Source organism: Sphingobacterium sp. JB170, assembly GCF_900163865.1.
GTDB lineage: Bacteria > Bacteroidota > Bacteroidia > Sphingobacteriales > Sphingobacteriaceae > Sphingobacterium.
This window is the reverse complement of sequence record NZ_FUKU01000059.1, coordinates 1-115,343: the sequence shown is the minus strand read 5'-3', so window position 1 is coordinate 115,343 and position 115,343 is coordinate 1. Positions and strand designations below refer to the sequence as shown.

The window sequence follows — 115,343 nt, the reverse complement described above, 5'->3', positions numbered from 1 at the left end:
TGGTTTTTCGTAAACTTCGGTTCCATATATCGTATTGTTTGACGTGTAATGAAAATATGAAGCGTCACTCGGCACGGTAATCCCTTTCGGGACATAGCTATAATTTTTATCGGACGAGGAGGCAATAATTTCGACAGTGCCTACATTGGCTGCTTCTTTAGCTGCCTTGGACGCCCAAACGCCAGTATCTAAGTATGCGGCTTTACCACCCTCCGGCAAAATATTCATCGGAACCATAGCAAATTGCTGAGTTGCCCCACCTTGTAAAAACAATACCGAGTAATCTTCCGGAACACTAAGTAATTCGCGCACAAGCGTCTCTGCTTCCATCACCACCTGTTCGAAGTCTTTGGAACGGTGCGATATCTCAAGAATCGAAAGTCCGGTGTTATTAAAGTCAATCACCGCTTGAGAAGCCTCTTGAAATACTTCCTTCGGAAGAATGCTTGGTCCTGCTCCAAAATTATGTTTCATCGCTAATATATTAATAGTAAATAAATTATAACACAGTATATCAACCGAAATCGATTGATTAAAAAGCAAAAATACTACATTTTTTAAAATTTATCACACTTTTAAAACATTTATTATAAAATACTCAATCATATTCAATTTTTAATATAAAATTGATAGAACAAACTCGATTGCATTATAGGTAATTCTAATTCGCACCCGAATCGATTCACATCGATCTTAACCAGTATTAATTTCAGTATTTCCTTTATAATTAACACGGCCATTTCAGAAAATTCGATTCCTTTTTGAATTAAAAAAATCGTAACTTCGCATGCGATGTGTGTAAAATAATGAACACTCATAAAGTTATATCGAAACAAATAAAATATGGCTGAAGAAACAGAAAATGAAAACAACTTAGCTCCTGCTAACGACAGGATCATCCCTATTAACATCGAAGATCAAATGAAATCGGCTTACATAGATTATTCTATGTCTGTTATAGTTTCTCGTGCTCTACCCGATGCCAGGGATGGTATGAAGCCGGTTCACAGGCGTGTTCTTTACGGTATGCTAGACCTTGGAGTTACCAGTAGCAAACCTTATAAAAAGTCAGCCCGTATCGTTGGTGATGTACTAGGTAAATATCACCCGCACGGAGATTCTTCTGTATACGACGCCATGGTGCGGCTTGCACAAGAATGGAGTATGCGATACCCATTGGTAGACGGACAAGGAAACTATGGTTCTGTCGATGGAGATCCACCAGCAGCAATGCGATATACGGAGGCTCGATTGAAGAAGATTGCAGAAGAAATGCTCTCTGATATTACAAAAGACACAGTTGATTTCCAATTAAATTTTGATGACTCTCTTCAAGAGCCAACGGTTCTACCAACACGCGTTCCTAACCTACTCGTTAACGGGGCATCAGGTATAGCGGTTGGGATGGCTACCAATATGGCTCCCCATAATCTTTCAGAGGTTATCGACGGAACAGTTGCATATATCGATAATAGAGAGATAGAAATCTCCGAGTTGATGCAGCATATAAAAGGTCCAGACTTTCCAACCGGCGGTATCATCTACGGATACAACGGTGTTAAGGATGCGCTAGAAACAGGTCGTGGCCGTGTTGTGATGCGGGGTCGCGCTGAAATCGACACTCTGAAAAATGGACGGGAGTGTATTATAGTAACGGAGATTCCATACCAAGTTAACAAGGCGAATATGATTGAACGGACCGCCGAACTAGTTAACGAAAAGAAAATAGAAGGTATCTCTACGATCCGCGATGAGTCCGACCGCGATGGTTTCCGTATCGTGTACGAAGTAAAACGTGAAGCAAATGCTAACGTTGTCTTAAACAATCTTTACAAATACACCGCTTTACAGACATCATTCTCGGTTAACAATATCGCTTTAGTTAAAGGGCGTCCGATGTTGATGAACTTAAAGGATATGATTCACGAATTTGTGGAACATAGACATGAGGTTATCGTTCGTCGTACGAAATTCGAATTAGCAGAAGCTGAAAAACGTGCTCATATTTTAGAAGGCTATTTAATCGCGCTGGATCACATCGATGAGGTTATCAAACTTATCCGCGCTTCGCAAACGCCAGAAGATGCACGCACGGGTTTGATGGAGAAATTCGCTTTAAGCGACATCCAAGCCAGAGCAATCTTAGACATGACGTTGCGCCGTCTAACAGGACTTGAACGCGATAAGATCAAAGAGGAGTACGCCGAACTGATGAAAACAATTGACTATTTAAAATCTGTACTTGCAGATGAGTCTCTTCGTATGCAAATCATCAAAGACGAGTTAGCCGAAATTAAAGAGAAATACGGTGACGAGCGTCGATCTGAAATTGTACATTCGGCAGAAGACATGCGTATGGAAGACTTTATCGATGATGAAGAAATTGTCATTACCATTTCGCATAATAGTTATGTAAAAAGAACTCCTTTATCGGACTATCACCGTCAAGGACGAGGAGGAAAGGGATCAATTGGCACCACAACGCGGGAGGAAGACTTCACCGAACATATCATCACTGCTTCAGCCCACAACTACCTTTTATTGTTTACGGACAAAGGACGTTGTTTCTGGCTCCGTGCATTTGAAATCCCAGAAGGAAGTCGCACTTCGAGAGGTCGCGCTTTACAAAATATTATCAACGTCCCTAAAGAAGAAAAAATCAAGGCATTCATCAAAGTTATCAACTTGAAAGATCAAGAATACCTTGAAAACAACTTCATCATTATGTGTACAAAACGAGGCACTATTAAAAAGACCTCGTTACAGGCTTATTCACGCCCACGTGCGAATGGTATCAACGCCATAAATATTAATGACGGAGACGAGCTGCTAGAAGCTTGTTTAACAACCGGAAGTAGTGAAATTGTTATGGCACTACGCTCGGGCCGCGCGATCCGTTTCAACGAATCTAATGTTAGACCGATGGGTAGAACTGCAACTGGTGTTCGGGGAATCACATTAGCGAGCAGCACCGATGCAGTAGTTGGCATGATTGCTGTAGATGACTCCGAAACGACAGTTCTCGTTGTGTCCGAGCATGGATATGGTAAGCGCACTGATATTGATGATTATCGTGTAACCAATCGTGGCGGTAAAGGTGTTAAAACTATTAATGTCACCGAGAAAACGGGAGAACTTGTCACTGTTAAAGGTGTTACAGACGACGATGATTTAATGATAATTAACAAATCCGGCATCGTGATTCGTATCGGCGTAAACTCTCTCCGTATTATGGGACGTGCAACGCAAGGGGTTCGATTAATTACGCTTAAGGACACTGATGCGATCGCCTCTGTCACTAAAGTTGAAAAAGAAGATGAAGAAGAGGTCGAAATTGTCGAAGGCGATATAGATGAAAACGAAGTTTCTAATGATGCGACAGATAAAAACGAAGAAGAAAACTAATATTCAGATTAGCGTCTATTCGCTAGTAACCTGCGCATGGCTGTGTGTTTCACTGCACGGCCACGCGCAGTCTGATTATAAGGAGAGTAGTAATGCCTTTGCATTCTACACGCAAACTGGCGATATAAAGAATCTGGAAAACGCAAAAAAATTCATTGACGCAACGTACACCACGCGCAGAGATTCAGCAAACTCGAAAGTCAACGTATTGCGGTCAATGATATACAGTTCTTTGGCGTATGCCGATTCGGCCCGTACCATCAAATCGGACACAGATCCGATCGACGTTACCTACAATGCTTTAAAAAACATCAAAGATAGAAATCTGTCTGAGTATCGTGCCGAAATTAAGTATGTAAAACAGAACCTTGCAGCGGCGCACCTATTCAATGCAAATAAAGCACTTGAAAAACAGGATTACGCAAGCGCATACGACAGTTATATACGGGTCAAGGATTTAAATATTGCAAACTATAACGTAACGTATAATCTGGCGCTACTTGCCTCTCAAACAGAACAATATAATGCCGCAGTGGAATATTATAAGCAAGTGATAAAACAATCTGACCCGGCTCCCGAATATTATCTGGAACTCACGGGCATCTATCGAAAAATCGGTGATAAACAGGCTGAATTAAATACCTTACAAGCAGCACGTACGCTATTTCCAGAGAATAAGCAGGTACTTATGAATCTTATTCAGGTATTCGCTAAAAATAACGAATACAAAGCGATTGTTCCGATAATCGACGAGGCGATTAAATACGAGCCAGAAAATATTGAATTGAACTATTTAGCTGGATTCGCGAACGAAACAGTCGGGAATAAAGAGATTGCAAAAAGATACTATCAGCAAGTGACACAGCTAAATGGCAACAACTATGAGGCTAATCTCGCGTTAGGTCTCATGTACCTAAGTGACTTTTTACAAGATGAAAATAATTCAGATGCACAGTATCAGGCACAAAATTTGTTACTTAAAGCAAATGAAATTAGACCATACGATGTGAATGCTCTAAAATCACTTTCGTTATTTTACGAAAAGTCAGGCGATATGATGCAATTAGATCGCGTCAAGTTATTATTGAATCAACTATCAAATAATTAGATATGAACATAAAAAGAGCAATAGTATTTTCTTTGTTAGTGGCTGCAGGTACTACCACTACTTTTGCACAGAACAGTAATTTGAAAAAAGCAAAAACAAATTTGCAAAAATTTGAAGAACTGAAAGGCGCCGGCTCAACAGAATTAGGAAAAGGCAATTTGGAATCTGCTAAAGAAGCGATAGATTTAGCTACAGCCCATGAAAAAACAAAAGATAAGCCCGAGACGTGGACGATAGCCGCATTAATTAACGCAAATATTGCAGCGATGGAAAACACTCCGGAGGCGGCTACCGCTGCTAATGATGCGATAAAAAAGGCAGAAGAGTTAGATACTGAAGGTGAAAATGCAGAAAACATTAAAGTGGCAGGCCAAGTACTTGGCCAATTTAAGTTTAACCAAGGAGTTGCAGCCTGGGAGAAACAAGATTTCAAAACGGCTTATAAAGAATTTGATGATGCTTTAGTTTACCTTCCAGGAGACACTACCCTTACCTATTATTCAGGTCTAGCGGCAATCCAAAATCAGGATTATCCAAATGCGATCGAAAAGTATAAGTTGTTAATTCCAGAAAAGGAATTCTCGTCGCACAAATCAATTATGGTTGATCTGCCAAAATTATACTTATCGAATCAAGATACCACAAGCGCAATTGAATATGCAGCGCAAGCAGCACAAGCATATCCTGAAGATAACGATGCGGCGGTACAAAATATCGAGCTGAATCTAATTGCTGGAAATGAAACAAAAGTTATCGCCGACATTGAAAATCAAATTACAAAAGATGCTGAAAACAAAGCATTATACTATTATTTAGGTATAGCACATTCCGCTGCTAATAATACCGATGAAGCAATCGAAGCATACAAGAAAGCCGTTTCACTTGACCCGAACTATTCGGACGCGAACAGAAATGCCGCGGCAACGATTATAAATACGGTAAGAGAAAAGTTGCATGCATTAAATGACGACAAAACACTATCCAATACGGATTATAGTGCAAAAGTAACGGCGCTTAAAGAAGAAATTAAAGTTGCCCTTCCTTATTTGGAAAAAGTAGTTGAACTTAATCCAACAGATTCTGACGCGTTAAGAAGCTTAAAAGGTTACTACGATTTCCAACAAGATGAAGCGAAATCAGTAGAAATACAAGCGAAAATTGACGCGATGCAGTAAGTAAAAATGCGAAGTTACGTAAAGCGCCCCGTTCTAATAGAACGGGGCGCTTTACGTATAATGGACTTTAAATCTAGTTTTCAGAACTGAGCTGGTCGTTCAAAACTTGCTCCTCAAAAAAGTCGTCGATTGTTCGATCGACACGTTTCCAAGTCATGTATGAATTGACATATGCACCATTTGACAATATCGGCTCCGTTGATTTCAAATAAAGAATATCACCTTCAAAATCGATCTTTCTTCGCTGTATTTTATTTTTCCAATTGGGGTATAACGAGCTTTTAATAATATAACTTACAATAGCATTGTTATTATCTAGTTTATATTTACCCGAAAAAGCCATATATCCTTGCAAGGAAGACACCATCTCTTCATGTGTGGCCATCAACTTATCATTGCTTTTATACAGTAATCGCTCATCTTTAGCGACCTGAACCGACATATAGCCGTCCGCGGCATACATTAAGATGCCATAAGGCGTTTTCCCCATAGGAAATAGTGAGTCTTCTCCGCCAATCGGGACCTCAATATATGATAGCAGGGACCAAGTGCCCACTAACTCATTCTTTAATGATGTCATAAAGAGTACAACGTTATTTTTATAATGATAACGTTAATAATCGGAACTTAGTTTGTCACAAAACAAGTATGATCTAATTTTGACAGAAATATTTTTGTTACTTTTAATGCATAATAGCTTACTATGTATTTATCGCAAATCGACACGGTAGACAAAATCGATAAGAAAGAGTTTTTAGAAAAATACTTTAAACCGAAAAAACCAGTACTAATTAGGGGTTTAGCAAAAACCTGGAATGCATACGAAAAATGGAATCTCAATTATATTGCCCAACAAGCAGGCGACCAAATCGTAGATCTCTATGACAACAAGCCGGCGGACCCAAACAAAGCAACAAATGAACCAGTAGCAAAAATGAAGATGCGTGAGTACATCGACCTGATAAAACGCGAACCGTCGGATTTACGTATTTTCTTTTTTATAATTACAGATAAAATACCCGAGCTTTTAAAAAACTTTTCTTATCCCGATCTTGGTTTTAAATACTTTAAACGAATCCCCACTCTATTTTTTGGAGGCAGTGAAGCGCGTGTCTTGATGCACTATGATATTGATTTAGCTGATTTGCTTCATTTTCAATTTGAAGGTCGTAAGCGAGTCCTTCTATTCCCTAATGATCAAGGTGTCTACCTTTACAAAGTACCCTTGTCTGTCCACACCGTGTACAACTTGAATTATGAAACACCAGATATGGGACAATTTCCTGCATTAAAATTTGCTCGGGGATATGAAATTTTTATGGAGCCGGGAGATGCGCTTTTTATGCCGAGCGGATACTGGCATTTCAACCGTTATCTAGAGCCGGGATTCTCCATATCGCTACGCTCCTTCCCCAGCGCACCTGGCCGTTTAATTCGGATGCTTAAAGAAGTTTTCGTCATGCGGTATACCGATAAAATATTACGTAAAATATTTAAAAAGAAATGGGTGAACTACAAACAACGACGCGCTTTTGAAAAAAGTAACGAAACATTAAAAAATCATTAAGACAATGGAGAAATGTCCATGTGGTAGCCTCATGCAATATACAGCGTGTTGCAAACTGATTCACGATGACCTCGGCAAGGCACATACCGCAGAATCACTCATGCGCGCCCGATATACAGCTTTTACAAAGGGGCTCATAGATTTTCTATATAATACAACTCACCCTACCTCTAGGCGATTTATAAAAAAAGTGGACGTTCAAAGTTGGACGGATCAGCGTAAATGGATGCGTCTAGAAATTTTAAATACTACAAAAACGACGGTTGAATTCAAAGCACATTATTTGGAATCATTGGAACCCCGAATACAACACGAAAAATCCACATTTAAGGCTTCCCACGGTAAGTGGTACTATCTCGATGGTATTTTCCTGTCTTAATTTTTTAATTCGTTTTATAAAATAAAAATTATTACTACCTTTGCAATTCCGTAAGTACGGAAAAATAAAATAATTAACAAATTTATTTAAAATGCAACAGTACGAATCTGTCATCATTCTTACCCCGTTGCTTTCAGAGGAGGCTGCTCAAGAAGTAGTAGCTAAGTTCAAGAACATTCTTACTGAAAGCGGAGCCGAAATTGTCGCTGAAGACAATTGGGGTTTGAAAAAATTAGCGTATCCAATCCAGAAAAAAACTACTGGGTTTTATCACTTAACTGAATTCAAGGCTCCGGGTGAATTAATTAAAAAATTAGAACTTGAATACAAACGTGACGAGCGTGTTATGCGTTTCCTAACTATTGCATTGGAGAAACACGCAGTAGCATACAACGAGAAAAAACGTAGCGGAGCATTCAACAAAAAAGCAAAAACTGAGGAGGTAGCAAACTAATGGCAAACGATAATATCCAATACGTGACTGCCCCTAAAGTAGAGGACAACCGTAAAAAATACTGCCGTTTCAAGAAAAATGGTATTAAATATATCGATTATAAAGACGCAAACTTCTTATTGAAATTTGTAAATGATCAAGGTAAAATTTTACCTCGTCGTCTTACCGGTACATCATTGAAGTTCCAACGTAAGGTTGCGCAAGCGGTAAAACGTGCGCGTATTGTTGGTTTATTACCTTACGTAACAGATTCATTAAAATAAGGAGGATACGACATGGAAGTTATATTAAAACAAGATATTAAAAGCCTTGGCGAAAAAGACGATGTTGTGGTTGTAAAGCCAGGCTATGGTCGTAACTATTTAATACCTCAAGGATATGCTACTTTAGCAACAATTTCCGCTAAAAAAGTATTAGCAGAGAATATTAAACAAGCGCAATTCAAACAAGAGAAAATTAAGAAAGACGCAACAGAACTAGCTTCGAAATTAGAAAGTGCAAAACTTACTATCGGTGCTAAAGCGGGTGAGTCTGGAAAAATATTTGGTAAAGTAAATAGTATTCAAATTGCGGAAGCTTTGAAGGCACAAGGTTACGATGTAGATCGTCGCCGTATCACCTTCGAAGAAGAGCCTAAACAATTAGGTGAGTACGTTGCAAACCTTAACTTACATAAGGAAGTTAAGGTTCAGGTACCTTTTGAAGTAATTTCAGAATAAATTTTATACAAAAAAAATAAAAGATTAAGAGGTTAAATCACATGATTTAACCTCTTTCTTTTTTTTAGAAATCGAAATACAACGCTTCTAAGCTACCGGTCGACACTAAAGAGCGATTAAGCTCACACGCACAATACCACCCCATTTAAACGCTGGAAGACTAATTAGTCGACTTGTCCCCCGCCGGCGCATTCAGAACTCGTACCTACCGCGCGCGAATCTACTTATTGCTCATTCTTCTTGGATGTGTACGAGACATCCTAGCGGATTAACATACGATTCGTATCTGGCATCCCCGTTCCTTTTTTACTGGGTGTGGCGTAATCTAAACGGGTGTGTGACGTAATCTGATTTAAACATCTCTCTTAGTCAGCTCGAATTGAACGTCTATTCACTGCGATAAAAAATACACACACAATTAATGAAATTTTCATTAATTTGCGATGTATTTTAATTTATAGTTTATGAAACCGAAGACGATCATTTTTGCATTAATAAGCGCGCTTGTTCTAATTATCCTATTCAACAATAAGGAAGAAGCATCATTTTGGTTATTTGGAGAAATTCGAACCTCTAAACTTTTAATTCTTGGTATCTTTTTCTTATTAGGAGTAACTACTGGAGGTATATTATTTCGGAGAAAAAAGGGCCGGCCTAAAGATTATTCGATTAACAACTCATCGGATGTAGATGGACAAACGGACCCCTTGGACCCCACGGATCCCCAGCAACTATCAGAGGAAGATAAAAAATTTTTAGGAAGATAATCGTCGAATACTTTAATTACAATTTTTCTTAAAAATAATCACCTAATTATTAAGTAATTCCCTGACTTTCCCAAAATAAACTGATATACAATTTGCTATTTAAGTGAAAATAATTACCTTTGCATCATTCCAAACAACGATAAATTAATATCATTTACCGGAATAAAAAAAACGATTCTGTAGCTCAGCTGGTAGAGCAATACACTTTTAATGTATGGGTCCTGGGTTCGAATCCCAGCGGGATCACAAATCAAAATATAAGCGCATCTAATATGCGCTTATATTTGTTTATAATCAGTACTTTATACAAAGTTCAAGTTTAATGCAATTTCAAAAGAATCTAATGAAATCGGGGATCAATCCGGATCATACAAAATTCTTAGGTGATAGCACATTTTAATCCTTCTATTGTACGACTGATATTTCTACCCGCCGATTTTGTTCTCTCCCGCTCTCTGTATCGTTGGATGCAACCTGCTTGGAGGCACCAAATCCTCTGGCACTAAGATTTTCGGATGGCACTCCAGCGTTGACGATATAGAGCATGACAGCATTGGCTCTATCCTCAGATAGCGATTGGTTGTATTTGGCCGTACCCTCGATGGATGAATGACCATTAATGATAAAATTAGCCGACGTATCTTTCAGCATTTCTCGGACGATATTGTCCAACACAGTGTAGGACTCTGTTTTGAGTACACTAGAATTAAATTCAAATAGAACGTTCTTGAAATTAAAATCCGGTTTTTCGACCACCGGTTCAGAGTTTTTTTGAGGTTCTTCCTGAGCAATGACAGGTTTTTCCACTATCTCAGTGGGTTCTTCTCGTACGGGCGTATGTTCAATCTGGCTACTTGGATTAATTACGATTTTGTTGGACTTGCAAGCTGACAGGTGTAAGACCAACAGAGCACAACTTGTTGCTAAAAGGCTTTTTATTATACGCTTCATAGTAGTTTCCTTTATTAATATATCCCCCCAAAGGTACTATATATTCCCTTATCCACCCTAGCAAAACGGATACAAACATAAATAATGTGCATAGAAACGCGAGTGTCATCACTTTAGAAGATGTATAGCGCGTATCTGTATAGAAAAAGGGAAGCATCAACTTCCCTCTTTCGATATATGATGCATCACGAAAACGAAACCAGTTCGTTTAGCTTTGTATTTATTATTTACGAATGCTGATCGCTACACGTCTATCTTTTACGCGGTCTGATTCGGGTGCATCAGGTGAAAATTCAGCAAAATCAGACCCATACCCTTCGGTTTCGATAACGCGATCACCGACACCTTTTGGCTCCAATGCTATTTGTACCGCTGCAGCGCGGTCGTTAGAAAGCTTTTTATTTATTTCCTCGGTACCAGTTTTGTCGGTATATCCACCAATTTTAACTTTCGCATCTGGGAACGCCTCTAATATAGCGGCTAAATTATCGATTTGAACCTGGCTTTCAGGAAGAATAGTTGAGGTTCCCGTCTGAAAATTCAAATTATCAAAATCAAACCATTTATTTTTCAATTCATCTTCCGACAGCGATTCATAATCTGAATTTAGGAAGATCACCAATTGATCTTCAATGCCCCCTTTGTAAGCGTCAATTGTTTCGCCATTAGGAAGCGAAACCATAATGCTCTCTCTGGCATTCACCGCACCCATGGACGAATCCATCGACAGAGAAGGTTCCGTGTCCATAGTCATACCAATCGTATCGGCATCTGTTGAATCCGTAAGCGCAGAATCATTCCCGCTACAACCTCTACCAAACAGAAACCATAACAATATCAATAAAAGAATAATAATAATCCACCAAAAACCGCCACCTTTTTTTCGCCTTTCTTGGGCAGGCGGTAAAGCAGCAGGTGGAACATGCTGCGGATCTCTGACTGGTTCGGCTGGAATAACAGGTTCTACTGGCTCATTCCTTGGCTCTACAGGAACCACAGGATCAACCGGCGCTGACTCGGTTCCAAATAGTCCCAACGCTAATCCTGCAGGTAGCGCCGAAACGAAGTTTGACCGATTATTGTTTAAATCAGCAGCTATCGATGACGTATCCCAACGTTCTCCGTTACTGGTTAATGCCCCAACTACGGCCGGAGTGGCCGCAGAAAATAAACTAGCAATACTATTGGTATTAATTCCTAAAAAAGTCGATAATTTAGAAAGAATATTATCGAATTCATCTCCAAACAAAGAACCTAAAAAAGATTTCGTCGAATTAACATTCTCGGCCGGATTTTCAGTGGACGATCCAAAATTCAACATGTTCGAAAAGTCAAATCCAGAAAAACCAGATTTTATTTTCTCTAATAAACCACTTAATTCAGGATCTGACTTACGCTGAAATCCTAAGAACAGGGATGGAATAACCGCAGAAACTCCTTGTTTCGCCTGATCGACAGTTAAGTTCTCCTGCGCAGCAAGATCACTATAACGCTGCTCACTAAAATAAGATTGAGCAATTTGAATTAAATTATTTTCCATAATATGCGTTTATAAGTACATGTAAGAAAACAACTTGTGTAACAATTTGTTTGCTTCAGGGCAAATAGGCAGTTAAAATTTTCGAAATCCCCCCCGTATCTCCTTGTTTATGGCTATTAAAATGCGCTGCTTTCAAAGACCAACAACGGATGGTTTTTGCCAAAAAAAATAAACTCGAGCAAAATACGAATTCGACTATCTATCGCCAATTGTAGCAGGTCGTTCGGACTATGTAAGTCATAATTTCGTATTTTTGCTATACTATGATAATAGAAGAATTAAAAAAAGAATTACTCGGAAAGACCTATCCGGAAACAGTACAAATTAGCGCTGATCAAGTAGTCGCGGATGCAGCAACGTTTCTAAAAATTCAATTTATTGAGGTGGACCTCTGGACCAAAGAAAAGGAAAAATGTCCAGCTTACCTTCGGCTTTTGAAATTTCATGAGGCAACTAGAAAAACCACAGAAGAATAAAAGTTTACTCTTTACGACTCAATACACCCTTTATAAGCTGATAAATGCGATTAACTAATAATGAATACAATTTTGAAAACTTCGATTTCAACGCTATTAGTGAAGTATACTTATTAAAGCATTTCCAAGGGGCACAAGTTCCCGGCACCGCGGAGGTAAGCGGCGTAAAAGCAATCGATCTAGCAATCAATCAAGGGCGGTTCCTGCTCAAAGATTACTCATTTCCAACGGCGGTGGAGCTGCATGTGCGCCAAAATTGTGACGAGCTTCGAATTTCATGCACATGTGGAGAAAACGCCATTACACTTTGTACACATGAATATGCCACGTTGCGCGCATTACAGAAAAACGTTCAGTACAAAGCTTTTTTCGATCACCACATACGAATAAGTTTTCTTAGGTCTCAAAGTATTCAATATGGATTAGAGAATGAAAAAGATATTGAGCAGTATTTCCGGTTGCAATATATAAATGACAACATCGTCGCAACCCCACACAACCCCTATTTAATCGTCCCAGATCCCACCCTCGGCAATCAAATTACGAATGAATCAAAACATCCGGTCGATGCTAAATTATCAACCTCTCCCGACCGCACTCAACGGATACTTGTCATTAGTCGCCACAGATTCTATGATCAACTGCGTTTTGAGGTAATTGATGTAGGCATCACCGATAGTGGAAAACTAAAATCACCGTTACATTATATCGATATCAGGGCGTTACTCTGGAAAGCACAAAGTGCACAGGAAACCAAGTTTTATGCAGCCATAAATTATTTTGCACAGAACTACTCAGATACCGAATCAACCGCCGATTTACAGGCGCTGCACATCCTACAAGCAAACCCATTAAACCTCCCAGTATATTTCCACGATCGCGAAATAGCAGAAAAAAAAACTCCCCGATCACTCGTCGCAATTAAGTTATATGCGATGCGGGGACAAATTGAAATATCCGTGGTGAAAAAATTACCATTCTATGAAATTCAAGCCTATTTCATACACCAGGAGGTGACCAAGAATATTCACGCCGTCGACATTATTTATCGCTATTTTATACGAACAGATGATGCGTATTTTTTGATCGATAAATTACCGATATTACACACCATCGAATACTTTAAAAGCAAGCCTGAAAAACTTTTAATTCACCATTCCAAATACGGTGATTTTCTAAAATCAACGTTGCTCCCATTAGAAGAGTCGCTTGCCGTAAAATATACATACATCCGAAAAGCTACTGAAAAAGAAAAAAAGACTATCGCGAGTGACGTACAGCAAATAATTTACTTAAATCAACACGGACATTATGTCAATATCACGCCAATTATGCGTTATGGAGATATGGAAATACCCCTATTTTCGAAACGAAATATCACGGCTATTGATGCGGCCGAGAACCCGTATCAAATAAAAAGAGATAAAATGCAGGAGGATTTATTTTTAAGTCGAGTGACTCGCATGCATCCTACATTTACTGATCAATTGTCCGAACCGACGTATTTCTACCTTCATTATCAACAGTTTTTAAGAGAGGATTGGTTTTTAGACAGCATCGAATATTGGAAAAGCCAGGGTATAACCATACTCGGTTTTCAGGAACTTGAATTCACCAATAGAAACACCAACAAGCCAACAATAAATATTGAGATACTGAGTGGGACGAAATGGTTTGAAACTAAATTTAATTTACAATTTGGCGAGCAGCAAGTGTCTGTAATACAGCTCTATAAATCTATTCGTAATAAAAGTAAATATATCGAGCTTGATGACGGCAGTATCGGTATTATTCCCCAGGATTGGCTACACAAAATAACACGCTATTTCAGCCTAGGAATACTGAAGTCTGGACAATTATTGATCTCGAAGTTCGCTTTCAGTGAATTACGTAAATTAGCACAGGAAGACCGAGTATCCAAGGATATTTTAGCTGAATTAAGTCGTTATAGTGACGGCATTAATAATCTAAAAGACATCCCGTTAGCCCTCCCGCCAACGGCCCTTAAGGCGACCTTGCGTGATTATCAACTACAAGGCGTAAGCTGGTTGATACACCTTGATAGATTCAATTTTGGAGGTTGCCTCGCTGATGATATGGGACTCGGAAAAACCGTGCAAATTATAGCATTTTTGTTATATCAAAAAGAAAACCGTGGACCACATACGAACTTAATCGTATGTCCAACCTCGCTCGTTTTCAATTGGCAAAACGAGATCCTTAAATTTGCACCAACACTGAGCGTCCTGGTATTGCATGGTACTGACCGGCATTCCTATAACACTTCGATGGAGAAATACGACATTGTTATTACCACCTACGGGTTGATGGTATCGGATATCAACGTATTGAAGAAATTTTACTTTAACGCCGTAGTATTGGATGAATCCCAAGCAATTAAAAATCCAAATTCTGAAAGAAACAAAAAAGTGCTGATGCTGCAATCTCGAACGCGCTACATTTTAACGGGTACGCCAATCGAGAACAGTACTTTTGACCTTTTCGGCCAGTTGTCGTTTGCATGCCCTGGCATTCTGGGAAGCAAACAATTTTTTAAAGACACGTACGCCACACCGATCGATAGATTTCAAGACAAAAAAAGGCTCCATACGTTACATAAAAAAGTAGAACCATTTATATTACGCCGCACGAAAAAACAAGTCGCTAAAGATCTGCCCGAAAAGACGGAGGCAATTATTTTGTGCGAGATGGGCCCAGTACAAAGAGCGATTTACGAAACTCATCAAAGTGCACTTCGAGACTACTTGGAGAATAACATGGACGAAGAGCTCGCGCAGTCCAGCATGCACATGCTAGCTGGGCTGACAAGACTGCGTCAAATTTGTAATGCACCGTATCTATTAAAAGATGGTTACGATAAGTCAGTCTCTTCGAAAATCGATGCCGTGCTCGAGCAACTCGATGCAATAGCTTACGGGCACAAAATTATAATATTCTCCCAATTTGTTGGTATGCTCGAACTCCTAAAAGAAGCACTTGAAAAGCGCGATATACCGTTTGAAATCCTTACGGGCGCAACAAAAAATAGAGCAGAAGTGGTTAATAGCTTTAACGAAAACCCGCAAATTAGGGTATTTCTGGTTAGTTTAAAAGCTGGCGGAACGGGTTTAAATTTAACCGCTGCGGATTATGTATTTCTAATGGATCCTTGGTGGAACCCCGCAATCGAAAATCAAGCTATCGATCGGATACATCGTATAGGTCAGCATAAAAATGTGGTCGCCGTCCGGTTCATTTGCCCTGATACCATAGAAGAGAAGATCATAGTTATGCAGAACAAAAAAAGACAGTTAGCGACTGATTTAATCAAATCGGAGAGTTCGTTCTTGCAAAAAATTGGTAGAAAGACATGGATCGATATTCTAAATTAATCTGCTTGTTTTTCAAGGACTATGCCATTTCCAAACTCCAATTGATCGGGGTCTTTAAATTTAAATCCATAATCTTGCTCGAGGACCTCGCCATACCCCTCAATTGCCAATTTACCATCTAATTTAAAGGCAATTTCTCGGCTTGATACTCTACCTTCAGACTCAAATTCATAAGTTGCTAAAAGGACACTATCTTCCACTACCCCCTTAAAGCTACCAGAATTAAAATCCTTTTCCTTTAATGCATAATTTAATTGCCCCATCACGCTATCCCCTTGTAAGTTCAGATGCATTGAAACGGTGTCACCATTTTTTTCATAGGAATAGGAACCAATAATATCGAACGAATTAAAGGGTGCCATTTGTTGCACACCGGCACTTGTATCAGCTTTTGATCCCCCTCCATTGTTGTCGTTCCCACAAGCGGAAAAAACAGCTCCTAAGAGCAAAAGAATATTTAATTTTTTCATATTTATTTTTTCAATATAGTCATTAAACTACCGAATCAATTAGTTGCCAATTTTACGGAGAGCTCATGAAGTATATCCTTTGCTTCATTCAAATCATTATTCCAAGTTGGTTTGGGGTCAACAGTACCTAATTTCTGAATTGCTGTCTGTAAACTGGCTAAACCGTTCAGGTCGCCTTGCAGCCGAAGTTTGGTTTTGACAATTTGAATTTTCTCATAGTCCTGAATCCCCTCAACCATACGTTCGAACCGAATCGAACTCCGTGCTCCCGGATATACGACAAAGGTGTCCCCAGCTGGAAATGCACGAAACCTAGAGTCGACTGCTGCATCTTCTACCCAAGAATTATAAGCCCATCGCAACATCCCATTAAAGTTGTTCGCTTCGGTATACCATCCCAGATAGGTCGACTCAGCAGGCGGAGAAAATGTGAATTGATTCGGAAATACGTCAGTACAACAAATGTAGAAAGTAGTATTCAGTCCCCTCGCTTTGCGATCTTTCAAATCTTCGGGGGAAAAAGGATGTGCCGCTGATATGCTAATATCCTCACTATCGGGATAACGTTGATATGTCTTATGGTTATCTGCATATGACACGCCCAGTTTTGGACTAATCTCTTTCAACAGAGAAAAAGCCGCAGCCATCTCTTCGCTCGACCGCTCATCGATTGCAATATTGGTGATATTTATCCAGTCTTTTGCTTCTAAATGCGCAACAAAATCTTTAAGAAACGGTGTCCACACCTCTTTAAAAATTGGCGTTCCAGGCTTTGCTGCAACCGTCACTAATGAATCAGAAGCCTCATCATGGTAGTGAATTTCGTTATTCCACGGAATAATAGAGTAACAATTGATCATCTTATTTACACCGAGATCCAGCATTAACTCTACCCACTGGTCAAAAATTGCATAGTTATATTTCCAACTACCATCTGATTTTTTCGTCCAGGTGATCATATCGTCATAGGGATCGTATGTTTGAACGTTCCAAGGATCTTTATTAAGCGTGGTGGTTATAACTTTCTGACCAGCGTCGGCAAGCATTTTCATAACAGGTTTAAGTGCCTCAAAATGCGCATCGGACCAAAGCTCTACGCCATGTACACGCGCAACAGCGGCTGGATGTTGCCACTGATCCAAATGGAAACCCCACTTGCTTACCGCCGGTAAAGTTTGATCAACAACTTCTAAAGTAAAATCCAACTCATCCAGTACTTTTCCTTGCGAGGTAATTGCAATTTTCGAGGAATATTTTCCTGGTTTCGCGTCCCGGGGAATATGAACCGTTACCCATACTGGACGTACTTTGTTCGCCTCCATGTCAAGTGCTTGAACGCTATCGAGCATATCGGCAGAAAGAGAGGCCGGGAAATCACCATTTTTACGCGGACCACAACCATCGCCATATTCATCAGTCATCACGTAACGTACAAATCGCGCTGACGCTATATCACCCGCTAGTTTATCTCCATCAGTTTGTGCGAATTCAGAGACCTTCACTTGAACATCGCTAACCAGTTCACTGGTCCATAAAAGAATTTGGGTCCCTACTCGCTCGCCTTTCCAACCACGTACTCCGTGTTTTTTGCTTTCCCGTATATCGGGCACTAATGACTTGGCGAAACGCTTATCAACCGTTGCATACGAGGCGTGCAAACCTTTGTTCACGCCGGACCAATCAGCTAGCGTATCAGCTGTCGGGTCAGCTAACTCACTTTGAGTACTCTTGGAATGGGGCGTTTGGTGTACACAGCCCGACGTTGCAAGTAATAACAATCCCGAGAGAAGCATACCACTGAAATTAGATGAAGATATTTTCATAAGTATTGAGTCAATTTTTAGTCTTCTTACAGCAAGCTAACTAAATTTAATAGGCATTGCAAATTACACGGAAACGCAATCGTTTGCAAAAATATGAATTTGTAGAAGTGGGAGATGCAGGTAGAAGCTTCCACAACAACGTCTGCATTTTCATCTGAGTCAAAGTTCCTGCGACTTAACGTTAACCGAGAGCTACGTCCTGGGCAAACACATTAAAAATTCCAGTGCAACATCTGACGCTGATGTACGTTGTTTAGTCATTGTTCCGGCTTTTGATCGCCACTTTGTTCTTCAGGGAGAAATTCTGGATTCCATTTATGTCTCGTTTCCTGCAGGCACCCTCCTGAAAATCAATCTCAAGTACCTAATGTAATTTCTTTTCAATGGTCCAATGTCCGCGTATATTGCGCTGATAGAGCCCGGCATCCACGGTTTTACGCCTTATGTAATAGCGCACCTCTTTCCCGCTATTCCAGGAGCTTTGAAACAGCGTTCACTTTCCGCTTTAATCAAAACAGGCAGGTCCTTCCACCTCAGCGGCTCATCGATAATTATTTGCAGAATATTTATTTTAATGCGTTTGCCCTGTGCGAAGCATTTTAAAATTGCATCTGATAGAATAAAATTTAAGACTTTATAAACACTTTTGCTAATATTTGGGATTGGGGCAGATTAAAAATTATCAGGAGTTAAATCAATTGGTAAAAAATGAAATATACATAACCAATAGCAACTCGTTGAGCTTTATCGTTGTGAAAATACATCTGAGTTTTTTGGGAAAGCCGGCAGGATCTTACCCTTTTTGAGTAGAATGGGTCTATCCAATTGCCAAACTCTGTGTTTTTGATGATACAAATGCATTAGTTTAAATACACTACTCCCCAATTATAGATATCATCAATAATCGATTCCAGTTTTTCACCCTTTTCGGTCAAACTATACTCGACAGTTGCTGGAACAGTTGCAAAAACCTCTCTTACTATGACTCCATTTTCGACTAAATTTTTCAACTCCTTCACCAACATCCTAGTATTGATATGAGGGATTGAACGTTCCAATTCGCTAAAACGCTTTTTCCCGGAGAATAGCATATAGATAATGGACATAGACCATTTCCCTCCAATTACTTTTAAAATTTCTTGAAAGACACACTGGTCTTCAAAATTTTTAATTTTTTTCACTTCCATAAGTTACTTTTTTTCAACTACACTTTACTATATGACACTACTGGCCAAAATTGTAACTACTTGCAAAAGTAAAGTATGAATTTTATGTTTGCAACACATATTCTTAAATATATCAGTATGAATAATTCATTAAAAGGACAAATCGCTCTGGTTACAGGTGGAACTAAAGGTATAGGAAAGGCTATTGCAACTAAATTAAGTAGCGAAGGTGCCACATTAATTATAACCGCGCGATCAGAGCCCTTGGAGAATTCCTTAGGCCATCATTTCATTGAAGCCGACCATTCAAAGAATGAAAGTGCGGATATAATCGCACAAGAAATTATCGAAAAATATGGCAAACTAGACATTATCGTAAATAATGCAGGAGCAAATTTAACCCCCAGTGGTGGCTATAGTGTACTTTCGGATGAAGACTGGAACAACGAGATACAATTGAATTTAATGTCAGCAGTTCGCATGAATAAAGCATTAATTCCATTAATGATAAAACAAAAAAAAGGTGCCATAATTAATATCTCGATGAATCCCGCCATCCAACCGATGTGGGAAATAACGATGGCGTATTCTGCAGCGAAAGCGGCATTAAATGCATACAGTAAGGCTTTAGCATCTGAGTTAGGGAGTAAGGGCATACGTGTCAATACCGTTTCACCAGGCTTAGTTAAGACACCACAAATGCAGCAATATATTGATACAATGTCAGAATCTTCAGGCATCACAGTTGCAGAAGCTACCCAATCGTTAATGAATAAACTTGGGAATGTTCCATTAGGACGCCCAGGCGAACCAGAGGAAGTCGCTGATTTGGTTCGGTTTCTTGTGTCAAAGGAGGCAAGTTATCTTTCAGGTGCAATTTATCAAATTGACGGAGGTTCTCTGGCCGTAGTTTAATCTATGAAAAAAATTGATCTGCCTGAGGATTGATGATAACTTTTTTGTGCTCCAGCTGTTCATGTAATGCCATACGCTATGGTTTGCGTATGGCTTTTTTATCTTTAGCCTGCTGCTCTTTGATTTCTGCATTCTGTTCTTCGCCGACTTGCTCGATCAGGGTATCTGGAGCTAATGAATCAAACAACTATAATTGTCCTACTTTGGGCATATAGGGTTCTCACCGTACGTATGCATACATTGAGACCAACTCGCGCATCGGAAATGCAATTGATTATGGTCATTGTGCTAACGAGTTGTAGCGCATCGCATTTTCAAATTCGTTCAACGATTTAGATCATCAAATCGGGACTAAATGTTGGTTTACCAACAAAAATATTGAACCGCATAAACGTACTTTTACGTCGGGAATAGGTCGTATGCCTCCCTTCTTGTTGTAAACCATCTATATAATTGCCACCAAACTCGAACAAATCGATCTGTTCGTTATCCTTACGAAGAATTTGAGTAATTTCGGTAGCGGTAACATATTCTATCCTTGGGCCCAACTCGTTGATTTTCTTTCGATACTCATTAACTTCAGCTGTCAGATAGGTATCGAGAAATACCTTTTTTAATCGTACCTTTGTGCTCGAATCAGAACGGACCGATGATACTTCGGAACGTGTCGCAAAGATCGAAGTATCGATATACGACGACTTGTTGTGTGTTATTCGAATCTTAACACTCCAAGATCCGTCCTGCTTCTAATGGTGTTTCAGGATTACTGATGATACGGTTGTCATTGTTAATTATTTGTAAATATTTTTGAATAAATATAAACAAAATACCACGCTCGACCTTGTACAGGTAAAGTGGATACTGCGGTTAAACACAATCAAAACACGTTGACAAACAATATGTTAACACATTAAATACAGTCAAAAAATTTATTAAATGGTAAACGTATCGAATCTAAGCCTTCGATTTGGAAAACGCATTCTATTCGAAGATGTAAATTTAAAGTTCACAACAGGAAATTGTTACGGTATTATTGGTGCCAATGGTGCTGGGAAATCTACATTTCTAAAAATAATTTCCGGCGAGGTAGATCAAACTTCTGGATCGGTTTCTTTCACACCTGGCGAACGGATGTCGGTATTGAATCAAAATCACTATGAGTTTGATGATTTTACCGTCCTGGAAACAGTAATGATGGGTAATCAAGATCTATACAAGATCATGAAGGAGAAAGATGCGATTTATATGAAAGAAGATTTTACCGACGCCGATGGCGAACGCGCGGGTGAATTGGAAAGTATTTTCGCAGAAATGGATGGTTGGAATGCGGAAAGCAACGCAGCTACCTTATTGAGCAACCTGGGCATAAAAGAGGGTCTACACATTAAGCTCGTAAAAGAGTTGGATGGTAACGAAAAGGTGCGTGTACTGTTAGCCCAAGCACTTTTCGGTAATCCTGATATTTTAATTCTTGATGAACCTACCAACGATCTCGACATCAACACGATCGCATGGCTTGAAGACTTTCTTGCTTCATACGAAGCCATCGTACTAGTTGTTTCCCATGACCGCCACTTCCTGGATCATGTATGTACGCATATTGTAGATATTGACTTTGGTAAAATGAGTGTCTACTCGGGTAACTACTCATTTTGGTATGAATCCTCCCAGTTAGCATTAAAACAACGTTCTGACCAGAACAAGAAAACCGAAGACAAGATTAAAGAATTGCAAGAGTTTATTCGAAGATTCTCCGCAAATGCATCAAAATCCAAGCAAGCAACTTCGCGTAAAAAAGCACTTGACAAGCTTAATCTTGATGATATCAGACCCTCGAACAGAAAATACCCCGCTATCATGTTCAACCAAATGGATCGCGAGCCGGGTGATCAAATATTGAATGTTGAGGGACTTAGTAAAACAGTGAATGATGAGGTCTACTTTAAGGGGGTCACATTCATGATCAATAAAGGAGATAAGATAGCTGTTTTATCTGAAAACTCGCTCGTTACCACAGCCTTCTATGATATACTTTCTGGACGCGACACGGACTTCAAAGGCGATTTCAAATGGGGTATAACGATTACTCCGACTGACATGCCAATTGAAAATGCCGAATATTTTGACGGGAGTAATGAAAACTTGATCGACTGGCTGCGTAATTACACCAGTAAGCCCGAAGCTGACGAACAATTTATCCGTGGATTTTTGGGTAAAATGCTCTTCTCAGGCGAAGAGGTGATGAAAAAAGTATCGGTTTTATCGGGTGGTGAAAAGATGCGTTGTATGTTCTCCAAAATGATGCTGCAAGGTGCAAACTTTTTACTTTTTGATGAACCTACAAACCATTTGGATCTCGAGTCTATTACCGCGTTAAACAATGGTATGTCAGAATTTAGAGGATCAATGTTGTTCACCTCACGTGACCACGAACTAACAGAAACTGTTGCCAACCGTGTCATTGAGCTAACCCCTAACGGCATCATCGATAAACTGATGACCTATGACGAGTATATCAATTCCGATGTAGTAAAAGCTCAACGGGAGGAATTATACGGTCGAAGCAAGTAATTCCAACCAATAACGGAAACAAAAAAGTCCTGTAAAAATACAGGACTTTTTTGTTTTTAAAAATTAGCTGAGCGCGTATGCTTCGAGCTCACATGACTCTATTTTTATATACCGTCTTTGTGATATTGGAACTCAAATCCATCACATATCCATTTACAATTGCATATTTCAAAGTCCCCCCTGTACTTAAAAAGAAATTAGTACTTCCGTACGGTACTATCTCGGTGGATGTCGTGAAATCAGGGGAAGTAACGACCACAAGGGGCAGGTTATGCAGCTCGTTATCTTCTTTATGATTTACCTTTACAGCAATATACCCCTCTTTAAGTAATTCCAAAGCGCGTTTTTGGGTTATCGCATCAACCGATTCAAATGCCTCCGGATAGGTTTTACCAGGAACAAAGGAAAGATTCGATGCATCAATATCGTCGTAGCCGTAAAAATCAGCGAGGTCTCCAATATCCTCAACATGCCCACGAACGTAAAAATCCTTTTCAACTGTTGTCTCGCTCCTTCGGATCGCTATATCAGTAACTAAGTTTGCCCGTTTAGAACCGATATCCAAGTTCCGGATTACCACGTCATGAAGTTGAGATGCACTAAATGGTATTTGGTCGTACTCTTGGTGATCGTACTGCTGATAGGATCCTTGGGCAATTTCAATCAACGCTTGTAGAATGATTGCAAAATTCATTTTACGAATTTCCTGCTTCTCGGGATCTCCTTTAAGTCCGCCCGATTCAATTAATACCGTGCTGGCTCCCCAAGACTGAAAGTTATCTCCAAATCCACGCGGGCTATATGTGTCATCATATTTCGCAACAGCGCTAGGAATATATTGCTGTAACAAATTATTCATTCCAACAATGAGCTGCATAGCACCCTTGCGCACGTCATTCACCTCTCTTTCGACATTGTAAGCCGGTGCTAAAACAGAAATTGCAACCGGATTATTTGTACCAGGAACATTGTAATAGATATTCTGATCATGTAAATTAAAACCGTAACTGGGTTTAATTTTTTGAGCCATAGCACGTAAAAGTCCTCCTTCTACAGATTCACTCTCCCTTGCATCTCTATTGAGATCAATATATTGAGCATTTTTACGTGTGTACCGTTGCGCGCCGTCAGGATTCAACATCGGTATAAAATGCATTTCCAGATTATCGTTTAATAGTGTACGAATGGAATCGTAACCATCTTCTCTGCCTTCAAGAAAATTAAAAAGGTCAAACAAAGCCATAGTAGCAGTAGGCTCATCCCCATGCATTTGCGACCATAGCATTACCTTTTTTTCGCCCCTACCATATTGTAATTTATAAATCGAGCGATCTTCGAACGACTTACCGATCTCGTCAACCTTAAGTACGCCATGCTCCTGATGCTTATTGACTAATATCGCAATATCATTGTGCTTAAAACGCCTGTGTATAAGTTCGTTTTCTTTATATCTCTCGTGTAAAGTGTTGTATTGTGCTGTATCTAGTGGCATCGTGTCTTTAAAATTGGATTTATCATTCGGCAACATCCCCGTACATGATTGAAAGAAGATAACCGCTCCAAGGCCAAGTGTATGTAAGTTCGTTTTCATCATATTAGTTTAACGCTGGTTCCAATAACTCTATTATACCTGCAGTCGCATCCATTCTTACTGTGACACCTACTGGAAGGATAAATTGATCCGAAATATGCCCGATTCGTGCACCGCTATACGAAGGGATATTTAAAGGACGAATATAATCGTCTAATATCTGGTCAAGATTAAATGAGCCATAGCCAGAAGTCGGGCTGCAGTCCGTACAGTTACCAAAAACAAAACCTTTGATTGCAGCGAGTATTCCCGCATTCTTCAACTGACAAAACATCCTATCTACACGACCATAATCTTCGTCGACCTCTTCGATAAATAAAATCGCATCTTTAAAATCTGGAAGAAAGGCCGAGCCACATAACCCCGAAACTAGCGTAAGATTCCCACCTAATAACACCCCTTCCACGCGACCCTCATGGATCGTTCGGATTCGATCATTGTATTGAATAAAGGTATCACCCTTCTTGGCTGGATTCACGAATTTTTGGAGTTTATTTTCAAAAAACTGTTCTTCAAATTTCTCAACCAATTGGCTGCTCCATGTACTGGTACCGACTGCCCCGTGAAAAGAAACAAGGCCGATTTTCGTATACAATGCAAGTATTAATCCCGTGATATCACTATATCCCAATATTACTTTAGGATTTTTAGCTATTAAGCTGTAATCAATACGATCCAGCAGCCGGCTAACGCCTGTTCCTCCTCTTATACAAACTACTCCCTGAACCTGAGGATCAGCAAACATCTGGTGAATGTCTGCTAGCCGCTCTTCATCGGTACCTGCTAAATTTCCGTAACGAGACCGGATATGCTCTCCTTCTTTGACGCGAAAACCGAGCTTCTCGAGTAGCTCTTTGGTCACTAAAATAGATCGTTCTGAATCTAGCGCACCGGCCGGGGCAATAATACCAATGCAGTCGCCCACATTCAATGTCGCCGGTTTTAATGTCCGTTTGAGCGCGAGTGGTACAGCCCGACTCTCATTTGACCAAAAGCCTAACGAAACAACGCCTAGCCCGAAGGACTTCAAAAAATGTCTTTTATTCATTCCCCTTACCGATTAAATAAGATACGGTGTCCGGTGCCGGTTTCGATAATTTCGCCGCCACTATAAGCAATATTTCCGGAAACCAAAGTATGTGTAATGCTTGATGAAAATTGGTGGCCCAAAAAGGGTGACCAACCACATTTAGAAAGTATATTCTCTTGGGTGACCGTGTATGGTTTATTTAAATCCACAAGCACAAGATCTGCCCAATATCCTTCACGGATAAATCCCCTGCTCTCAATCTCAAACAATGTAGCGGTGTTGTGCGCGGTTTTCATAACCAATTCTTCTATGGTTAACTTCCCCTGTTTCACCATATCTAGTAAAGCCTGCAACGCATGCTGAATTAACGGTCCGCCCGAAGGAGCCTTCGCATACGGCTGTTCTTTCTCTGCCAGCGTATGTGGTGCATGATCCGTTGCAATTACGTCGATCGTACCATTTAATACAGCTTCTAAAATTGCGTCCCGGTCGGCCGAACTTTTGACCGCAGGATTCCACTTAATGAAATTTCCTTTTTGTGGATAGTCTGCATCGGAAAACCACAAGTGGTGTATACACGCTTCTGCCGTAATACGTTTTTCAGAAAGAGGAAGCGTACTATCAAAAAGGCTGGTCTCTATCGCCGTCGAGATATGAAGGATATGTAATCGTGTATTATGCTTTTTCGCTAATTCGACCGCTTTTGAAGAAGAAAGATAGCAGGCCTCAGCGGAACGAATTAATGGATGCATCTGTGCAGTTAGACCTTCTTCACCATATTTTTCAATATAGGTATTAAGATTATGTTGTACGGTCGCTTCATCTTCACAATGAACGGCAATCAATGTCGGCGCTTCGGAGAAGATAGCTTCTAAAGTCTGTGCGTTATCCACCAGCATGTTTCCAGTTGAAGAGCCCATAAAGATCTTTATACCACAAACTTCGCGTGGATTTGTTTTGAGAACCTCCGCAAGATTATCGTTCGCTGCGCCCATATAAAAGGAGTAATTTGCTAAAGAGCACTCCGAAGCAGTTTCGTACTTATCTTCTAAAAGACGCTGCGTAAGTGTATTGGGAACAGTATTAGGCATTTCCATAAATGAGGTTGTCCCTCCAGCTACCGCAGCACGGCTTTCGTGCCAAATATCTGCCTTGTGTGTCAAGCCTGGCTCACGAAAGTGTACTTGGTCATCAATTAACCCCGGAAGTAGATGCAATCCGGTTGCATCGATGAACTGATCGGCGGGATGATTAATTTCATCGGCAATCATTTCTATTCGGCCCTGGTTCACGTATACATCTGCTATAAAAGTATTCCCTTCGTTGACAATTGTTGCAGACTTGATAAGTATTGATGACATTTATATTAGAAATTTAATAGTTAAAGTGCGTTGATTGATCCTATTTCTTTTAGTAGCTTGTTATTCAAACGAATTTACGAATAAACTACAAACATGCCACCAAAACATAAAAGAAAAAGCCCGCAATCGGGCGACTGCGAGCTTCTCTATTAACCAATTATAAACTTAAATTATGAGATCACAAATTTAATCTTTTGGCAAAGGAACCACAATAGATATATGCACCTTCATGCATATTGTTACTATCTATCGACCTCACCAAGCACAATATCAATCGACCCCAGTATCGCAATTAAGTCCGTGATCAACTGTCCTTTTCCTAACACAGGCAAAACAGAAAGATTATTAAAACTTGGGCCTCTGGCTTTTACACGCTTGGGGATATCCGTTTTTTCTTGCGTCACAAAGTGAAACCCCAGTTCACCTTTGGGGTTTTCTGCACGAATGTAATATTCTTGTGATTTTAAATTCACCTTCTTTGGAACACGCCCCCTTGGGTCAAAATCAGGCGTACGTTTAAAGTCAGACAACAATCGTCGTGTACATTGCTCAATAATTTTCACGGATTCTTTTACTTCATCTACCCGAACCTTATAGCGATCCCAACAGTCGCCCACAATTCCCATCTCCCCCTTGCCGATTGGTATTTCAAAATCCAACTCTGGGTATACCGAATATCCGTCTACACGGCGTAAGTCCCATTTAATACCCGACGCGCGTAACATTGGCCCGCTGCAGCCGTAATTTATTGCCACATCTGCCGGAAGTGCACCGATATTTGCCGTCCGTGAAATAAAAATTTGGTTGTTAGAAAGTAAATCATCAAGTTCAACAAGCTTAGGCTTAAAATACTTGACAAAATCATTGCAACGCTCCTCAAACCCGACAGGCAAATCATAAAACAAACCGCCCACCCATATATAATTATAGAGCATTCGAGAGCCAGATGCCCATTCCAACATATTCATTATATGCTCTCTATCACGAAAGCACCACATGAATGGCGTAAATGCACCGATATCGATTCCGTATGTCCCGATGGCAATCAAATGGGAAGCGATACGGTTAAGTTCACATACCAACACGCGTATATATTCTATGCGCTTTGGCAAGTCATTATCAATTCCGAGCATCCGCTCCACGCCCATCACAAAGGCGTGACTATTGTTCATCGATGACAAGTAATCAAGCCTATCGGTAAAAGGAATTGATTTGCCGTAATTCATCGACTCCGCATGCTTATCAAAACACCGATGAAGATATCCCATATGTGGAATAATTTCTTTCACCAGCTCACCGTCGGTGACCAGTTCCAGCCTTAGTACGCCATGGGTTGAGGGGTGCTGCGGACCGAGGTTTATCACCATTTCCTGAGCGTCTATCCCCGCTATTTTATCTTTATATCGTTCGAGGGCCTCTGTATATTTACGCATGAAAAATTATTTAATTGATATACCATGATAGCTTTCCGGATCCTTATAATCTTTTCTCAACGGATAGCCTTCCCAATCGTCTGGCAGCAAAATTCGTCGCAAGTCAGGATGACCGGTAAAAAAAATACCCATCAAATCATATGCTTCTCGCTCATGCCATTCTGCAGTCCGCCAAACCGAACTCACCGAAGGTACTTCCGGTAAATTATCATCTTTTCGTTCATTCGTTAATTCCACTTTCAGAACCAATTGCTTTTGATAAGGTATCGACGCTAAGTGGTATACTACTGTAAACTTGTTTTCTGGAAAATAATCGACAGCGGAAATATTAGATAGAAAATCGAAATAATATTCCTCCGTATCTCTCAAAAACATACAAATATCCACGATAAAATCGACTTTCAGCACAAAAATTGGTTGCAAAGAGGATTCTTCAACGCGCACAAACGCCTCGGGTCCAAAAGTATTAATAATGTGTTCTTTTAATTCTCCAATCATACTGTTAAGGTGCCAAACGATGAATTTCCCAATCCCCCCCACGGTTAACATATTCCACTCTGTCGTGTAAACGGCTGCTTCTTCCTTGCCAAAACTCCATACGAACAGGTTTCACAAGATAACCGCCCCAATACGCTGGCCGAGGGACCTCATCGTTCAACGCGTATTTGTTCTCCAAGGAATCAACACGCGTTTGTAAAAAATTTCTATCGTCAATTATCGAACTTTGGGGCGAAGCTAATGCCCCCAATTGACTAGCTTTTGGACGCGAAGCAAAATACTCGTCCGAGTCTTCAGCAGGTAGTTTTTCAGCGCGACCTTCAATACGTACCTGTCGCTGCAATTCTGGCCAAAAGAACAACAAGCTAACCCGATCACAATTTGCAATCGCTCGTCCCTTTCTGCTATCATAGTTTGTAAAAAAACTAAAACCATTCGATTTGATATCTTTTAATAGCACAACCCTCGAGGAAGGAAAATGACCTTCGCCAATTGTGGAAAGAACCATCGCATTAGGTTCCATCACCTGTGAACGTACGGATTGGTCAAACCAGCACTGAAATTGCTCGATGGGGTTCGCTGCGACGTCTTTCTCTTCAAGGTGGAATTTGCTATAATCTTCTCGGATAGCGGCAATATCTTTATGAATAATAGACATGATTCAAGTCAGTTGATACAAAGAGCAAACTTAATCAAAACGTACCGCATTCGCAGGACGGTAAAAGGAAAAAATTGTGATTCTCTACAAAAAACCTTATATTAAACCTTAAATACAACGTTTAGGCATTTTTAGCAGTCCAACAGATATGTTCAATACAACTACACCTCAAAAAGGGAGCATCCTACTTGCAGAACCATTTATGTTAGACTTTAACTTCGACAGATCGGTAATTTTACTCTGCGAGCATGATATTGAGGAAGGCACTATGGGACTTGTTCTGAATCACCGCTCCAACTTATTGCTATCGGACGTGATTTCTGAAATTGAGTCGGATGATTACCCTGTATATATTGGCGGCCCGGTAAATAATGAAGCACTGTTTTTTATTCATAAAATTCCTAATCAGATTGAGAATAGCTTACAGCTTGTTAACGACATCCACTTCGGTGGAGATTTTGATCAGGTCATATTTTTGATTAATAATAACCTAATTACCTCCGCCGATATTAAGTTCTTTTTGGGCTATGCAGGATGGAATATCAACCAGTTAGAAAATGAGATCAACGACAACAGTTGGGCAGTGCATAGCAAGTTTCCAACGGAGCTCTTACTTTTACAAGATGGAGAAGATTTGTGGAAACAAGCAATTATAAGTTTGGGACCCAAATATGCGCATGTAGCCAATTTCCCAAAATCTCCAAATATGAATTAGTTGGCAATGCAAAATGCCCTCAAAAATCACTGATCCAGGAATACCATTCCTTTAAAATCCATTTCATTGTAATTCACTAAGGCATCCTCGATAAGCATGAACTCGTGTCTGCCAATTTTAATATACGAGAATTCGACAAACTTCTTATCTACTGAATCTGGCACCCAGGAGGGGTCACTATTAGTCTCTGGGTTACAACTCCGTAACGCGTTGTACCCTCTGGTTCTAAGTTCCACCAATACTTCGCGACTAAGCCTAACAAAACTCATCATAACGTTTGAAATTATCGTATCTCTTCATAGTTACAACAACCAAACGAAGCGTTTTGTTTAATTAAACCCATCACTTATCGCTAGGTTATTCAAACAGTCGATAGAATCGGTAGATGTTGCCTACATTATAATGATAAGAAATCATCTTTGAACAATTCCTCTTTCATCCCAATAAAGGAATAATATCCCGGTAAAAACCAACCAAGCGCACGAAGAATCGATTGATAATGTGCTTCATTTTTAAATTGCCATGGCACAATATTAAAAACCAGATGTTGCCCCTTATCAGCTTCCTGACGGTTTATCAGGCACACTTTTGGGTCCGCAACACCCTGAGCTTGAAGGAAGCTCTTGATAACGTGACGCGCACGGGTAGGTAAAATTGATTCAGACGGGCTGCCCACAAGCACTTGCTCTTTTACGTCAAGTACCTCGTTTTCTGAACCTGATTTAACAAACCCATGGTTAACTGGATAGGCAAAAGTTTTATGCACCGAATAATGCAATAAATCACCATAAGTCAGTACCCATTCAACGTCATTACCTTTGGGTTCCAACGCAACCCCAAATCCATTTTCAAGAAGAAAATCGTCAATCATCTTCTCAATAACATAGCATTGAAAACTAACGCTAGGTTCCGGAATGAAAATCTGAAAATAAGGGAACTTATCTGGACCTTGTATTACTTGGGGGGCCGCAGATACAAAACTCGCTGTTGCCACATGTGATAAAAACCGGATCACCCATTCGTCATCTCTATTCTCTTTCGACGTATCTAACAAAGATTTTATGATCGCGGTATGTCCAAGATCCCCCTCGTACTCTTCGGAAAAGGCCTCCGTTTTTCGTTCAGAAGTATTTTCAGTCCGCACTTTAATTCCGTCAACAGATCCTATCGAAGCTGGTTTACTCGTTTGCTGCTGGACGATCGCTTCACGGTCTTCGTGATCCTCTTTTTGTTTCTTTTTGAACAAATCAAATATTCCCATCATTTTGTATTTTAAGTCGAAGATATCTAATTCAAAACAGAATACAAATTGTATATCTTGTTTCGGCGTTGAATTCAAGGGATCGCAATTCCGCAAATGAAAGAATTTCATGCTGCACAGTAGGTTAATGTATATACGACCAACCATATAGACTAAAATGAATATTCAAAAAAAAAGCTATCTTTGCAGGGCATTTTTTTCACCTTTCTATATCACATTTGTAGTGAATTGTCAGGACGGTTTGACGACTAAATTTTATGATCAAATTAGAGCAAGTAAATAAAATATTTTATAAAAAGCATAAGCAAATTCATGCTTTAAAAAATGTCACATTAGATATAAAAAAAGGCGACATATACGGTATTATCGGCTATTCTGGCTCGGGGAAAAGCACGTTAGTCCGTACGATTAATATGCTTGAGCGGCCAACTTCGGGAAGAGTAATTATAAACCATAAGTCGATCGAGAATCTCTCGGAAAATGAATTGATGCCGATTCGGCGAAAGATAGGAATGATCTTCCAACATTTTAATTTACTCTCTTCGGCTACAGTTTTCCAAAATATAGCATTTCCGCTTCAGCTTGCTGGATTAAGTGAAGAAACAATTAAAGAAAAAACCGACACGCTCCTGGATCTAATTGATTTGGAGGAAAAATCGGGGGACTATCCCGCGGCACTCTCCGGAGGACAAAAACAACGCGTCGCCATCGCCAGAGCGCTCGCATCAGATCCGGAGATTTTACTCTGTGATGAGTCAACGAGCGCGTTAGATCCGCAAACGACACGCTCAATTCTATCGCTATTAAAACGAATTAATACGCAACTCAACATTACCATCGTACTCATTACGCACCAAATGGAGGTAATCCGTGCCGTCAGTAATCGGGTAGCGGTGATATCCGATGGAATCGTCGTGGAAGAAGGTAATACAAGTGACGTATTCTCCGCGCCGAAATCCCCGGTCACCAAAGAACTATTAAACCCATCACTTATTGTAGATTAACAGAATTAAAATGACAGAGACGACAGTTTGGTTATTAGCCAAGGGCACATGGGAGACACTGGTGATGACTTTTACTTCGGGGCTTTTCAGCTTTGTGATTGGGCTTCCTCTAGGAATTGTATTATTCCTAACGCGGGAGCGGCAATTGCTTGAAAATAAATCGGCCAATCGGATTATTGCATTTTTTGTAAACGTATTTCGTTCGATCCCCTTTATCATATTAATTGTATGGATGATTCCATTTACACGCGCGTTAGTAGGCACATCAATTGGGATGAAAGCAGCCATCGTTCCGTTGAGTATCGGTGCAGCACCCTTCGTTGCCCGCCTCGTTGAGAATTGTTTGTTGGAGATTCCCTACGGCATAATAGAGGCCGCTCGATCAATGGGTGCTTCGACGATGCAAATAGTTCGTAAAGTTTTAATCCCTGAATCGCTTCCTGCATTGATAAATAGTGCTTCCCTTACTCTGATCACCTTGGTGGGATACTCTGCCATGGGTGGGGCCGTCGGTGCAGGCGGACTTGGCCACATCGGCTATCAATACGGCTACGTAGGCTACGACGCATTAATTATGAATATTGTACTGGTGCTCCTCGTGCTTATAGTCTTTGGGATCCAGTTTCTGGGCGATCGACTTTCAACAGCGGTAAACCACAGGTAAACGTTTCATTAAATTCACATATTATACCAATTAATATAAAAAACATGTACATAAAACTTAAATCAGCCTTTTTGAGCCTCCTTCTATTCCCATTACTTTGGTCGTGCGGCTCTCAGACCGATTCGTCCGTATTACGCGTTGGCGTACAGGCCGGACCGGAATTGAAACTTGCTGAAGAAGCTAAAAAAGTTGCAAAAGAAAAATTTAACCTGGAGGTTGAGTTGATCACTTTCAACGACTACGTGATGCCTAATGAAGCGCTTCAACAAAAAGACATCGACATAAATGTTTTCCAAACCAAACCGTACCTTGATGGACAATCCGAGAACCGCGGGTATGATTTTGCAATCGTAGGAAATACCTTCGTTTACCCAATGGCTGGTTACTCCAAGAAAATAAAAGCGATCAGCGAACTCAAAAACGAGAACACAGTAGTTATTCCAAACGATCCAACAAATTTAGGTCGTGCATTATTGCTCCTTCAACAATCAGGACTTATTAAATTAAAAGAAGATGTTGGACTGTTGGCCACTAAACAAGATATCATTGAAAACAAATTAGACCTTAACATACTGGAACTAGAAGCACCACAGCTTCCAAGAACGCTTGATGACGCCACCGTCTCGATGGCGATCATCAATAACAATTTTGCTGCCTCCCATAACCTGACGGCTAAGCAGGACGGTATCATCGTGGAAAACTCTAGCTCTCCGTATGTCAACATTATAGTTAGTCGCCAAGACAACAAAAACGATAAAAAGGTACTCGATTTTACCAAAGCATACCAGTCTGAACAAGTCGATGTTGTGGCTGAAAAAGTATTTAAAGGTGGTGCTATCCGGGGGTGGTAAGCTCGAAAAGGTAAAGCAAAACAAAAAGGCAATTCGAGAGTGCTGCCTTTTATTTTTTATTAAACCTGTTCTAGGATTCTAAACTTCAACGCGTGATAAGCCTGATCTTTTGCTTGGGCGTACGATATAATAATACTTACGATCAACATCCCTAATAGATCCGGGAAACCGAGACAGCAGATCATCATAGTATATCGTTAGTTGTCCGTTTATGGGTAATTCGTAATGTAGATTCACTTGAAAATGCCGCTTTAAAGCTGTTGTCAATAACCTCCAGTTGATTGGTTGCGCAATTTATTCATCCTTTCCCAGGAAAGTAACCAACTAACTGAATGAGACTATTTACTAACTGGCGCATCTCCCCCACGTCGGTATCGGCATGTGCGCCGGCTTTGCCTAATTGGTCATATTCATCTAAAAAAAGTATAGTACTCGCGAGCGGGTTTATCAAAAACCACGTCAAATTTTACCCTGTTTCATCGATATGTACACTGACGATATTGCTTAGCTTCAACAAATACAGCCGCTTTCCCAAAGCGTTCGTAATTGCTTTAGCAGCGGTGGTTTTGCCACAACTGGAACTTCCATTCAATGGCACCTTATTATTCACCGGCAACCCATAGCTACGCATCACTCAATATCTTGGCTCTCCATAATACGTTGATCAACCAACAACTTAATTTCGCGTGGACAGATATACTTCCAATAAAATAACTTGTTCACTTTGGTTTATTAGAAGATCCAAAATATTCAACAATTACTTTCGCAGGAAATCCATCAAAAATACTGGAGTGGTTAAAGTACGCTTTCTTTCGCAAATACAATTATAACTAATTAATATTCAGCCTATAAAAAAACGCTAAAGTTCAGCCGATTGCCGCCAAATATTAACACCGCCGTCAACAGCATATTTATCGATTTCTTGTAGCTCTTGTTCACTAAAGACAAGGTTATCAATCGCTCCGACACAATCCAGAACTTGTTGCGGATTGCTAGCACCGATCAAAGCAGACGTAACACGCTGTTTTTTTAACACCCACGCGATAGCCATCTGCGCCAAGGACTGACCACGCCCGGCCGCAATATCATTTAATGCCCGAATTCGACTTAAGTTTTCATTGCTCAAGAATGAGCTCGAGAGTGACTTCCCTTGAGTCGCCCTACTTCTGGCAGGAATATCTCGTAGATACTTATTTGTTAACATTCCCTGCGCTAGTGGCGAGAATACGATGGATCCCAGTCCCCTGTCCTCCAACGCCTCCAAGAGACTATCCTCTTCGACCCAGCGATTGAGCATCGAATAACTTGGTTGGTGTATAATGAACGGAGTCCCTAAACTTTTGAGAATATCATAAGCCTCTTTTGTCCGCTTGCTATTGTAGGAAGAAATTCCGACGTAAAGTGCTTTTCCTGAACGCACCAACTGATCTAAGGCCAACATAGTTTCTTCGATTGGTGTATTTGGATCAAAGCGGTGCGAATAAAATATGTCCAGATAATCAACGCCCAGTCGGCGGAGACTTTGATCACAACTAGAAATGATGTATTTACGACTGCCCCACTCTCCATACGGTCCTGGCCACATGAAGTACCCCGCTTTGGACGAAATCACCATTTCGTCGCGTAGTCCGCGAAACTCCTCGCGTAGTATCTGGCCGAATGCCTTCTCTGCACTACCTGCAGGGGGACCGTAATTATTTGCCAAATCAAAATGTGTAATCCCGGCATCAAAGGCTGTCGTACAAATATCAACCTTGGCCTGATGTGAGGTATCGTCACCGAAGTTATGCCACAGTCCTAAAGAAATAGCCGGTAGCATTAAGCCGCTATTCCCGCAGCGGTTATATTGCATTTTTTCGTAACGTGAAGGATCAGGTGTATAAGTCATAGAAGTATATTTCTTTTATAACCAAATATACATTTTTAAGAATAATCATATTCATTAAAGGTTAATTTTTGATAAGTTTGACATCCCAAACTACAGATTTAAATGAGAATATTTATTGCTATTATAACATTTATTTTGATATCGGCATCGAGTTCTGCACAAACCCATAAGCTCGAATTTACCACCAGTTATGGAACATTTAAGGTACTCCTTTATGATTTCACGCCCAATCACCGCGATTTAATTTTATCCTCATTAAAAGATAGCCTATATCGTGGAGCGCTGTTTAATCGAATTATTGAAGGATTCGTAATCCAAGGCGGTGATCATGATTTTGATATCGCAAAATATGAAGCAGAACACACGGAACTCGGGAAACCAAGATTAGCAGCTGAATTTAACACAAGAGCTTTTCACAAAATTGGGGCGCTGGGTGCGGGACGCGATAACAATAACGAGAAAGCGTCATTTTTAAAGCAGATTTACTTTGTCGTGGGAAATAGGGTTACCAATGAGCAGCTCGATTCCTTGGAGCAAATAAAAGGCGTTAAGTACACCTCCGAGCAGCGCAGAACGTATCTCAATATTGGTGGCCAACCACGACTAGATAAAGATTTTACCGTTTTTGGCGAAGTATACCAAGGGCTTGATATTTTACTTGAAATCAGTAAAGTAAAAACCGATGCCAAAGATTTTCCTACGCAAAAAATACCGTTCACTTTCAAAGTAATTAACGATGAGATCCCCTTTGCTAATTAATCTAATAGCAGTTATCTTGGTGCCCATCTTCACGCAAGCGCAAAAGAATACCAGCGACCTGGAAGCGACCTTAGATCAACTTTTCATTAATCCCAATATTCCCGGCGCGGCCATACTTGTGTCACAACAGGGCGAAACGATATTTTCGTATTATAATGGTTTAAAAAATATAGAAACTGGCGAGCATGTCGGACCGAATAGCCATTTTAGAATGGCCTCGGTCACAAAGCAAATTACGGCGCGGGCGATCCACTCATTGATTCAACAGGGAAAAATCCAAGCCACCAGTTCGATCACAGAAATCTTAGACAATTTGCCTGAAGAATTTTTTTCCGTACAAGTACGTCACCTCCTTCAGCACTCCTCAGGACTGCCCGATTATGAAGACTTTATTCCTAAAGATCAAAAAAAGCAGCTCTCCGATCACGACGTACTTGACCTGATTATTGAGAATCCCAAACTCCAATTTTGTCCCGGTGACCGTTTTAAATATAGCAACACTGGTTACTGCCTATTAGCGCTAATTGTAGAGAAAGTGAGTAGAAATACTTTCGCGCAATATGTCCGTGAGACGCTTTTCAAACCCATCGATATTCACGACGGCCTCATTTATACGCCGCACTCGAAGATCATTGACCGCGCAATTGGTTATCATTTGGAAGGTGCAGATTGTGCCTATGCCGATCAAAGTATTACTAGCGCGACACAAGGAGACGGTGGCGCTTATTTAGCTACGCAGGAAATGCAGAAATGGTGTAGGCTAATTACTTCTTCCCTTCATAGAGACAGTGACTATCGAAACCAATTTAATGCGGGAATGCAGGTGAAAAATAATATCCGTTATCAGCTGGGGCTTTTTAATTTCTCAGACACCGATCATCATCTTCATGTATTCCACTCTGGCGAATCCACCGGTTTTCAAAACATCGTATATATGGATGTTCACAATAAGTTTTCAATTATTGTATTCACAAATCGAGACGACTTCATAGTATCGAAAATATTCGATGCGTTGTTAGCTTTTTACGGTCGTGATCATGTAATGCGAGAGCAACTTGGGGAACCAACGTTTCTATGGCTAAATAAAGTGTATTCTGGAAACTAGTGGAAACAGCGAGAAGTTCTCTATTTATTCTTCGTCCACCCGATTTGCCTGAACACCGTGGGTCGAAAGTTGAGAAATAATTTCGTGCTGATCGAGTGCCTTCCCTTCAATCGTAAGCATACTATAACTGGAATCCAACTCGATATGCCACCGAGAAATCCCTTTGACTTTTTTTACGGCGACGTGTATTTCCCCCAACGACGAGGTTGACGACACGTTGGTTTCAAAAATTAGTTTTTCCATAGACATCATTTTTAATGTACCTGAGGTACAAAAAGGTTTAAAACTCTAACCCAGCGAGCGTGAGGGCTAACAAGCAATACGATACATAATATACTCACATTTTCTGATAACTCAATGAACATCAAGCCAAAAATAAAATATTAGCGGAAAAATTACCTTCATCAGACACAACAAAAAAACACAGTTCATTGCAAAAACACGCAACACTATGTGGATTTTTTTACCACAAATTCAACCACATCCAAATTCTAGGTAAAAATTAGTAATTTTTGCTCTTTCTATTTAAGAGCAGAAAGTTGGTAATCCGAAATTATAGCAAAATTTAATTACCTTTGCCAAACTTTAATTTGAATAAAAGAATCTATGCAAAATATTTACGCCTCGAAACCATACTATGCTTCAATTACGGGAATCGGCGGGTACGTACCTTTAAATAAGCGAACCAATTTCGACTTAGAAGAGTTATGTGACACATCCGACGAATGGATAGTGAAGCGTACAGGGATCAAGGAACGTCGAATATTAGACAAAGAATTCGCAACCTCGGATATGGCGGTGATGGCTGTTCAAAACCTTTGCACACAATTTGACAAAGACCTTTCGAGTGTCGACGCGTTGATCGTAGCAACCTCAACACCCGACGTAATGATGCCGGCAACAGCCAACATTGTCGCAAAAAAACTCGATCTCGATAACGTTTGGGCATTTGATATCAACGCTGCATGTTCTGGATTCCTCTATGCGCTAGATATGGGTGCCTCCTTGGTTGAAACCGGCCGTTATAAAAATGTTTTAGTGATTGGTGCGGATAATATAAGCGCATTTGTAGATATTCATGATCGTTCAACAAACATTCTTTTTGGGGATGGCGCGGGCGTTGTATGGTTAGAGCCGTCACTTGACAACGGTGTGATTGACGCCTATATGCAAAGCAATGGAAATGGTCGCGAATTTTTAAATATTGAAGGGGGCGGATCCTTACACCCAGATAGCAAGGGCCTGATCGATGTGGAAAAGCATTATATCCGCCAAGATGGCAAAGTTGTTTTTAAGCAGGCGATCCAGTCCATGGCCCACGCTTGTAATGAAGTTTTAAAGCGAAATAATCTCAGTATCGATCAAGTAGATTGGCTCGTCCCTCACCAAGCTAACAAACGAATCATTGACGGCGTGGGCAAAGAAATAAAAATTGAAATGGGAAGAACGTTGTCGAATATCGAATACTTTGGAAACACGATCGCCGCAACGATCCCACTATGTATATGGGAAAACATAAAACTGCTTCAAAAGGGCGACTTATTGATGTTAACAGCATTTGGTGCCGGCTTTTCATGGGGAGCAAGCTTACTACGCTGGGGAATTTAAAATATCTCCTCGCGCGGCGAATCAGCAATTTCCACTTAACCAATACCCCTAAAAAGGTTTCTTAAAACCGATCACCTCTTTGCGTTTACTCTGCAGGCACAAAGGTAGGCAAGCTGTTACGCCAGTTAGATAACACTTTTCTATATTGCTGAACTAAAATAGGATTTTCAGCTGCCACATTGCGAGTTTCCTTTCGATCGCCACTTAAATCGTATAGTTCGACCTGACTTTCATCTTTATTCATTAGGAATTTCCACTTTCCTTCACGAAGCGCTAATATCGGGCTCCGATTCTGCTGTTTTGGAAAGCTGAAGAATTCGTTACGGCCGTATTCCCAAATTAAGGGTTCTGTCCGCTCAGCTGCCCGATGCAACCATACGTCGGTGCGATCCTCACCATCCAAATCAATAAGCCCGCTGGTATTCACGCCTGCAAGTTCACAAAATGACGGTAAAAGATCGACCGCCGAAATTATTGACGTATCATCGAATCTACCCGCTTCGATGTGACCGGGCCAGCGAATGAGAAACGGCATATTCACGCCGCCTTCATAAAGCGAGAGTTTACTACCTCGTAACCCTGCAGATCTGTCTTGCCTAAAATTAGGTAACGGCCCGTTGTCGCTCGTAAATATCACGATTGTATTGCTATCAACGCCTAAATCTTTCAATCCCTGCATTAAGCGGCCAATTTCTTTATCATATATTTTTAAAACTTCGATAAAACTCTTCTCCGATTGTGGCTTGTTATTAGGGTCGCGACCATTCTCATTATCACCCGTTACCCATGGTGTGTGCACATCGTCGGTCCATAAGTTCACATAGCAAGGCTTACCCGCATTCTCTTTCAAAAATGCTAGCGTTCTATCGACAAAATATGCGGTACGATTCCAACGTTTTATACTATCCTTGTCGCTCCAAATCCAATCGGTCGCCGTAATGGCCGGATCAGGATCTGGGCTTTCATAAGTGCTTGACCATGCATCAAAACCATACTTATCAAAGTTCGGCGCCTCGACAACATCTCTTCCACCGCCCATATGCCATTTTCCAAAATGTCCGGTTGCATAGCCAGCGGATTGCAACAGTTTTCCGATCGATGGAATTTCAGGATCTAAAAAATCTACCTGTTCTTTCCTTTTGTTGTCTGCTTTCGTATTCAGGAAAGTTGTGAAATGTATTTTTGCAGGGAACTGCCCCGTTAAAATCCCGGCGCGTGAAGGTGAACAAATTGGAGAAGCAGCGTAATAATTTGACACCTGAAGACCATCCAGGCCAATCTTATCGATATTGGGCGTATGATAGGTATCTGAGAAGCGACTTATGTCGCCCAACCCTAGATCATCGGCTAATATTAATATGATATTGGGTCTTTTCTCTTGAGCAATCAGAGCGGACGTACAACTTAAAAACAAAATAACGTTACACAGAAAACGTGTTAAAGTTATATTGTGGGCAGCGTGCCAAACCGTTTTTATAATTTTCATCAATATGCATTTTAGAAGTACTCGAAAGGTCATTTACAATAGGGTGGTTTTTCCTAATTGCGCTTCATGTTAAACTAATATCCACGCAATCCGTTCAGACTAATCTCCGTTTAAAACGATGTTCTATTTCCCACTATTTAAAGATACTTTTTTTTTCAATGGGATTGAAAACCTAGGCCGTTAAATCGCAAATAAAGAAAACGGGGCGTTACTGGAAACAATACAAAGCATAGATAGAGCGACCAGACTTGAAAAAATAATGCTTAATTTTAAGAAAAAAGAGGTTATGAAGATTCTATCCCCCACTGCGACCTACGAGCTAGAAAGACAAACTATAGATCGACAAAAAATAACGGAAAGGGATTTGATGGAACGTGCTGCACGCGCGATCTTCCAAAAAACACAGCAATTGGTAGGTGAATGCCGAAGCAATTTTATACTTTTTTGCGGACCCGGAAATAATGGCGGTGATGGCCTAACTCTAGCCCTGCTATTATTTCAAGCAGGTCATACTGTGCAAATACGCCTTTCTGAACATGATCGATACACTCAGCAGAATAAATACAGTCAAAAGGCATTACGTGATCACGGCATTTCAATCCTACCAATAAAACTTGATGAAACACTATCACTCCCGCGTGAATCTATAATTATTGATTCCCTGTTCGGAAATGGGCTAAAACGGCCGTTATCCGACCAATGGAGTGGCTTTATTCACCAAATTAATAACCTTCCGAACCCCATACTTTCTATTGATATCCCTTCGGGATTATCCGCTCAAAATGGTAATGCACCGAAAGTAAACGCCGTGCACGCTACGTATACTTTTTGCATCTCATTCCCAAAATTAAACGTCCTTCTACCTGAAAATGCGGTATTATGTGGAAACATCAGCATTCTCGATATCGGCTTAGATAAGGCCGTATGGGAGACATTTGACAGCACATACCATTACACCTGTAGAACGAGCATCATGCAAATTCCACGGCCGCTGCACAAGTTCGCTCATAAAGGCACTTTCGGTCACGTGCTACTAGCAGGGGGAAGTTACGGGAGTATCGGAGCAATATCGCTTTCGTGCCATGCCGCACAACGAACGGGTTGTGGAATAGTCACGGCATATGTCCCTTGTTGTGGACACGATATTTTACAAATTAGTTGCCCGGAGGCGTTAGTTCAAACAGACAATACCATGAAATCTATTCATACGTTTAGTTTTAAACACAATAGCTACGAGGCAATAGCCATAGGAATGGGCCTTGGGACACAGCAAAGCCAAAGTGACGCATTTTTCAACTTCATAACTTCACTCGAAAATAGTGATCTAATCCCTCCGATTATATTCGACGCTGACGCTATAAACATTTTAGCCAAACGACCGGAGATACATCATTTACTTCCGCCACAAAGCATATTGACACCTCACCCCAAAGAGCTAAAGCGGCTGCTAGGAAGTTGGTCCGATGACCATCAAAAATTGGAAATGGCACGTAACTGGTGTGCGAAATATAAGCAGATCATGGTTATTAAAGGTGCACATTCAGCTATTGTACTGTCTGACGGGAATATACATTTTAACTCGAATGGAAATCCGGGAATGGCTACCGCTGGTAGCGGCGACGTTCTATCGGGGATCATCGCTTCGCTGTTAGCTCAGCGATACGCACCTCATGAGGCGGCGATTCTTGGTGTATATCTACATGGTCTTGCTGGCGACCTTGCGGCACTACAACGTCACCCTAGAAGTGTCATTGCATCCGACATCACAGATCATATTGCCGAAGCATGGAAGCAAATTTCTCCTTATCAACTAACTTCATTATAAAAAAATGTACGTGCGCAAATGAAGTCTATAAATCTAGCGACCTGCAACTTCCGCCTTTAAGACCCCGTAGGGGCCTCGTTTAACGGCTGCACGCACGCCGGCAACTTCCATCATACGTGTTTGTTCAGGCACGCGACATATTGCCCCCCTATGGAGAAAAAAAACACGCCTGGACTACTTAAAGCACAGGCGCGTTTCTAACTAATCGTATTAAAATTATAACCTGTTAATCCGGATATTTCTAAAAAACACTTCCGAACCATGTCCTAAAAATCCAATATGCCCCGATTTATTATTTAGGCCTGGATGATCCTTATGATCCGCCGTGCCATTATTCGAAGCTTTTGCTAAATCTCCATCAAGAATAACCACGCCATTCAGGGTTACTTTTATCTTGCTCCCCTGTACACGAATCTCTTGGGAATTCCACTCGCCGACTGGCTTCATCCCTTCGCGCTTAGCTGGAATAATTCCATAGGCAGACCCATGATATTGGTATTCTTTTAAATTTTTATAAACTTCTGCATCATTATCTAAAACCTGAATTTCAGTACCTGCATACGCAGCATCCCCCTCTAAAGGCGTACGAATACCTATTCCGTTATTTGCTCCTGGCGTTAATTTGAACTCAAAACGGTATACGAAATCTCCAAATTCATCTTTGGTATAAAGATTTTTTCCGAATTTAGCGTCAGGGTTGGCGCGAATATAGCCTTCAGGAGTTACTTCGTAGGCGGGCGTTTCTGTCCATTTATCCAGGTTCGTTCCGTCGAACAACATCTCAAATCCTTCCGATTTCTCTGCCTTATTTAAAGTAAAAACTTCTTTGCGGGCGATTTCCTTCACATAGATATCGCGGTACCATACACGGGATCCATGTGCTTGCAACTCAATTTGTTCAACCGGGAAAATAGATTGATTACGATCCCAATAATTCTCTAAAGTCACGTTATCCACGACGAGTTCACCATTCAACCAAACAGATACTTTCTCCCCGATCATACGTATTTTAAACGTATTCCATTCTCCAAGGGCATTATCAGCCACTTTAAGCGGGTTAGCAGGATTCTTTTGATTGTTGTACAATCCACCCGATCCCACTTGCGCACCAACCTCGGTACGAGAAATATCCCAAATCTGTACTTGTGGTGTTCCCCGAAGGTATACCCCGGCATCAGGTTCTTTTCCATTAGGATCTAGTTTCCAATCCACCAACATCTCAAAATCGCCGTATTGTTTTACTGTAGCGATATTATCGCCTTTTCCACTAAACACAAGGTCGCCATTTTCGGCGGACCAATTGATACGCATGTTTTTGTCCGCCTCCGCTTGTTTGCTGGACAATTCTTTCGGCGACATCGCTGCGCGCTTAATCGGATTTTCTACCAAACCTTTCCAACCGGTAAGGTCCTTACCATTGAAGATCGACACGTAGCCCTCTCCTGCCGGCATTTCGACCAAATGCCGCGTGATTGCTTCCTTAAGATAGGAGCTTTCGCTACCGGTTAAGTTAGTATTTGCTTGTTCGAGTATGCGGCGTACGTCGGTACCAATATATTCAATGTTATCCATCGCGATATTCATCGCTGTATTGGTTGCAGCACCTTTAAGATTCGCATCGTCTAAATAGTTCGCTGCGAAAACCAGTGCCTGGTATGTACCTGTTGTCTGTAAACTCCCCAATACCTGCTGCTGCTGTGCTGGCGTTGAAGCGAGCACGAATGCATCTTTCAAAAACAGCGTCTTTTGTGCTGCTGTATTTTCACTTGCGTTGATTTGCGCAATCAACCCTTTAAAAACGGTATCGAAATTAGCTGTACCTTTTTCGGTCCGTGATAGCTCGATTAATGTAGGAAGCGCCTCTGGCGTACTCCAGCTCGCTAATGCGCTTATCGCTTGAGGCTTCAACGTCTCGTTGTTGAGGTAATTTTTGACTGCTTTTAAAGATTCTTGCGTACCAACGCCGGCAAATACAGGAAAATAATTTGCGGCTGAAGGTGCCGCGGAACGTGAGATATTTGCAGCCAGCTTTTGAATGTGCGCATCTTTGCTCGAACTTGCTGACAGAATCTGTATTAGCGCCGATTGCAAAGCACGTGAATCTTGTTCGTTTGCTTTGGACAATAAATTAACAACCGCATCTAGATCGTTCTCACCGACAACATTTGGCAATGCATTTAACGCAGCTTCTTTTACAGCTGCATCTTCACTTTGAACTAACGCCAATGTCGCTTTGGAAGCGTTGCTATTCGTGCGTTTCGAAAGGACTTCTAATAGCATTAATTGCGTGGTTGAATCAGCCGTCGGTAAAGCCGCAACCACCGCGTCAATCGTCGAAGCATCTTTTGATGTTAACAGTAAAGTTACAATTGCCTGCTTTGTTGCATCATCTGCAGAAGATATTTCTTTAATAAGTGCGGCGGCATTCGATCCATTTGAAAGCGCTGACAACGTATTTAAACCAGCAATCTTCGATCGTGTATCCGAGAGTTTCTGCACCGTTTTATTAATTGCTGGAATATCACTCTCATCGGCCTCCTGTGCGAGGTACAGTAGGATGCTTTCCTGAATCGCTGGTTCAGCCTTGGAAAGAGACTTAATAAGCTTCTTGGTTTCCGAAGGCTCGTCACGATTTGCCAAGAGTTCAAGCGATGCAGCACGATATAACGCATTTGGGCTCGTGGCTCCCTTTAAAAGCTGCTTGCGTGCCTTATTCGGATTAATTTTAGTTAATAACTTCAATGCGCCAACTTGTAGCGTCGATACACCCGCCCGCTCGGCCTCTTTACTCACCGTGTTTGCTACCGATACGGCAAGGGATTCGTTACCTTCTGCTGCTAAATTACCAGCATAGTTTAATGTCAAACCACCGATATTCGTTTTATCAAATTGATAGTTGACATTTTTTAATTTTTCTAAAAATACGGGTGCAGATTTCGCTCCAGCAATTTTACTCAACGCTGTGAATGCTCCACGTTGTGTATTCTCCGATGAATATTTAGAAAGAGTGGCAATAATAGCTTCTTCATCTTCTTTTGAGCGCAAATCTCCCAAAGCTGAAACAATCGCTTTGGTCTGTTTTTCATTGCTTGCCTGGCTCAGCGCAGTAGATAACGCTTTTTTTGCTTCGGGCGTACGGATACCGTTCAGCGCCATTGCCGCCTTGTCGACAAGATAATCATCCTTTAATAAAGGAACAATCGCTTGAATAGCCTCGTTTTTAGATGCTTGCGTCATTAAGCGTAAAACGAATCCTTTATTGTCTTTGTCCGTCAAGCGTTCTAATGCGAGCGCTAAACCTTTTGAAAACAATTCGCGCTGCGCGTCTTTGCCCGATTGCATGACGTAGAAAGAGTATGTATTCGCAGCGTACTCAATGGCTGCGTTGTTTCCTCCTTGTGGTTGTAATCCAGAAAGTAGGTTTGCAATATCTTCAGATGTAAAATTCTCCAGCTCCTTCATTGCAGTGAGAAGTTTAGCGTGCTCTTGCGCAGGTTGCTGTGCTAACACATCTGCGATCTTTGTGGCTGACGTACGATTAGCTGGTTGCTGCGCGTAAGCGGATATTTGGAGAATCAGCAGCGCCGATAAGGTATTAAATACTTTTTTCATTTTTTGGTTAGATTGATTAAATAGTCCAAGGCCCACGCATTGGCTGATTAATTAAACGATTCGCTCCTTCATCATTTACAAACTCCTGTTTATCGGAATCAAAATGCAGCGTACGGTTTAATCGTAGCGCGGAGAGCCCAAGGTTAACCAAAGTTGCTGAATAATATCCATTTTGCTCATTTAAAGCAAACTTCTGACGCGTACGACACGCCTCCAAGAAGTCCGTTACTTGTGGCGCTGGATCAGGGTATTGCGCTAGTTTACGTTCCATATCTGGAATATCTGACACAAATCCCTTATATAGTTTACCTTTTGGTCCGTCAATATATGCTTGACCTTCTTCAGTTCCTGCCCCATCTAGAATAATCTGGCATCCATCAGCGTAAGTATAGGTAATTTTACGCCAAGTACCTACCGCATCGGCATGCTGCTGTGGCGCATCAACCTCTACTTTAACCGGACTTTCTTGGTCTTTACCCAGGAAATACTGTACCGGATCAAGGTAATGCTGTCCCATATCTCCTAGGCCGCCACCGTCGTAATCCCAATAACCACGAAAGGTCGTGTGCACACGATGTGCACTATAGGGCTTATGCGGAGCGGGGCCTAACCACATGTCGTAATCGAGTTCTTTAGGAACAGTCTCTACAGGTAAATTTTCTTTACCTACCCAGTAAAATTTCCAATCGAACCCCGTATGCTTACTAATTGTCACTTTCAACGGCCAACCTAACATTCCTGTTTCCACCAACTTCTTAATTTTCTTTACCGGCACATTCATACCGTAAAAGTTTGCATCAAACCGAAACCACGTATTTAAACGAAAGACGTTACCATGCTGAGCAACGGCCTCTTTAACCTTCTTACCTTCACCAATAGTACGCGTCATTGGCTTTTCACACCAAATATCTTTTCCAGAGCGTGCTGCTTCAACGGCCATGATACCATGCCAGTGTGGCGGAGTAGCAATATGTACGATATCGACCTCGCTATCTTGAATAAGTTCCCGGTAATCGTGATGTTCTTTAACGCCGCCACCAAGCGCTTTCTGCGCGAGAGCTAAGTGGCGAGTATCCACGTCACAAATAGCAACAGTTTTAGTTCCTGCATAACCAAAGTGTCCTCGGCCCATCGATCCAACACCGATGACTCCTTTAGTTAGATGGTCACTTGGCGCCAGGTATCCATTACCGCCCAGAACAAATCGTGGAACGATCGTAAAAGCCGCTGCGCCAATCAGTGACTTTTTAATAAAGTCACGTCTTGAAGTATCTTTTTCTTTCATTTTAAAATTTTGCGTTAGCTAGTTTAGTTGAGATTCGAAGTTAACATATTTTATATTCAATACCTAGATTGTCACACAATTGTTGATATTTTGGCGGAATATTGTCGCTGATAATCATATCTACCTTGGACAATTCGGCAATTTTACCCAAACTCCGTCGATCAAATTTCGAGGAATCCGCCAAGACAATTGTTTTATGTGCAGACTCCATCATCTTTCGATTTAGAAGTGCTTCTTGTGCATTAGTCGTCGTTATCCCAAACCCCGCGTCAATACCGTCTACACCGATAAAAAGCTTTGAGCAAAAGAAATCGCCCAGTAGGTCCTCAGCATACCGGCCCATGATCGACGAAGAAGATTTCCGGACAGGCCCGCCAAGCTGGATAATATCGATACTTTCGTGCTTAATGAGTTCCATGGTAACGTTAATTGCGGATGTTATCACGGTTAATCCTTGTTGCGGAACAATTTGCTGGGCAAAATATTGCATAGTCGTACCAGATGCAATAATGATTGAGTCATTTGGTTCGATAAGTTTTGCTGCATACTCCCCTATTCGTTTTTTAACATCTGCATTGATCTGTGATTTTTCATTTATCGTCCTATCTTTTTGATATGGATTGCTACCGGTTGCTCCTCCATGTGTCCTAAATAACATCCCTGCATCTTCTAGAAACTGTAAATCTTTTCGAATTGTAACCGATGAGACTTTCAATTTTTCACATAGATCAAGTACCGAAACGTGCCCATTAGCCTGGACTTGTTTTAAAATCAATTGGTGACGCTCTACATTATTCATATTTTTTCTAACTACTATCTCAACAAAAGTGGTCTAAAGATAAAAAATACCTTCGAAAACTTTCGTTTAATTACGTTTTTTATTAACTTCACCAAGCATTTTATAATCTAATGAAAGCATTCAAAGTTCAATAACAGACCTTGTAACTGCCGCTACAATTCGGGAGAACCCCCGGCAGCTCGCAGTAAATGCTTTAATCATTAATTTAAAATCGCAAAATCAGAAACAGGAAATCGCGAAACGCAGGCGCATTCCTCACACCTATCGTACAATGTGCTAGATGTGCTTCCTGCTTTATTCTTATGAAGTTCAACCGCCGAAGAGTGTTAGACAGTTTACACGAGACGCAATTATGGGATATTGTAATCATAGGTGGTGGCGCCACCGGTTTGGGGACTGCCGTCGATGCCGCAACCAGAGGGTATAAAACGCTCCTAGTGGAGAAATATGACTTTGCGAAAGGGACCTCAAGTAAAAGTACAAAATTAGTCCATGGTGGCGTTCGTTATTTAGCGAATGGAGATGTCAAACTCGTGTTCTCCGCGCTTAAAGAGCGTGGGCTTATCTTCCAAAACGCCCCGCACGTTTCCTTTGTCCAGTCGTTCATTATCCCTTGCTATTCGGTTTTTAGTAAATTAAAGTTTTTGATCGGACTAAAGCTTTATGATTGGATGGCTGGTAAATTACGGATAGGCAGTACTGCATTACTAAAAAATAAAACATTACTCCAAAAGCTCCCACATATCAAAACCAAAAATCTAAAAGGTGGCGTACAATATTTCGACGGGCAATTTGATGATGCACGACTCGCAATAAACCTAGCGCAGACGGCTGCCGATTCTGGCGCAGCAGTGATCAACTATGCCGAAGTAACTGCTATCTCGAAAGATAAAGATGCCCTAGTAAACGGCATTCAATTTACAGACACTACTACTAAGAAATCCTATACTATTTCCGCAAAAGCCGTCATCAATGCGACAGGAGTTTTCGTTGACGATATATTAAAGCTCGACACACCAACCCATAAGAACCTGGTTCGCCCCAGCCAAGGCACACATGTAGTAGTTGACGCACATTTTCTTGGAAATACCGATGCCTTGATGATCCCAGAAACAAGTGACGGCCGTGTATTGTTTGGCGTACCATGGCATGGAAAAGTATTACTAGGCACGACAGACACGCCGCTGGATGAACATCAAATCGAACCACGTCCACTGGAAGAGGAAATAGCGTTCATACTGAACACAGCAGATCAATATTTAGAGCATGCGCCTACACGCGCTGATGTGTTGAGTATTTTTGCAGGCTTACGCCCGCTTGCAGCTCCTACCGAGTCCGATCGCGGAAGCACGAAAGAAATCTCTCGGGACCACAAATTAATCGCCAGTCCATCCAATTTAATTACGATTACTGGAGGAAAATGGACGACCTACCGTAAGATGGGTGAAGACACAGTAAACCTCGCGGTTCGCACAGCAAAACTAAGTCCCACACCTTGTAAAACCACGCATCATCCTATCTATGGATTTACACATGATAAGTACCCGGGACACTGGCGAGTATACGGCTCAAGCTACACCAGGATTCAAGAGCTTATTACCGACGACCCAACATTGGCCACAAGAATTCATCCGGATTATGAATACTGCATTGCTGAGGTTGTATGGGCCTGCCGAAATGAGATGGTTGTAAAACTCGAAGATTTCCTTGCCCGCAGAATTCGGTTACTCCTGCTCGATGCGCAGGCATCGTTGGTAGCTGCGCCTACCGTGGCACAAGTAATGGCCCGCGAGCTTGATCATGATAATACCTGGGTAAGCAAAGAGCTCGATGAATATCGTATACTCGTAAAGAACTATACGTTTTAAAAATTTGACATAACCCTATAAACCATAAAACGCAATGAAGAAAGAATTTATATTGGCCCTCGATCAAGGAACGACAAGCTCTAGGGCAATTCTTTTTAACAAAAAGGGGCAAATCGAAAATGTTGCCCAAAAAGAATTCACGCAGATATTCCCGAAATCCGGATGGGTTGAGCATGATGCTACCGAAATTTGGTCATCACAGTTCGCTGTATTAACAGAAGTAATCGCTAAATCAAAAATCAAATTAGAGGCCATAAAAGCGATTGGTATTACCAATCAGCGAGAGACCACAATCGTCTGGAACAAGAAGACAGGTAACCCTATCTATAACGCCATCGTCTGGCAAGACCGACGCACAGCGGAATATTGTCAAGCACTCATCAAAAAGGGGCTAGCCCAAACGATTCAACAGAAAACGGGCCTACTAATCGATTCCTATTTTTCTGCCTCTAAAATCAACTGGATCCTCAAGCATGTCAAAGGTGCGCGCAAACTTGCTGAAAAAGGGGATCTCGCCTTTGGCACCGTAGATTCGTGGTTGGTTTACAACCTCACCAATGGTCAAAAACACATCACCGATGTAACCAATGCATCGCGTACATTGTTATACAACATACACACTTTAGAATGGGATCAGGAACTACTTGATATCTTCGAGATCCCGGAATCGATGCTTCCGCAAGTATGCGCAAGTTCCGAGGTATATGGTCAAACAAGTACCGAGCTAGGCGCCCGACCTATTCCCATAGCCGGAATAGCAGGTGATCAACAGGCAGCACTGTTTGGACAACTCTGCACGAAGAAAGGAATGGTCAAAAACACTTATGGAACAGGCTGCTTCCTATTAATGAACATCGGGACAGATCCCATCATATCAAAACACCAACTCGTAACGACGATTGCTTGGAAAATCGGCGATGATGTTAATTATGCACTTGAAGGTAGTATTTTCATTGCCGGTGCAGTCGTCCAATGGCTCCGCGATGAATTAGGGATCATAAAAAAATCGAGTGATGTCGAAAAACTCGCCATGAGTGTTGAAGACACAAACGGCGTATATGTGGTACCCGCATTTTCCGGCTTAGGCGCACCACACTGGAACGCGGAAGCCCGAGGAACTATCCTAGGCTTATCACGGGGATCAAATGATGCACATATTGCGCGCGCATCGCTTGAAAGCATCGCTTATCAAACCTACGATATCCTCAAGGCTATGGAGAAAGATTCAAAATCCAAAATAAAAGCACTACTTGTCGATGGCGGCGCCAGCCAAAATAGCTTTTTGATGCAATTTCAGGCGGATATTCTAAAAACAAGTGTCATTCGGCCTGCAATAACGGAAACAACCGCAATAGGTGCAGCTTTCTTAGCTGGGCTCGCAGTAGGTTTTTGGAAAGATATCGACGAGCTTCAGTCGTTATGGAAAGAAGATCGAACTTTCACCGTAAACCCAAAGGCAAAATATCAACGTCAATTAAAGGAGTGGAAAAGAGCAACTGATACGGTAAAATACTGGGCTGAATATAAATAACTACAATTATAAACAAATTATCATTTTATGACACCATTTATTGCGGAGTACCTGGGAACTGCTATGCTAATTCTACTTGGCGGAGGGGTAGTTGCGAATGTTTTATTGAAAGGTACTAACGGAAATAATTCCGGATGGATCGTTATTTCGACGGCATGGGCATTTGCCGTGTTTGTTGGCGTAACAATCGCCGGCCCTTACAGCGGTGCACACTTAAACTGTGCTGTTACCCTTGCAAATTTCGCTTTAGGAAAACTAGACCTATACACAACACTTTCCTTCATGAGTGCGCAAATATTGGGCGCAATGACCGGCGCATTTGTTGTGTGGCTTGTATATCGAGACCATTTTAACCAAACGGACGATCCAGGTGCTAAACAAGCCGTATTCTGTACGTCACCTGCAATTCGGAACCTCCCAACGAATTTGATCGGTGAAACAGTCGCAACATTTGTGCTCATTTTCGCGATTCTACACTTCACGGAACCTGCTTTAGGGGACGACACCCCTATCGGCTTAGGTTCAGTTGGTGCTATCCCTGTTACCTTTGTGGTGTGGGTGATCGGCCTTTCTCTGGGAGGAACAACCGGGTATGCTATTAATCCGGCCAGAGATTTAGGTCCACGAATCGTGCACGCCCTTTTACCTTTAAAAAACAAGGCCAGTTTCGATATTTCCTACGCTTGGGTTCCTATCGTAGGACCATTTCTAGGCTCTCTATTAGCCGTTGGATTGTACTTGATCGTACAATAATTCAGGCCCTAAAAAACAATACGTCTTTAAACAAGTTTTAAAGACGTACTGTTTTCTTATATGTATCAAATATGATGACAAAATCGATATTCAAATTTTTAAATACGGTCAATAAAGCGGTGTTACCAAAATTATCGCAAAAGGACCCGGCCTCGCTCACGAAATGGCAACAAGCTTTGCTTGCCTACCGCTACTTCGTACTCACACGATCGTTAGATTAAGATGTTTTTACTGGAGAAGTTGTTATACTACCATCAGATTTGATATGCATCTCGGTCTGTGGATACGGAATCGATATCCCCTTCTCGTCCAAAGCGATTTTAATTCTTTCTTGCAAAATGTTGTGCGTATCCCAATAATCAGCTTTGTTAACCCATCCTCGAATCGTCAAGTTCACGGAACTATCCGCTAGGTCGCTAACGAAGATCTCTGGAGCCGGAGTACCTAATATACGTGCCTCTTGCTTAATTACTGCTGCGATCGTATCTTTTGCGTCCTTTATATTGTCGTCGTAAGAAATACCGACCACAAATTGGAAACGGCGTGAGAGGATGCTCGAATAGTTTTTGATGACGGAATTTGCTAGCGGCCCATTTGGACTGAATACTTTGATACCATCGGCATTTATCAAAGTGGTATAAAGGATGTCTATTGACTCTACGCTCCCTTCTGCGCCATTATCACTACTGATATAGTCATTAACATTAAATGGACGAAACATTAGAATTAATACGCCTCCTGCAAAATTAGACAAGCTACCTTGCAGGGCCAGTCCAACCGCTAAACCAAAAGCAGAAAGTGCGGCAATAAAGGAAGTGGTCTGGATGCCTAACGTGTTCGCTACCGTTAAAATCAAAAGAACATATAACGTAAACTTTATTATCGAACTTGTAAAACTTCGTACCGAAGGATCGATATTTTTCCGTTCAAAGCGCCGGTCAACAAAACTGCGCGTAAAACGAATCAAATAGATTCCGATGAATAAAATAACGATCGCTACAATAAGCGTCGGCACCTTCAAAATTATGGTGTCAATAAAATGCTCAATACCCATTTGAATTTTTTCCATCTACTAAAATATAAAATTTTCACTATGCACTCAAAAATTTAGGAAGTTTTAGGGTATCTTTAACACATGTCTTGGATCTATTTGGACAACAACGCAACAACAAAAATCGACGAATTGGTGTTAGAAGCGATGCTTCCTTATTTGCGTGAAAGCTATGGAAACCCTTCCAGCGTACAACATTGGTTTGGACGTGAGGCATCCGGCGCTGTCGAAACTGCTCGTGAGCGAATCGCCAGCACTTTGCACGTAAAAACGAACGAATTATTTTTCACCTCGGGGGCTACCGAGACAATTAACATGGTACTTCAGGGCATTGCTCAACGCTATCGCCGCAAGGGTCAGCATATGATAACCTGTCAGACCGAGCATAAAGCCGTGCTCAACACCTGCGGAATTTTAGAAAAGCAAGGGATAGAAATTACCTACCTTGGGGTTGACCAAAATGGTGCCATCGATCTGAGCGAATTAGCGCAAAGTATCCGCGAGGATACGATCATGGTTTGCCTTATGGCCGCCAACAACGAAACAGGTGTCTTACATCCTATTAAAGAAATCGCTGCGTTATGCCAGCAAAAAGACGTATTATATTTTTGCGACGCAACGCAGATAATCGGGAAAAGTGACATCAATCTTGATGAACTTCCAATTGATATATTAACCCTTAGCGCGCATAAAATACATGGCCCCAAAGGTATCGGGGTGCTTTATATCCGACGAAAAAGCAAACCCATACAGATACCACCATTAATCAACGGAGGTAGCCAAGAACAAGGACGCCGCGGCGGGACATTAAATGTCCCGGCAATCGTTGGTCTCGGAAAAGCATTTGAGCTATTTGATGCGCGACCGCAGATCAAATGTTATCGTGATCTATTGGAAGATAAAATAAGCGAGCATATCCCGCAAATCATTATTCATGCTAAAAACGCCCCTCGATTAGATAATACGAGTTGCATTGCTTTCCCGTACCTAAAATCGTCGGAAATCATGACGTCCTTACCCGAGTTAGCACTTTCCTCGGGCTCGGCATGCGCAACAGGACTTTTAGAACCCTCGCACGTACTAAAAGCTATGGGAGTCCCGGATAATGATGCCTATGGCAGTATTCGTTTCAGTCTTAGTAAATACACGGAAAAGCAGGAAATTCACAAAACAGTTGAGTTAGTCACCGAAGCAGTTGAGAAAATTCGGCAGCAGTCTCCCATATGGGCGTTATATACCAAAGGTCTGTTGGATTAATTTTTACATTGCTCAAACCGTTTTAGATTGTAAGAATGATAAAGAATACCGTACTTTGTACAAGATAAAATTAGGGAAATATGGACGCGATTGTAAAAATTACAGATAAAGCGAAAGCACGCATCGATCAGATTATGAACGATGAAAAATATGACGGAAACTACTTTGTTCGCGTTGCGGTTGAAAGTGGCGGGTGTTCTGGTTTATCCTATAAACTAAATTTCGACAATCAAGAACAAAAGGGTGATCAGTTTTGTGAAGACAAAGGCATAAAAATATGTTTGGATATTAAGTCATATTTATACTTAGCGGGTACAGAACTTGATTACTCGGACGGTTTAAATGGAAAAGGCTTCGAATTTAATAATCCGAACGCTTCGCGTACGTGTGCATGCGGTGAAAGTTTTTCGGTATAGATGTAAAAGACAACATTTTATAGAAAAAACAGGGGCATTTAGCCCCTTTTTCAGTAAAGTTTTAAAAAACTCCCGTTATACTTAATAAATTCATTACTTTTGCTCCTTTAATTTATAAATATAACAATACCGCTCTAATTAAGAATTGCGGTGTTTGGGGGTATACAATTATATGGGACGTAATTTACTTAAAACTGAACAAGCGATAACGTTTGTAAAGGACACTTTTTCGCGAAAGCTAATCCAGGCGTTAAACCTTATCCCGGTTTCCTCACCTCTAGTGGTATTAGATGGCACAGGTATCAACGATGATTTAAATGGTATTGAAAGACCAGTGAGCTTTCCAATTAAATCACTCAACGAACAACGGGCAGTTGTGGTTCATTCCTTAGCTAAATGGAAACGCGTGCGGCTTCAGGAACTCGAGATTGAAGAAGGAGAAGGAATCATCACTGATATGCGTGCATTACGTCCTGATGAAGATTATAGCCCCATTCATTCCATTTACGTTGACCAGTGGGACTGGGAAAAAAGAATCAATGAGGACCAGCGTTCATACACCTACTTGAAAAATGCGGTTATGGACATCTACCAGGCGCTTTATGAAACAGAACGTGAGGTTGAGAGCCAATATCCTGATAAAAAAGCAGTCCTGCCCGAACAGATACATTTCATCTCTTCGGAAGAACTATTAAATGCTTACCCTTCTTCGACCCCCAAAGAGCGCGAAAACCTTATTGCTGAAAAATACGGCGCAGTATTTATCTATGGGATCGGCGGAGAGTTAAGTAATGGCTTTTCGCACGATGGCCGCGCAGCCGATTATGACGACTGGAGTACCGCGAATGAAAAGGGATTTAATGGTCTTAATGGTGACATTTTAGTATGGAACGCTCAACTTCACACGGCATTCGAGCTTTCTTCAATGGGAATTCGCGTAAACAAGACCTCACTCATGCACCAACTCGAAATAAGAAACAGTTTGGACCGTGCAAAACTTCCCTTTCATCATTTGTTACTGAACGATAAGTTACCACAGTCGATTGGCGGCGGTATAGGTCAATCGCGTGTTTGCATGTTTATGCTGAAGAAAACGCATATAGGAGAAGTTCAAGTGAGCATATGGGATGAGCAACAACGTAAACTACTTGCGAATCAAAACGTAAACCTGCTGTAATCAAATAGTACCTTTATTTTTTATACGACACTGGTGTCATATACTCTTAATTCTTTGACAAGTTTCTGATTTTGTGGTATCTTGGTTTACCCCTAAGACTGATAAAAACCTTTCAATCAATAAAGGGTTGTGACACTTCATTTTGACAATCGAAATTGGTCACCTTCTTGAAATACTCAGTATTAATGCCTTGATGGTCTACTTCCCCATCGTGTATCGTGCCCCTTACGCTAAGGTATCCTGACAACAAATAGGCGATACGGGGCTCTTCTAGCCCGATTTAGCAATAAAACTGGAATCAAGCGCGATAATGTAATGCCTATTGCCGTGTTGTTTGAGCAGTCTGCTATTGAATTCCAGAAAATCAAACTTCTTTTCAAATTGCATACGACTTCATTGTTCACTATACTTGCCGTAAGGTTTCAAATGGAGTAAATTGACCCTAACGATCATTCCCTATTTATTTAATTACGACCAGGCACTTACACAGGTTTTCAACGGCGTATTGAACTAAAAAAGATGAAAATATTAATTAAAGTTTGAAATTAGTTCCCCAACTAAAAAGTGGCATCGTTTAATTCCAAATATTGAAGATATTATTCGTTATAATTGTTAACGATGATGAAGAGAAAAAAAATTGAAGTGAAAGACAAGATGGAACATCCTCGACTTATTAAAGTGGCTGCTTTTGATCTCTCTAAGAACATTACTAAACCTCATAAACACAATGGTTATTTGGAGTTGGTATTTCTAACTTCTACTTCTGGGAAACATATTATTGACGGAAGGGAAGCTCTAATACAGGCTCCTTGCCTATTGATAATCCGAAAGGATAATGTTCATCATTGGGAATTGACTGATCCGGTGAAAGGATTCGTTCTTTTAGTAAAGAATCAATTTGTCAGCCAGAGTTTAGATTTTGAGATCAATAGATTAGTGGGCGGAATTAAAAAGTTTGACACGATCTATTTTAAAGAGGCCAGAACCATTGAAAATTTATTTAAGTTACTGGCCGCGGAAGAAAACGAGGTTTGTCAAGAGGGATTGTTTAAAGTGATATTAGCCAAGTCATTGGAGCAAACGGTGGACTCGAAACAGAGCATAACATCTCCACAAAATATCTACGACCGATTCTGCGAACTGCTTAATGAGGGGGCAAGTGTGGTAAATCATGTCGCTTACTATGCGGAGAAGCTGAATACTAGTCCTCAGAACTTGAACGCTGCCTGCAAAAAAAATGTGAACTTAACCGCTTCGGAGCTGTTGGCTGGATATATCATTAAAGAAGCTAAGAGATTACTTTTCTATACAAGCAATTCGATATCCGAAGTCGCATATGAATTAGGTTTCTCTGATAAATCAAATTTTTCTAAATATTTTAAGCGATATACCGGCGTTACGCCAAAAGAATTTAAGAAGCAAGAATCCTAGAATTCCTTTTCTCCAAATTCACTCTTTGGCAGTTTTAAGATTTGGTTTAATTTATGAATATTAAAATTCAGATTTACTAAAAACACATTCTTTTCATAAATATAATTTGTGGTCGTATGGAAATCACTGGCGTACGTTGTAATCCGTTGTTCATTCACTCCCCACTTACCAAGTTCTATAAACTGCCATTTTAATTGAGCTGTAATTGTCTCTTTTAAGAAAGACTTGCTTAGGTTGAAATGAGGGGTTACAAACCTAGAATCCATTCCTTGCACGGTCGGACTTTCTGAAAGATAGTTAACCTCTAACCCAGTGCTCCAGTTGTTTGGCAAATCTGCTTGGATGCCTGCATTGATGGAATACACCCAATCTTGATTCGTTCTCGGTTCTTCGTAATCCAACACTTGACCTGAAATATTATAATTATATAAGTTAACTCCACCGTTAAACCTCAACCATGACGATAATTTGCCGTCCCCACCTAATTCCATTCCATAACGGGTTGCATAACCCGCATTGGTGAAAATACGGCGAAGGATTGTGTCTGCATAAACAGAATTTACCCGTTGAATCGGGTTTTTAGTATGTTGATAATAGGCATTCAAAAAGACATTACCCGCTTTTAATCTTTTTACTAGCCCCGTTTCTACATTGGTGGTAAACTCAGGCAACAATTCCGGATCTCCTTTCTCCAGTGTCTCGGAGTGTTCACGTTCAGGGATAGGATTCAACTCAAAGTTGTTGTTGCGTTGTACCCTTCTAGCTGCTGCTAATTTCCATGACCAACCGGAGCCTAGATCATGCATTAAATTCAAGGAAGGGTATAGTTGATGAATGGAATATAGGTATTCTTCATTGGTATGTTGCATGAGCAGATCACGTTGATAGTATTCATAACGTAGGCCTAATGAAAATTGAGTCTTCTTAAATTGACGGTCGTATTGCGTAAAAAGGGCATGAACGTTATTGGTTGCATCCAATTTACCCGTAAACTCGGGAATCAATTCAAAGTTATTTTGTCCATTTTCTGACACACCATATTCAAAATTGCCCTTTTGCTTATCGTCCCTTAATTGATATCCAGTTAATAATTCTGCATGTTCCAGTGTCCAGCGATGTTGTAGAGAAAGTCTTAAACCTCGCAATGGATTAGTATATGTGTTTTGCGTCCATTGTACCGTGTCAATCTTGTTCTCGATATTACCATTTTTAGTGGATCCATAGATCTCGGCATATTCGTAAATAACACCTAGCTGGAGTGAATGAGCCGCGTTGATTTTATACTGATAGGAGAAATCCAGTAGATAAAATTCGCCCTGTTTATTTTGAAGGTTAGGGTTAAAGTAGTTTGTTCGGGAAATTTCACGACCCGTTGACGGTTGGATCGTTCTATTGGTATAGTAAATGTCGGCAACTCGATCTTGAAACTTTCTGGATACCAACACCCCTAAATTCACGGAATGTTTGTCAGATATTTCGTAGGCACTGTTTAATCTGATTCCGAAATTATATTTATCAAAACTTCTTTCACCACTGGAGGGGAAGAAGGTTTGTCGGTCTCCGATAATGGTATTTACATCTCCTTCTCTAAATCCCGCATTGTCATTCCTTAGGTAGTTCGCCGAACCATTCAATTCCAATTTGTCCCTTTTATATTGGAACGAGATGTCGCTGCCAAACCGCTTTTGGTTCTCTTGGTTATCATAATCATTCATACTCGGTAATCCGCCTTGAAGGTTAAGTGTCCATGCGAACCCGTTGGCTCCCGATCTTTTGGTTTTTAAGTTGATGATGCCCCCCTTGCCATCTGGATCAAATTGAGCAGTAGGACTAGTGATATATTCCACCTCTGTAACGTCATTTGCCGCTATTTGGTTCAAAATCGTCGCTGGGTCCAAAAATGAGGGTTTTCCATTGATTAACACGATTACGCCAGTATTGCCTCGCATATTAATATTTCCATCGGCATCTACGGATGCTGAAGGAAGGTTCTTAACAATATCCAGTGCCGTCCCGCCTACGGCATTTTTATATTGGCTCCCTTTATAAGTTTGTCTGTCGCTACTGTGTTTTTGTCCTGCTGCGCTGGCTGTAACCGTGACCTGTTCTAAACTATTGTCAGCACTGGAAATAAGGATAGCTCCAAGATCGATTTTCTTTTCACCCTTGATTTCTACTGCAACTCTCGTTTGTTTATAACCGATGAATTTTACGGTTAGGCTGTACTTTCCGTTGTTTAGATTGAAAAAATTAAAATTACCGGAATTATCGGTTATCATACCATCGACGACCTTATTATTGGCATCCAATAACCCAATACTGACATACGGGATTGGCGTAGCCGAAAGCGAGTCTTTAACGATACCGGAAAGTTTTGACTTTTGCGCATACGCTGCTTGGAGAACAAGTAAAAAGCAGAGCGAAATTAGAAATCTGTTCATAAAGTCGTATAGTTTTTTCAAAAATAGAAAAGAACGATATCTTTTAAGGTTGTATAGAAATTTATACCACAGTTTTTCCAAATTGACCTCGCTGCATTTCTCCCATTTATTTAATTGCTTGACCGAATTTCGCTGTTATTAAAGAAATGTACTTTCAGTTTTAATTTAAACATCGTAATGATGCAATCTATAATTTTAACTATAATCAACAAACTATTAATAGTTAGTTATTTTTTATGCGGATTTAGCGCGATCCTGTATTAGTTCTTTATTAAGTTTCTAATTTTCATGGAAGTTAGGGGGCTAGCCAACGGTTAAAAAAATATTTTGATCAATAAAGGAATTTGGTTCAACGGCTTGCTATTCGACATTGAGCACGCATCACGTTGTTCTTTGGGGATTAGTATCCAGTGGGGGCTTAAGCTAAATAAGTTGCGATGCCCGCCATATTGAAGTGGAAGTAGTTTGTTTCGCTCCTTGTTTGAGATTTGTTTATCCATAAGTCCGCGACAAGAATACGAGATAGTATCTTAAGTTTTTTGCGACGTGCCGTGAAAGTTTCCGTTTAAATCTACCGCAGCGATTTCAGTGGACGGTGATCACAGAGGGTTTCGTAGGCGTCTAGGTGGATGCCCGTATAGTTATACAGGTCCATCGCGACCATATCTACTATTTCCAGCCCGCATTTGATTCTACCGGCCTGTTCGGGTGTAAGATAGCTGATACCGGGTGTCTTCCTGACCGATTTAGCAACCAAACTGGGATCAAGCGTGATCCAAGCATTACTTTTCATTTCTATCACTCTAATATTTCTATCACTCTAATTTAGAACTCACCCCATTTTTAGCGGAGTGTTGGTCATAAAACTAAAAAAATAAAACAAAATCTACAGCCTTTGGTTTAACTAATCGAAAGGCTTTTTATATGCACCACACCATCAAATTTCTACCAATATTCGGGCTTGCCCTCGTCATGAGTTGTAATGCCGACGACCGGCAACGAAACGCGAATACGTTTTCGAAGCCGGATACGGAATCGGTACAAAACGAAAACGACGAGGGTACACTTCAATTTAGACGCACTAAAGTTGCCAAAGAAAAAGACACCCTCTCCTTCGATATTACGCATCCTTCCCACGTTGAAATCGAACTAAAAACATCCGATAACACCGGTAATTTACGCATAAATCAAATGATTATGCCGGATGGGGCCATGGACGGCCCGTACGGCAGAACCATCGAAGACAGCCTTTCACAAGCGGGTACTTACCGGCTGATTATAGGCGAAAGTCTGATGCAAGGTGATCCCTATGCTGGAGACTACCATCTGAAAATTAAAATAGATTAACCACATATATATAAACGGGATAGCATCCCCCCACATAATTCGTTTCAACCAGCCTGCTACCAAGCAATTTTGAAGTTAATTAGTAGAGCCATCATGTATAGTTGAGGCAAGCAAATACATGATATATTCATGTAAATACCTTAAATTTCACTAAATTTGGCATTTCAATCCTGAAATAGAATTAAAAATATGATTATAGAACCACGAGTAAGAGGTTTTATCTGTTTAACTTCACACCCAGAGGGTACTGCTGAAAATGTAAAACAACAGATAGAATACGTAAAGTCTAAAGGTAAAATTGCTAATGGACCGAAAAAGGTTTTGGTTATTGGTGCATCAACGGGTTTCGGTCTAGCATCACGTATCTCAGCCGCATTTGGTTCAGATGCAGCTACAATTGGTGTATTTTTTGAAAAACCGGCAGCACCGAGAAAACCGGGTACTGCAGGATGGTACAACACAGCAGCTTTCGAAAAGCAAGCCATTGACGCAGGCATTTATGCAAAAAGTATCAATGGAGACGCTTTCTCTGACGAAATCAAGAAACAAACGATCGATTTAATCAAACAGGATCTTGGTCAAGTTGACCTCGTGATATACTCGTTAGCTTCGCCAAGACGCACGCACCCAAAAACAGGTGTTGCGCATTCTTCGGTTTTAAAACCGATTAGTCAAGCTTTCACAAATAAAACAGTTGATTTTCACGCTGGAATCGTTTCAGACATCACCATTCAACCCGTAGAAAACCAAGAAGATATTGACAATACCATCGCCGTAATGGGGGGAGAAGATTGGAAATTCTGGATTGAGCAATTGAAAGCCGCCGACGTGCTAGCACCTGGCGTTAAAACTGTCGCATATTCTTATATAGGCCCTGAGCTAACCTACCCCATCTACCGTAACGGTACGATCGGAAAAGCGAAAGATAATTTAGAGAATACAGTACCCGAGTTAAACGAACTATTAAAAGATCTTCGCGGGGTTAGTTATGTTTCTGTCAACAAAGCATTGGTTACACAATCAAGCTCTGCGATTCCAGTCGTGCCGCTATATATCTCTCTACTCTATAAAGTGATGAAAGCAAAGGGAATTCACGAAGGTACCATCGAGCAGATGCAACGCTTATTTTCTGAACATTTGTACAGCGGAAATGCGGTGTCCTTAGATGAAAAAGGTCGTATTCGTGTGGACGATTTGGAAATGCGCGAGGACGTTCAGCAAGAAGTTGCTAAACTTTGGGAACAAGCTACCTCAGAAAATTTAGAAGAAATTTCGGACATTCGAGGCTATAGGAATGAATTTTTCCACTTATTTGGTTTCAACTTCGAGGATGTCGATTATGAATCTGAAACAAATGAAGTTGTTGAAATACCAAGTATTAAAGCATAAACTCTCTGTTTGCAATATAATACTATAAATAAAGGCGATATCTCTACATTATCGCCTTTATTTATAGTATTCTTATTTTGAAATTACTGCGCATTCACAAACCGGTGATTGCTATAGATTACGGATCACCTACCGGCGCTTCTTCAGAAACATATAATCGAGGCTAAACTTCCCTGGTCCAATGAATAAAATAGCAAGGTAAGCTGCAAAAAACGCTGTACCTAATTCATGTCTTCCGAGTAGTTCCCAATCGTGCGCAGAGAAAATAACGAGCGTAGTAACTAATAATGGTATGGTAGCTAATCGTGTAAATAACCCCAGCACCAGTAAAATGGAACAGAAAAATTCAGCAAAAATAGCGAGGCTGAGAGAGAATGCACCACCCAAGCCCATAAAATTCATAAAATCGTCTTTACGCACATTAAACTCAATAAGTTTCACATAACCGTGATTTGGGATCATCAATAACCCAAAACCAATTCGTAGCGTCAGTGCAGCTAAATTCGTCGCGAACGTACCTTTTTGCACACTGAGAAAAAATTTTTTCATAAATAAGTTTTCACTTCTAACGTAAAAAAGAATCAGTAAAAAAGCTTCTCACTGATTCTTTAGGGATAAAAAAAAGCATAGATCTTGAAAATTGCATTTAAGTCAAAATTTTATCTAGCATTTTTTACTTTCTATTTTAAATGGGCGCGAAGCATCCAAGCAGTTTTCTCATGCTTTTCGATTATAGCAACCAGAAAGTCTTCCGTTCCTGCATCCTTATGGTCTTCGCCCACGACATCGAGCTGTTCACGAACAAACGTAATGATGGATTCGTAATCACCTAGTAACTCCTTTATAAATCCTTGGGAATCACTTTTTGTATAGCGCATCTCATCCAACTGCGAAAGCTCAAGGAATTCTTTCATCGTTCCGACCGCATAATGCCCTATTGCTCTAATTCGTTCAGCGATCTCGTCAATCGTTTCCTCCAACTCACCATAAAGCTCTTCGAAAAACAAATGTTGCGCATGAAAATCTGGACCTTCGACATTCCAGTGAGCATTTCTCACTTTAATATAAAGCACATGTTCATCTGCCAATAATTTATTTAAGATGCTAGCCACCGCTAGCGTATCTTTTTCTTTAACACCAATATTTGTTCTCATATTATTTCTATTATCTACTAACTAATTATTTCCTTTCAAAAAGCACAAGTCTTACTATAAGCATCGCAATTCACCGGTTCTTTGCAGTGGCTCTTACTGTTGAGCCAACTCGCGCTGCTTTAGACAAGATACGATTTTTTATCGTTTGGGAATAAAGAGAACTCCATATTAATGTCAAAAATATGATCAAGTTTAGTACTTTTGTGACGGCAAACGAAAGTAGCATGATAAAGGACACACCGCCATTTTTTCATACATTCAAAACGGATATCTCGAATTATCCGTTACCATCGAATTTCACGTTTCCTTTTTTTTATCACCCGGACTTACTGAGCAGCTGCGCTTCGCGCGAAGTACAGGATTATCTAACTCGCCAAACTGATTTTAAACATAATTTTGGACTTACAGATTCACAAGAACCTGGACTTGGTAAAATGTTCGGTGTGCTCGTCGTTCAGACCCACGACAAGCGGCTTGGTTACCTCGCCGCCTGTTCAGGCAAACTCGCAGGTACAAATCAACACACATTTTTCGTGCCCCCTGTATTTGATATGCTCACCCACGACAGCTTCTTTTTGCAAGAGGAAACACAAATCAATGCCCTTAATCGTGAAATTGAACAATTAGAATCCGCAGACATACTTTCGAAAAACCGGAAACTCCTAGAAGAATTGCGTACGCAAGCTGAGCTAGCGCTCAGCAATTTTCGGCGGCATATGAAAACCGAAAAAGCGATTCGAAAAAATAAGCGCGAAACAAACAAACATATTTTACCGGAGAAAGAATATACCTTACTCATTGAAGATCTGATTAAACAGAGTTACCGGGATCAGTATGAACAAGACATCTTGAAGTCGGAATGGAAAACAAAGATCCAAACAGTGCAATCGAATATTGATGCCTCGGAAGCACAAATCGAAAAACTACGCATCACTCGTCGCGAGAAATCCTCAGCCCTTCAGCGTAAACTATTCAATCAGTATCGCTTTTTAAATATTCGCGCTGAACAGAAAAGTTTATTGGAAATTTTCGAACTCGAAAGAATGCGGGTCCCGCCCGCTGGCGCTGGAGAATGTGCTGGTCCAAAACTACTACAATATGCATTTGCTAATGGTCTAAAGCCAATCTCGATGATGGAGTTTTGGTGGGGAGCATCTCCGACTTCTGAGATACGGAAACACAAACAGTATTATCCGGCCTGTAAAAGTAAATGCGAGCCGATACTGTCGCACATGTTAACCGGACTGAATGTAGATCCTAATCCCTTATTAAAGAATCCGGCTTCGGATAAGGAGTTCGAGATTATCTACCAAGATAAATCGATTATCGTAATCAATAAGCCATCGGAATTTTTATCTGTCCCGGGCATACATATAAAGGACTCTGTTTATCAGCGCATTGTCGATCGAACGCCTGACATAACGGGGCCAGTCATTATTCACCGGCTCGATATGTCCACTTCAGGTATTCTCGTACTTGCAAAAAACAAACATGCCCATCAGTTTATACAGGATCAATTTATAAAACACACGGTCATTAAACGGTATACCGCTCTTCTAGAAGGTGAGCTTACTACACACGAAGGTGTAATTGATTTACCCCTTCGTGTCGATCTAGAGGATAGGCCTCGCCAGATGGTTTGTTACCAGCATGGCAAGCCCGCACAAACTCGTTATAAAGTAGTAAGGCACGAGCATGGAAACACGCGAATCCATTTTTTTCCGTTAAGTGGACGCACCCATCAATTACGGGTCCATGCAGCACATCATTTAGGTTTGAACCACCCTATCGTCGGTGATGATTTATATGGTACTAAAGCGGATCGATTGCATCTACATGCAGGGTATATCGCATTTATTCACCCAGATTCTAGTAATCAAGTTTCATTCACAGTACCCGATCCGTTTTAAACCAAAAGAAAAATCAAACGAAAGTCACAATCAAACAAATAAGTTTAAATCCTTTTTGAATAAATTAAAGTATAGCTACTTTTGTTAGACTTTTTAAAATACTGACCTTGTTGGTACAATAGTCAATTGTAAAAATACAATAAAATAGTATGTCTATTCAATATATAAATCGAGTAAGGAAATACGCTCTCACACTAATTGGAATACTCTTGTTATCCTTTTCTTCGATTGCACAAACCATCCACATAAAAGGTAAGGTCATGGACGTTACCAACAAAGCGCCCATTGGCTATGCTACGATCGCCGCTGTTGGAACAATTTACGCCACTTCTACTGATGACGCGGGGGATTTTCAATTGGATTTGAAACCTGGGTATTCGAAACTCCGCGTATCCTTCGTTGGCTTCGAATCGAAGGATATCACGATTTCTAATGAGGCGTACCAAGAAATGACGATCTATCTAATGCCAGAAGATAATACGCTTGAAACCGTTTCGATACAAAGTCCCAAACGCTCTAAATACTCGAACAAGAACAATCCCGCAGTCGAGCTTATTCGTAAAGTGATTGAGCACAAAGATGAAAACAGATTAGAGGGATACGATTACGCTCAATTTCAACAGTATGAAAAAGTATCACTTGGACTGAGTAATATTTCAGAAAAATTTAAAAATCGCAAGATTTTCAAAAACTACCAGTTCCTTTTCGAAAAGGAAGATTCGGATCAAGGAGCAGCAGAAACGGCCTACACACTACCTGCATACATTGAAGAACGATTGTCAAACATATTCTTTCGTAAAAAACCGAACAAGACAAAACAATTCATATTAGCAGAGAAACGTGCTCAATTTGACCCGAAGTTCGTAGACAATGACGGTCTAAGCGCCTATTTCAACAAACTCTATCAAGACATTGATATCTATGAAAGCAATATAGAACTGGTGACCAATCAATTTTTAAGTCCAATTGCAGGCTCATCACCGACATTCTATAGATTTTACATCACCGACACAGTCAAAACAGAAACACCATATTTAGTTGAACTTGCATTTTTTCCTAGAAACAAAGCAGATATGTTGTTTCAAGGGAAACTATACATCACGTTAGACGGTAAATATGCGGTAAAACGTGCTGAGCTAAGTGTTGATAATGACATAAACTTAAACTTTGTTCGCGATCTTGATGTGCAATTAGATTTCGATCAGGACCCGCAGGACAAATATTATTTAAAAACAAGCTCCTTGGGGCTCGATTTCTCACTAACAAATAAGGGTACCGGAATTCGCGGAAACCGAACGGTAACCTATGACGATTTCAAAACTGGGGTCGCCCAGCCTGACAGTCTTTACGAAGGTGGCAATGTCATTCGTGTTTACGAACAAGAAGGTCAAGAGGGTGAAGAGCATAAAACGGAGGAACTAACAGAAGAATATTTAGCCTCTCACCGGCCAATACCGCTAAAACCAAATGAAGTAAATATTTACAGGAATGTTGATACACTTCAACTTATTCCGTCGTTTCAACGTTTTATGGACATCAGTGCGCTGGTTCTATCCGGTTACAAACAGGCAGGACCGGTGGAGGTTGGGCCCGTAAATACCTTCTATAGCTTTAACTCAATCGAAGGATTTCGTCTACGCGTTGGTGGGCGAACAACTGACCGATTAAGTAAGAAATTTTACGCGGAAGGATACACAGCGTACGGTTTTAAAGATAAAAAATGGAAATATTTTCTTAGTGGTACGTATGCTTTAAACAACAAATCTGTATACACATTTCCACAACATTATTTACGTGCTTCGGTGATGCGGGATACTAAAATACCTGGACAAAATTTAGAGTTCGTACAAGAAGATAATTTCCTTTTATCATTCAAGCGGGGGGAAAACTTAAGATATCTATATAACGATATCTATCGATTGGAATACAAAAGGGAGTTCGAAAACCACTTTTCTTATGTTGTTGGTCTTTCAAAATGGAGGCAACAGACGGCCGGTATCTTGTCCTATAGAACGACCGACGATATGGGGGAGTCAACGATATTTGATGAACTGAATACAACGGAGTTGTCTGTTAGTCTACGTTATGCTCCACACGAAGAGTTTTACCAAGGCAAAAATTATAGGACACCTCTCTTTAACAAGTACCCTATATTTTATCTTAACTATATTGGTGGTTTAAAAAACGTCTTACAGGGAGAATATAACTATCACAACTTTACGTTAGGGGTCGACAAGCGGTTCTACTTCTCGCAACTCGGTTACGCAGATGTCAATTTGGAGGGTAATTACATAATGGGCGATAATATTCCTTTCCCATTTCTAAATATCCACCGGGCGAACCAAACGTATGCGTACCAGCTCCGCTCTTATAATTTAATGAACTTTTTGGAGTTCGTGAGTGACCAATCCGTCGCCGCTAATATTCAGTATTACATGAATGGGTTTATTTTAAATAAAATCCCATTAATTAAAAAACTGCAATGGCGCGAAGTATTCAGCCTCAAAGCGCTATACGGTGGCCTACGTGAAAGCAATGACCCGGCTTATAATAACGAGGTTTTTGAGTTCCAAAAAAATGAAAATGGCGAACCTATTACGTATGGATTTGGATCCAAACCGTACCTAGAGGCGAGTGTCGGTTTGACAAATATATTCAAGTTTATACGTGTTGATTATGTTCGACGACTTAATTATACGGATCTTCCCGAGGCACCGAAACACGGTATTCGCGTACGTGTCAAATTCGAATTTTAGTAACATACGCATCGATCATAATACGCAGTAAGAATCAATAAATGCTACTCCAATGAAGTGAAGTAGCATTTATTTTAAGTATTTATTTGTATTTTTAGGATGTTAACATTGCACATCCTATGTACCCTCAAAGAATCCGACAGACCTACCATTATCCAACAATGACGGACGCCGACTTATGTAAGCTCGTCAACGCGCATGTTAAAAAGGTTTTTAAAAAAGGTGATGTACTGCTCACAGAAGGGCAAATTAGTGATAGCTATTATATATTAGAAGAAGGAGTCGTCCGGTCATTTATATATGATTATCAAGGGAATGATATCAGCACAGATTTTTTTTGCAACGATGATCTCGTTATTGAAGTTGCGTCTTTTTTTCATCACATCCCCACACAGGAGCATGTCGTTTGTTTAACGGACTGTATCTTATGGGAAATAAAATTCGATGCGTTCCAAAACTTATTTGAAACAATTCCAGCGCTAACAGAGTGGGGACGTAATTGGATGGCCTTCCAACTGCTGCTAACGAAAAGACGGACACTTAACATTATTAGTCTTTCGGCAATCGATCGGTACAAGCTTCTACTCGAAGAAAAGCCACAAATATTACAGCGAGCCCCACTAAAACACGTAGCAAGCTATTTAGGGATCACTGACACTTCGTTAAGCCGCATAAGGAAAGAATTAGTCGGGAAGTAATCTTCTACCGGTATTGGGTGGCAGCGATCGCAGTACCCCCTATTTACTCACAGTGCAAACGAGAATTAAAAGATTGGAAGAATACACGTAGTCGTGTTAAATACTTATATTTTAATCCTGAAATTATCGGCTAAAAATTAGCGTTATTGGATTTGACCCGACAATCTCCGATTCATACAGTCCGCGAACTTAGTGCAAACATAATAATGAGGTTGTTTGTTAATCAATATAACTGTCTTACTTTCGAGATAGCTCAATCGATGATGCATCATCAACGCTATAAACATTCTGTTGTTATCATGAATAGTTAAAAAAAGACAAAAACGAATTGAAAACTGTAAAATAAATCTAATATGGAGTCCATTACAATTAAGAATAAGGTGAACAATCGAGTTGAAACAGTGTGGAATGCATACAATTCAGAGGAAGACATAAAAGAATGGAACCGTGCATCGGACAATTGGCACTGCACGAGCACGGTCAACGACCTGCGTATTGGCGGAAAACTCCGATACCGAATGGAGGCAAAAGACGGTAGTACCGGCTTTGATTTTGAAGGAACTTATACGGCCCTCGATCCTTTCGAACGAATTGCCTATACGATGGCTGATGGTCGCAAAGTCGAAATCAAATTTAAGTCCAAAAAAGACACGACGAAAGTAACCGTGACGTTTGATCCTGAATCTACAAATCTACCGGAGGCCCAGCGGGAAGGATGGCAAGCTATTTTGGATAATTTCAAGTCGTATGTTGAACGTGTATATGGAACCACTGCATCATAAATCGCTTTTTAACATTCCAAAAACTGGCGAAAAAAAGAAGCCACCATTGTCCAGCAAACAATTTGAACGATGAAGCAACACTCAACAAACTATTACCAGACTTTAATTACGGTGGCCGAGGATACCAGAGCAGTTAAAGGCATCGTACCACCACGTAGATCTGGAAGTTCAACAGTTGCTAGGATGCAATTTGATATGATCAATGACAATCCTTTCATCCATACAGCTGACGACATTATTTTCAATATTCATGCGTTGCGGACTGGCCTAATCCTACCCCAATTATCAGATGCAAGGCTGTTATTTTTTTCGAAGGGACAACCATGCCTGCGAACCTCTGCATTAGCTAAACGCTACGGATGGGGAATATACGCCGATCAAACGGGGAAAATCAAGCTTGTGGATATGGCATCGCTCGAATATAGCGCTATGCTGCATGATGTTAGGATAACTAAAATCGGTGCAATGCGTTCAAATAAAAGAAAATAATGGATATTATTATTTCTTATGCAGCTACCCTTACTGGTTTATCGCTCGCAGACACGAGCTCGTTCCGAATTGAAATTAGGGTTGGGTATTCCAAGCTCCGAAGTCGAGGCGAAATCAAACCGTTGAGTGCAAATCACACTTTAAGCGTTTCGGGGTAAGGTTAGAGATATTAAACACATGGCGTAAAAAACTGTCAAGATAGCACGTTGATCAACCGTTCTTCTTGTTATCTTTGCCCAAAACAGAAACAACAATGTCCACGAAAGAAGAAAAAATAAAAAATTTCGATCCCTCGCAGCCAGGTCTGGCCGATGCCACCATTTTTGGATTACCATTCACCGCTGACGAGAGTGAAATTATCGTTGTTCCAGTCCCCTGGGAAGTAACCGTAAGCTACGGTGCGGGAGCCTCGCTTGGGCCCAAAGCAATTTTCGATGCGTCATTTCAAGTAGATCTCCTTCACGAAGAGTTTCCAGATTTATGGAAGGCGGGAATATTTATGGACGAAATATCGGAAGACTGCCTGTTTGAAAGCAAACGGTTAAAGGCTTTAGCACAACCCATTATTGAATCGCTTGAACATGGCGAGGATGTCCAGTCTTTACCGGTACTTAACGCTAATCAAGATGCGATCAACCGCGCAAGCGCCTCCCTAAATAAACATATCGAAGAGCGGGTTCAGTCGTGGATGGCCCAAGGGAAAAAGGTTATTTTATTAGGAGGAGACCACTCTACCCCTTTGGGGTACTACAACGCCCTTGCCGCGAATTGCGCAAATTTCGGAATTCTACATTTTGACGCACATATGGATTTGCGTGATGCTTACGAGGGATTCACCTACTCGCATGCGTCCATTATGTTTAACACGATAAAACTTCCACAGGTAACTAAATTGATACAAGTTGGAGTTCGTGATTTCTGCGAACAAGAAGTTGCTTTGGCCAAAGAGTCCGAAAAAATACATGTCTTTACTGACGCATACCTAAAGTCAAAACAATTTGAAGGCGATAATTGGCAGTCTCAGGTTGACCATATCATCAATTTGTTACCAGAGCATGTTGCTATCAGCTTTGATATTGATGCATTATACCAATGGTATTGTCCCAATACTGGAACGCCCGTCCCCGGAGGCCTTTCATATGAGCAGGTTACTTATATGTTAAGTAAACTCGCAACTTCTAATAAAAAAATAATAGGAATTGATCTCGTTGAAGTTGCACCTGGTGATGACGAATGGGATGGAAATGTTGGTGCTCGTTTACTCTTTCATCTGTGTGGCATTTTTGCAAAAAATAATGGATTCGATACCGGAGAAAAAATCCAATTCTAGTTTACTCCGAATTAAGAAATAACAAAACGCTTTTACAAGGTTCGAGTAGAAGTGTTTTTGTTAAAGTATGGCCCCGCTCCTACAATTTACCAATTGAGGGACGCGCACTGGTAACCGACTAACACCACAATAAAACCCTACCGATCATATAGCGAAGCAATTCAATTATTAAATCTTGCCATAAGGCAAGCAATCTTATTATATACCATAGTAACTTTGAAATACTTTACGACAAATAGTTGGCATTTAAATGATCTATTCAAAAAAAAAATTAAGTGTCCAGAGCAAATGTTGTGGCACGATGTAATTCGATAAATACTAGCATGTAGCAATAATTTGTAGTTCTTGTTAACTGGAAAAGGTCATGAAAACCAAAAAGGATTGTATTTGTTTTGTCTTCTAGAAGGCACAATTTTCAAAACGTTTTGGAGAGAGCCCTATGAAGCAGTGACATATGCGGTCCGCTCGCCATACAGAGGTGCTTGTTGAGAGCGTTTTCTTTCTGCGGAATAGGAAACAGCGCAAGAAGTAATAGTATCAAAAAAAAAATGCTAAATGATTCTAACTAACTAATTAACATTACTATTTTAAACAATTAAAACGCAATATTATGGCTAAATTACATGTATACTTGAATTTTAACGGAAACTGTGAAGAAGCATTCAATTTCTATCACACCGTTTTTGGAGGTCCCGAACCCACGGCACATCGCTTTAAGGACCTACCGGAGGATCCCAATGTACCGGTGAACGATGCTGACGCAAACAAAATCATGCACACATCCTTAATGGTCAACGAAAGCGTAATGCTTATGGGAACCGATTGTGTCGATAGCTTTGGACAAAGGGCAACGTTTGGAAACTCCACGTATATAATGCTCGACACGGAAACAGCAGAAGAGGCCCGCAACTTATATTCTAAATTGAGCATAAATGCCCAAAATTTAGAAATGGATTTGGGCGAAATGTTTTTTGCCGAATTATTCTCCTCGTTTACCGATCAGTTTGGCGTCGCATGGATGATACATTTCGAAGGAAACAAGAAAATGGATTATTAATACACGGGTGTTTAATGATACAAATTTTGATAAACATGTATTTTAAAAAGCCCTTGTCAAATAAAGCATACTAAATTTTAGACAGCCTAAATCTCCATGAAAATTTTAAAATACATCTTATTTGTGATACTAGGCAGCATTGCATTGGTGCTCATCGTTGCATTTTTTCTTCCCAAAAAATTTCACGCAGAAAACAAAATAACGATTAACAGACCTAATACAGATAACAGATATATACGAATATGTATCCTCTCTTAAAAACCAAGGCACGTATGACCCTTGGTCGGAGAATGACACTACCATCGTCCGTAAATATGACGGTGAAGACAAAACGGTAGGATTCATCTATGAATGGGAAAGCGAAAAAGTAGGAAAAGGGAAGCAAGTAATCACGAAACTTGTTCCAGATAAGCGCGTGGAAATCGACATATATTTCGACGGAAGCGACGTGGCGAATAAATCATTTTTTGACGTTATCCCGATCAGCGACCGACAAAGCGAAGTCTCTTGGGGAATAAGTGGCGCTATCCCTTATCCATTCAATTTTGTGACGAACTTTTTTGATATGGATGCAGATTTTAAACATGGACTTGAGAATCTTAAATTAATAATGGAAAAAAATTAATGGAAAATTCACTTTATCCGGCAATTTGGTTCAACAACGATGCGCACGATGCGTTGGAGTTTTACGGAAACCTATTCGCCGACAGCAATCACAATCTTTCCACCCGCATGGTTGCATCAGCAAACCTAATGGGCACCCATTTTATCGGTATTAATGGAGGGCCAATTTTTAAACCCAATAACTCAATTTCGTTTATGGTTATTTGTGAAGACGAAATCGAAATCAATAAATATTGGGATGCGCTGGTGAAAAATGGAACGGAATTAATGCCCCTACAAAAATATCCGTGGAGCGCTTACTATGGTTGGCTAAATGATAAATATGGTGTGGGGTGGCAGTTCTATTTGGGGAAACGGGGTGATGTTAATAATCAATCTATTGTACCAACGTTAATGTTTTCTGGTGAAAACCAGGGGAAATGCGAAGCGGCACTCCACTTTTACGAATCGCTATTTGATTCCTTTAAAACCCAAGGAATTCTCCGATATGAAGACGGAAAACACGAGGACCAAATTCAGCACACGCAATTCGTCATCAATGGTTTTACGTTAATGGCAATGGATAGCGGTATACCTCAAGATTTTACGTTCGACGAGGGAGTATCCATGGTCATCGAATGCGCGAACCAATCGGAAATCGATTATTATTGGGAAGCGATAACCAGAAATGGAAGCGAAAGCCAGTGCGGGTGGTGCAAAGATCCATTTGGTATAAGCTGGCAAGTCGTGCCTGCGAACTTAAACGAAATTTTTGAAAATTCTCCAGATGCACAAAAAAACATAATGACTATGAAAAAAATCAACATCGATCAGCTTGTCGGACCAAACAATTAGCTTATAAATAAATGTACACTATGATACAACGAATCTCTTGAAGTAATATTTTTTGCGGTCATCGAGCGGCCTTTTTGTAATTCTGGACAACCAAATTAGATTCATCAATCATTATTTACCAAAATAAACAAAGAAAATGACTAGCAACACAACATACGTTGTATTACTAAGGGCGGTGAACGTTTCGGGAAAGAACGTCATAAGAATGAAGGATTTACGAGAAGCGATACTCCTCGCCGGATATACAAATGTTTGCACCTATATCCAAAGTGGAAATATAGTCCTCAATGCTGCATCCACACCAATTGAAGTCGAGAAGAAAATTCGACAAATTATAAAAGAAACATTTGGACTGGAGATCAAAGTATTTGCTAAAAGCAATAAAGACCTTAAATCGATCCTAAAAGACATACCTCCTCGCCCCCCAATAGAGGCGAATAGGTTATTTATCACGGTGCTTGACAAAACTCCTTCAAAGGAACTTGTTACATTACTTTCCGAACGCGAATTTTCTCCGGAGTGGTATTTTATAAAAAACAAAATCTTGTACTTCTACCTACCGAACGGCGTATCAAAAGCTAAGCTAAGTAATGCATTTTTTGAACGTACTTTGCAAGTTAATGCTACAGGTCGTAACCTCAATACAATCAATGCTCTGATTCAACTTAGCGACAACGGATAATGCAAATTCAAGTCCTCAATAATTGTGGGAATTCACCCAAAATGCTGCTTATAATTGAGCTTTATCGATATTATGTGGATTCAAATTTCGCAAAAATTCTAACTTTCTTTGCCGATGATATCCATTGGCACATTAGCCACGAGATAAACCTACATGGATTGAACGATGTAGAACGATATTTAGTTAGCAAAGAGATACAGCCTGCAGCTATTTTAACCTTAAAATACGTATTAACACATGGTAAACTTGCTGCCGTTAATGGAGAAATAAGCTATAAGGGCAAAACTGTTCGATTTAGTGATTTTTATGAGTTTTCTTCCGCATCGTCAAAGGCAAAAATCAAGAAAATAACTTCTACTTCACATTAACAGTCTCAATTCAACAACCGGCTCCGCCTTAGTCAAGGTCGACCGACATGTCGCGCTATACTACTCTCCTACCCTTCTGCAGCTGCGAGGCACCATATTCAAAACGATCATCACTTGGTCTCCGCACCTAGCTTGGGGCGAATGCAACGGCAGACCGTCCGCCCCTAACCCCACAGTGTAGGCGACCTAAGTATTACCTAATACTTCTTTAAACAAACATGCCGAAGTTCTGTTGCACTAACGTCGCCAATTCATCGGCCGATAAAGAAGGAGAACTCCCCTCTTTAATCGACCAAATACGCGTCTGCATATCGAAACTCAGATCGTATGCATCTTCGCATCCAGAATCGATAATTCTAAAATCATGAGTTTGCGGATTATAGGTAGCATCAAATTCAATTGACGTTCCGTTTACATTATGTGTAAATCTTCTATTAAAATTCATAACCTATCAATATTTATACTTCTAAATATAACGGTTATAGTTAATATAATTACGCTTTTCATAAAAATTCTAGTCGGGTATCGTATGTGCGAATTTAGCACGATCTGCACAAAAAAGCACCAGATTTTCGACTTGTAACGGATTCGGTTAACATTCGAAAAAGCCGCTTTTCTCCGCTGAGTCAAATTCTACCGATGCCAGTTTGCAGTAGTAGAGTGGGACTCAGACGCTACCCCAGTTAGCTTGCATAAAAATGTGCCATTTAGAATGATGGGTAACATCCGCCAAATGTTGCAATTTACACACCTAAGTTATGACCGTACAGATACTGCGAAAAAAAACAATGTTACAAAAAAAGCTTCCCGTTTTGAGAAGCTTTTTTGGGTAAGTAATGGGGCTCGAACCCACGACCCCTAGAACCACAATCTAGTGCTCTAACCAACTGAGCTATACCTACCGTGTTTTGATGTCACAAAAGTAGAACAAATCTAGATATCCTCCAAATATTTTTAAACAAAAAGAGGGCCTAAATGGCGAATAAGTTCATTTCTAACCAGATAATTTTAAAGTGAATGGTCCCTGGTCGTGCACCACTTTCCAAAACCGCATGGACCCGGCGAAATGTTGCAAAAAAAACACCGGTTACAAATATCGTAACCGGTGATTCATGCTATATTGTTTTCTAAAATAGAATAATTAAATCAGCTCAACACTTCGCTTCACGAATGACGTTAAGTCTGCTCCTTGTAACAAACCACGCGACAACAATGCAAGATCAAAAGCTTGTTTGGCTATCTTCGCTCCTTCTAGTTCGTCACTCTCAAGGATACGCTTGACCAAAGGGTGATTACCGTTTACTGTAACCTTATAATTATCTGGCAAGTCACCATAAAAGCCCATGCCTCCGCCAGTTTTAGCCATATCCTTCATGCGTCTCATAAATTCATCAATTGTGACTGATACAGGCAATTCGTCCGATTGTAATGCGTCGACCTCAACTTTCATATCTTGACGGGAAATCGCTTTCTCAAAAATTGACAACGCCTTTTGCGAATCTTCTTCAGAAAGATTCAATTCTAGGTTCTCTTCTTTTTGTATCAATTTATCAATCACGTCCGCGTCGACGCGCTTAGCTTGTACTTTTTCACCACCTTTTTGCTCAACATACGCCGCAAAATGTGTGTCTAAAGGCCCGTCCAATACAAGGACATCATATCCTTTTGTTTTTATCGATGCGATAAATCCGTCTTGTTGCGACGGGTCTGACGTGTATAAATAGACGATATTTCCATCTTTATCCACCTGCAGATCTTTCACTTTTTCGTAATACTCTTTAAAAGTATAACTTTCCCCAAGAGTGTTCTTTACTAAACAAAAGTCATTTGCTTTTTCGGCAAACTTATCGTCGCTGAGCATTCCGTACTTAATAAACAATGATATATCATCCCATTTAGCTTCGAAATTCTTCCGGTCTGCTTTAAAGATTTCGTTCAACTTATCGGCAACCTTCTTCGTGATATAGTTGTTAATTTTCTTTACGTTACTATCCGCTTGTAGGAAAGAACGAGAAACGTTTAATGGGATATCAGGAGAATCAATCACACCCTGCAGTAGCATCAAATATTCGGGAACAATATCTTTGACCTCATCGGTAATAAAAACCTGACGTGAATATAATTGTATTTTATTACGTTGAATTTCGAAATCATTTTTGACCTTCGGAAAATATAGAATCCCTGTCAGGTTGAATGGGTAATCAACGTTTAAATGAATCCAAAATAACGGCTCTTCCATAGAGTATGGATAAAGCTCTTTATAGAACGCTAGATAATCCTCGTCAGTCAACTCGCTAGGCGATTTCGTCCAAGCAGGAGCTACATTATTAATGAAGTTATCGACTTCAATTGACTTGTATTTAGGTTTCCCTTCTTCATCTTCGCCGTCGGGCAAAGATTCTGATTTGGTGCCAAAACGAACCGGTACAGGAAGGAATCGCGCATATTTATTGAGAATCTCAGCTAATCGTTCTTTTTTTAAAAATTCAATCGACTCTTCGTTGACATGAAGAATAACATCTGTACCTCGATCGGTGCGTGACCCACTTTCTATTTCGTATGATGTACTTCCATCACATGTCCAATGTGTGGGCTCCGCTCCTTCTTGGTATGATAAGGACTGGATTTCTACGGTGTCAGCCACCATAAATGCCGAGTAGAACCCTAACCCAAAGCGACCGATAATTTCGTTTGCGTCATTTGCCTCCTTGAATTTTTCCATAAATTCGGTAGCGCCTGAAAAAGCAATCTGATTAATATATTTTTTAATCTCCTCGGCGGTCATTCCCAAACCACGGTCACTTATCGTAATCGTTTTTGCGTCTTCGTCAAATCGTACGTCAACCGTTAGATCACCAAGCTCTCCACTAAATTGTCCGAGTGATGATAATCGTTTTATTTTTTGCGAAGCATCAACAGCATTTGAAACCAGCTCTCTTAAAAAAATTTCATTATCCGAATAAAGAAATTTCTTTATTACCGGGAAAATATTCTCGGTATGAATTGAAATACTACCTTTTTCTTGCATATATTTTTATTATTTACAGTTTTAATTTCCACAAAGAAACAACAAGGAACATTCCAATACAGCATTTTACGACAGTATGACAGTATTGAGCAAATATTAATTTACGAACGTGTACATGTTGTCATTTTTACGCCCTAATTGCAGTCCGCAAGCCAATTCGAAATATAATTTAACGACGTACGATGCAAAAAATTCGACACAAATTTGGAATTACTAATAAAGTATATTAAATTAGTAGGGTATTCAGAATTGCTAAGCAATACCAACCGAGTTCGTAACCACGGTGGTAAAACAATACGGGATGTTGTCAAAAATTGTCGCAGCTACGACTATAATTTGACGCCCAAAAATTTCTGGACACAATTTTTTAAATGTTTAATCCCAAAAATTAAATTGTATGTCACCAACTGTTCAACTCTCTCATCATTTATTGGAAAAATTCCCTACCTATTCTATTTCCGAACTCATCACCCTCAACAATGATATTGTGGAAAATCGGGGCTGGGGACCAGATAGGTCGACGTTTCGAAATGCAATCCTAAAAGCCCTAGTCGATAAAGGTGTAGACATCTCACCTATTATTAGTAAAGAAGATGGCTTCACGGTAATTCAGGTCGTCAAGGTAAAATTAGAAAAGAACACACTATTACCAGCGTGTTGATCATTTACACCTCTATTTTTTCACGCTAACAGTTCTCAATTAGATGATCCTAATGATAAAAGGGCGAAGGTTCCCAACCAATGGCTTCCCATATAATCGTCGCCTGATATATTATCAATCGAAAACTTGATATGCTTATTAGCAAGCGGAATGAGTATTGATTTTAGCTCGGGCAGCTTACCCGAGATTTCGTATAAACAATGCGCACGGCTAAAATTTAAGCCATCCAAATGTACTAGTTTTCCGTCGCTACGATCGCTAACCAGAGCAGGTTGCATACTAGAGAAATCGCCGTTGAACAAACTGGGTAGAAAGGCGCGAAGCCACTTTTCGTATCGTTGTGGTTCCATTATTTTACTCATCAAATGTGCCTCTTCTAGACAGGGTGATAGGAAATCGGATCCACTGGGCTCATAGCTTAGGCTGCAGCTCTTATCATTTTCAAAAAAACGCGCGCTATTTACGTTTATTGAATTTAACAAATCAATGTCCTCTGAGCTTTTTGCATATTCAACCATTAAACTAAGACTAAATGCTGTATTATCGTGCTGACCCGTACGAATCGGATATACAAGCTTGTCCAAGTACACCTGCGTACGCTTCGAAAGCAAATTAACTAACGGTTCAAGTATTTCTGCCCATTGTTTTGCATCTTCATCTGGCCACTCCAGTAGTTCCTGTTGTAACTTAAATAACCATGCCCATCCGTAAAGGCGCTCAAAACTTAAATTATTTTTATCATTAAAAAAATCGAGTTCAATAGCCAAGTTCTCTTTGGTAATATGAGCACGAAGAAAATCCCGCACGTTCCCCTGCCTATCGAGCGCTGGAAATTGCTTAAGAAGCCTTACAATAGACCAATAACCATGCACCGAGGAATGCCAATCAAAACATCCATAAAAAATAGGGCGTAAAGATTTTGGTGTTTTCAAATCTGTAGCCCCACCAATGACCTGCCCCAATTTGTTGGGGTATTCTAAAGTTAAACAATGAATTGGGAGTTCAATTATCCGGCGAGCGCGGTCAATATCAATGTGTAGCTTTTTAGCCTCCGCATTTAGGGTAATGTCCTTTTCACTACCACTGTGGCAGGAAAAACAAATTACAACTGCAACAAATACGATCGAAATTTTAGCGTTTATTATTTTTTTCATAAAATTAAATTCTTAGACAATTAGCACATCAAGTAACCACTTGAAAACGAACAGCATAAATGGCTTTACCAATTAGCGGTCGACATAGTTCCCTTACAAGCGTCTTACTTTGAGCTCGAAGCATCGTTCTTTCGACTAAACTAAAGAATCGTTATTTTACTACACTTTCTCAAGCGGTGCATAATATTTATTTAAAATTAATAATTTTACACAATACTTTTTATCTTTTCTAAGCACCGCTCCCTATCATGTGTAGAACAATTTATGGAAGGGAAGAGCTTGACTTTCTTCCCACTTAAAGAATGGGAACATTATTTGCGTAATTAAACGACAATTAAATGTAAATATAAGAAATTATGAACATCTCAGATTTAATAACCGGTGGCATTGGGGCCCAAGCCACATCAGCAATTGCGAAGACGACTGGCGTTAATGAGTCAAAAGCAAAATGGGTAATTGCGGCAGCGGTACCGTTGATGATTGCTGCTTTAAATTACAATGCAAAAAACAAAGGACAAGGCGAAGCAATCGACAAAGCGGCCCAAGACCACAGTAGCGGGGGATTAATGGATAAACTTGGCGGCCTGTTTGGTGGCGAAGAATCGAACGAACAAGGAAATAAGATTGTGCAACATATGTTTGGAAATAATACCGCGGCAGTAACAGAATCCGTTGCAGAAAAATCCGGACTCAGTCAAAACCAAGTCGGTGGTGTTTTAGCGTCGCTAGCGCCCGTTGTGATGAGCTACATAGGCCAGCAAAAAAAGCAGAATGGATCGGGCGGCGGGATCGGTGATTTAATTGGCTCTGTTTTAGGAGGAGGTTCCACAGGAGGAATAGGTGGTCTATTAAACGGCATGTTGGGCGGTGACTCGTCGCAAGAAGCACAACCAGGTAATCAAAATCCAACAGATGCACTAGGAGATCTCGCTGGGGAATTCTTCAACAAGGATAAAGGTCCAGAAGACAAAGGCAATATTTTAGAAAGCATCGCCGGGATGTTTGGAAAATAACGCAGAAAATCACCATAAACACACCACCTACTTTGGAAAGAAAATGGTTACCTTAATCCATTTTGAACGCCCAAGTATGTGGTTTTTAATTTTGTAAAATTTAGTTAGTACCATTCAATAAGAAAGGCTAGATTTGTGCTCTCATTTATTACCCATGAACAAAGCACTTATCGCCTTAGCACTAGGCGGCTTAGCAATAGGGATGACAGAATTCACCATGATGGGAATTCTGCCGGATATTGCAAAAGATTTACAAATTGATATTCCCGAAGCCAGTAATCTTATTGCACTTTATGCTTTAGGAGTCGTCGTTGGCGCACCTACATTGGTTGCATTTACAGCGAAGCAATCACCAAGAAAGGTATTGTTGTTTTTAATGTTATTGTTTTTCGTATTCAACGGTCTTTTTTCGATCGCGCCAAATAAAATACTATTGTTGGTCTCACGATTTGTGGCAGGCCTTCCACATGGTGCTTTTTTTGGAGTCGGCTCCGTAGTCGCGGCCAAAATAGCAAAGCCAGGTAAGGAAGCACAAGCAATCTCCGTTATGTTTACAGGAATGACGATTGCAAACTTGGCGGGTGTACCATTAGGAACATATATCGGACAACATTATTCGTGGCGCATCACCTATGCGGCCATTAGCCTTTTAGGATTGGTTACTTCTATGGCAATTTATTTTTGGATGCCAAAATTCCCCGCAAATAAGAAAAACGACATCATGCATCAAATACGATATTTCCTCCGCTGGGATGCTTGGCTGATGGTTGCAATTATAGCGATAGGTACGGGAGGACTATTTGCGTGGATTTCTTATATCGCTCCCTTGGTTACTGAGGTGTCGCGGATACCGAGCAAGCACGTCCCATTAATTATGATATTAATCGGGTTGGGAATGTTCTGTGGAAATATCATGGGTGGAAAACTAGCCGACACCATTTCCCCTTCAAAAGCAGCCATTACTAGTTTTACAGCGATGGTATTATGCCTAGTCGTGGTTTTTTTTACCGCTCACATTACATCCGTTGCGTACCCTTTGGCATTTATAACCGGATTAATCTCATTTTCGATTGGACCGTCCCTGCAAATGATGCTTATTAACAATGCAAGAGGTGCCGAAACATTTGCCGCCGCTGCTGGTCAGGCAAGTTTTAATGTGGGTAATACATTAGGAGCCTACCTAGGCGCCATCCCAATCACATTAGGTTATGCGTATAATTACCCCTCTTTGATTGGTATTGGAATGGCAGGTATTGGTGCTTTGTTGGCTTACGTATTTCTTATAAAAGTCGTACGTGCTAAAATGGATTTGTGACCCCACCCACAGCAAAACTGATGGATTTGGTTTACGCTACTCCTTTATAAATATTATCAGGGGAATTACATCTTTTGATTCTCCCACGCAACCACCAGTCGCCCCATTAATGTATAGCGCATTGCGCCTTCAGGTTGATTGTTATGGCGAAGATAACCGCCGTAGAACATATCCGAGAGCGAACTGATCCATCCGATGTAACTTTGCCAAAAAGCATGGTCTTGCCGATAGTCTTCCCGTACTTTATCGGACATTCGATTGACATAATCGTTATATCTTTCCCGATTCTGATAATAGAGTGGCCGTAATAAATAATGAACCGTCTCATAGTAGGCCGCATATCTATACCATATGTTTGGATGATCGTGCAGTGTAAGAAAGGCAACGAAATTACATTCATCCTCTAAACCAATTCCCATTTGATGCGCCAATTCATGTGATACGGTAAATGGATAGGACGTTTTCGGCATCACTTGGTTGACATGCACCTCATGGGTGAAAGGATTAAAATAACCCGTCACGGTAAAATAGGAGATAAGATGACTCGAAATCGGGTGTTTAACTTTGACCTGGCTCCTAGAAAGCATTGGCAACTTATCGGTCGATGCTAACATTAATTGTTCTATATCTATTTCTGCCTGAATACGGCATTGTTTACCCATCTCTATGCCTTCGCGCATAGTATTTATCGAGTCAATATAGCGATCAACGACCGCAAGGTAATCGTCCTGTTTTATAGCCGTATCGTTTAAAGAAAGCTGTTTCTGCAAGGGTATGCGGTAGTAATTCTGCCCCCAGCTCACATAAAAATAAACATAGACGGCCAATAAAAACACACCTAGTTGCAAAAGACGGATCACGGCTCCTTTAACGAACTTATGCTTGAATACGATTACAAACGCAGAGCCTATAAAAAACAAAATACACCAAACTAACCCGACGTACACTAGGTCTCCAATGCTAAATGGTATCCACCCAAAAATAATTTTCATACCATAAGAAAATAGCGGAAAGAAGCCTTTTGCGTAATATTGTTCAACCGCCTGCTCATTTTGGTTTAACAACCCGAGGCATAGAGCGATTACCAATAGGGCGATGCCTACTGAGAGCAATCTTACAACGCGCCGACGACTCGCTTTAGTTTTCCACTTAGCTCTCATTCTCAAAATACAACTTATAGTAGTTTAGGCCCCGCTCTTCATCAAACCCCATTTCTACATAGTCACGTTTCCCATGTATATAGACGTGGAAATTCTTGTCAAGCTTAATAACAGATTTGTAAGATGAAGTCATTTTCTTTACGGCCGGCATGGCGATATCAAAGTTGGCTTGAAAAGGCGTATCGAACTCCTGTTCAAAGTTCTCTTGAAAAGATTTAAAGAGTGTTGCTGCCTGTGGATTTGCAATTACCTCATCTTCAAACTCCTGCTGGTCAAATGTTTCTTTGGTTTTGAAATAATCCATAGATCGGTTTAAAAGGTCTATTTTATCGGCCGCCTGAAGTTCAAAGGTTTCGTCGAGCTTTTCGTTAACAAAACTCTTATACACCTTCATAAGATTGCCGGTCTGTTGGAAATTATCATTTCGCGTTTGGATTTTCAAAAACTCATCCTTCCAATAAAGCGCTTCGGATTGGTTTGTTTGGTCAACAGTAAGAACCTTAAATCCTTCATCTTGTTCGTCGTTAATGATAACAACTCCCTTATCCAATTTGTTGATATTTATTGCCTCCTGTTCATATTCCAGTCCAAATCCAGCAGCCTCGGGATAAACTTTTAAATAAGCCTCTTTATTCTCGGATTTAAATATTCCAATTGCATTATGATCCGTACCCTCCATTTGAACATTATCAAGAGCGACGATATAAACCTCACCTCCCTTAATTTTGGGATGCTGTGATACTTCGTAAAGATGCTTGGCCAATTGTACGGACGTCTCATGGAACCCCATTTTACCTTCAAAAAATTGTTTCACGAAATAAAATACTTCATTTAATTGCAAATCATTATTGGGGTGGTAAAAACGATAGACCTCATTTGATTTTAAAAACGGTTTCATAAAATATTGCATAAGCAATTCGGATAAAATCTCATCCTGACTCATATCTACGGGCTCGTCGGACAATACATAAAACTCATCTTGTGCCTTATTGCCAACTCTGTGAATTGATAGTTGCTTAAACGTTGCATCTTGGTAAAAAAACATAATAATTTAAATAAATTTAACCCGGGGTAATTCAACCCATACAAATAACCTTAAATAACCTGAAACTACGTGGCCTAGCGAAAAAGCAATATCGAAATTTACGCACAAATGCCCCGCACACGATTCGCGTTAAAGTGCAAAGATATCAATTGCCGTTTTAAAAGTCGCCACGTGGGCATTCACGATATCTTTGATCTTAACAGAATAGCCGCCGCCCATGCTTACTTGAACCGGTATGTTATGATCTCTACACTTTAAAAAAACCAGTTCATCACGTTTACTGCAGGCTCGTTCGCTGAGGTTAAGTTTGCCGAGCTTATCGGTGCTCAAAACATCAACGCCCGCCTGATAGAAGACAAAATTGGGACGAAAAGCGTCAAAAATATCTTTGAGGTTCCGTTCCAAAACTGAGAGGTACTCATCATCTTCCACCCCATCTTGTAATGGCACATCGAGAGTAGATTCTTCCTTTCTAAACGGAAAATTCTTTTCGGCATGCATCGAAAATGTAAATACATTTTCATTACCCTGAAATATATGTGCCGTACCGTTCCCTTGATGTACATCCAAATCAACAATCAATACCCTTTCAGCAAGTTTATTTGCTATTAAAAAAGCCGCTCCAACGGCTTGATCATTAAATAGGCAAAAACCTTCTCCAAAATCCTTCCCAGCGTGATGCGTACCCCCAGCAATGTTAAATGACACACCATATTTAAGCGAAAATTGACAGCAATTGAGCGTACCGCTAACCAGAAGACATTCACGGTCGACAAGCGCCTTGTTCAATGGAAATCCAATCCGTCGCGTCATCTTTTCATCCAATTGCAGATTCAAGACCTTCTCGATATAAGTCCTCTCGTGGGCTAAAGCAAGAACGTCACGCGCGACCATATCTGGTTTAAAAAAATTCGCTTGGCTCACAATCCCCTCATACAACAATTGCATAAAAATCAATTCGTACTTTAGCATAGGAAATCGATGTCCCTCGCGTACCGGGAGAACATAATTTGGATGATAAGCAATATATAGCACTTAGTTCAGAGAAATGTATAAGCGTGAAATTAACAAAAACCCTGCAAATTACGACCAAAAATCACAGTTTTAAAGTTTGTCATTTGGCGTGCTCGCCATCGGAAGCGTTTATAACAGACAACTATGCTTGATCTTCAATAAAGAAATAGCCAGATACAACTGATCTTCAGTCACCAAATGGAAACCATTTAATGAAATAAAATTTCTAAAGTTATACAAAAACAATTGGGCACGTTATTTGTATTAGTCAGTACAATAATACTAACAAACACCAACATGAAAAGGACCTCATTAACTACATTCTTTGTACTCGCATTTGTTGCGCTAGTTATGTTAGTCGCAACTACATGTTCTGGTATCGGTTAAAAAATAGCTCTCCCTTGCTTCCAGTTTTTCAAAATGCAAAAGATCAAACGGCGCACTAAAGTACATAGATACCCATCAAAAAAAGAAATTAATAGCGCAATAACCAGTATGTTGGTCTTTGTTGTACATAAACGACAAGTCCGCTATTTTTTCTCCCAAAAATCTGCGTTTTTAATCCCCAATTCTTTGGGATCGAAGTCCGGTTGTAATACACCTGCTTTACGTTTATTCTTATAATCCTTCCATACCTTCATCGCCGGTTTACTCAATAGTAAAATTGCAATTAAATTCACCCACGCCATCAATCCAACCCCTATATCTCCTAGACCCCAGGCTAAGTCGGCTGTATGCACTGCGCCAAAATAGGTAGCTATTAAAAACCCGATACGCAACACCCAAATCCATGCTTTCATATTCCCTTTCTTGAAGAGATAGGCAATATTTGTTTCTGCGTAGTAATAATAGGCCATTATAGTCGTAAAGGCAAAAAAGAAGAGAGCGATTGCGACAAATTGATAACCAAAAGCCGGAAACTGACTAGATATCGCTGCTTGCGTAAATCCGTCCGGCGGTGTCCCCGGCACATGTTCGGCGACGAAATTCACGACATTCCCGGCGGCATCAAATTCTGCTCCCGTATTGAACGAGCCGGTGAATAGTATCATCAACGCAGTCGCCGTACAGACAAAAAACGTATCGACATAAACCGAGAACGCCTGAACCAGTCCCTGCTGTGCGGGATGACTAACTGCCGCCGCCGCCGCCGGATGAGGCGCTGTTCCTTGGCCGGCCTCGTTCGAATATATTCCCCGTTTTACGCCCCAGGATATGGCCATTCCGACGACACCTCCAAAAGTCGCATCCAAACTGAATGCAGACGAAAAAATCAAAGAAAAAACATCAGGAACTTCGGTAATATTCATACCTATAATAATCAGCGCCATCAAAATATATGCCCCCGCCATAAAGGGCACTATAAATTCGGCAGCCCCCGCTAACCTTTTAACACCGCCAATTATAATTATTCCCAGTAGTAATATTACGACAATACCAACCCAACTAATCGGCATTTCGAACCCAAGAAAAGATGCATTGAAAACATGTATATCAAAGGCATTACTTACAGTCGCGTTAACGGCATTACTCTGGATCCCTGGCAGTAAAAAACCTGCGCTTATAATGGTAATGATAGCGAATAAAACGGCATACCACTTAACGCCCAAACCTTTTTCAATGTAATAAGCGGGACCGCCCCGAAATTGTCCATCGATTTCTTGTTTGTATAATTGTCCTAAAGTCGCTTCAATAAACGCCGAAGCGGAACCAAGAAAAGCAATAGTCCACATCCAAAAGATTGCACCCGGACCACCCATATAAATCGCAGTTGCGACGCCCACTATGTTTCCCGTTCCGACACGTCCCGAAATAGCTAAAGCAAATGCCTGAAATGACGAGATACCCTTTTTTGAATCTGATTTTACAAATAACAGTCTCGTCATTTCTTTCAAATAGGTAATTTGTATAAAGCCAGTACGAATGGAAAAATAAAGTCCTGAACACAGACATAAATAAATTAAAAAATCACTCCAGACTAGATTAGATAATGTCTTTACGATACTTTCCATAAATCAATATTAGTGTTTATATGTTGTAATTGTGTTCAGGCAAAGGAAACATTTTTTTTTTGCAAACCCGGTGCCGAAGCATATTAATTTCGGGAAATTGAGCAAAAAATACAGAAAATTTGTTACCATAACGCATTTTCTACGGATAGAGGCGTCAATTAGCACCTTCAAAATTTCAATTGACAAATTGCCGCTCGAGCGATGTTATATTAAAGCTATCAATTATTATCACCCTCAGGGATGGGCAATTGCTTTTTAAAAGCACGATATTTTACAATCTCGCTCGACAAGCGGCTGATTGCATAACCGACAATCGTCACATCATCCATCCAGCCTAGAAAAGGTATAATATCGGGAATGGCATCTAGCGGCGAAACAACGTACAAAATAGTCCCGACGACGATGGAAAGGTTCCACTTATTAATTTTGTATCTCCCTCCAATACTATCACGACACATCGCAATTAACACTTTAAAATCATCAGCGCGCTCTTCTAAAAAAGAAACTCGCTTCTCCGCTTGATCTAAATCTTCTCCGTTTATATCTTTCGAACTAAGTTGTCGAAACAAACGAAACATTCGTTCTTTATTTAATTTTTTCATCAATTAATTTATTCAACGCCCTTCAAAAAAGCGTGTACTTGATCGTCAATCAAAGGTACAACTTATCAACAACTAAGCCCGTTTCATCAAATTTCAGTAGTTTCGATACATTTATATGTATACAAGGAGAATGATTTCTGGCAAAACATACACTTTTTAACAGAGCACTCAGAAAACTCGGTTTGCTTTCATTCGACGAAATTAGCGTATCAAAACTAACTAAAAGCGCGCTTATTGGGGAATTCTTAGGCATTTTATGCGTGTGTCCTAATGAAATTCAACTATATTTGTTTCAATTACTATTAACATGTCAAACGCAGATAAAGCAATAAGAACGACATATTTCAGCATTCTCACTAATTTCCTGCTCGCTCTAGTAAAATGGCTAGCGGGAATCTTAGGTAACTCATATGCCCTTATTGCCGATGCGATAGAATCCACTGCCGATATATTTTCTTCAATCTTGGTGTTACTTGGACTACGCTACTCCAAGCGTCCGGCAGACGAAACACATCCCTACGGTCATGGACGAATAGAGCCATTGATCACTTTTATTGTCGTTATATTTTTAATTGTTTCCGCCTTTGTCATCGCCATGGAAAGTATTGAAAATATTAGAACGCCTCATGATCTTCCAGAATCGTGGACATTGATTGTTCTGGCCGCGATCATTATATGGAAGGAGCTATCTTTCCGCACAATAATAAAGAAAAGTAAAGCATTAAATAGCAATACTTTAAAAGCCGAAGCGTGGCATCACCGGGCAGATGCGATCACTTCAGTGGCCGCATTTATAGGTATTTCTGTCGCTCTCTTCAGTGGTCCGGGATACGAAAGTGCAGATGATTGGGCAGCTTTATTTGCATCTGGTTTAATCATATACAATTGCTATGGCATCTTCCGACCTGCACTCGCCGAGATAATGGATGAGAACACGTATGAAGAATTAGAGGAAATCGTCCGAAAGAAATCCATCAATGTCGAGGGGGTGAAACTTATTGAAAAATGCTACATACGGAAGATTGGCATGTATTTTCAAATAGACTTACATGCAGTGGTCGACCCCACTATTACCGTCAGAGAAGGACACGAGATTGCACATAACCTAAAAGACTATTTAATGGATAATGTCGACAATATCGGAAACGTATTTATTCATATCGAACCTTTTGAGCGTACCGAGCTAAAAAGAAATTAATTCATACCGCATCAAAAATGCCTCGCAAATCTTTGCAAAGGCATCTTCAATAAAATTAAAATCGATTATTCTTTAATCAGTGATCGATCCAGATGAACGTAACCGCCATCGACATGGATCAGCTGGCCCGTTGTATGGCTAGACTTTTCAGAAAGTAGAAATACCGTCATATTAGCAATCTCTTCTGGTGTAGTCATCCGGTTCTCAAGCGGTATACGATCGGTTATCTTTTTTAAGGTCTCTTTGGGATTGTCCAACGTTGCGATCCACGAATCATACTGCGGTGTCGCACATTCGGCAACAACGATCGCATTCACACGTATACTGTAAGGCAATAATTCTACGGCCCACTCCCGTGTTAAAGCGTTTCGTCCCCCGTTTGAAGCGGCATAAGCCGACGTATTACCTTGCCCAGTTTCCGCTGTTTTCGAACTAATATTCACAACACTTCCTTTTGATATACGCAAAGCATCAATACAGTTATGTGCCATTAAATAATAATGAATCAAATTCTTATGCAAGGAATCCACAAACTTATCATAGCTTCCCGAAATCAAACCTACCCCATCGTTATGTCCTGCATTATTAACGAGTCCATCGATACGACCAAATTGGCTCAATACAGCTTCGACGGATTTCTTACATTCTTCTGGAATAGATAATTCTGCTTCCACCGCAAATGCGATACCGCCATTATTCTCCACCTCAAGTTTCACTTTTTGGTTATCGACCTGCTTACGCCCAACAATGACCGGAATTGCGCCCTCCTTTGCGAGTGCAATAACAATTGCGCGGCCAATTCCTTTCGCGCCACCAGTAACGATAATAACTTTATCTTTTAAATTTAAATCCATAGAAACATGTTAAAAACTATAAAATTTCTTTGCTGTTGCGCTCCAAAATGCGTCTTCTTCAAGTGCTGATAGATCACCGATCGCAGTTTGGGCGATCTTGATAACCTCCGAATATTCGGCAGCTAGCTCACAAACCGGCCAATCGCTTCCGAACATCAACCTATCTTTACCGAAACAGGTCACAACGTGCTGTACAGAATGTACAAAGTCCGTAAATGTCCAACTATTCCAGTTTGCTTCGGTCACCAGACCCGATACTTTACAAAATACATTAGGATACTTTGCAAGGCTTTCAATAAAAATTGACCATTGTTCAAATTCTTTATCTCTAAAATTTGGCTTTGCTATATGATCAAGCACAAAGCGTTGGTTAGGATTTGCACTTACGCAGCTTAAAGTACTTTGAAAATGGCGTGGTCGAATTAACAAGTCAAAAGTATAGTTGTATTTCGTTAGTGTTTTTATGCCATTCAAAAATGCAGGGCGCATCAAAAAATCTGGATCTTCTTCTCCCTCAATGACGTGCCGAAAACCTTTAACAATCGATGAAGCTTGAAACTGCATTAATTGCTCTTCAATTGTATCTGCTTGTAAATCCACCCAACCTACAACGGCTTTGATCATGGCATACATAGTAGAAAGGTCTATCAAAAACTTAGTTTCTTCGAGCGACTGTGATGCCTGTACAGCGACCACGCCATCTATATTACTCGCTCTTAACAAAGGAGCTAAGTCCGTGGGCATAAAGTTCCGCTGTATCGCAGCCATTTCATCAGTGATCCAACGGTCGCGCTCCTTATCATAGAGCCAAAAGTGTTGGTGAGCGTCTATACGCATAGCATAATTATTATTGAGGTGCAATGTAAGCTACACATTCCTGGCGTGATTCTCCGAGGTGGTCTGCTCCTAGTTCAACAACATCACCCGGTTTTAAATAAATCGGTGGATTAAAGCCTAACCCTACCCCCGCAGGCGTTCCTGTGGAAATTACATCACCCGGAAGTAACGTCATAAACTGCGAGACGTAAGATACAACATGTTCAACTGAAAATATGAGATTGCTCGTATTACCATCTTGGTAACTCTTACCATTAACTTTTAACCATAACCGCACATTATTAATGTTCGGAATCTCGTCTTTTGTTGTCAACACTGGTCCAAGTGGGGCAAATGTATCACACCCTTTACCTTTATCCCATGTGCCGCCCCGATCGAATTGAAACGCCCGCTCAGAAACATCATTGTGTAAGACATAGCCAGCAACATAATCCAGCGCTTCCTGCTTTTCAACATAACTCGCCTTTTTACCCATTACTATTGCGAATTCTACTTCCCAATCCGTTTTGGTCGAGTTCTTCGGAATAACAACATTATCGTTCGGGCCCACCAAAGCCGTCGTCGATTTCATAAAGATGATCGGCTCGGTTGGAATCGCTGCGCCTGTTTCCTCAGCATGATCCTTATAATTTAAACCAATACATACGATTTTAGATGGACGAGCGATCGGCGCCCCAATACGAATTCCGTCGGCAATCGGCAGAAGCTTCCCCTGATTTGCTTTAACGAAATTTTCTAACCTGGCGAGTCCATTTTGTTCAAAAAATTGCTCGTCATAATCGCCTCCAAAGGCAGACACATCGTAACTAACTCCTTCAATTTGTACTCCAATTTGCTCGTTTCCAAGCTCTCCAAAACGTACTAATTTCATTTTCTAAAATTTATATTTACATTCTTTAATAACACCTAATTAGTCAACGTATTACGACGCACTAATTATTCAATTTTATAAATCCGCCATCGATCGGATAATCATTCCCGGTAATAAAACCAGCATCATCCGAACATAAGAATAACGCTAATTTAGCGATTTCCTGCGGTGTTGCCATCCTGCCTATAGGTTGGGATTGCGAAAGCTTCTCAAACATTTCTTGCTCATTGTCAGGGTAGTTTTTACTGATAAAACCGTCAACAAACGGCGTATGAACACGAGCCGGAGAAATTGAGTTTGAGCGAATGTTATCTTTTATATAGTCCCTTGCTATCGACATACTCATCGCATAAATTGCACCTTTACTCATCGAATACGCAAACCGGTCTGCGATACCCACGACAGCAGCTATGGAAGCAAGGTTCAGAATTGCTCCCCCACCAAATGCTTTCATCTGTGGAATTACTGCATATAATGCATTGTACGCGCCTTTGACGTTTACATTAAACACGCGTTCGAAGTCTTCCACCGCACAATGCTCTAAGTCACCCACATGGGCAACTCCTGCATTGTTCACGAGAATATCGACACGTCCGATCCCTTTGACCACACGCACCACGTCAGCTTGGTCAATCACATTCACCTCATGCTTGCTCGCTCGGTATCCGGCTGCCGCAATTTCGTCCACAACAGCCTGAGCACCTCCAACATTTAAGTCTAAAATATGTACGTGTGCACCATTTTCTGCAAATAGCACTGCAATAGCACGTCCAATACCACTCCCGCCACCAGTAACGACAGCAACTTTATTTTCTAATTTAAGCATATTATATATTTACCATTTCATATTTGCGTTAGTATCCCTCATCGAACTGAAACAACGAAGCGCAGGCCTAATTATAAAGAAACACCTCGCCGCCAAGGAATAAAATCATCTTGTCCCAAGAAAACCGATTTTGGCACCTGCTCGCCGCTGGCTACTGCGAGCACATATTCCATTAGCCGGTCTGCGGCATGAGCGATCGACTCATCTCCATCAATGATCGTCCCACAATTAAAATCTATAATATCCGGCATCCTCGCATAAGTATTTGTATTGGTTGAGATTTTAATTACGGGTGCCACTGGATTACCGGTCGGCGTCCCAAGTCCTGTTGTAAAAAGTACAATGTTCGCTCCGGCAGCCACTTCGGCTGTCGTGCTTTCCACGTCATTTCCTGGCGTACATAACAGATTAAGACCAGCTCCATCAGCTACACCTGGATAATCTATCACTGCAACAACCGGTGAACTTCCACCCTTTTTCGCAGCGCCCGCGGACTTGATTGCATCGGTAATCAGCCCATCACGAATATTACCGGGCGATGGGTTCATATAAAACCCCGAACCGTCGGCTTCAGCCTTTGCATTGTAGGATTTCATTAAATGTATGAATTTCTCCGCCGTAGGTTCATTGATACAACGATCACTGAGCTCCTGTTCCACACCGCACAGCTCTGGAAACTCAGCGAGGATAACCGATCCACCTAAGGCGACCAAGTTATCAGAAAGATATCCCAAGGTCGGATTTGCCGATATTCCAGAAAATCCATCCGAACCACCGCATTCTAAGCCGATACATAGTTTGTCGAGCGCAGCAGGTTGACGCGTGCAGCAGTTTGCCTCGGCGAGCCCTGCAAATGTAGATTTTAAAGCCTTTTGCATCAATTCTTGCTCTGTACCTTCGGCTTGTTGCTCGAAGATATAAAGCGGTTTATCAAAATTTGCATCCCGTTTAAATATTTCTTCACGTAGAATAGACGCTTGCGCGTGCTGACATCCCAAACTTAACACCGTGGCCCCAGCTACATTTGGATGTGTTATATAACCTGCAAGTAAACCACACAAGGCGTCAGAGTCTAATCGGGTCCCGCCGCAGCCCATCTCATGATTGAGAAACTTGACGCCGTCAACATTTTCGAACAATTTTTCTTTTCCCAGGTGACTCTTAGCAGGATTTAGGTCAACCTTTAGTAATTCATCGATCGATGCACCAGCTTTGTACTTTGTAATCAACGCGTCCACCTCCAAAGCGTAATCGTTCGATTCCACCCTATACCCCAGCTTATCTTCGAGTGCTGCTTTCAACGTGAGCACATTCCTATTTTCACAGAAAACGAGTGGTATTACAAGCCAATAGTTCGCCGTACCCACTTTACCGTTCGAACGGTGAAAACCTTGAAACGTCCGTCCTTTCCAGCGGCTCACATCGGGTTTATCCCAAATTAACTTCCGTTCGCCCAGTTCAAACGGACTGGCAGCATGCCTTAAGTTTTCCGTTGTCAGCACCGTACCTCGCGGAACATCAACGTTTAACTTACCTACGAGCACACCGTACATGTAAACTTCACTACCGGCCGCCATATCGTGAACGGTAAACTTATGTTTTGCTGCGACAGCCGTTTGGAGTACAATTTGCGTTTGTTGAAATTCCAACAAAAATCCTTGCGGCAAATCTCGTAGAGCAACGAGTACGTTATCTTGTGGATGAATTTGTAAATACTGTAATTGACTTTCCGTCATACTAACTATAATTTAAATATTTGTTTCATGATGACCCATTTTTCACCACTCCGGGCTCCGGGTATGGCCTTTTGATATTTCCACATCATTTTTTCCCAACGCTGTACAATAGGACTTTCTTTATCCATTAGTTCTTTGCGTTCAAAACTAAAGTCATCATTTACCTCCATTATCATAAAAAGCCTATTTTCAAACCGATATATATCCATAACCAACACACCCGATTCCTCGATCGAATGTTTGATTTCTGTCCAAATATTTTGATGATGAATGTCGTATTCAGCAATCATCTCTTTATCTTCGACTAAATCTAATGCTAAAGCATATCTCCTCATATTCTAAAATTATAAAAGTGCACTAATGCTTCCCCCTAACCTCTGGAAGATGGTCATTAGCTATATTGTTCCAAGCAAATAGTGCTACCACGGCAAAACATACGAAAACAACATAATACGCCAATTGAAAACTACCTATCGAATCAGACAACAAGCCTAGCAAAGGCGGAATCGCCGCCCCGCCTACGATAGACATGATGATGAGGCTAGAAGCTGATTTGGTGTCTCCACCAACATTTGAGACACCTACTGCAAATATTGTAGGAAACATTATCGACATAAAGAATGCGATCCCTATCATTGCATACAGGGTACTTACGCCATGACCATAAATAACATACAGGGTTAACAGCATCGCACAGAATGCGTAAATCAAAAGCAATTGTAGTGGTGGTATAAAGCGCATAAAAAAAGTACCTATAAAACGTCCAAGCATAAATGCTAATCCTGCTACACCGGCGAAGTATTTAGCATCCGAGCCGCTAACACCCGACACGTCCGTAGCAAACATCACCAAAAAACTCAAAACACATACCTGCGCACCGATGTAGAAAAATTGCGCGAGAACTGCCCACGACACATTTTTATGTTTAAATGCGCGGAATACGTTATTTGACCCATTAATTTCATTCTCGTGTATTTCGGGAAGCTTAACGAAAATAAACAAAAGAGTCACCACTAAAATTATCACCCCGAGTATTAAGTAAGGTCCCATTACTGCCGCTGCTTCTGCTTGAATATACGCTTCCCGGGCCTTCTCGGGCAACAAGGTAATTTCTTGTGCGGATTTTGGTTGTTCGGTTAAGATATATTTCCCTCCTATAATCGGGGCAACAAACGCTGCCAAACCGTTAAAGGATTGTGCAAAATTAAGACGTTCGGTTGCTTTGCTGGGGTCACCAAGCACGGTTATATAAGGATTGGCGGCTGTTTCCAGAATGGCCAGTCCACAGGAAACTACAAACAAAGCACCCAAGAAGTACGTATAATCCACCATATTGGCTGCCGGAACAAAAAGAAAACAACCGAGCGCAAACAACAGTAGACCGACAACAATACCAACCTTATATCCAAATCGTTTCATCAATGAACCTGCAGGGATAGCTAATAAAAAATACGCTATAAATACGGCCGAATCTACAAGTGAGGCCTGAAAATGAGTCAAGCTAAATGCGTTCCTGAGGTGCGGAATCAAAATCGGATCTAGATTGTGTATAAATCCCCAAAAGAAAAATAGTGAGGTAATTAGTATGATTGCAAAGGGGTATTTCTTGTTTCTTTCCATTTCAATTTACATTGGTAAAGTAAAACTAAGGTAATTCAAGAATAAAAAGTTGAACGATATTACCGAATGATTAAATGATATTAACATTAAATCACTATTTTCGAGAAAAATATTGAATATATTCCTTACCTCATGTATATCCAGCGTCTCGACCATAGCTCATCAATACATCACTCTATCGCTGTACGACATGACACCGCCCCTCAAAATCACAATGTGTGGCATTACCATGAAGAGCTAGAATTGATCAATATAAAAAAAGGAAGCGGTACTTTTTTTGTCGGGGATTGCATTCATCGGTTCTCAAATAATTTTTATATTTTAATAGGCTCAAAAACACCACATTATTGGCTATTTGATGAACAATATATTAACAATAATTCCGGCGAATCGGCTGATATTAGAGTCGTCCATTTTACGCCTGATTATTTAGGTAAAGACTTTTTCACACTTCCTGAGTCGGCTGCGATACGAGCAGTGTACTCCCTTGCCGAACGGGTCGTGACATTTAACGATGACGAAAATGGCACATTTAACCAAATTTTCGATCAAATTTTGATCGAATCACCCCTAAACCGTCTATTGATTCTAACGAGTCTATTGAATCGAATTCGGGCATTTGAAAGCCCCACCTTATTAACTAATCACAACCACACAACGCCGCCCCACCATGACGATTATAAACGGATGAACAAAATCCTTGACTACATCCGGTTTAACTACAAAATAAAAATACAGCTTCAAGAAATCGCGAAAGTTGCCGGGATGTCGCCAAACTCCTTCTGCCGGTATTTTAAACAAAAAATGGGCAAGACATTAATTCAATTCGTTAATTAATTTCGTATTGGCTTAGCCTGCAAGAAATTAACGGCAACCGATGTCCCGATCAAAGAAATATGTTTCGACTGCGGGTTCCAGAATTTCGTCAGTTTCCATAAAATATTCAAAACGGTCACAAACGTTACACCGAGTGCGTACCGAAGCAAAGCCATTAGTCACTTTCCATAGTTATTGTAAATGCTAAAATATATGCATGAGGAACAATACCCGGTGCACATTGGCTATTTTTACGAATTCGAAACATCAATCCTGTCGTAGGATAAAAAAAGCGCAATGCTGTTCACTTATTAATCGGTTTAATTACCTTTGTGTATGTTTAAATTATGCTCAAACATTCTAATGAGTCTAACACTCACATTAATAACATCCATTTGTTTTTCTCAAACTCAGCTTGGGACAGCCGAATTTTTAAATAGCTTAAATTCACCAAACGTCGTATTGTTAGATGTTCGGACCGCAAAAGAATTCAATGGCGGTACGATTGCAAATGCAAAAAACATCGACTGGAATAACCGGGAAGCTTTCGAATCCTACATAAATAAACTAGACAAAAAACAGCCAATTTACTTATTTTGCCTAAGTGGTGGACGCAGTAAGAAAGCTGCTGAGTATCTTGCGGAACAGGGTTTTTCAGTATTTGAGCTTCAGGGTGGCTATTTGAAATATCAAAATGAACAAAAGAATGTATTCAAGAGTACCACTGATACCAAAGAGGGATTAACGAAAGCAAATTTCCAAGACCTTATTAAATCAAACCCAAAAGTACTTGTTGACTTTACCGCCGACTGGTGTGCTCCGTGTAAATTGATGCGTCCCTACTTAGATGAGATCGACCGCGACAACGAAAATGGTATAAAAGTCGTATTCATCGACGCCGACAAAAACAAAAAGCTATTACATTTATTGGATGTATCGGGTATTCCACGGCTGCAGTTATTCAAAAACGGAAAGCTTGTTTGGGACCATACTGGGGGAATTGAAAGAGATGAACTCCTACAAGCAATTCAGGACCATTAAACCATCAACATGCAACAAATCGTATTATTCACTGCCGGCGTATTCGGAACATTAGCAATCATCTTAGGAGCATTTGGTGCCCACGCGTTCAAAAAAATATTAGTAGAAGAAAAACTTACTTCGTTTGAAGTTGGTGTCCGCTATCAAATGTACGCTGCATTGGTACTGTTAATTATTGGATACAACGGCAATTTCACAGAAAGTTATATTGACTGGGCCTACTACGGGATTTCCGGAGGGACAATACTGTTTTCCGGCAGTATTTATCTGTTATCTTTTGCCGATTATTGGAAGGTTAATCTAAAGTTTTTGGGGCCAATTACGCCGCTTGGTGGCCTGCTCTTGATTGTCGGTTGGATAGCATTAATGGTTAGCTTCTGTTCTTTATAAAACGACGGTATTCCTCGAATCAGCCACGCTTATATTCCAATGCAGCAAAAAACACCCGTTAGAATTAAATTCCTGCTTAAATGGATGCTTGTACTTGCCATCCTATCCATATGCGTAGGGAGTCTTTCTGCATTCTTCCTGTATCTACTCAATGTGGTAACGAGCACGCGGGAAATCAACAATTGGTTATTGTACTTTTTGCCTTTAGCAGGCGTGTTTATAGTTTGGGGATACAACCGTTATGGAGGGGAAGCAAGCAAAGGAAACGAGCTGCTATTTTTCAGGTATTACAATCCAAGAGATACAATTCCTCTAAAGATGGCGCCAATGGTAATACTAGGCACATTAGTCACGCATCTGTTTGGCGGCTCGGCCGGACGTGAGGGTACGGCAATCCAATACGGCGGCACCATCGCAGACCAAATCTCAAAACACACTGGGTTTTCTAAACGAGGACAGCGCATCTTACTTTTATGCGGAATTGCCGCTGGCTTTTCCTCCCTGTTTGGCACCCCCTTGGCGGGAAGTGTCTTTGCGTTGGAATTCGTTAAAAAAGGTCGATTCCGTTGGTACGGTTTACCACTTGTTCTCCTATCAAGTTTTTTCGCAACATGGGTGTGTAATCAATATGGCAACTTGCATACACATTACGACCCTATAAAACTAGCACCCACTTTTGATTTTAAGATATTACTATACTTGGCGCTGGCGGGATTCGCTTTCGGAACCGCTGCGCGCTTGTTTTATCACCTAAATCATTCTATCTCCTGGGCATTCCGTAAAATAAACCAACCTTTGGTCCGCCCATTGGTGGGAGGAATCCTCGTTTTGCTCACAGTGTGGTTACTACAGACAACAAAATATATTGGATTGGGAATTCCAGCGATTCTTGAATCCTTTATTCATGTTGCTAGTCCTACTGATTTTTTTATCAAAATGCTGCTGACAAGTATCACTTTATGTGCGGGATTTAAGGGTGGCGAGGTTACTCCTTTATTCTTTATTGGGGCAACGCTGGGTAGTGCGTTATCGCCGTATATCCCAATACCGATTGCGTTGCTAACTGCACTGGGATTTGTTGGCGTGTTTGCTGGCTGTACAAAAACGCCTATCGGATGCACGTTCATGGCCATAGAACTATTCGGCTGGGAGAATGCACACTATTATCTCCTGGTCTGTCTAATTAGCTTCCTAGTATCGGGCAGAAAAGGTATTTACCATACGCAAAAGAATTCGCGTCTGATCCGCCAAAAACAAACATAAAGAGACTGCTACTGGGTTACCATCTCTTTCATTCTTAAAGCATTTTATAGTATTCGTGGTATCTATCGATCGCCTCTCTTTTTTCATCAGTGAGCTCGTAATCGAGATACTTGGTCAGATAGGTAACATAATCAAACCCCTTAACCTTTTCTACCTGATTGATTACATCTTCCGGGTGAGAAACGCCATCAGCGAGTGCCCTGTTAAATTCCGCAACAAAATCTTGTGGAAGCTCTTTATTGGACACCCATACCGCATACGCAAAGGGTAATCCCGTAAGTTCTTTCCAATAGTACCCCATATCATACACAAAGGGAGCTAGATCGTCCTGCCCGAATGTACGGTCGCCGATAAGAACAAAAGCATCGGCCGGGCCATCATTTACGACACGAATTTCGCGCTTCCAGTAATGTTTAAGTAGAATTTGTGCTAACCCATTGGATGTCCGAGATTGTGGGTCAAGCCGTAACGAAGTGATATCTTCAGCCGGCTTTTGCGAATATATAAATACTGAATTAACCGTCCCGTCACTACCAATACAATAATCGCTAATAATATGGTATTCGGACAACTTTAAAAGGGCGGCAACAGGAATTATTCCCATATCAACCTCTCCTTCAATTACTCGCCGCGCACATTCACTTGGGTAATCCATAGATAGTTCAATGCTATCCATAACCGCAGAATTCCTTATACCCTGTAAAAAAGGCAACGTGTTGGTATAAGAAACAGCGGAAATCGATATTTTCTTCATTTTAAATCTTTCAAATGTTCAATATTATAATGGTCACGAATGGTAAATCGACCATTTTTAAATTCAAGCACATAGAGTGCCGTATTTGTATGTGGAAAATCATCCATCTTGCAGACGGAAATTCCGGTTAAATGGCATAACATGATTCGCAGCGCCCGCCCGTGCATGCATATAAGAACGGTCTCTTCATTCTTCTTGGAAAGCATAAATTCCATGGCCAGTTTCTGCCGCCTAACCAGGTCATTTGGAGATTCACCCGTTTCAACACTTAGATCTAAATCGCCTGACTTCCAACTCGCAACAAGCTGCTGAAAGCCTGAAGCGACCCTATCATCTTGCTCTTTACCTTCATATACACCCCATGAAATCTCATCAAGCCCAAAATGCTCTTCTGTTGGGATTCCGTCAGCGATAAATTGAGATACCGTTTGCTTCGTTCGCTGTAAAGTTGAAGTGTAAACTTTATCAAATGGAACATCTTTATACATTTGATAAAATGCATCTGCTTGTTTGCGACCTGTGTCATTTAAGGGGGAATCAACTCCTTTACCTTGTACGATACCACGCAGATTTAAGTCCGTCTGCCCGTGGCGTATAAAATAAAATGTCTTTATTTTCAATGTATTCTACTCTACTACCGGTAAGGAATAATAGTTCGCTTTTTTCTCTTCTTGGAAAACTACATCCTTATAATCAGTAACCACACCATATAACGTGTCGCGCTCAATAGGATGACGACCGACATTTTTTATCAACTCCACTAATTGCTGGGTACTCATACCCGGCGTTTGCTCCTCCGCGCCTGCCATTGAATAAATCTTGGTCGTATCGTCTAGCGTACCGTCGATATCATTGACGCCAAAAGCTAAAGACAGTTGCGCCGTATCACGAGATATCATTGCCCAATAGGCTTTGATATGCTCAAAATTATCTAAGTATATACGAGCAATAGCATAGTTCCGTAAATCTTCAATAACGGATACTTCAGGCACGTGTGACATCTGATGACCCTGATTGCGAAATTTAAGCGGAATAAATGTCTGAAAGCCGGATGTTTTGTCTTGAAGTTCTCGTAATCTTTCCATATGATCAACACGGTGCCGATATTCTTCAATGTGTCCATACAGCATCGTCGCGTTGGTTTTCATGCCTAACGAGTGGGCTTGCTCATGGATATCAAGCCATTGCTCACTTGTACACTTATCGCCTGCAATTTTTTCTCTAATCTCCGGGTGAAAAATTTCGGCACCACCGCCAGGCATAGAATCCAACCCACACTCCTTTAAAAACTTAAGGCCATCATAGTGACTCAATTTCGCTTTCTTGAAAATGTAATAATATTCTACGGGCGTCAGGCCCTTTATATGCAAGTTGGGGCGATGTTCTTTGCATCGACGAAAAAAATCTGCGTAAAACCGCAGGTCTTGTTTTGGCACTACCCCACCTGTAATATGAACTTCCGTAACTGGCTCATCGTCGTATTTGCGGACGATATCCATCATCCCGTCCACATCCATTTCCCATCCCTGATCTCGTTCTTTAATTAGGCGCGAATAGGCACAGAATTTACAGTCGTAAACACAGACGTTCGTGGGTTCAATATGAAAATTCCGATTGAAGTAAGTATAATCGCCGTGTTTTTTCTCCCGAATATAGTTTGCAAGAACACCCAAATACCCTAGTTCTCCACGTTCATATAGTAGAACGCCTTGCTGGAAACTAATACGCTGACCTTCAAAAACCACCTGGGCAATCTGTCTCAGGTCAGCATCCAAATTTTTATCTTGGATTAAAAAGTCAAGTTTTTCCGTTGCATCCATATATGTTTCTCTAACCTAACAAATGTAGCGATTAGCAAAGAAAAAAGCGACTTTACAGGTACTTTTCTACCTTAATCAGCAAATTGCTGCATATCAATTAGTCGCTTGTAAACGCCATTAGCACTGATCAATGCTTGATGGCTCCCCGACTCGGCAATACGACCGGCATCGATCACGATAATTTTATCGGCATTCTGAATCGTACTCAGACGATGAGCGATGACCACGGTTGTTCTGTTTTCCATTAATTTATACAACGAATCTTGCACTAATTTTTCCGATTCCGTGTCCAACGCGGATGTCGCCTCATCGAGCAGCATAACAGGTGGATTGCGCAGGACAGCTCTGGCGATACATATCCGTTGGCGTTGTCCTCCAGATAGTTTAGCACCCCGATCCCCAATATTTGTCTTATAACCACTTTCAGACTTTATGATAAAATCATGCGCATTCGCTATTTTTGCCGCTGTCTCCACTTCTTGAATCGATGCTTCAGGCTTCGCAAAAGCAATATTATTAAAAATAGTATCGTTAAAAAGTACGGACTCCTGATTTACCGTACCGATTTGACTACGTAAGGATTGCAGCGTCAGGTCGCGTAAATCGATCCCATCGAAAAGTATCTGTCCCCCACCGACATCCATAAATCGCGGTATCAAATCGACTAAAGTAGACTTACCTCCTCCAGAGGGCCCTACTAAAGCGACCGTTTCGCCTTTTCGTATCGTTAAATTTATATTATCGAGTATCTTTTTCTCGCCGTAGGCAAAACAGACATCTTTAAATTCGATCGCATCCTTAAATGTTTCGATGATTTCCGCATTTGGCTTATCTACAATTTCACTGCGCTCATCAACTAATTCCAAAACACGCTCGCCAGCAGCTATACCATTGTGAATATTTGAAAATGCATCGGTCAATGCTTTTGCTGGACGCATTACTTGAGAGAAGATAGCAATATAAGTGATAAACTCAGAAGCTTTCAAATCCCCCTCGCCACTCAACACTAAACTACCTCCATATAGCAATATCAATGCAACCATCATTACACCGAGCAGTTCAGAAACGGGCGAGCCCATCTGCTGACGACGCACCATCCGGCGCATGATTTTCGAATAATTTTCACTTTCCCCATTAAAACGTTCTTTCACAAACGGTACAGCGTTAAACGCTTTAATAATTTTCACACCAGATAATGCTTCGTCTAAATAGGAAATCATATTTGAATAGGATTGTTGCCCTTCGCGCGCTTGTTGCTTTAGCTTCTTGACGATCTTAGAAATAAAGAAGGCAGATACTGGAATAACGATAAGTGAAAATAACGTTAATTTCGTTGATAACGCAAACAAAACAACCACGTAAGCAATTAATTGCAACGGTTCCTTAAAGGCAACTTGTAACGTTGAAGTAACCGAAAATTGCACCACCTGTACGTCTGAAGCGATCTTTGAAATAATATCTCCTTTTCTACTGTTTGTAAAATACCCTAGGTGAAGATCCATCACATTATTAAAAACGGATTTACGAAGATTCAGCAGGGTATGAATACGCAAATTCTCCATTATTCGTTGAGAAAGATACCTAAAAAGATTGCTGATAAATACGGAAATTACTATTGCTATACAGACGTATTGGAGAGCTTGATATGGCCCTATATCATAATATAATTTATCCGCATAGTAAGTAAGCAGCCCCCCAAGATCGTCGAATCCAGGCTTCTCACCTATTTCTACTGGCCCCAAATCAGCATCTCCGGTTCCCTTGAACATCACCTGCAACAAAGGCGCTAACAGGGCAAGATTCAATGTTCCAAATATTACAGTAATAAGCGTACATATAATATAAGGAATTGCATATTTTTCAATAGGCTTGGCAAACGATAACAGTCTAAAGTATGTCTTCATGTAAAGTCTTAAGTTTACAAAAGTAATAAAAAAAGACGGTCGACCATTTTAATTGATTTTCGACTAAAAACCCTTATTCTTGCAAGATTAATATTTAAACAACAAAAAGGTGCTTTTTTTATATAAAAGGTGTAATTTAGGCGTTAAATTTCAAAAATTATTCTCATGAATATCGAAGTTGCCGATAGGTTGAAACATACGGAGGAATACTATTTTTCAAAAAAGTTAAGAGAAATTGACCAAATGAATAAAGAAGGCGCCCAGGTGATTAACCTAGGTATCGGTAGCCCCGATTTACCGCCGCATCCCGAGGTGATACGCGTCTTAAAAGAAGAGGCGCAAAAAGCAAATATCCATGGATACCAAAATTACAAAGGTGTTCCTGCTTTACGACAATCTATTGCCGACTGGTATTTGAAGTATTATCAAGTGCAGCTCGACCCGCAGACTGAGATCCTACCATTAATCGGGTCAAAAGAGGGGATTGTTCATATCTGTATGACGTATCTTCAACAGGGAGATCAAGTTCTCATACCAAATCCGGGATACCCCGCCTACAGTAGCGCAGTTCGTGTGACTGGGGCTACGGCAATTCCGTATTCACTTACTGCGGAAAGAAATTGGCAACCAGATTTCGACGCGCTCGAAAAGTTAGACCTCACCAAGGTCAAAATGATGTGGGTAAATTATCCGCACATGCCGACGGGAGCTCGAGCAAGTACAGCACTGTTTGAAAATTTAATCGCCTTTGGTAAAAAGCATAACATTTTGATATGCCATGATAATCCATATAGTTTTATATTAAATGATCGGCCACAAAGTATCTTAGCAATCGACGGAGCATCCGAGGTTGCAATCGAGCTCAACTCGTTGAGTAAATCGTCTAACATGGCTGGCTGGCGCGTTGGTATGTTAGTGGCATCACAACAACGTATTGAAGAAATTCTAAGGTTTAAAACCAATATGGATTCTGGGATGTTCCTTCCGCTGCAATTAGCTGCCGCCAAGGCTCTTCAATTAGATGAAACCTGGTATACCGAAATTAACACGGTGTACGCCAAGCGACGAACGCTCGTGTATGAATTGATGGATATCTTGAAATGCACCTACGACAAAGACCAAGTCGGATTATTTGTATGGGCACGAGTCCCGGATAACTTTGAAAATTCGTACAAACTATGTGATCGCGTATTGTACGACGCGCATGTATTTATTACTCCAGGGGGAATTTTCGGTACTGAGGGTGAAAAATATATCCGAATTAGCTTATGTGCTAAAGAAGAAGTATTAAAAGAAGCAACTGCACGGATTGCTCCGACGGTGACCTGGCGTGGGAATAATTAGAATGAGACAAAAAGATGAAAATAGCAATAGTAGGAATTGGATTAATCGGCGGATCTATAGGTATACGTTTAAAGCGAACCAAATTTTTCTCCGCCGTAGCCGGCGTAGAAAAAAGTGAAAGTAATCAAAAGAAAGCGCTTCAGCTCGGGTTAGTAGATGAAATTCTCAACTTAGAACAAGCAATCGATCAATGTAAAATAATTGTTCTTACTATACCTGTTGATGCCATATTAATGATACTCCCAAATATTCTAGATAAAGTGACCGATCAGGTGGTCATCGATATGGGGTCTACCAAAACCAGCATTTTGAATCTCATTTCAAACCATCCCAAGCGCGGACGATACGTTGCAGCACATCCTATGGCGGGAACAGAATATTCGGGTCCCGAAGCCGCCGTACCGGATTTATTTACGAGTAAGATGATGGTATATGTGGAAGCTTTCAAATCCGATGAAGACGCGTTTGACCTAGCTGAAACTTTGACCGAACAGTTAGAAATGAAAAGCTCGTTTATGAATGCGCAGGAGCACGATATGCATACCGCTTATGTCTCGCACATTTCACATCTAACTTCTTTTGCTTTGGCATTAACGGTATTGGAGAAAGAAAAATCTCAAGGTCGAATCTTTGAGCTCGCGGGCTCTGGCTTCCAATCAACGGTGCGCTTAGCGAAATCCTCGCCAGATATGTGGACACCTATCTTTAAGCAAAATCGTAGCAATGTACTTGAAGTGCTTGAAGAACATATTAAGCAACTCCAGTCACTATACGACAAACTCGAACAAGAAGACTACGAAGGGCTGCATAAACTGATTAAAAAATCGAACAAAATTAAAAGAATCATTAAATAATGGAATTCATCGCCATAGAAAACCACGTGCTTTCGTTGGTCTGTTTGAAACGAGAGGACTACGACGCGTTATTTGAGGTTGCGAGTAACAAAGAGATTTGGGCGCAACATCCGCATTCCGATCGTTATCTCCCGACAGGGTTTCAAGCCTATTTCGATAGCTTATTACGTTGTGACATTGCCTATTTAGTAGTGAATAAGAACACGCGTGACATTATCGGCGCCACGGGCTATTATAACTTTGATAAGGACAAGAAAACAATAACGATAGGTTATACATTTTTAACACCAGCATATTGGGGTACGGGAATGAATGCATCCTTAAAGTCACTTATGATTAACCACGCTTTTCAGTATGTGGATGCTATTATTTTCCACGCCGGCGCGCAAAATTTCCGTTCTCAAAAAGCGATACAAAAATTAGGCGCCATAAAAACTGGCGAAACGCAAAATCAAACTAACCCACCCACGTCTAATTTCGAGTATACACTCTTAAAAACTAAAATATAACCAGTCTCGAAAAGACGGAACAGCTAACAAGATCGTACTTTTTTCACCATTGTATTTGCAAAACACTCAGCAATACCGTATTTTTGCTAGATTATTAATAAAAAATGCCTTTTTTGTTCACCCATCATGCTCATTTCCATCATCGCCAATGTGGCGATATGTAATCAATGTGTTTCTACATGGAACAAAGTACTTTAGGTGTGTCTCCTTTTATTAATATTTGTAATCAGCAAAAAATTCCCTCATCTTGAAAAATCTAAAAATAGCTATCCAAAAATCGGGTAGATTAAACGAAAAATCAGTACAGTTATTAAAAAACTGCGGACTTGATTTTGAAAATTATAAAAGCTCTTTAATTACTACAGTCAATAATTTCAGTTTAGAAATACTCTTCTTACGTGACGATGACATACCAGGTTATGTGGCGCAAGGAATTGCTGACCTGGGTATCGTAGGCGAAAATGTTATTGACGAGAGTCGAGTAACCGTCGAATACTTGCAACGCTTAGGATTCGGAAAATGCACGTTGAAAATCGGTGTACCTAAAGACTCTGCGATAAAAAAAGTTGATGATCTACAAGGAAAAGCAATTGCTACATCCTACCCTGTGATTCTGCAAGAATTCCTAGATGAGCATAAAATTCAAGCTACAATACGCGAGATTTCTGGATCCGTGGAAATTGCTCCCGGACTCGGACTGAGCGATGCTATCTGCGACATCGTTTCGACAGGAGGAACGCTAAAAAGTAACGGGTTAAAACCTTTTGCCGACGTACGTAAGTCCGAAGCAATCTTGATTGGCAGCAAAGGAATAGAGGAAAATCCGATCTTATGTGAGTTGTTACAACGCATTCAGTCTGTACTGCGCGCAAAAGAAACGAAATACGTCGTACTTAACGTAGAAAAAACAAATCTGCCACAAATCACCGAACTATTGCACGGAGTAAAAAGTCCGACCGTTGTCCCCTTAGCTGAAGAAGGCTGGGTTGCAGTACATACGGTGATCACGGAAGACGATTTTTGGGATAAAATTAACACTTTAAAGGCGGCTGGCGCGCAAGGTATCGTCGTTATGCCAATTGAAAAAATAATTTTGTAATGTTAAAAAAACATTCCTTTTTAGAATTAACAGACTCAGAAATAGATCGGCTGGTCACACGTAACTCGGACGATACAAATGCGATTCAAGATACGGTCCTACACATTATTGATCAAGTCCGTAATCAAGGAGATAGTGCATTAATCGAACTCACTCGCAAATTCGATAAAGTCAATCTAAATGCGTTGTTTTTAGATAAAGATGAGATTGCAGATTTGGCAACCACAATAACGCGTGATCAACAGCGTGCTTTAGAAATTGCATTCCAAAATATTCATAAATTTCATAGCGCACAACTTCGTAAAGAGCGCACAGTAGAAACGATGCCCGGTGTAAAATGTTGGCGCGAAGTGCGTCCGATTGAAAAAGTTGGGTTATACATACCGGGGGGGTCAGCGGTATTACCAAGTACACTATTAATGCTCGGGATTCCAGCGCGTATCGCAGGTTGTAGAGAAATTATTGTTTGTTCTCCACCTCAAAAAAGTGGAAAAATTAATGGGTTCGTTGCTTACTGCTTGCAGCTGCTTAAAATTGAACGAGTATATTTAGTCGGAGGTGCGCAGGCCGTAGCCGCGATGGCCTATGGTACAGATACGATTCCTCGAGTAGACAAAATATTTGGTCCAGGAAATCAATTTGTTACTAAAGCAAAAAGTATCATCCAAAGCATTTCCAATGTAAGTATCGACATGCCTGCAGGCCCCTCTGAAGTATTGGTTATCGCTGACGATTCTGCACAACCGTCTTTTGTTGCGGCCGATCTACTAGCACAAGCGGAACATGGCCCCGACAGTCAGGCTGTGTTAGTTGCAACTTCAGATGACATTATACAAAAAGTCAATGAGGAATTAAAAAAACAACTCGAAATTCTGCCACGCGCAGAGATTACTCGCATGGCGATTGCTAACTCGTACGCTGTACTTGTAAACGATTTGAAAGAGGCGTTACAATTCTCGAATAGATACGCCCCTGAACATTTGATCCTTGAGACGGATGAATGGCAGTCATTAACCAATTTAATACTAAACGCGGGATCAGTATTCTTGGGACACCTAACACCAGAAAGTGCTGGAGACTACGCTTCCGGCACCAACCATACTTTACCCACCTCTGGTTATGCGCGCAGTTATTCAGGTGTCTCGGTAGACTCATTTGTAAAAAAAATAACATTCCAGCATATAAATAAACAGGGATTGGAACAATTGGGATTTACCGTGGAAACCCTTGCCGAACTTGAGGGTTTGCACGCACATAAAAATGCCGTTTCAATTAGAAAATAACTCATTAAAAAGGGCATATACGTACACGATGCCTTTTTAATTTTAATATATTTGCACTTTATTTACGGGTAGAACTCGAATTAAATGTTTCAACAACTTAATGCGAATATCTTATTAAAAAGAATAGCGTAACATGGCAGTCAATAAAAAAAACATTGTTGTTGTAGGTGGTGGATTTGCAGGCGTAAATTTCATCCAATCTTTAGGGAGCGACTCCCTATACAACATAACCCTGGTCGATATTAACAATTACAATTTCTTCCCTCCGTTAATTTACCAAGTAGCTACCGCATTTATCGAGTCATCAAATATAAGTATGCCCTTTCGAAAAATGTTTAAGAGGAATAAAAACTTCAATTTTCATCTGGGTAAATTAATCAATATCGATAGTGCTAATAATTGTGTACATACGGACGCAGGAATACTCCCTTACGATCGGTTAGTCCTAGCATTGGGTACCGAAACGAATTATTTCGGTATGGAAAACGTCAAGAAAAATGCTTTTCCAATGAAAAACATTACCGATGCACTGGCTATTCGTAATAAAATACTTTTGAACCTTGAAGATTATATATTACATCCCGAAAACCCCAATAGAGATGCTTACATAAATATAGTCGTTGCAGGAGGAGGCCCATCTGGTGTAGAGATTTCGGGTATGATCGCTGAACTCAGTGACCGAATTGTAAACAAGGAATATCCAGAGCTTGCGGGGATCAAACCAAAGATTCATTTGGTCGACGCGGCACCTGTTTTACTAGGCCCGATGAGCAAAGTCGCTCAACAAGAAGCAAAAGAAGTTTTAGAAAAACTAGGCGTAACTATTTCGCTGAACGTTGCTGTCAAAGACTATCAAGACGATATTGTTGTTTTAAGTGATGGCACAAAAATTCATACAAAAGCACTTATATGGACATCCGGAGTAATCGCAAGAGAACTACCTGGTATTCCAGCTGATAAAATTGGGCGTGGTCGTCGGGTATTGGTTGACCAATATAACACGGTACAAGGCTTTGAGAATATCTATGCAATCGGAGACATTTGCTTACAAGCAACCGACGGCAATTACCCGAATGGTCATCCTCAACTTGCCCAAGTCGCTATGCAACAAGGGTCGTTACTAGCAAAAAACTTCATTGCCTTAGATAGGAACCAACCGGAAAAACCCTTCGCCTATTGGGACAAAGGAAGCATGGCCGTGATTTCTCGCTATAAAGCTGTGGCGGACTTGCCTAAGTTTTCATTTAAAGGTTTTTTTGCGTGGTTAACATGGTTATTGATTCACCTCGTACCTATCGCAAGCTTCCGTAACAAATGGAAGCTGTTAGGAAATTGGTTATGGTCATTCTATTCTGCGAATTCAGGACTGCGACTAATTATTCGAAGCGAACGCAAACGTGATGCGCAGGAGGTTCGAACGAACCGCCAGGCGTAGTCTAAATTAATAAAGAAATCGCGCGGTGCTCGATTTCTTTATTAATCCTACTTTTTTTTCGACTTCCTAACGGTCGATTTTAATTTCTTGAGCACAACGTTTACCGCCTTTTTAACCTTTTTATTAGGTAACAATTCGAGCATAGATTCAATCTTTTTGTTAATTTTTTTCGAGCCACTGCGTGCTTCTTTTTGCTTTTTAAATGCTTTTTTCTTGTCACCTTTCTTGACAGATTTCAAAACTTTTAGTTTTTTATCCGAAACGGAAGATTTCTTTTTACCAGACTTTTTCTCTTTTTCCTTCTTATCCGCGAAAACTGTTCCGCCTTTGATGTTTTTAATGGCATCACTTTTATTAGAATTCTTTTGACTCTTCGATTTCTTCGAATCAGCTGGTTTTGCGACAGCGGGTTTCGCAGCAGCGGGTTTAGCGACAGCTGGTTTTGCAGCAGCTGATTTTGCAGCAGCTGATTTTGCGACAGTTGGTTTTGCAGCAGCTGATTTTGCGACAGCTGGTTTTGCAGCAGCTGATTTTGCGACAGCTGGTTTTGCGGAAGTATCTTTAACAGTAGATTCTTTATTATCTAAAGACATATTTTATGGAATTGATGTTAAAATAAAACACGATATAACCATCGATTGTTTTAAATATACTGAAAATACAACATTATTTATTAAATTTGTGCTCATTACATGATTGGGGTCGACCGGAATTGACAGGATGGCGATGGTTATGTAAGCATGCAGTGCGTTGTTAGTATTGCACTTTAATATAAACTTTCAGATTTACAACTGGCGAAGAAAACTACGCCTTAGCTGCTTAAGTTAGACTTAACATAGCTATTTGTCCCGCTAGATCCTGTTCTTTGGTTTAGCATCAGGGGCATCGAATAATAGAACTGGCCGATGTGAGTTTACTAAGCATTGGTAAGACCCAGTAAATACGGAGAAAGGTATAGGTAAGTTTTACACCTTCCCTCTCCCGACAATCAAAGTAAAACTAAGCATGTAGAAAGCATAAATCATACTATGTTTGGACGAGGGTTCGAATCCCTCCGACTCCACAAACTGCATTGAATATCAATGCTTTACAAGATTAACACCCGGAATTACACCCAATAATTCCGGGTGTTTTTTTTATCTACTATCGCTAAGTCAGCTAAATAATCCTAAATGAATCCTTTTTCCGATGCAATCAGGATATATTTTGCGCATAGAAAGAACTTTTTTTTGACAGATATGGAATTCATGGATCTATTATGCTTCGGATCCTGCCACCCCAGCAAAATCCACTGATTATCAGGGGCTTTTCTGTTTTGTGGATATATTGCGGACAGATTCTCACTTCTTTGCGGACAATTATTAACCTAAGCAAGGTTAGATTAAGTTAGGCAAGTAATCTGTTCATGAATAGATTGAGGCCCTTGTTTGCCATTCTGCGAAATAGATTTCTAAGAATTTATAAAAAATCCAAAGGGCTAGGAGTTCTCTTATTGTCAATATCCGTAATATGGGTATAGATTTGAGTTGTCTTTATTGACTCATGGCCTAGGAGCTTTTGTACAATACGGATATCGACGCCCGATTGAATCAAATGTGTTGCATAAGAATGCCGCAGCGTATGGACTGATCCTGAAGCATTGATTTTTCGTTTTGCCAAAGCTTTCTTGAGTACCAGTTGAACACTACGTTCGCTATATCGACCGCCATTTGCTCCTTCAAAAAGATACGTAGAGGGTTTATACTGCCTGTAATACTCCCGTAAAATTTCAAGTAATCTATCAGGAAGCGATACAACCCTATCCTTGTTGCCCTTGCTCTTATTGATCTGAAGTAGCTTGTCTGCTGATCGAATATCAGTGATCTTTAAATTCAGTAATTCGCTTAATCTTAATCCACAGCTATAGATCGTCATGAGTATTGCCTTATGTTTGAGATTATCTGTAGCGTCGAATACACGTTTGATCTCATCCTTAGAGAAGAATTTCGGTAAGCTAGAAAAGTTACGCTTAGGATAGAGATAATCCAATTTCACTTTTTCGTCCAGATTTAATTCGTAAAGCTTCTTTATTGCCCCTACCAGCGAGCGTTGATAGGAAACACTGATCTTATTGTCCGTAACCATACGATTGATAAATCCATCAATTTCTGACACTGGTATTTTCTTCAAACTGGTATAATCCGACATCGCTTGTAGGAAAACCTGAGCATATTGCTTGTAAGCTTTAATAGTGTTCGGCGAATAGCGTTGCAAGGCCATACGCTCAGTCATTATCAATATCAATGCTTCGCTATCCATACCTTAATAACGATGAAACTAAGTAGTTTGTTTCGCTATCCATGAAATATAAAATAGTTATGGTTCTGATTCACAAAAATATTACTAATTTTATAGAGGCACATTACGCAATACGGATATAGAGGCGGTTTAGCGAAATTCCGTTTCGCTAATTGTGTTGTTGGCAATAATACAAGAAATGATTTGAAACACGGATTTTACATAAAATCAAATAAGGAACAAAATCAGATTCAATTTTTGATTGGATTTTTTGCATTAATAATAATCCTGACTTCCTTATATATTTCCTGGAAATCAGGAATGTATTTATTTGTGATTTTAACTTTCCCAATAACTCTATCTATAATTGCACCTTTCTTTGATACACCTTCCTTAAAAAAAAGCGGAGGTTTAATTTATTATTCACCACTCTTTCTATCTGAAAAACGCAAAAGGGGAATGATTAAAATACACGGAGGAACCTTATTTGATTATGTTTTTGTAATTGACCAAAAGATGAATGGAAAACAAAGAACAAATTTTATAATTCAGCAATATTTAGAAGGACTTTTAAACCTTATTGAAGAGAATGAAAATAATAAGTCTGAAAATATTAAAATTCGTGGTACTAGTTACATAATCAATGAAAGGACAGCTCAACGAATTGGATTTAAGATTGCCAAAACTGATAATATTCAAAAATTAATATTGTTATACAATTGCTTCAATGTATTAATAACATATTCAATTGCAAAAGGTAAATTATCATTTCCGAATTTGAAAGAAACAAAAACATTCGAAACCAACCTAAAAGAACTTGATAAACGAAAAGATTTTATAAAGAGCTTAAATGATAAACTAAAAAGTACTATTGCCAACAATGTATAAGCGTAATGCGGGCGAAAGTGCTAAATTTAAACGAATTGAATATTAACAAACATATGGTTAAACCGAAAGTGAAGTGCTTCTAAACCCGCACTACGCTTATACTTGACCGTTGTAGCACATTAAAACAAACCGAATACGAATGAACAAAACTATAGTCCTATTACTGCTATTAACGATTGGATTTACTTCCTGTAAAAATTCTGAAAAGGAAATTGACAAATTAGAAATCGCTAAAAAATATTTCGTGGCACTTGACGAATCGAATAGTTCCAAAATGAAAGATTTGTTAACCGATAGTCTGATAACCTCGATACCTAAATATGAATATGAAGTGAGATATTCTAAAAATGATTACATAGAGAAATGGTTAAAATGGGACTCAATTTTTGAGCCAACTTATGAAGTGCTTGAAATGAATATGGAAAACGGAGCTGTCAAAGCAAAGGTTTCAAAATCTGACAAAAGAATTTTTTTCTTTATGCAAAAGCCTTTTATCACAAATGAAATTCTAAAATTTAAAGATGATAAAATAATTGCAATAGAATCGGAGTACATAAATTTCGACGAAGAAACTTGGGGAAAGAATAGAACTGAACTTTTAAATTGGACCAAAGAAAACCATCCTGAACTCAAACTTGACCATTTTATCAATGTACAAACTGAATCTGGAGGAAAGAAATTCTTAAAAGCAATTGAACTGTATAAAAACAAAAAATAACGTGCTACAACAATGTATAACCGCAATTACGGCGGATTCGACTACGTCCGAATCCACTCGGAATTGCTAAAGTCAGCGTTAAACCGAAAATTAACGCATATTAACCCGTAACTGACGGTTATACGAGACCGTTACCATCAATATTTATGGACCCACAAACAATTAACGAATACTTGGAAAAATTTATCCCTTCTACAATGGCATTACTTATAACGGCTTTAATTAGCGTTATAATAGGTTTATACTTAGAAAAGTTTAAATCAAGACTTGTCTTCTTAAAATAATCCTTCGCGTGGTGGCCACGTGCCTAAATCCATGCTGGATAACTTTAAGGGTTACCTCCAGA

108 protein-coding genes, 2 tRNA genes, 1 other RNA gene and 1 riboswitch (1 of these 112 running past the window's edge) are annotated in these 115,343 nt (G+C 40.4%); of the genes, 61 read left to right on the top strand and 50 right to left on the bottom strand.

Translation table 11 applies throughout. The annotated features are described in order from the left end of the window. Positions 1-474, bottom strand: partial view of a 3-phosphoserine/phosphohydroxythreonine transaminase gene (serC, locus tag FM107_RS16160; protein ID WP_086949524.1) — the 5' portion only. Its footprint begins 594 nt before the window's first position; only the first 474 of its 1,068 coding nucleotides appear in the window; its start codon is at positions 472-474; its stop codon lies off the left edge, out of view. 369 nt (positions 475-843) lie between these two features. Here serC and gyrA point away from each other — a divergent pair, with 369 nt between their 5' ends. Genes gyrA through FM107_RS16140 form a run of 3 tightly spaced genes read left to right on the top strand, consistent with a single transcriptional unit; the run spans position 844 to position 5,688 of the window. Further along, positions 844-3,405 (top strand): DNA gyrase subunit A, encoded by a 2,562-nt coding sequence (gene gyrA, locus FM107_RS16150; RefSeq protein WP_086949522.1) that lies wholly within the window; start codon positions 844-846, stop codon positions 3,403-3,405. Continuing rightward, on the top strand, positions 3,371-4,513 hold the full coding sequence (locus tag FM107_RS16145) for a lipopolysaccharide assembly protein LapB (protein WP_256959587.1): 1,143 nt from the start codon (positions 3,371-3,373) through the stop codon (positions 4,511-4,513). Before gyrA ends, FM107_RS16145 begins: the two co-directional genes overlap by 35 nt. Before the next feature lie 2 nt (positions 4,514-4,515). Beyond that, positions 4,516-5,688 (top strand): lipopolysaccharide assembly protein LapB, encoded by a 1,173-nt coding sequence (locus tag FM107_RS16140; protein ID WP_086949521.1) that lies wholly within the window; start codon positions 4,516-4,518, stop codon positions 5,686-5,688. Positions 5,689-5,761: 73 nt separating this feature from the next. Here the strand turns inward: FM107_RS16140 and FM107_RS16135 are convergent, their stop codons facing one another. Continuing rightward, positions 5,762-6,268, bottom strand: a complete 507-nt coding sequence (locus FM107_RS16135; protein WP_086949520.1) for a lipocalin-like domain-containing protein — start codon at positions 6,266-6,268, stop codon at positions 5,762-5,764. A gap of 123 nt (positions 6,269-6,391) precedes the next feature. Here FM107_RS16135 and FM107_RS16130 point away from each other — a divergent pair, with 123 nt between their 5' ends. From FM107_RS16130 to FM107_RS16100, 7 genes are all read left to right on the top strand, one after another. After that, positions 6,392-7,255 carry a cupin-like domain-containing protein gene (locus tag FM107_RS16130; RefSeq protein WP_086949519.1) on the top strand — a complete coding sequence of 288 codons (864 nt, stop codon included), beginning with the start codon at positions 6,392-6,394 and terminating at the stop codon, positions 7,253-7,255. 4 nt (positions 7,256-7,259) lie between these two features. After that, positions 7,260-7,634: a YchJ family protein gene (locus FM107_RS16125; RefSeq protein ID WP_086949518.1), complete on the top strand. Its 375-nt coding sequence runs from the start codon at positions 7,260-7,262 to the stop codon at positions 7,632-7,634. 91 nt (positions 7,635-7,725) lie between these two features. After that, positions 7,726-8,088, top strand: a complete 363-nt coding sequence (gene rpsF / locus FM107_RS16120) for a 30S ribosomal protein S6 (protein WP_086949517.1) — start codon at positions 7,726-7,728, stop codon at positions 8,086-8,088. Then, positions 8,088-8,351, top strand: a complete 264-nt coding sequence (gene rpsR, locus FM107_RS16115; protein ID WP_086949516.1) for a 30S ribosomal protein S18 — start codon at positions 8,088-8,090, stop codon at positions 8,349-8,351. Before rpsF ends, rpsR begins: the two co-directional genes overlap by 1 nt. Positions 8,352-8,363: 12 nt before the next feature. Next, the gene (rplI, locus tag FM107_RS16110) at positions 8,364-8,807 is read left to right on the top strand and encodes a 50S ribosomal protein L9 (RefSeq protein WP_086949515.1); all 444 of its coding nucleotides are present in this window, start codon (positions 8,364-8,366) and stop codon (positions 8,805-8,807) included. A gap of 464 nt (positions 8,808-9,271) precedes the next feature. Further along, the gene (locus FM107_RS16105; RefSeq protein ID WP_086949514.1) at positions 9,272-9,574 is read left to right on the top strand and encodes a hypothetical protein; all 303 of its coding nucleotides are present in this window, start codon (positions 9,272-9,274) and stop codon (positions 9,572-9,574) included. Between the two features lie 173 nt (positions 9,575-9,747). Then, positions 9,748-9,820, top strand: a tRNA-Lys gene (locus FM107_RS16100). A 159-nt stretch (positions 9,821-9,979) separates the two neighbouring features. Here FM107_RS16100 and FM107_RS16095 read toward each other — a convergent pair. Together FM107_RS16095 and FM107_RS16090 are read right to left on the bottom strand one after the other, a co-directional pair. Further along, positions 9,980-10,381: an OmpA family protein gene (locus FM107_RS16095; RefSeq protein ID WP_256959586.1), complete on the bottom strand. Its 402-nt coding sequence runs from the start codon at positions 10,379-10,381 to the stop codon at positions 9,980-9,982. Positions 10,382-10,748: 367 nt separating this feature from the next. Continuing rightward, positions 10,749-12,065 carry an OmpA family protein gene (locus FM107_RS16090; RefSeq protein ID WP_086949512.1) on the bottom strand — a complete coding sequence of 439 codons (1,317 nt, stop codon included), beginning with the start codon at positions 12,063-12,065 and terminating at the stop codon, positions 10,749-10,751. 263 nt (positions 12,066-12,328) lie between these two features. Between FM107_RS16090 and FM107_RS16085 the strand changes: the two genes are divergently transcribed. Both FM107_RS16085 and FM107_RS16080 read left to right on the top strand, forming a co-directional pair. Beyond that, positions 12,329-12,541 (top strand): hypothetical protein, encoded by a 213-nt coding sequence (locus FM107_RS16085; RefSeq protein ID WP_086949511.1) that lies wholly within the window; start codon positions 12,329-12,331, stop codon positions 12,539-12,541. A 44-nt stretch (positions 12,542-12,585) separates the two neighbouring features. Then, a complete protein-coding gene (locus FM107_RS16080) occupies positions 12,586-15,933 on the top strand; it encodes a DEAD/DEAH box helicase (RefSeq protein ID WP_086949510.1) in 3,348 nt (1,115 codons plus the stop codon). Here the strand turns inward: FM107_RS16080 and FM107_RS16075 are convergent. The 3 genes from FM107_RS16075 to FM107_RS16065 form a co-directional block, all read right to left on the bottom strand. Beyond that, positions 15,930-16,403 (bottom strand): hypothetical protein, encoded by a 474-nt coding sequence (locus FM107_RS16075; protein ID WP_086949509.1) that lies wholly within the window; start codon positions 16,401-16,403, stop codon positions 15,930-15,932. The genes FM107_RS16080 and FM107_RS16075 overlap by 4 nt on opposite strands. 35 nt (positions 16,404-16,438) lie before the next feature. Beyond that, positions 16,439-18,226 carry a DUF4091 domain-containing protein gene (locus FM107_RS16070; protein ID WP_086949508.1) on the bottom strand — a complete coding sequence of 596 codons (1,788 nt, stop codon included), beginning with the start codon at positions 18,224-18,226 and terminating at the stop codon, positions 16,439-16,441. Between the two features lie 860 nt (positions 18,227-19,086). Beyond that, the gene (locus tag FM107_RS16065; RefSeq protein WP_086949507.1) at positions 19,087-19,413 is read right to left on the bottom strand and encodes a helix-turn-helix domain-containing protein; all 327 of its coding nucleotides are present in this window, start codon (positions 19,411-19,413) and stop codon (positions 19,087-19,089) included. Between the two features lie 117 nt (positions 19,414-19,530). On the opposite strand from FM107_RS16065, the gene FM107_RS16060 reads away from it, so the two are divergent. Beyond that, positions 19,531-20,307 carry an SDR family oxidoreductase gene (locus FM107_RS16060; RefSeq protein WP_086949559.1) on the top strand — a complete coding sequence of 259 codons (777 nt, stop codon included), beginning with the start codon at positions 19,531-19,533 and terminating at the stop codon, positions 20,305-20,307. A gap of 332 nt (positions 20,308-20,639) precedes the next feature. Here the strand turns inward: FM107_RS16060 and FM107_RS19590 are convergent, their stop codons facing one another. Beyond that, the gene (locus FM107_RS19590; RefSeq protein WP_179204527.1) at positions 20,640-20,855 is read right to left on the bottom strand and encodes a hypothetical protein; all 216 of its coding nucleotides are present in this window, start codon (positions 20,853-20,855) and stop codon (positions 20,640-20,642) included. A gap of 388 nt (positions 20,856-21,243) precedes the next feature. Between FM107_RS19590 and FM107_RS16050 the strand changes: the two genes are divergently transcribed. Beyond that, positions 21,244-22,878: an ABC-F family ATP-binding cassette domain-containing protein gene (locus FM107_RS16050; protein ID WP_086949505.1), complete on the top strand. Its 1,635-nt coding sequence runs from the start codon at positions 21,244-21,246 to the stop codon at positions 22,876-22,878. Positions 22,879-22,966: 88 nt separating this feature from the next. Here FM107_RS16050 and FM107_RS16045 read toward each other — a convergent pair whose 3' ends face one another. From FM107_RS16045 to pdxH, 6 genes are all read right to left on the bottom strand, one after another. Next, complete coding sequence (locus FM107_RS16045) at positions 22,967-24,472, bottom strand: M14 family zinc carboxypeptidase (RefSeq protein ID WP_256959585.1); 1,506 nt, start codon at positions 24,470-24,472, stop codon at positions 22,967-22,969. Between the two features lies 1 nt (position 24,473). Continuing rightward, positions 24,474-25,517, bottom strand: a complete 1,044-nt coding sequence (locus FM107_RS16040; RefSeq protein WP_086949504.1) for an LD-carboxypeptidase — start codon at positions 25,515-25,517, stop codon at positions 24,474-24,476. Positions 25,518-25,522: 5 nt separating this feature from the next. Continuing rightward, entirely contained in the window at positions 25,523-26,860 is a 1,338-nt protein-coding gene (locus FM107_RS16035) for a dihydroorotase (protein ID WP_086949503.1), read from the bottom strand. Between the two features lie 242 nt (positions 26,861-27,102). Continuing rightward, positions 27,103-28,293, bottom strand: coding sequence for an NADH-quinone oxidoreductase subunit D (locus tag FM107_RS16030; RefSeq protein WP_086949502.1), 1,191 nt, complete (start codon positions 28,291-28,293; stop codon positions 27,103-27,105). Between the two features lie 6 nt (positions 28,294-28,299). Then, positions 28,300-28,791 (bottom strand): NADH-quinone oxidoreductase subunit C, encoded by a 492-nt coding sequence (locus FM107_RS16025; RefSeq protein WP_086949501.1) that lies wholly within the window; start codon positions 28,789-28,791, stop codon positions 28,300-28,302. A 4-nt stretch (positions 28,792-28,795) separates the two neighbouring features. Then, entirely contained in the window at positions 28,796-29,449 is a 654-nt protein-coding gene (gene pdxH, locus FM107_RS16020) for a pyridoxamine 5'-phosphate oxidase (RefSeq protein ID WP_086949500.1), read from the bottom strand. 148 nt (positions 29,450-29,597) lie between these two features. Between pdxH and FM107_RS16015 the strand changes: the two genes are divergently transcribed. After that, positions 29,598-30,164 (top strand): YqgE/AlgH family protein, encoded by a 567-nt coding sequence (locus FM107_RS16015; protein WP_086949499.1) that lies wholly within the window; start codon positions 29,598-29,600, stop codon positions 30,162-30,164. Between the two features lie 26 nt (positions 30,165-30,190). Here FM107_RS16015 and FM107_RS16010 read toward each other — a convergent pair whose 3' ends face one another. Next, positions 30,191-30,436: a hypothetical protein gene (locus FM107_RS16010; protein WP_086949498.1), complete on the bottom strand. Its 246-nt coding sequence runs from the start codon at positions 30,434-30,436 to the stop codon at positions 30,191-30,193. A gap of 125 nt (positions 30,437-30,561) precedes the next feature. After that, positions 30,562-31,428: a hypothetical protein gene (locus tag FM107_RS16005; protein WP_179204526.1), complete on the bottom strand. Its 867-nt coding sequence runs from the start codon at positions 31,426-31,428 to the stop codon at positions 30,562-30,564. A gap of 254 nt (positions 31,429-31,682) precedes the next feature. Between FM107_RS16005 and FM107_RS16000 the strand changes: the two genes are divergently transcribed. The 3 genes from FM107_RS16000 to FM107_RS15990 are packed head-to-tail and all read left to right on the top strand — an operon-like array spanning position 31,683 to position 33,944. Beyond that, complete coding sequence (locus FM107_RS16000; protein WP_086949496.1) at positions 31,683-32,429, top strand: methionine ABC transporter ATP-binding protein; 747 nt, start codon at positions 31,683-31,685, stop codon at positions 32,427-32,429. A gap of 10 nt (positions 32,430-32,439) precedes the next feature. Next, complete coding sequence (metI, locus tag FM107_RS15995; protein ID WP_086949495.1) at positions 32,440-33,093, top strand: methionine ABC transporter permease MetI; 654 nt, start codon at positions 32,440-32,442, stop codon at positions 33,091-33,093. A 44-nt stretch (positions 33,094-33,137) separates the two neighbouring features. After that, the gene (locus tag FM107_RS15990; RefSeq protein ID WP_086949494.1) at positions 33,138-33,944 is read left to right on the top strand and encodes a MetQ/NlpA family lipoprotein; all 807 of its coding nucleotides are present in this window, start codon (positions 33,138-33,140) and stop codon (positions 33,942-33,944) included. Positions 33,945-34,242: 298 nt separating this feature from the next. Here FM107_RS15990 and FM107_RS20295 read toward each other — a convergent pair whose 3' ends face one another. From FM107_RS20295 to mgrA, 3 genes are all read right to left on the bottom strand, one after another. Continuing rightward, on the bottom strand, positions 34,243-34,407 hold the full coding sequence (locus tag FM107_RS20295; RefSeq protein ID WP_218779028.1) for a hypothetical protein: 165 nt from the start codon (positions 34,405-34,407) through the stop codon (positions 34,243-34,245). Between the two features lie 3 nt (positions 34,408-34,410). Then, the gene (locus FM107_RS20290) at positions 34,411-34,575 is read right to left on the bottom strand and encodes an AAA family ATPase (protein ID WP_218779027.1); all 165 of its coding nucleotides are present in this window, start codon (positions 34,573-34,575) and stop codon (positions 34,411-34,413) included. 228 nt (positions 34,576-34,803) lie between these two features. Next, complete coding sequence (gene mgrA / locus FM107_RS15985; protein WP_086949493.1) at positions 34,804-35,832, bottom strand: L-glyceraldehyde 3-phosphate reductase; 1,029 nt, start codon at positions 35,830-35,832, stop codon at positions 34,804-34,806. 102 nt (positions 35,833-35,934) lie between these two features. Here mgrA and FM107_RS15980 point away from each other — a divergent pair, with 102 nt between their 5' ends. Both FM107_RS15980 and FM107_RS15975 read left to right on the top strand, forming a co-directional pair. Then, on the top strand, positions 35,935-36,591 hold the full coding sequence (locus FM107_RS15980; protein WP_086949492.1) for a peptidylprolyl isomerase: 657 nt from the start codon (positions 35,935-35,937) through the stop codon (positions 36,589-36,591). Then, on the top strand, positions 36,569-37,696 hold the full coding sequence (locus tag FM107_RS15975; RefSeq protein WP_086949491.1) for a serine hydrolase: 1,128 nt from the start codon (positions 36,569-36,571) through the stop codon (positions 37,694-37,696). The genes FM107_RS15980 and FM107_RS15975 overlap by 23 nt, the downstream gene beginning before the upstream one ends. Positions 37,697-37,720: 24 nt before the next feature. Here the strand turns inward: FM107_RS15975 and FM107_RS15970 are convergent, their stop codons facing one another. Beyond that, entirely contained in the window at positions 37,721-37,939 is a 219-nt protein-coding gene (locus tag FM107_RS15970; protein WP_086949490.1) for a hypothetical protein, read from the bottom strand. 363 nt (positions 37,940-38,302) lie between these two features. On the opposite strand from FM107_RS15970, the gene FM107_RS15965 reads away from it, so the two are divergent. Continuing rightward, the gene (locus FM107_RS15965; protein WP_086949489.1) at positions 38,303-39,304 is read left to right on the top strand and encodes a beta-ketoacyl-ACP synthase III; all 1,002 of its coding nucleotides are present in this window, start codon (positions 38,303-38,305) and stop codon (positions 39,302-39,304) included. Between the two features lie 85 nt (positions 39,305-39,389). Here FM107_RS15965 and FM107_RS15960 read toward each other — a convergent pair whose 3' ends face one another. Then, positions 39,390-40,790: a sulfatase-like hydrolase/transferase gene (locus FM107_RS15960; RefSeq protein WP_086949488.1), complete on the bottom strand. Its 1,401-nt coding sequence runs from the start codon at positions 40,788-40,790 to the stop codon at positions 39,390-39,392. A 286-nt stretch (positions 40,791-41,076) separates the two neighbouring features. Between FM107_RS15960 and FM107_RS15955 the strand changes: the two genes are divergently transcribed. Beyond that, complete coding sequence (locus FM107_RS15955; RefSeq protein ID WP_179204525.1) at positions 41,077-42,615, top strand: NAD(P)H-hydrate dehydratase; 1,539 nt, start codon at positions 41,077-41,079, stop codon at positions 42,613-42,615. A gap of 216 nt (positions 42,616-42,831) precedes the next feature. Here the strand turns inward: FM107_RS15955 and FM107_RS15950 are convergent, their stop codons facing one another. From FM107_RS15950 to FM107_RS15940, 3 genes are read right to left on the bottom strand one after another with little or no spacing between them, the layout of a single operon-like run. Further along, complete coding sequence (locus FM107_RS15950; RefSeq protein WP_086949486.1) at positions 42,832-46,227, bottom strand: family 16 glycoside hydrolase; 3,396 nt, start codon at positions 46,225-46,227, stop codon at positions 42,832-42,834. A 16-nt stretch (positions 46,228-46,243) separates the two neighbouring features. Continuing rightward, positions 46,244-47,512 (bottom strand): Gfo/Idh/MocA family oxidoreductase, encoded by a 1,269-nt coding sequence (locus FM107_RS15945; RefSeq protein WP_086949485.1) that lies wholly within the window; start codon positions 47,510-47,512, stop codon positions 46,244-46,246. A 40-nt stretch (positions 47,513-47,552) separates the two neighbouring features. Next, the gene (locus FM107_RS15940; RefSeq protein ID WP_086949484.1) at positions 47,553-48,311 is read right to left on the bottom strand and encodes a DeoR/GlpR family DNA-binding transcription regulator; all 759 of its coding nucleotides are present in this window, start codon (positions 48,309-48,311) and stop codon (positions 47,553-47,555) included. Positions 48,312-48,613: 302 nt separating this feature from the next. On the opposite strand from FM107_RS15940, the gene FM107_RS15935 reads away from it, so the two are divergent. The 4 genes from FM107_RS15935 (at position 48,614) to FM107_RS19585 (ending at position 52,684) form a co-directional block, all read left to right on the top strand. Next, entirely contained in the window at positions 48,614-50,179 is a 1,566-nt protein-coding gene (locus FM107_RS15935; protein WP_086949483.1) for a glycerol-3-phosphate dehydrogenase/oxidase, read from the top strand. 34 nt (positions 50,180-50,213) lie between these two features. Next, a complete protein-coding gene (gene glpK, locus FM107_RS15930; protein WP_086949482.1) occupies positions 50,214-51,710 on the top strand; it encodes a glycerol kinase GlpK in 1,497 nt (498 codons plus the stop codon). Between the two features lie 27 nt (positions 51,711-51,737). Continuing rightward, complete coding sequence (locus tag FM107_RS15925; protein ID WP_086949481.1) at positions 51,738-52,463, top strand: MIP/aquaporin family protein; 726 nt, start codon at positions 51,738-51,740, stop codon at positions 52,461-52,463. Between the two features lie 71 nt (positions 52,464-52,534). Continuing rightward, positions 52,535-52,684, top strand: a complete 150-nt coding sequence (locus FM107_RS19585; RefSeq protein WP_179204519.1) for a hypothetical protein — start codon at positions 52,535-52,537, stop codon at positions 52,682-52,684. Here FM107_RS19585 and FM107_RS15920 read toward each other — a convergent pair. Then, complete coding sequence (locus tag FM107_RS15920; protein WP_086949480.1) at positions 52,681-53,532, bottom strand: mechanosensitive ion channel family protein; 852 nt, start codon at positions 53,530-53,532, stop codon at positions 52,681-52,683. The two genes, FM107_RS19585 and FM107_RS15920, sit on opposite strands and share 4 nt — an antisense overlap. 66 nt (positions 53,533-53,598) lie before the next feature. Here FM107_RS15920 and FM107_RS15915 point away from each other — a divergent pair, with 66 nt between their 5' ends. The 4 genes from FM107_RS15915 to FM107_RS15900 all read left to right on the top strand — a co-directional run bounded on the left by FM107_RS15915 (position 53,599) and on the right by FM107_RS15900 (position 57,795). Beyond that, a complete protein-coding gene (locus tag FM107_RS15915) occupies positions 53,599-54,771 on the top strand; it encodes a cysteine desulfurase family protein (protein WP_086949479.1) in 1,173 nt (390 codons plus the stop codon). 80 nt (positions 54,772-54,851) lie between these two features. Then, positions 54,852-55,187 carry an iron-sulfur cluster assembly accessory protein gene (locus tag FM107_RS15910; RefSeq protein WP_086949478.1) on the top strand — a complete coding sequence of 112 codons (336 nt, stop codon included), beginning with the start codon at positions 54,852-54,854 and terminating at the stop codon, positions 55,185-55,187. 172 nt (positions 55,188-55,359) lie between these two features. Next, positions 55,360-56,364, top strand: a complete 1,005-nt coding sequence (gene asnA / locus FM107_RS15905) for an aspartate--ammonia ligase (RefSeq protein ID WP_086949477.1) — start codon at positions 55,360-55,362, stop codon at positions 56,362-56,364. Between the two features lie 618 nt (positions 56,365-56,982). Then, on the top strand, positions 56,983-57,795 hold the full coding sequence (locus tag FM107_RS15900; protein WP_086949476.1) for a helix-turn-helix domain-containing protein: 813 nt from the start codon (positions 56,983-56,985) through the stop codon (positions 57,793-57,795). Here FM107_RS15900 and FM107_RS15895 read toward each other — a convergent pair. Further along, positions 57,792-60,236 (bottom strand): TonB-dependent receptor, encoded by a 2,445-nt coding sequence (locus FM107_RS15895; RefSeq protein WP_086949475.1) that lies wholly within the window; start codon positions 60,234-60,236, stop codon positions 57,792-57,794. The genes FM107_RS15900 and FM107_RS15895 overlap by 4 nt on opposite strands. Before the next feature lie 924 nt (positions 60,237-61,160). On the opposite strand from FM107_RS15895, the gene FM107_RS15885 reads away from it, so the two are divergent. Together FM107_RS15885 and fabV are read left to right on the top strand one after the other, a co-directional pair. Further along, on the top strand, positions 61,161-61,583 hold the full coding sequence (locus FM107_RS15885; RefSeq protein ID WP_086949473.1) for a hypothetical protein: 423 nt from the start codon (positions 61,161-61,163) through the stop codon (positions 61,581-61,583). Between the two features lie 189 nt (positions 61,584-61,772). Next, complete coding sequence (gene fabV, locus FM107_RS15880) at positions 61,773-62,972, top strand: enoyl-ACP reductase FabV (RefSeq protein ID WP_086949472.1); 1,200 nt, start codon at positions 61,773-61,775, stop codon at positions 62,970-62,972. Positions 62,973-63,101: 129 nt separating this feature from the next. Here fabV and FM107_RS15875 read toward each other — a convergent pair whose 3' ends face one another. Together FM107_RS15875 and FM107_RS15870 are read right to left on the bottom strand one after the other, a co-directional pair. After that, positions 63,102-63,521 (bottom strand): DoxX family protein, encoded by a 420-nt coding sequence (locus tag FM107_RS15875; RefSeq protein WP_086949471.1) that lies wholly within the window; start codon positions 63,519-63,521, stop codon positions 63,102-63,104. A 131-nt stretch (positions 63,522-63,652) separates the two neighbouring features. After that, on the bottom strand, positions 63,653-64,126 hold the full coding sequence (locus FM107_RS15870) for a Dps family protein (protein ID WP_086949470.1): 474 nt from the start codon (positions 64,124-64,126) through the stop codon (positions 63,653-63,655). A gap of 182 nt (positions 64,127-64,308) precedes the next feature. Between FM107_RS15870 and FM107_RS15865 the strand changes: the two genes are divergently transcribed. From FM107_RS15865 to FM107_RS15815, 11 genes are all read left to right on the top strand, one after another. Beyond that, positions 64,309-66,036 carry an RluA family pseudouridine synthase gene (locus tag FM107_RS15865; RefSeq protein ID WP_256959583.1) on the top strand — a complete coding sequence of 576 codons (1,728 nt, stop codon included), beginning with the start codon at positions 64,309-64,311 and terminating at the stop codon, positions 66,034-66,036. Between the two features lie 149 nt (positions 66,037-66,185). Beyond that, positions 66,186-68,792: a DUF5686 and carboxypeptidase-like regulatory domain-containing protein gene (locus tag FM107_RS15860; RefSeq protein WP_179204523.1), complete on the top strand. Its 2,607-nt coding sequence runs from the start codon at positions 66,186-66,188 to the stop codon at positions 68,790-68,792. Positions 68,793-68,911: 119 nt separating this feature from the next. Continuing rightward, a complete protein-coding gene (locus FM107_RS15855; RefSeq protein ID WP_086949469.1) occupies positions 68,912-69,490 on the top strand; it encodes a Crp/Fnr family transcriptional regulator in 579 nt (192 codons plus the stop codon). Positions 69,491-69,843: 353 nt separating this feature from the next. Beyond that, the gene (locus FM107_RS15850; protein WP_086949468.1) at positions 69,844-70,272 is read left to right on the top strand and encodes an SRPBCC domain-containing protein; all 429 of its coding nucleotides are present in this window, start codon (positions 69,844-69,846) and stop codon (positions 70,270-70,272) included. Between the two features lie 69 nt (positions 70,273-70,341). Continuing rightward, the gene (locus tag FM107_RS15845; protein WP_086949467.1) at positions 70,342-70,761 is read left to right on the top strand and encodes a DUF6157 family protein; all 420 of its coding nucleotides are present in this window, start codon (positions 70,342-70,344) and stop codon (positions 70,759-70,761) included. A 253-nt stretch (positions 70,762-71,014) separates the two neighbouring features. Continuing rightward, a complete protein-coding gene (locus FM107_RS15840; RefSeq protein ID WP_086949466.1) occupies positions 71,015-72,091 on the top strand; it encodes an agmatinase family protein in 1,077 nt (358 codons plus the stop codon). A gap of 610 nt (positions 72,092-72,701) precedes the next feature. Then, complete coding sequence (locus FM107_RS15835) at positions 72,702-73,148, top strand: VOC family protein (protein WP_086949465.1); 447 nt, start codon at positions 72,702-72,704, stop codon at positions 73,146-73,148. 415 nt (positions 73,149-73,563) lie between these two features. Then, positions 73,564-73,773 carry a hypothetical protein gene (locus FM107_RS15830; RefSeq protein ID WP_086949464.1) on the top strand — a complete coding sequence of 70 codons (210 nt, stop codon included), beginning with the start codon at positions 73,564-73,566 and terminating at the stop codon, positions 73,771-73,773. Beyond that, a complete protein-coding gene (locus tag FM107_RS15825; RefSeq protein ID WP_086949463.1) occupies positions 73,773-74,606 on the top strand; it encodes a VOC family protein in 834 nt (277 codons plus the stop codon). Before FM107_RS15830 ends, FM107_RS15825 begins: the two co-directional genes overlap by 1 nt. Before the next feature lie 136 nt (positions 74,607-74,742). Then, entirely contained in the window at positions 74,743-75,288 is a 546-nt protein-coding gene (locus FM107_RS15820) for a DUF1697 domain-containing protein (RefSeq protein ID WP_086949462.1), read from the top strand. Between the two features lie 74 nt (positions 75,289-75,362). After that, positions 75,363-75,656 carry a nuclear transport factor 2 family protein gene (locus FM107_RS15815; RefSeq protein ID WP_143559516.1) on the top strand — a complete coding sequence of 98 codons (294 nt, stop codon included), beginning with the start codon at positions 75,363-75,365 and terminating at the stop codon, positions 75,654-75,656. 208 nt (positions 75,657-75,864) lie between these two features. Here the strand turns inward: FM107_RS15815 and FM107_RS15810 are convergent, their stop codons facing one another. The 3 genes from FM107_RS15810 to htpG form a co-directional block, all read right to left on the bottom strand. Then, entirely contained in the window at positions 75,865-76,101 is a 237-nt protein-coding gene (locus FM107_RS15810; RefSeq protein WP_086949460.1) for a hypothetical protein, read from the bottom strand. A gap of 383 nt (positions 76,102-76,484) precedes the next feature. Further along, a tRNA-His gene (locus tag FM107_RS15805) sits at positions 76,485-76,558 on the bottom strand. Positions 76,559-76,797: 239 nt separating this feature from the next. Beyond that, a complete protein-coding gene (gene htpG, locus FM107_RS15800) occupies positions 76,798-78,684 on the bottom strand; it encodes a molecular chaperone HtpG (RefSeq protein WP_086949459.1) in 1,887 nt (628 codons plus the stop codon). A 234-nt stretch (positions 78,685-78,918) separates the two neighbouring features. Continuing rightward, positions 78,919-79,009, top strand: a riboswitch (SAM-I-IV-variant riboswitch). A 72-nt stretch (positions 79,010-79,081) separates the two neighbouring features. Here htpG and FM107_RS15795 point away from each other — a divergent pair. Then, positions 79,082-79,345 carry a hypothetical protein gene (locus tag FM107_RS15795; RefSeq protein WP_086949458.1) on the top strand — a complete coding sequence of 88 codons (264 nt, stop codon included), beginning with the start codon at positions 79,082-79,084 and terminating at the stop codon, positions 79,343-79,345. 35 nt (positions 79,346-79,380) lie between these two features. Here FM107_RS15795 and FM107_RS15790 read toward each other — a convergent pair whose 3' ends face one another. Further along, positions 79,381-80,499 (bottom strand): DUF2891 domain-containing protein, encoded by a 1,119-nt coding sequence (locus FM107_RS15790; RefSeq protein WP_086949457.1) that lies wholly within the window; start codon positions 80,497-80,499, stop codon positions 79,381-79,383. Between the two features lie 356 nt (positions 80,500-80,855). Between FM107_RS15790 and FM107_RS15785 the strand changes: the two genes are divergently transcribed. Then, positions 80,856-81,512 carry a DUF937 domain-containing protein gene (locus FM107_RS15785; RefSeq protein ID WP_086949456.1) on the top strand — a complete coding sequence of 219 codons (657 nt, stop codon included), beginning with the start codon at positions 80,856-80,858 and terminating at the stop codon, positions 81,510-81,512. Between the two features lie 154 nt (positions 81,513-81,666). Continuing rightward, a complete protein-coding gene (locus FM107_RS15780; protein ID WP_086949455.1) occupies positions 81,667-82,827 on the top strand; it encodes an MFS transporter in 1,161 nt (386 codons plus the stop codon). Positions 82,828-82,892: 65 nt separating this feature from the next. On the opposite strand, the gene FM107_RS15775 is transcribed toward FM107_RS15780, so the two are convergent. The 5 genes from FM107_RS15775 to FM107_RS15755 all read right to left on the bottom strand — a co-directional run bounded on the left by FM107_RS15775 (position 82,893) and on the right by FM107_RS15755 (position 88,660). Continuing rightward, a complete protein-coding gene (locus FM107_RS15775) occupies positions 82,893-83,987 on the bottom strand; it encodes a DUF3810 domain-containing protein (protein WP_086949454.1) in 1,095 nt (364 codons plus the stop codon). Continuing rightward, positions 83,977-85,032: a nucleoid-associated protein gene (locus tag FM107_RS15770; protein WP_086949453.1), complete on the bottom strand. Its 1,056-nt coding sequence runs from the start codon at positions 85,030-85,032 to the stop codon at positions 83,977-83,979. The genes FM107_RS15775 and FM107_RS15770 overlap by 11 nt, the downstream gene beginning before the upstream one ends. Positions 85,033-85,161: 129 nt before the next feature. Continuing rightward, a complete protein-coding gene (locus FM107_RS15765) occupies positions 85,162-86,004 on the bottom strand; it encodes a histone deacetylase (RefSeq protein WP_256959582.1) in 843 nt (280 codons plus the stop codon). Between the two features lie 572 nt (positions 86,005-86,576). Beyond that, on the bottom strand, positions 86,577-88,058 hold the full coding sequence (locus FM107_RS15760; RefSeq protein WP_086949451.1) for a sodium:alanine symporter family protein: 1,482 nt from the start codon (positions 88,056-88,058) through the stop codon (positions 86,577-86,579). A 218-nt stretch (positions 88,059-88,276) separates the two neighbouring features. Then, positions 88,277-88,660 carry a YkvA family protein gene (locus tag FM107_RS15755; protein WP_086949450.1) on the bottom strand — a complete coding sequence of 128 codons (384 nt, stop codon included), beginning with the start codon at positions 88,658-88,660 and terminating at the stop codon, positions 88,277-88,279. A 307-nt stretch (positions 88,661-88,967) separates the two neighbouring features. Between FM107_RS15755 and FM107_RS15750 the strand changes: the two genes are divergently transcribed. Beyond that, positions 88,968-89,858 (top strand): cation diffusion facilitator family transporter, encoded by an 891-nt coding sequence (locus tag FM107_RS15750; RefSeq protein ID WP_086949449.1) that lies wholly within the window; start codon positions 88,968-88,970, stop codon positions 89,856-89,858. 65 nt (positions 89,859-89,923) lie between these two features. Here the strand turns inward: FM107_RS15750 and FM107_RS15745 are convergent, their stop codons facing one another. The 7 genes from FM107_RS15745 to fucP all read right to left on the bottom strand — a co-directional run bounded on the left by FM107_RS15745 (position 89,924) and on the right by fucP (position 96,602). Then, positions 89,924-90,712 (bottom strand): SDR family oxidoreductase, encoded by a 789-nt coding sequence (locus FM107_RS15745; protein ID WP_086949448.1) that lies wholly within the window; start codon positions 90,710-90,712, stop codon positions 89,924-89,926. 9 nt (positions 90,713-90,721) lie between these two features. Continuing rightward, a complete protein-coding gene (locus FM107_RS15740) occupies positions 90,722-91,549 on the bottom strand; it encodes an amidohydrolase (protein WP_086949447.1) in 828 nt (275 codons plus the stop codon). Between the two features lie 10 nt (positions 91,550-91,559). Continuing rightward, a complete protein-coding gene (locus FM107_RS15735) occupies positions 91,560-92,420 on the bottom strand; it encodes a fumarylacetoacetate hydrolase family protein (RefSeq protein WP_086949446.1) in 861 nt (286 codons plus the stop codon). Positions 92,421-92,481: 61 nt separating this feature from the next. Further along, positions 92,482-93,246, bottom strand: coding sequence for an SDR family NAD(P)-dependent oxidoreductase (locus tag FM107_RS15730; protein ID WP_086949445.1), 765 nt, complete (start codon positions 93,244-93,246; stop codon positions 92,482-92,484). A 71-nt stretch (positions 93,247-93,317) separates the two neighbouring features. After that, positions 93,318-94,982, bottom strand: coding sequence for a UxaA family hydrolase (locus tag FM107_RS15725; RefSeq protein WP_086949444.1), 1,665 nt, complete (start codon positions 94,980-94,982; stop codon positions 93,318-93,320). A gap of 5 nt (positions 94,983-94,987) precedes the next feature. Next, a complete protein-coding gene (locus FM107_RS15720) occupies positions 94,988-95,317 on the bottom strand; it encodes an L-rhamnose mutarotase (RefSeq protein ID WP_086949443.1) in 330 nt (109 codons plus the stop codon). 22 nt (positions 95,318-95,339) lie between these two features. Beyond that, a complete protein-coding gene (gene fucP, locus FM107_RS15715) occupies positions 95,340-96,602 on the bottom strand; it encodes an L-fucose:H+ symporter permease (RefSeq protein WP_086949442.1) in 1,263 nt (420 codons plus the stop codon). A 132-nt stretch (positions 96,603-96,734) separates the two neighbouring features. Between fucP and FM107_RS15710 the strand changes: the two genes are divergently transcribed. The 5 genes from FM107_RS15710 to FM107_RS15690 all read left to right on the top strand — a co-directional run bounded on the left by FM107_RS15710 (position 96,735) and on the right by FM107_RS15690 (position 100,112). Continuing rightward, complete coding sequence (locus FM107_RS15710) at positions 96,735-97,439, top strand: AraC family transcriptional regulator (RefSeq protein ID WP_086949441.1); 705 nt, start codon at positions 96,735-96,737, stop codon at positions 97,437-97,439. 6 nt (positions 97,440-97,445) lie between these two features. Next, positions 97,446-97,610, top strand: a complete 165-nt coding sequence (locus FM107_RS20285) for a helix-turn-helix domain-containing protein (RefSeq protein WP_086949555.1) — start codon at positions 97,446-97,448, stop codon at positions 97,608-97,610. A gap of 171 nt (positions 97,611-97,781) precedes the next feature. Then, positions 97,782-98,459, top strand: coding sequence for a thioredoxin domain-containing protein (locus tag FM107_RS15700; RefSeq protein ID WP_179204521.1), 678 nt, complete (start codon positions 97,782-97,784; stop codon positions 98,457-98,459). Positions 98,460-98,468: 9 nt separating this feature from the next. After that, on the top strand, positions 98,469-98,849 hold the full coding sequence (locus tag FM107_RS15695) for a DUF423 domain-containing protein (protein WP_086949439.1): 381 nt from the start codon (positions 98,469-98,471) through the stop codon (positions 98,847-98,849). An 84-nt stretch (positions 98,850-98,933) separates the two neighbouring features. Next, positions 98,934-100,112: a chloride channel protein gene (locus FM107_RS15690; protein ID WP_218779026.1), complete on the top strand. Its 1,179-nt coding sequence runs from the start codon at positions 98,934-98,936 to the stop codon at positions 100,110-100,112. 34 nt (positions 100,113-100,146) lie between these two features. Here FM107_RS15690 and FM107_RS15685 read toward each other — a convergent pair whose 3' ends face one another. The 4 genes from FM107_RS15685 to FM107_RS15670 form a co-directional block, all read right to left on the bottom strand. Next, the gene (locus tag FM107_RS15685) at positions 100,147-100,866 is read right to left on the bottom strand and encodes a menaquinone biosynthetic enzyme MqnA/MqnD family protein (RefSeq protein ID WP_086949437.1); all 720 of its coding nucleotides are present in this window, start codon (positions 100,864-100,866) and stop codon (positions 100,147-100,149) included. Continuing rightward, on the bottom strand, positions 100,863-101,486 hold the full coding sequence (locus FM107_RS15680; protein WP_256959581.1) for a histidine phosphatase family protein: 624 nt from the start codon (positions 101,484-101,486) through the stop codon (positions 100,863-100,865). The genes FM107_RS15685 and FM107_RS15680 overlap by 4 nt, the downstream gene beginning before the upstream one ends. Before the next feature lie 6 nt (positions 101,487-101,492). After that, positions 101,493-102,686, bottom strand: coding sequence for an aminofutalosine synthase MqnE (gene mqnE / locus FM107_RS15675; protein WP_086949436.1), 1,194 nt, complete (start codon positions 102,684-102,686; stop codon positions 101,493-101,495). A gap of 71 nt (positions 102,687-102,757) precedes the next feature. Further along, complete coding sequence (locus tag FM107_RS15670; protein ID WP_086949435.1) at positions 102,758-104,590, bottom strand: ABC transporter ATP-binding protein; 1,833 nt, start codon at positions 104,588-104,590, stop codon at positions 102,758-102,760. 165 nt (positions 104,591-104,755) lie between these two features. On the opposite strand from FM107_RS15670, the gene FM107_RS15665 reads away from it, so the two are divergent. The 6 genes from FM107_RS15665 to FM107_RS15640 all read left to right on the top strand — a co-directional run bounded on the left by FM107_RS15665 (position 104,756) and on the right by FM107_RS15640 (position 111,114). Further along, a complete protein-coding gene (locus FM107_RS15665; RefSeq protein ID WP_086949434.1) occupies positions 104,756-105,934 on the top strand; it encodes a pyridoxal phosphate-dependent aminotransferase in 1,179 nt (392 codons plus the stop codon). Positions 105,935-105,948: 14 nt separating this feature from the next. Further along, positions 105,949-106,788 (top strand): prephenate dehydrogenase, encoded by an 840-nt coding sequence (locus FM107_RS15660; protein ID WP_086949433.1) that lies wholly within the window; start codon positions 105,949-105,951, stop codon positions 106,786-106,788. Then, complete coding sequence (locus tag FM107_RS15655) at positions 106,788-107,297, top strand: GNAT family N-acetyltransferase (RefSeq protein WP_086949432.1); 510 nt, start codon at positions 106,788-106,790, stop codon at positions 107,295-107,297. The genes FM107_RS15660 and FM107_RS15655 overlap by 1 nt, the downstream gene beginning before the upstream one ends. Positions 107,298-107,544: 247 nt before the next feature. Then, entirely contained in the window at positions 107,545-108,396 is an 852-nt protein-coding gene (gene hisG / locus FM107_RS15650; RefSeq protein WP_086949431.1) for an ATP phosphoribosyltransferase, read from the top strand. Continuing rightward, positions 108,396-109,679, top strand: a complete 1,284-nt coding sequence (hisD, locus tag FM107_RS15645; protein WP_086949430.1) for a histidinol dehydrogenase — start codon at positions 108,396-108,398, stop codon at positions 109,677-109,679. The genes hisG and hisD overlap by 1 nt, the downstream gene beginning before the upstream one ends. Before the next feature lie 133 nt (positions 109,680-109,812). Beyond that, entirely contained in the window at positions 109,813-111,114 is a 1,302-nt protein-coding gene (locus FM107_RS15640; protein WP_086949429.1) for an NAD(P)/FAD-dependent oxidoreductase, read from the top strand. Between the two features lie 47 nt (positions 111,115-111,161). Here FM107_RS15640 and FM107_RS20050 read toward each other — a convergent pair whose 3' ends face one another. Further along, a complete protein-coding gene (locus FM107_RS20050; RefSeq protein WP_256959580.1) occupies positions 111,162-111,707 on the bottom strand; it encodes a hypothetical protein in 546 nt (181 codons plus the stop codon). A gap of 105 nt (positions 111,708-111,812) precedes the next feature. On the opposite strand from FM107_RS20050, the gene ssrA reads away from it, so the two are divergent. After that, positions 111,813-112,180: a transfer-messenger RNA gene (gene ssrA, locus FM107_RS15630) on the top strand. Positions 112,181-112,572: 392 nt separating this feature from the next. Here the strand turns inward: ssrA and FM107_RS15625 are convergent. Then, on the bottom strand, positions 112,573-113,412 hold the full coding sequence (locus tag FM107_RS15625; RefSeq protein ID WP_086949428.1) for a tyrosine-type recombinase/integrase: 840 nt from the start codon (positions 113,410-113,412) through the stop codon (positions 112,573-112,575). 183 nt (positions 113,413-113,595) lie between these two features. Between FM107_RS15625 and FM107_RS15620 the strand changes: the two genes are divergently transcribed. Both FM107_RS15620 and FM107_RS15615 read left to right on the top strand, forming a co-directional pair. Then, complete coding sequence (locus FM107_RS15620) at positions 113,596-114,279, top strand: hypothetical protein (protein WP_218779025.1); 684 nt, start codon at positions 113,596-113,598, stop codon at positions 114,277-114,279. 139 nt (positions 114,280-114,418) lie between these two features. Continuing rightward, a complete protein-coding gene (locus FM107_RS15615) occupies positions 114,419-114,997 on the top strand; it encodes a hypothetical protein (protein WP_086949426.1) in 579 nt (192 codons plus the stop codon). The last annotated feature ends 346 nt before the right edge of the window (positions 114,998-115,343 follow it).

What these genes read in the sequence shown, in the direction of transcription:
- gyrA (WP_086949522.1), top strand. Translation starts at nt 844, where the DNA reads ATGGCTGAAGAAACAGAAAATGAAAACAACTTAGCTCCTGCTAACGAC.
- FM107_RS16145 (WP_256959587.1), top strand. Translation starts at nt 3,371, where the DNA reads ATGATGCGACAGATAAAAACGAAGAAGAAAACTAATATTCAGATTAGC.
- FM107_RS16140 (WP_086949521.1), top strand. Translation starts at nt 4,516, where the DNA reads ATGAACATAAAAAGAGCAATAGTATTTTCTTTGTTAGTGGCTGCAGGT.
- FM107_RS16135 (WP_086949520.1), bottom strand. Translation starts at nt 6,268, where the DNA reads ATGACATCATTAAAGAATGAGTTAGTGGGCACTTGGTCCCTGCTATCA.
- FM107_RS16130 (WP_086949519.1), top strand. Translation starts at nt 6,392, where the DNA reads ATGTATTTATCGCAAATCGACACGGTAGACAAAATCGATAAGAAAGAG.
- FM107_RS16125 (WP_086949518.1), top strand. Translation starts at nt 7,260, where the DNA reads ATGGAGAAATGTCCATGTGGTAGCCTCATGCAATATACAGCGTGTTGC.
- rpsF (WP_086949517.1), top strand. Translation starts at nt 7,726, where the DNA reads ATGCAACAGTACGAATCTGTCATCATTCTTACCCCGTTGCTTTCAGAG.
- rpsR (WP_086949516.1), top strand. Translation starts at nt 8,088, where the DNA reads ATGGCAAACGATAATATCCAATACGTGACTGCCCCTAAAGTAGAGGAC.
- rplI (WP_086949515.1), top strand. Translation starts at nt 8,364, where the DNA reads ATGGAAGTTATATTAAAACAAGATATTAAAAGCCTTGGCGAAAAAGAC.
- FM107_RS16105 (WP_086949514.1), top strand. Translation starts at nt 9,272, where the DNA reads ATGAAACCGAAGACGATCATTTTTGCATTAATAAGCGCGCTTGTTCTA.
- FM107_RS16090 (WP_086949512.1), bottom strand. Translation starts at nt 12,065, where the DNA reads ATGGAAAATAATTTAATTCAAATTGCTCAATCTTATTTTAGTGAGCAG.
- FM107_RS16085 (WP_086949511.1), top strand. Translation starts at nt 12,329, where the DNA reads ATGATAATAGAAGAATTAAAAAAAGAATTACTCGGAAAGACCTATCCG.
- FM107_RS16080 (WP_086949510.1), top strand. Translation starts at nt 12,586, where the DNA reads ATGCGATTAACTAATAATGAATACAATTTTGAAAACTTCGATTTCAAC.
- FM107_RS16075 (WP_086949509.1), bottom strand. Translation starts at nt 16,403, where the DNA reads ATGAAAAAATTAAATATTCTTTTGCTCTTAGGAGCTGTTTTTTCCGCT.
- FM107_RS16070 (WP_086949508.1), bottom strand. Translation starts at nt 18,226, where the DNA reads ATGAAAATATCTTCATCTAATTTCAGTGGTATGCTTCTCTCGGGATTG.
- FM107_RS16065 (WP_086949507.1), bottom strand. Translation starts at nt 19,413, where the DNA reads ATGGAAGTGAAAAAAATTAAAAATTTTGAAGACCAGTGTGTCTTTCAA.
- FM107_RS16060 (WP_086949559.1), top strand. Translation starts at nt 19,531, where the DNA reads ATGAATAATTCATTAAAAGGACAAATCGCTCTGGTTACAGGTGGAACT.
- FM107_RS16050 (WP_086949505.1), top strand. Translation starts at nt 21,244, where the DNA reads ATGGTAAACGTATCGAATCTAAGCCTTCGATTTGGAAAACGCATTCTA.
- FM107_RS16045 (WP_256959585.1), bottom strand. Translation starts at nt 24,472, where the DNA reads ATGATGAAAACGAACTTACATACACTTGGCCTTGGAGCGGTTATCTTC.
- FM107_RS16040 (WP_086949504.1), bottom strand. Translation starts at nt 25,517, where the DNA reads ATGAATAAAAGACATTTTTTGAAGTCCTTCGGGCTAGGCGTTGTTTCG.
- FM107_RS16035 (WP_086949503.1), bottom strand. Translation starts at nt 26,860, where the DNA reads ATGTCATCAATACTTATCAAGTCTGCAACAATTGTCAACGAAGGGAAT.
- FM107_RS16030 (WP_086949502.1), bottom strand. Translation starts at nt 28,293, where the DNA reads ATGCGTAAATATACAGAGGCCCTCGAACGATATAAAGATAAAATAGCG.
- FM107_RS16025 (WP_086949501.1), bottom strand. Translation starts at nt 28,791, where the DNA reads ATGATTGGAGAATTAAAAGAACACATTATTAATACTTTTGGACCCGAG.
- pdxH (WP_086949500.1), bottom strand. Translation starts at nt 29,449, where the DNA reads ATGTCTATTATTCATAAAGATATTGCCGCTATCCGAGAAGATTATAGC.
- FM107_RS16015 (WP_086949499.1), top strand. Translation starts at nt 29,598, where the DNA reads ATGTTCAATACAACTACACCTCAAAAAGGGAGCATCCTACTTGCAGAA.
- FM107_RS16010 (WP_086949498.1), bottom strand. Translation starts at nt 30,436, where the DNA reads ATGATGAGTTTTGTTAGGCTTAGTCGCGAAGTATTGGTGGAACTTAGA.
- FM107_RS16005 (WP_179204526.1), bottom strand. Translation starts at nt 31,428, where the DNA reads ATGATGGGAATATTTGATTTGTTCAAAAAGAAACAAAAAGAGGATCAC.
- FM107_RS16000 (WP_086949496.1), top strand. Translation starts at nt 31,683, where the DNA reads ATGATCAAATTAGAGCAAGTAAATAAAATATTTTATAAAAAGCATAAG.
- metI (WP_086949495.1), top strand. Translation starts at nt 32,440, where the DNA reads ATGACAGAGACGACAGTTTGGTTATTAGCCAAGGGCACATGGGAGACA.
- FM107_RS15990 (WP_086949494.1), top strand. Translation starts at nt 33,138, where the DNA reads ATGTACATAAAACTTAAATCAGCCTTTTTGAGCCTCCTTCTATTCCCA.
- FM107_RS20290 (WP_218779027.1), bottom strand. Translation starts at nt 34,575, where the DNA reads ATGCGTAGCTATGGGTTGCCGGTGAATAATAAGGTGCCATTGAATGGA.
- mgrA (WP_086949493.1), bottom strand. Translation starts at nt 35,832, where the DNA reads ATGACTTATACACCTGATCCTTCACGTTACGAAAAAATGCAATATAAC.
- FM107_RS15980 (WP_086949492.1), top strand. Translation starts at nt 35,935, where the DNA reads ATGAGAATATTTATTGCTATTATAACATTTATTTTGATATCGGCATCG.
- FM107_RS15975 (WP_086949491.1), top strand. Translation starts at nt 36,569, where the DNA reads ATGAGATCCCCTTTGCTAATTAATCTAATAGCAGTTATCTTGGTGCCC.
- FM107_RS15970 (WP_086949490.1), bottom strand. Translation starts at nt 37,939, where the DNA reads ATGGAAAAACTAATTTTTGAAACCAACGTGTCGTCAACCTCGTCGTTG.
- FM107_RS15965 (WP_086949489.1), top strand. Translation starts at nt 38,303, where the DNA reads ATGCAAAATATTTACGCCTCGAAACCATACTATGCTTCAATTACGGGA.
- FM107_RS15960 (WP_086949488.1), bottom strand. Translation starts at nt 40,790, where the DNA reads ATGAAAATTATAAAAACGGTTTGGCACGCTGCCCACAATATAACTTTA.
- FM107_RS15955 (WP_179204525.1), top strand. Translation starts at nt 41,077, where the DNA reads ATGAAGATTCTATCCCCCACTGCGACCTACGAGCTAGAAAGACAAACT.
- FM107_RS15950 (WP_086949486.1), bottom strand. Translation starts at nt 46,227, where the DNA reads ATGAAAAAAGTATTTAATACCTTATCGGCGCTGCTGATTCTCCAAATA.
- FM107_RS15945 (WP_086949485.1), bottom strand. Translation starts at nt 47,512, where the DNA reads ATGAAAGAAAAAGATACTTCAAGACGTGACTTTATTAAAAAGTCACTG.
- FM107_RS15940 (WP_086949484.1), bottom strand. Translation starts at nt 48,311, where the DNA reads ATGAATAATGTAGAGCGTCACCAATTGATTTTAAAACAAGTCCAGGCT.
- FM107_RS15935 (WP_086949483.1), top strand. Translation starts at nt 48,614, where the DNA reads ATGAAGTTCAACCGCCGAAGAGTGTTAGACAGTTTACACGAGACGCAA.
- glpK (WP_086949482.1), top strand. Translation starts at nt 50,214, where the DNA reads ATGAAGAAAGAATTTATATTGGCCCTCGATCAAGGAACGACAAGCTCT.
- FM107_RS15925 (WP_086949481.1), top strand. Translation starts at nt 51,738, where the DNA reads ATGACACCATTTATTGCGGAGTACCTGGGAACTGCTATGCTAATTCTA.
- FM107_RS19585 (WP_179204519.1), top strand. Translation starts at nt 52,535, where the DNA reads ATGATGACAAAATCGATATTCAAATTTTTAAATACGGTCAATAAAGCG.
- FM107_RS15920 (WP_086949480.1), bottom strand. Translation starts at nt 53,532, where the DNA reads ATGGAAAAAATTCAAATGGGTATTGAGCATTTTATTGACACCATAATT.
- FM107_RS15915 (WP_086949479.1), top strand. Translation starts at nt 53,599, where the DNA reads ATGTCTTGGATCTATTTGGACAACAACGCAACAACAAAAATCGACGAA.
- FM107_RS15910 (WP_086949478.1), top strand. Translation starts at nt 54,852, where the DNA reads ATGGACGCGATTGTAAAAATTACAGATAAAGCGAAAGCACGCATCGAT.
- asnA (WP_086949477.1), top strand. Translation starts at nt 55,360, where the DNA reads ATGGGACGTAATTTACTTAAAACTGAACAAGCGATAACGTTTGTAAAG.
- FM107_RS15900 (WP_086949476.1), top strand. Translation starts at nt 56,983, where the DNA reads ATGATGAAGAGAAAAAAAATTGAAGTGAAAGACAAGATGGAACATCCT.
- FM107_RS15895 (WP_086949475.1), bottom strand. Translation starts at nt 60,236, where the DNA reads ATGAACAGATTTCTAATTTCGCTCTGCTTTTTACTTGTTCTCCAAGCA.
- FM107_RS15885 (WP_086949473.1), top strand. Translation starts at nt 61,161, where the DNA reads ATGCACCACACCATCAAATTTCTACCAATATTCGGGCTTGCCCTCGTC.
- fabV (WP_086949472.1), top strand. Translation starts at nt 61,773, where the DNA reads ATGATTATAGAACCACGAGTAAGAGGTTTTATCTGTTTAACTTCACAC.
- FM107_RS15875 (WP_086949471.1), bottom strand. Translation starts at nt 63,521, where the DNA reads ATGAAAAAATTTTTTCTCAGTGTGCAAAAAGGTACGTTCGCGACGAAT.
- FM107_RS15870 (WP_086949470.1), bottom strand. Translation starts at nt 64,126, where the DNA reads ATGAGAACAAATATTGGTGTTAAAGAAAAAGATACGCTAGCGGTGGCT.
- FM107_RS15865 (WP_256959583.1), top strand. Translation starts at nt 64,309, where the DNA reads ATGATCAAGTTTAGTACTTTTGTGACGGCAAACGAAAGTAGCATGATA.
- FM107_RS15860 (WP_179204523.1), top strand. Translation starts at nt 66,186, where the DNA reads ATGTCTATTCAATATATAAATCGAGTAAGGAAATACGCTCTCACACTA.
- FM107_RS15855 (WP_086949469.1), top strand. Translation starts at nt 68,912, where the DNA reads ATGTACCCTCAAAGAATCCGACAGACCTACCATTATCCAACAATGACG.
- FM107_RS15850 (WP_086949468.1), top strand. Translation starts at nt 69,844, where the DNA reads ATGGAGTCCATTACAATTAAGAATAAGGTGAACAATCGAGTTGAAACA.
- FM107_RS15845 (WP_086949467.1), top strand. Translation starts at nt 70,342, where the DNA reads ATGAAGCAACACTCAACAAACTATTACCAGACTTTAATTACGGTGGCC.
- FM107_RS15840 (WP_086949466.1), top strand. Translation starts at nt 71,015, where the DNA reads ATGTCCACGAAAGAAGAAAAAATAAAAAATTTCGATCCCTCGCAGCCA.
- FM107_RS15835 (WP_086949465.1), top strand. Translation starts at nt 72,702, where the DNA reads ATGGCTAAATTACATGTATACTTGAATTTTAACGGAAACTGTGAAGAA.
- FM107_RS15825 (WP_086949463.1), top strand. Translation starts at nt 73,773, where the DNA reads ATGGAAAATTCACTTTATCCGGCAATTTGGTTCAACAACGATGCGCAC.
- FM107_RS15820 (WP_086949462.1), top strand. Translation starts at nt 74,743, where the DNA reads ATGACTAGCAACACAACATACGTTGTATTACTAAGGGCGGTGAACGTT.
- FM107_RS15810 (WP_086949460.1), bottom strand. Translation starts at nt 76,101, where the DNA reads ATGAATTTTAATAGAAGATTTACACATAATGTAAACGGAACGTCAATT.
- htpG (WP_086949459.1), bottom strand. Translation starts at nt 78,684, where the DNA reads ATGCAAGAAAAAGGTAGTATTTCAATTCATACCGAGAATATTTTCCCG.
- FM107_RS15795 (WP_086949458.1), top strand. Translation starts at nt 79,082, where the DNA reads ATGTCACCAACTGTTCAACTCTCTCATCATTTATTGGAAAAATTCCCT.
- FM107_RS15790 (WP_086949457.1), bottom strand. Translation starts at nt 80,499, where the DNA reads ATGAAAAAAATAATAAACGCTAAAATTTCGATCGTATTTGTTGCAGTT.
- FM107_RS15785 (WP_086949456.1), top strand. Translation starts at nt 80,856, where the DNA reads ATGAACATCTCAGATTTAATAACCGGTGGCATTGGGGCCCAAGCCACA.
- FM107_RS15780 (WP_086949455.1), top strand. Translation starts at nt 81,667, where the DNA reads ATGAACAAAGCACTTATCGCCTTAGCACTAGGCGGCTTAGCAATAGGG.
- FM107_RS15775 (WP_086949454.1), bottom strand. Translation starts at nt 83,987, where the DNA reads ATGAGAGCTAAGTGGAAAACTAAAGCGAGTCGTCGGCGCGTTGTAAGA.
- FM107_RS15770 (WP_086949453.1), bottom strand. Translation starts at nt 85,032, where the DNA reads ATGTTTTTTTACCAAGATGCAACGTTTAAGCAACTATCAATTCACAGA.
- FM107_RS15765 (WP_256959582.1), bottom strand. Translation starts at nt 86,004, where the DNA reads ATGCTAAAGTACGAATTGATTTTTATGCAATTGTTGTATGAGGGGATT.
- FM107_RS15760 (WP_086949451.1), bottom strand. Translation starts at nt 88,058, where the DNA reads ATGGAAAGTATCGTAAAGACATTATCTAATCTAGTCTGGAGTGATTTT.
- FM107_RS15755 (WP_086949450.1), bottom strand. Translation starts at nt 88,660, where the DNA reads ATGAAAAAATTAAATAAAGAACGAATGTTTCGTTTGTTTCGACAACTT.
- FM107_RS15750 (WP_086949449.1), top strand. Translation starts at nt 88,968, where the DNA reads ATGTCAAACGCAGATAAAGCAATAAGAACGACATATTTCAGCATTCTC.
- FM107_RS15745 (WP_086949448.1), bottom strand. Translation starts at nt 90,712, where the DNA reads ATGGATTTAAATTTAAAAGATAAAGTTATTATCGTTACTGGTGGCGCG.
- FM107_RS15740 (WP_086949447.1), bottom strand. Translation starts at nt 91,549, where the DNA reads ATGCGTATAGACGCTCACCAACACTTTTGGCTCTATGATAAGGAGCGC.
- FM107_RS15735 (WP_086949446.1), bottom strand. Translation starts at nt 92,420, where the DNA reads ATGAAATTAGTACGTTTTGGAGAGCTTGGAAACGAGCAAATTGGAGTA.
- FM107_RS15730 (WP_086949445.1), bottom strand. Translation starts at nt 93,246, where the DNA reads ATGCTTAAATTAGAAAATAAAGTTGCTGTCGTTACTGGTGGCGGGAGT.
- FM107_RS15725 (WP_086949444.1), bottom strand. Translation starts at nt 94,982, where the DNA reads ATGACGGAAAGTCAATTACAGTATTTACAAATTCATCCACAAGATAAC.
- FM107_RS15720 (WP_086949443.1), bottom strand. Translation starts at nt 95,317, where the DNA reads ATGAGGAGATATGCTTTAGCATTAGATTTAGTCGAAGATAAAGAGATG.
- fucP (WP_086949442.1), bottom strand. Translation starts at nt 96,602, where the DNA reads ATGGAAAGAAACAAGAAATACCCCTTTGCAATCATACTAATTACCTCA.
- FM107_RS15710 (WP_086949441.1), top strand. Translation starts at nt 96,735, where the DNA reads ATGTATATCCAGCGTCTCGACCATAGCTCATCAATACATCACTCTATC.
- FM107_RS15700 (WP_179204521.1), top strand. Translation starts at nt 97,782, where the DNA reads ATGAGTCTAACACTCACATTAATAACATCCATTTGTTTTTCTCAAACT.
- FM107_RS15695 (WP_086949439.1), top strand. Translation starts at nt 98,469, where the DNA reads ATGCAACAAATCGTATTATTCACTGCCGGCGTATTCGGAACATTAGCA.
- FM107_RS15690 (WP_218779026.1), top strand. Translation starts at nt 98,934, where the DNA reads ATGCTTGTACTTGCCATCCTATCCATATGCGTAGGGAGTCTTTCTGCA.
- FM107_RS15685 (WP_086949437.1), bottom strand. Translation starts at nt 100,866, where the DNA reads ATGAAGAAAATATCGATTTCCGCTGTTTCTTATACCAACACGTTGCCT.
- mqnE (WP_086949436.1), bottom strand. Translation starts at nt 102,686, where the DNA reads ATGGATGCAACGGAAAAACTTGACTTTTTAATCCAAGATAAAAATTTG.
- FM107_RS15670 (WP_086949435.1), bottom strand. Translation starts at nt 104,590, where the DNA reads ATGAAGACATACTTTAGACTGTTATCGTTTGCCAAGCCTATTGAAAAA.
- FM107_RS15665 (WP_086949434.1), top strand. Translation starts at nt 104,756, where the DNA reads ATGAATATCGAAGTTGCCGATAGGTTGAAACATACGGAGGAATACTAT.
- FM107_RS15660 (WP_086949433.1), top strand. Translation starts at nt 105,949, where the DNA reads ATGAAAATAGCAATAGTAGGAATTGGATTAATCGGCGGATCTATAGGT.
- FM107_RS15655 (WP_086949432.1), top strand. Translation starts at nt 106,788, where the DNA reads ATGGAATTCATCGCCATAGAAAACCACGTGCTTTCGTTGGTCTGTTTG.
- hisD (WP_086949430.1), top strand. Translation starts at nt 108,396, where the DNA reads ATGTTAAAAAAACATTCCTTTTTAGAATTAACAGACTCAGAAATAGAT.
- FM107_RS15640 (WP_086949429.1), top strand. Translation starts at nt 109,813, where the DNA reads ATGGCAGTCAATAAAAAAAACATTGTTGTTGTAGGTGGTGGATTTGCA.
- FM107_RS20050 (WP_256959580.1), bottom strand. Translation starts at nt 111,707, where the DNA reads ATGTCTTTAGATAATAAAGAATCTACTGTTAAAGATACTTCCGCAAAA.
- FM107_RS15625 (WP_086949428.1), bottom strand. Translation starts at nt 113,412, where the DNA reads ATGGATAGCGAAGCATTGATATTGATAATGACTGAGCGTATGGCCTTG.
- FM107_RS15615 (WP_086949426.1), top strand. Translation starts at nt 114,419, where the DNA reads ATGAACAAAACTATAGTCCTATTACTGCTATTAACGATTGGATTTACT.